Genomic DNA, 115,343 nt, shown 5'->3' with positions numbered 1-115,343 from the left:
CGTCAGGTGTATTCAACACACCCAAACTATTCCAACGTCGACGCAGCTCTTTCACCTGCTCTGCCCGCAATGATACTGGCAATTTAGCATCAACTAACGCTTTTGCTTCTTCAAGCAAAGCGGGCTTTCGCGGCAAGGCGATGTAGGCCTGCAACGACTTTAATTCCTCTATTTTAGCGCTGACCTGTTCGAGTGTGCGCTCATTGCGAGCTTTTTCTTGTTCAGGTAACGCTTCAAACCATTTAGTGACCTTGGAAAAGAGACCCATGGCCGCTTTGTATTTTCCCTGTTCGATAAGCACATCAATGGCCTTAGCTTTACTGCGGATACGGTTCACATCTTGAGTAATACTTGCTGAAAGGGTTTTGATTGCACTGCGCCATGTACTCTGTAATTGCGTAAACCTTTGATCAAGCGCTCTAGGCCAACTGTCTTGATATGCTTCACGTAGCGCAAACCAATGCTGCGTCGTGCTCTGCAATATCGATTTAGCACTTTGCACATCATCCCCTTGAGAAGGGATGGCCAACTGGGCAAAATCCGTCAATAACGAATCCGCTTGTTTTAGGGCATCTTGAAATGCAGGTAAATGATTGAACGTGTGCTGGCGTTTTTGTAAGGCATCAAGTAAAGCCTGTAGCGCTTTCGTTTGCACGGCCATGCCCGCTAAGTTGGCATCCGATAACAAAGTGTCAATACGAGACATACGATTCTGAATTTCTGTTTGTGCTTGCTCCGTTTGTGCCAACGTAACACTTGATACATCGCTTGATAAAATATCTGACAACCACACGAGCATCGCTTGCGTATCTGCCGTGGCATGCTGCACGGCATCTATTACATCTCGTTTGCGCTGCTGCGCCTGATAAACAGGTGCTAATTCTGCATCTAGAATGTCTAACTTATTGATTATATCAGTATATTTAGCCGTAAACTCTTGGCGTTTCTCTTGTGATAAGCAATCGAATTGTGCTGAAAAAATTACGTATTCGTCATTTAGTTTGGTTCGAGTATCCACCAACTTTCGGTAATCACGCTGCTCTTTTAACGCTAACAAGCGAGACAAAACGAGACGCGTTCCCTTTTCAACTTCAATCGGTTGGGCTTTGGCAAATGCTAACTGATTTAACTTATCTTGCGCCTGAGACTTAATGCTTTCACTAGAAGCTTTTTTGATTATTTTTTGTAAGCTTGCTGGACTGTCCGCATACGCAAGAAGCGCACTTTGAAGAACGTCATCATCGCTGGATAACAGAATAGGTAACGCCAGTTGCGGTTTATTCAGTACGGACAAAATATGCAGTACCAATTTAGGCTCTTGCTGCACCCAAGGCTGCTTAATCAAGCGCTCGAGCAATTTACTGTTTTTACACTCATAGGAAAATTCGCGTTTCTGAGCTTTACTCAATAGGCTCTCATCGTCGTCAAATAGTGTATTATCAACGACTTGTTGAGCGCGCTTGAGCACACGTTCGTTTTTGGCTATCTCTGCCATCTTGTACCACAACACGAAGCTATTTAACTTTGTCAGCGCGGCTAAACTCACATTCACATCTTCATCGTTGAACGCCAATTCATGCAGAATTGACTTTTGTTCTGGCAAGTCTGGAGACAACGAGTCAATAGCGACTACTCTCACTTCAGGTTTTGGATCTTGATGCTTAGGACGAAACAGTTTTTTAAATATCATTTTCGGTGAACCGCGCTATGGTGTTTTTATCATTTAGCTCTTGCTTAAATTGCTGACGGCTTTTTTGCACTATTTCGCCGTTAGCCCCAACAGTCATATGTTGATCTGACTTAAGGATTTTCGCTTGATACAACATAACAGCTTGCATAGTCGTTTCTCGTTGCCCTTCTGTTAACGGGTTGCCATCAAGCCACTTACCGGTTTCCACCGCTTGCAACAATTTTTGATAAACCTCTGGGGTCATCGATTTCAGTAACATTTCTGGGTTCATTAATTAGACTTCTTAACAAAAACGAGACGCACACGATTGATGATGTACCAAACAAAACCGATAATCGCGACACCCACAGCAATATTATATTGCACTTCACCTGGAGCAGCTCCGCCCCAATACATAAATCCAAACCCTGAGACAAACATCAGCATGGCTATCATTGACTGGGTTTGGATTTTTTGTGATTTCAGGTACTTTTGTAAATTGCGTTTGCGGGCAATATCTTCATCGCTCGCATGCCCCATGGCGAAACCGCAGTGATTGCATTCTTCGGTTTTGTCAGAGATTTTCTTATTGCACGATGGGCAATCAATTAACGCCATTTTTTACTCCACTACTAATACGGTTAACAATTTCACCTTGACACTAGATCACGAAAGCGCGGACTGTGCCGCGCTTAATTTATGGATACCGTGACTAGGACTTGTGTTCTTTATTAAAATCATCCCAATATTCATTGACTGATTCTTTCATTTCTTTGCGCAGCAAAAATATGCCTAATAAGTTAGGCAATGTCATCACCACAATAGCCACTGCCGACAACGTCCACACTAGAGTGGTATCTGATACTGCGGCCCAAACGAACGCAAACACGTACACTACGCGATAAGGCATGACTGAGCGCGGCCCTAACAAATAAGTCATTGCCCTGTCGCCGTAATATGACCAAGCTATTGCGGTTGAAAACGCGAACAGCAATAAACCAATGGAAACGATGTATTTGCCTGACTCACCAAAAAAGCCTTTGGTAAACGCCAGCGCCGTTAAACTTGCCGAGTGAATTAAAGACTTACCTGAGACCACGATATTGTCTTTAATTAGGTTACCGTCAACCACTTTGAGTTTACCGGTAAACAAATCTTCATCTTCACCAAAGGTAAATTTCACATTTTCTGCGACAGAGCGCGCGTTGAGCAAGGTATAACCTGTGCTAATTGATTTACCGTTTACTATCTGTATGTCGCCGTTATAAGGCGCCACAGTTGAGGTATCAAGATCATTGATGTAAGCGTAAAGCGCTTGTCTGTCGTTATCGTCGGTATCCGAATAAGCGCCCGCAACAATCATCATGTCACTGCGGTCAAACACGTTTTGGTGTTTTTCTTTCCACACCCCTGAAGACAGAATAACCAAACCGGTGATCGTACAAATAATAATGGTGTCGATGAATGGCTCTAAAATAGACACCATACCTTCTGATACTGGCTCATCTGTTTTAGCCGCGGCATGGGCAATGGGTGCTGAACCTTGACCCGCCTCGTTTGAGAACAAACCACGGTTAACGCCTCGGTTAAATGCATAAGCAATCGTTGCGCCTAAAAAGCCGCCCGTTGCCGCTGAACCAGTAAACACATCGCCAATGACCGAGGCGAACGCAGGGCCGATATTTTCTAGATTGGCAAAAATGACAGCTAAGGCGCCCACTAGGTATATTAATGCCATAAGGGGCACAATTTTAGAGGTCACCGCTGCAATGCGCGTAATGCCACCTAAAATAACCAAGCCAAGCAAAATGCCTAGTATGCTTCCTACCACTAAAGGGTCGAAGCCAAAGGTCGACTCTATACTGGCCGCTATGTTGTTACTTTGAGGAAGGTTACCTGTGCCGAACGAGCTGATAACGGTTGCAATTGCGAAGGCAACAGCCAACCATTTCATATTAAGACGTCTGTCCATGTAATACATGGGGCCACCCGCCATGGTTCCATCGGCAGTTTTGACCCTATATTTATGGGATAACGTCACCTCGACAAACTTGGTGGTCATACCGAAAAACGCGGTCGCCCACATCCAAAAGAGCGCAGCTGGTCCACCTAAGAAAATAGCAAATGCCACACCGCCAATGTTACCCGTGCCTACGGTTCCCGATAATGCCGTCGTTAATGCACGAAAGTGAGTGGTGTCACCCTCAGAGCCCTTTTTATCGTATTTCCCTGTTACGACCAGCCAAGCGTGCTTAAAAAAGCGCACTTGCGGAAACTTTAAATAAATCGTAAAAAATAAACCTGTTCCAAGTAACACATAAGGAAACCACCAAGCGCCCCCAAGCATTCCATCTAGCATCTTCAATAAGTCATGAAAGCCTTCCACACTGTTCCCCTTACTTTATTTTGTTTTTAATCGTTATTATTTTATTTTGTAATGTTAAGCCTAATGGTAAAACGTGTAGATGAACTGCTAGCGCAATTCATCTACCACAGCGCGTATGGCAACAAGCACATCTTGGCCCAGTTGCTTACAACGAATTGGGGACCAGCCATAGGCTGTATCCGGTATTTCTATGTTGTCTTTGAAAGGCATTTCTAAGGTATACGCCAAGCAAGAAAACGCATGAGCGATTGCATTGGTTGCAACGGTCATATTCGCTTTACCTGGCTCATCTTTGTCGTAGCCGAACACATCTTGAAATTCAGGCGTTGCCGTGAGTAGTGCATTTTTGAATGACGATTCTAACTGAGCAATCCGTCCATCGTAGTTAGGATTCCCTTCACTACCGGCTACAAAGTTATAAGGCAGAGCCTCATCACCGTGCATATCTAAAAACAAATCAACGCCAGTTTGCTGCATTTTTTCAGTCACTAAAAAGACTTCTGGGCTATTTTCCATGCTAGGCGTGGCCCATTCACGATTTAAATTTACCCCTTTTGCATTGGTACGTAAATGCCCACGAGCTGCGCCATCAGGATTCATATTTGGTACAACATAAAAAACAGCTTTATCTAACAACAAGCGAGCAAGGCCATCGTCTTCGTCCAATAAGCGCTCTAGCAGACCTTCTACTAGCCACTGCGCCATCGTTTCGCCAGGGTGCTGACGAGCTGTGATCCAAATTGCTTTCTTACCTTCACCCGGCTCACCTATGGTTAACATAGACATGTCTCGTCCATCTAGGGTATTACCAAGAAATGTCTCTTCACATAAAGCGTTGGTTTGCGCCCAAGCTAATAAATCTAGATGGCGCTCATAACCATAAGGCGCGAAATACGCAAAGTACATTTGGCCTTGTTCGGGTGTATGTTCGATAACGAGGTTGTCACCGTCAAACTCAGTTTCAACTCGAAACCACTCTTGTCTGTCGTAAGACGCTACGGCTTGGTAGTTTTTCCAGCCTTCAGGATAAGCTGAATGTTCAAGATCGGTAATGGTGAGACGATGGGATATCCAAGGGCGGGTATCTAATTTGAAATGAAACCACTGATAAAAGTCAGACTGATTGTCTTTGTTGATAGCGAGTTTAATGTCGCTTTCGTTCTGTGCTGATATAACGCGAATATTACCACTGTCAAAATTGCTACTAATTCTCACATTTACTGTCCATCTAATTTAACCGCGGTCAATTTAGCATATTGTCAGACTAAAAAGCCAAGGATGCACTGCTTTTTGTATAGGAGATTTGCAACATTTTACACAGCCGCATACTCCCCTTCATTACTGGGTGAGCAGGCAGTTTGAGTTATCAGGAAAATTTGTGCATTTAAGCAACAACATTCAGCCAACAAAAAAGGCGCGCTACCTAAACAAGAAAGTAACACGCCCACTCAGAAACTCGATGTGTATTAGCTCAATAATCACTTTGCATTGAACTTTACATTCGGCTTTAAACAGCCAATTTTACCTTCGGCAAACTTGGGTAATGCAAACCTGCCATATCCTGAACAACGCGCAGAACTTGGCAGCTGTAACCAAATTCGTTGTCGTACCATACGTATAAGGTGGCTCTATTACCCGCCACGATCGTTGCTTGAGAATCAACCACAGACGCGGCACGAGAGCCGACCAAATCAGTCGACACTATCTCTTTCGAGCTGGTGTAATCCACTTGGTTTTGTAACGGTGAAAATAACGAAACATCGCGCAAAAATTCATTTATTTGCGCTTTGTCGGTTTCCTTCGATAAGTGTAAATTCAAAATAGCTAAGGATACATTTGGAGTAGGTACGCGTATTGAGCTGCCTGTGAGCTTACCTTCAAGCTGCGGATAGGCTTTGGCAACGGCACTTGCAGCACCCGTTTCTGTGATCACCATATTCAGCGCTGCACTGCGTCCACGGCGATCCGCTTTGTGGAAATTATCAATCAGGTTTTGGTCATTAGTGAATGAATGCACTGTTTCAACATGACCACCGTTAATACCATATTCTTCATCTAACGCTTTTAAAACAGGCGTGATGGCGTTGGTAGTACAACTAGCGGCTGACAAAATAGTATCTTGGGATTGAATATCGTTTTGATTTACGCCATAAACGATATTTTTAATAGCGCCTTTACCCGGTGCTGTTAACAGCACTTTTTTCACACCTTTTGAGGTTAAATGCTGGCCAAGACCTGCTTCATCACGCCACATACCGGTGTTATCCACCACGATAGCGTTTTCAATACCGTACTGGCTGTAATCGACTTCACTTGGCGAGTTGGCATAGATGACTTGAATGTATGAGCCATTGGCTTTAATCGCATTACGCTCGGTATCTACAGTGATACTGCCATTAAACGGTCCATGCACTGAGTCTCTGCGTAGCAAGCTTGCCCGTTTCTCTAGGTCGCCTTCTTTACCGCCTCGCACCACAATTGCTCTTAAACGCAGCTTGTTAGTTTTGCCCTGGCGCTCTATGAGCAAGCGCGCTAACAAACGACCTATACGACCAAAGCCATACAACACCACATCTTGTGCAGAGTGACTGTCGTCCACATCTAGGATGTCGGCCAGTTCTTCGCGCAAATATTGTTCAATGCTCTTACCCTTGTGTTCATCTTTAAAATGAAACGCGTAGGCGAGTTTTCCAAGATCAATCTGTGCTGGCGCGAGAGGTAATTTGCTTAACTCCTCCAGTAAGGGCCAACTTTCTCGTAGGCGCAGTTTAGTGCCTTCTTTCAGACGAACCGTGCGATGCGCCTTAATAATATCAATGGTAGATGCGCCTAACATAGGACGACCATATATTGATATTTCAATGGCTTTATTGCGATACAAATTTCCCAATAACGGCAACATACGCTCTGCGTACTCTTGACGTTCTTGCCAACTGCTCATTAATGCTTGTTCAGATTGTTGATTCATGATCTTTAAAAACTCTCAAAAAACGTAAGTTGGCTCATAAAAAGCGACGAGATTGCTTGGATAAAGCAAAATGGGCCGTTATTCTAATCAAAGGGACTGTTTGCGCCAAATTGTTGAAAATTTACTTAATTCAGTAATTTGTCGTATAAAATGGCAATATATTGGTAATTTAACTACAAGGGAATTTATGCGGATCACTGGCATCCTACTTTCTATTTTCGCCCTCTCGGGATGCGACATGCTGTTCCCTATGACAGCCACAAAAATTTGTGAAGAGCACTCTGAATTCTGTGATGACCTTAATCCTGATGGGTGGTGCTTAGCGGAGAAGAGCCGAATCATTAAGCATAGGTACGCTTACCAGCAGTCACCTAGCGAACTGCTTGACTATTACTTGCTTGAAGACTTTGAAAAGTACAAAGTGTGTATCAATAAAGCTGCGCAAATTGAACATATCGTTCAGGTAGAAAAGCAAACTAAGCGCAGGCAAGCCGCAGTCAATGCGGAGCGTGAGTTGAATCGGTTAGTACGCAAGACGCGTAATTCAAAAGAGCCACATTTATTGCTTTATCACTGGTCGCGCTTTGGTAAACAAGACGCGTTAACCCACTTCTTAGCACTTGAAAAACAAGGCAAATTAAATACCGCGAGTCTGCAATTAGGCTTAGCCTCTTATTATGTGAAATTTGATTTAGAGAAGGCCAAAGGCGCTTTATATAAGGCATTAGCGCTTTATACGGAAGAGCAAGATATTGATACCAATATCTTCGTGAGCCTGAGTACCATTAACCTAAAACAAGAAAATTACCCTGAGGCCTACGTATGGGCGTACTTAGCTCATGAGTTCAAAGTGGAAAATATCAGCTTGACTGACATTAGAAATGCCCTGCCTGCCTCAAGCGACATAACGTCGCTCGAAGACAAAGCAGAGCAATATAAAGAAGAAATTGACGACCGTGTATTTTCACTTTGAACATATCAAAGAGCCAAGGTGTACAAAAAACAACCAACATCTGAAAAAAACTTTCATTAAAAAAATTTATTTTTTTTCAGTTTTATCAAATTAGAGGGTGTTTTATTCAACAGAGCGAGCAAAAGTCGTTATTTCTAGGTTTTATTGAAGGCCAAAGACACAGAGTTGACACAAAACCGTTGTCCCGTTGGGGCGGGTCCATCGCTAAACACATGACCTAAATGCGCATCACAGTTTTTACACACGATCTCGATACGCTGCATGCCATGGCTGTTGTCTTGTTGAAACTCGACGTTTCCATCAGCACTTTGCGCCGAAAACGACGGCCAACCACAGCCCGCATCAAATTTGTCTTGGGCGTCAAACAACTTCTCACCGCAGCAACGACATACATAATCTCCGAGCGCGTTGTTATCTAACAGCTCTCCAGTGAAAGGGCGTTCAGTGCCTTTTTGGCGCGTCACCCTAAATTCTTCATCACTGAGTTTTTCACGCCATTCTTGCTCAGATAATTTCATCGTTTTACCTCAATTCTCTGTTTATACGTTAGGCATTATAATGGGGATGACATCGTGGTTTTCATCGTTTACCAACTAAAACCTGCCGCTTTCAATGCCTAACGCTCAGCTTGGTGCCATCTGTTATGCTAGATGGCGTTGAACAAACAAATGCTATTACTGGCTTGTTTGTAGCAATTTTGAACCACAACTTCAGGTTGTTCACTAAACTGGGCATAACGCGTATCAAGTACTAACTTCCAACGTTGATTAGCCTCGTAAGTTGGGCAGTTGAACTTAACATCATGGTCACTGGCGTTGAACACGATTAACCAGTGTTCAGTCGTTTCACCGGTTGCATATTCTTCCCCGCGCAGTTCAACAGCAAAACATTGATTATCAGGGTCGTGCCAATCATCTTCTAATTTACGAGCTCCGTCTGGGCGATACCAATAAATTTTTGCCACATTGTGGGATAAGTCAAAATTGTCGTCTTGAAGCTGCAAGTGGTGCAACAGCACGCTTTGCTTGCGAATATCAATTACGTGTTGGCAAAAGGATAAAAACTTTTGCTGGGTAGCGTCTAAGTTCCAATCAAGCCAACTAATAGGATTATCTTGGCAATAGGCATTATTGTTACCTTGTTGAGTACGACTTAGTTCATCCCCACCCAATACATGAGGTATACCTTGAGATAATAACAAGGTGGTGAACAAATTACGCTTCTGCCGTTCGCGGATAGCAATGATTTTCGGATCTGTCGTTGGACCTTCGACGCCGTAATTGGCGGACAAATTATGTCCGTGACCATCACGGTTTTGCTCACCATTTGCTTCATTATGGCGTTCTTGATAACTCACCATATCATGCAAGGTAAAACCATCGTGGTAGCTCACGTTGTTTACAGAGGTTAAAATAGAGCGGCTTTCTTTGGGGAATACATCTCTTGAGCCTAGTAAACGGGTGGCAAAATCACTGGTGGTGCCTTTATCTCCTCGCCAAAATGCGCGTACGGTATCTCGATATTTGTCATTGCATTCAAGCCAGTTAGACGGGAACTGCCCCAAACGATATCCACCATGCCCTATATCCCAAGGCTCAGCAATTAACTTGCAGCCAATTAACACAGGATCTTGACGTATCGTTCTAAAGAAACCTGATAAGGCTGAAAACTCATAAGGATCGCGACCTAAGCTGGCAGCCAAATCAAAGCGGAATCCATCCACTCCCATTTCCTGTACCCAGTAGCGTAATGCATCCATGACCATTTTGAGGACATACGGAAAAGCCGTGTTGACACTGTTACCACAGCCAGAATTATTTACGAACTTGGTATAATCAATAGCCCCGTATTCATTGCGTTCAAATAAATAGAAAGACGAGTTATCAAACCCTTTAAAAGACAAGACTGGGCCGTCTAAACCGCCTTCTGCCGTATGATTAAACACCACATCTAATATGATTTCGATGCCCGCCTCATGATAACTATCCACCATGGTTTTAAATTCACCAATAGCGTCATTTACAGCATATCTTGGTTCCGGACTGAAATAGTTTATCGGGTTGTAGCCCCAATAATTGGTTAGGCCTTTATTCGTAATGTAAGGCTCAGGCATGAAGGCCGCCACTGGCATTAATTGAACGGCACTGATCCCCAAATCTTGTAAATGCTTAATCACGCTAGGCTGGCACATGCCTAAATACGTCCCTTTTAGCTCGGATGGAATATTCGGGTGCTGTGCCGTCATGCCTTTTACATGAGCCTCGTAAAGCACAGTGTGATCCAAAGGCGTATTGGGCTTTGCTGGACGGTCTTGCCATGCTGAATTTGCAACGACCACGCTTTTGGCAACCATCTTCTGACTGTCGCCAGAGTATAGCTTCGCATCCCAAACCATCGGCCGACTCAACTTTTTAGCGTACGGATCGATTAACAGCTTTTCCGGCATAAAGCGAAAACCAGTGGCTTCTTTGTTGCCACCAGATGTTCTGTAGCCGTACAACTGCCCCGCTTGGATACCTTCAATATAGCAGTGCCAGACTTTGCCCGTTTTAGCGGGCACGTCAATAACCGCAATTTCTGCCTCATCTTCGCTGCTAAACAAACACAGCTGAACCAGCTCAGCGTTCGGACAATGCACGGCAAAATTACAACCATTTTCGTCGAGCACGGCACCTAAATAGGTAGCGCTCCCTGGCTGCACGTTTAAATCTGACACTGTCATTACTTACTGTCCCTTATACAAAATAAACACGGTTGCCAAAGGGGGTAACGAAACACTAATAGAATAGGCTTGGTTGTTCCACGGCGTTTTATCCGCTTTGATGGTTTTATTCTGGCTGTGCCCACTGCCCCAATATTGTTTATCATCGGTGTTGAGCAAAATGCTGTATTCCCCTGGGGCCTTAACGCCTAGGCGAAAATTGGTGCGCGGCACGGGAGTAAAATTACTCAAAGCATAAACTTGCTGCTTACCCCCTTTTGATTGTCGCAACATGGCTAAGGTGCTCTGCTCAGCATTTTCATGGTCAATCCACTCAAACCCCGCGGGATCATGGTCTAATTCATGTAATGCAGGGTATTCAGCGTAAAGTGTATTCAAATCTCGATACAGCGCTTGTATACCACTGTGTTTGTCATAATCAAGAAGATGCCAGTTAATGGAACTGTCGTGGTTCCACTCTGCCGATTGCCCTATCTCATTACCCATAAAATTAAGTTTCTTGCCTGGGTGCGCATACATGAAGGCGGCGTAGCAACGTAGATTCGCCGCTTGCTGCCATTCATCCCCTGGCATTTTTCGCAATAGCGAGCCTTTACCATGCACTACTTCGTCATGAGATATGGGCAATACAAAACTCTCGTCATATGCGTACACCATGGAAAAAGTCATTTCCCCGTGATGGTATCTACGATAAGACGGATCTTTAGAAATATAATGCAACGAATCATGCATCCAGCCCATATTCCACTTAAAGCCAAATCCCAATCCGCCTTCAAATACCGGCCGAGATACCTTGGCGAATGAAGTAGACTCCTCAGCAATGGTCATCGCATTCGGGTAATGGGAATACACTTCTTTATTCATCCATTGCAATAGGCTAATGGCTTCGTAATTGTGGTTACCGCCATCCACATTAGGCACCCATTCGTCTGCTTCTCTGGAATAATCTAAATAAAGCATAGATGCCACTGCATCAACACGAAGGCCATCAACATGATATTTATCTAGCCAGAATAAAGCGTTAGCCACTAAGAATTGACGCACTGTGTCTTTGCCAAAATCATAGATACAAGAGTTCCAATCTGGGTGCCAACCCTTACGTGGATCTTCATATTCGTACACATGAGTGCCATCAAAGCGCGCCAAACCATGGCCATCTTCAGGGAAGTGGGCAGGTACCCAATCGATGATGACGCCAATGCCATTTTGGTGACATTGATCAACAAAATACTTAAAGTCATCTGGTCCACCAAAGCGACTAGTAGGTGCAAACAAGCCTACAGGCTGATATCCCCAAGAACCATCAAATGGAAACTCCGAAATAGGCAATAACTCTAAATGGGTGTACCCCATGTCTTTTACATAAGGAATAAGCTCATCGACCAATTCGTGGTAACTAAGATATGTTTTGCCAGATTGGCTATCTGGGCGCTTCCATGAGCCCAAGTGCACCTCATAGATACTCATGGCTTGAGTGTATTTATCCCCTTTGACTTGTTGTTGCCATTTCGTGTCTTGCCACTGGTATTGCTCGTGATCAAATACCACTGAGGCATGGGACGGGTATTGTTCAGCATAAAAGCCAACTGGGTCAGCCTTGTGCGGCAGCTCATTACCGTGGGCATCTTTGATTTGATACTTATATTTATCACCGGCTTTAACACCCGGCACAACTAATACCCAGTACCCAAAATCGGTTTTTTGCATAGGCAAACATGAGCCGTCCCAATAATTGAAATCCCCAATAACAGATACTGCACTGGCATTGGGCGCAAACACGGCAAATCGGGTCGCGGCGATAGGTGTTTTCAAACCGACGTCTAAATCAATTAATTGCGCACCTAATTGCTGATATACGTTTTTTGGCAAATGATCAACGAAATGCACCGCGTGAAAGGCTTGATCTTGAAACTGATAAGGGTCGATGATGCGATAGCTGCCTTGCGCGTTTTTAACTTCAAATGCATACACTGCAGGGGGATTACCCTTAGTAAACTCAGCCGTAAACAGATCACTCTGGGCTTGCCTCTTAAGGCTGCCTATCGCTTTGTCCGTCGCTAAATCAATCACCTTAATACCAGTGGCGTTTGGTACCCAGGCTGTGATAGTAAAAGCGTTGTCGGTTTTGAGAAGACCTAGATGAGAAAAAGGAAAGGTACATTGAGCGTGTTGTAGCTGTTTTTCTAATTGCATTGTGCCGCCTTGCAGTGTTGGCGGCCTGACATACAGGCCGCCTGAGTTATTTATTGCTTTGCTTGACGTCTTACCTCTGTCAAGCGATGAGCTAACGCTTGTAGCTCAGGGTTGCTAAAAATCTGTTGTAAACTTTGAGTCAGTTTACGTTGCCAATTCGGGTATTCATTAAATGTACCCGGAATATTAACGGGTTTATCCATTTCTAACCAATCTTCTAGCTGTAAACTGAGCAGAGAGCTCGAACCGCCAGCCATGTGTGTTTGCATACCAAAATTGAGTCCCTTGGTCATACCCACTTGATTCACATCTCCACTGATTTCATCAGAAATAGAATGATGACCATGCAAGGTATCTAAAATAGACTGTTTGTTATCATGTCTGCTCTCGTACAAGCTTGCAAGGATCTCTTGTGTTGGATACAAGCCTAGTTCCTTGCCTAACGCCAAATCGTCGCAATGCCAGAAGCCATTTAAGGTAGGCATATCGTGCGTGGTTAACGTCGACATTGATTGCACCGGATAATGACTAGGCGAATAGAACCCGCCATCTTTGGCTTGTTCGAAAAAGAACACGCGATAAGAATAAACGCCATTATCGGCCAGCTTTTCACGGATTTCCTCCGGCACTGTGCCTAAATCTTCACCTATCACCATAGATTGATTGCGATGGCTTTCTAGTGCCAAGATCGCAAGTAAGTCATCCACAGGATAATAAACATAGCCTCCTTGCTTAGCGCTATCCCCTTTAGGCACCCACCACAATCGCAAAAGTGCCATCACGTGATCGATGCGTAAAGCGCCGGTAGCATGCATATTTGCACTGAACAAATCGATGATCGGTTGATACGCTTGCTCGTATAATTTGTGCGGATCCATAGGTGGCAATCCCCATGTCTGCCCAAGCGGCCCTAAAATATCTGGTGGCGCTCCCACACTTGCCTCAGTGCAGTACAACGCTTTGTTTCCCCAAATCTCTGCGCTGCCTTCACTGACACCTACAGCCAAATCACGATACAAACCAATCTGCATGTTGTGGTCTTGGGCGACTTTATTGGCTTTTTCAAATTGCTGGGCAGCCTGCCATTGTAACCACAAGAAAAATTGCACACGTTTAGCGTTCGCTTTGGCAAATTTAGCCACTGCTGGGGCGTTAAAATCAGCGTACTCTGGGGGGAAGACAGGCCATCCCCATGAAGCTTTGCCTTTTAAGGCTAAATCCTCTTGCAATGCATCATAAACAGCAATGGTTTGTAGGCTTTCCCCCCCTTGCTCGACAAATGCTTTAAATGCGCGGTTTTGGGTCGTGTTCTTAGTAAAATATTGCTGGCGTTGCCAGTCAAACACCGCGCTTAATGCTTCAAGTTTTAATTTGGTCACGACGGGATAATCGACTAACTCACTGCCACGTGCTTGCTGTATAGCCCCTTGGAACTCAGCAGCATTCACAATAGCCTTGGTGCTAACTTGCTCATACCCGTCAACGGCAGCAACATCAATGTAAATAAAATTTAACCAACGACGAGATGAGGGCCCGTAAGGGCTGCATGCGCTAGGGTTGGCAGGATACAATGAATGAATGGGGTTTAAGCCGATAAAATCCGCACCGGTTTTCGCTGCCTCTGCGGTCAAATAAGCCAAGTCGCTAAAATCCCCTACTCCCCAGTTATCATCACTGCGCAGACAATACAGTTGCACACTCAAACCCCACACTTTATTACCGTCTAATAACGTTTGTGGTTGATAGCATGCATGAGGCGCAATAATGACGCGCATCTCGCTCAGCGACTCGCCATCTACTATTAGTGATAGGTTGTGGTAACCCAAAGGCAAGTTGCACTCGATTGTAATGTAATATTCGTGAAACTCTATCTCATCAATATGATTCACGTTAACCAGTTCACCGTCGATGGGCTCGAAAGAATGAGCAATTACTTCGCCGCTTTCCAATGTGAGTTGCGCGCTATATTCATCGGTCACCAACTCGATGGGTAGGCGCACACAAAAGGAAAGCGAATCATTGCTGCGTTGCACATGAACGGGATTGAGCGGTGTTAACCAATCTTTGACCATTTCTTGCTTCACTTGCTCTTCCAGAGCAGATTGATCATCAACGTTATATCCCATAACGCCTAACAGCTTCTTCTTCACTGTTGATTCGATGGTGGCAGGTTTACCCCACGCATCGGTGTAATTTGACTCAATACCGCGATGCTCTACGAGCTGATCAATCAATGAAGCTGTCATTAATATGTAATTCCTATAAATGGGGACTATGTTCAGCCTACCATTATCAATCAAAGCCAACGTCAGGCGAAGTTGAATACGTTTGCATTAAATAAAACTGTAACAAAATAACATTTTTAAGGGATTATTTTGCCTTATTTATCCATTTAGTCCATAATTTCGTAATTATATTTCATAATTTTGAATTTACGACTCGTCAGAGTTCGAACTTACGACCCGCTTAGAGGATGTATATATGACTATTAAAATTGGTATCAACGGTTTTGGCCGTATAGGTAGATTTGTTTTTCGCGCAGCATGTGAGCGCAGCGATATCGAAGTAGTCGGTATCAACGATTTATTAGACGCAGATTACATGGCGTATATGTTGAAGTACGACTCAACTCACGGCCAGTTCAAAGGCACTGTTGAAGTACAAGACGGACAACTGGTTGTTAACGGTAAAACTATCCGCGTAACAGCTGAGCGCGACCCTGCTGCATTAGCATGGGGTGACGTTGACGCGCAAGTCGTGGTTGAAGCGACAGGCTTGTTCTTAACCGACGAAACCGCGCGTAAGCACATTAATGCTGGCGCTAAAAAAGTGGTTCTTTCGGCACCTTCTAAAGATGATACACCTATGTTCGTTATGGGTGTTAACCACGACACATACGCTGGTCAAGAAGTGGTTTCAAACGCATCATGTACAACTAACTGTCTAGCGCCGCTGGCTAAAGTATTAAATGATAACTTCGGTATTGTTGACGGCCTGATGACAACGGTACACGCTACGACAGCGACGCAGAAGACCGTTGATGGCCCTTCTCACAAAGATTGGCGCGGTGGACGCGGTGCGTCTCAAAACATCATCCCGTCATCAACTGGCGCAGCAAAAGCCGTAGGTAAGGTTATTCCTGAGCTTAACGGTAAGTTAACGGGTATGGCGTTCCGTGTGCCGACGGCTGACGTTTCTGTGGTAGATTTAACCGTCAACCTAGCTAAACCAGCAACTTACGCGCAAATTTGCGAAGTAATGAAAGCGGCATCTGAAGGTGATCTGAAAGGCATTATGGGTTATACAGAAGACGCTGTTGTGTCTCAAGATTTCATTGGTGATACACGTACGTCAATCTTTGATGCCACCGCAGGTATCGCACTAACCGACACCTTCGTCAAACTAGTATCTTGGTACGACAACGAAATCGGTTACTCGAATAAAGTATTGGACTTGGTTGCTCATATCAGCAAATAAGCTAACTTATCTTTATTGTGAAAAGGCAGTCATCTACACTAGGTGACTGCCTTTTTTTGATCTCAAGGACTCTTCCATGCACCTTTGCAACACCGCCTCTTTGCTTCCCCAAGACGACATCGAAATGCTTATTATTGATAACGAGCATGCTCATGCGACCATTTCATTATTTGGTGCGCATATTCTCAGTTTCACTCCCAAGCACGATAAAGTACAACGCCTGTGGTTGAGCAAGAATGCATTGCTCGATGGCAAGCATCCTATACGTGGTGGGATCCCTATTTGTTGGCCTTGGTTTGGCGCTCATGCCACCAACGCAGAGTTAGGCTCTCATGGTTACGTGCGTAATCAGAACTGGCACATCGTTGACTGCCAGGACACTGAACAATGCACCAAGATCAGCCTTAGACCGACTACAACGACTGGCCTAGGCTTTAACGGCCAAGCACGATTAACAATGATCGTTACCGTGGGCGCTGAACTTCGTATTCAGTTGGTCACCGAAAATACCGGCAATAGCGCATTGACTTATACCGGCGCATTGCACACTTATTTTCATGTAGATGATATTAATGACTGTGAATTGACTGGGCTAACAGGTGAATATTTAGACAAACTACAAGACTTTAAACGTTTTGATACCCCTACCCCTTATCGATTTCAGCAGGAAACTGACAGAGTGCATTTAGCCACGCCTAAAACATTATCGATAAGCTCAGGAGCGCACCAGACTGGCATCGCGTCAACCGGTCACGACAGCATAGTAGTGTGGAACCCATGGGCTGAAAAGTCAGCGAGTATGCAAGACATGGAAGATGATGGCTTTCAAAAAATGCTGTGCGTTGAAACTGCTGTGACCCAAGGCCAACAAGTACTATCAGGCCAGTCTCACACGTTAGAACAAGTCATTCGCTAACCTCGATATACAGCTTTTTTTGATAATGTTTTACACCAAGCAATAAAAAAGGGAGCCGACGGCTCCCTTCTTAAATCAACACAGCGCAGTAGCTACCTTAGCGATACCTACAACGCCAAATTGCTAAACGATTACTCGTTGCCTTCAGCAGGTGCTGCTGGCTTTTCTAGCAATTCTTTAATACTCAAACGAACACGGTTTTGACGGTCAATTTCCATCACTTTAACGTTGATGATTTGACCTTCGCTAAGATGATCAGCCACTTTATTCACACGCTCATGAGCGATTTGTGAAATGTGTACTAGACCTTCCTTACCCGGCAAGATTTCAACGAACGCACCGAAATCAACGATACGCGTCACTTTACCTTCGTAGGTTTTGCCTGCTTCAACATCAGCCGTTACTTGCTCAATTTTGCTGATAGCGATATCAGCTTTAGCACGCTCGGTAGCGAAGATTTTGATTGTGCCATCATCTTCGATTTCGATGTTAGTGTCAGATGCTTCAGTAATAGAACGGATCATTGCGCCGCCTTTACCGATAACGTCACGGATTTTATCTTGGTCGATTTTCAATGTGTAAATACGCGGAGCGAATTCAGACATTTCATCACGGTGACCAGAAATCGCTTGGTCCATCACACCTAGAATATGCAAACGCGCTTCTTTTGCTTGTTTCAAAGCAACTTGCATGATTTCTTGAGTGATACCTTCGATTTTGATATCCATTTGAAGCGCAGTGATGCCTTCAGTGGTACCGGCTACTTTAAAGTCCATGTCACCAAGGTGATCTTCGTCACCCAAGATGTCTGAAAGAACAACGAAGTTTTCATCGTTTTTCACAAGACCCATAGCAATACCAGCTACTGATGCTTTAATTGGAACACCCGCGTCCATCAATGCCAAAGAAGTACCACAAACTGATGCCATAGAAGACGAACCGTTTGATTCAGTGATTTCAGACACCACACGTACTACGTACGGGAATTCTTTTTCAGACGGCATAACCGCTTGAATACCACGTTTTGCTAGACGACCGTGGCCTATTTCGCGACGCTTAGGTGAACCAACAAAACCTGTCTCGCCTACACAGTAAGGAGGGAAGTTGTAATGCAACATGAAGCGGCTATCCACTTTACCGTTTAGACCGTCAATCATCTGTGCGTCACGCTCAGTCCCTAGGGTAGCGGCAACGATGGCTTGTGTTTCACCACGAGTGAACAAAGCAGAACCGTGAGTACGTGGCAAAATACCCGTTGCTACGTCAAGTGCACGGATCATCGCAGGGTCGCGACCATCGATACGTGGTTGACCAGCAAGAATACGTGAACGTACTACGTCACTTTCAAGCTCATGTAAAAGCTCAGATACTTCTTTAGCGTCTTGCTCTGCATCTGCTTCAACAATCGCAGCAACGGTTTTGTCCGTTAGAGCAACGATAGCGTCTTTACGCGCCATCTTGTCAGAGATTTGATACGCCTCTGTCATTTCAGCTTCAGCGAGTGCTTTAATTTTGTCTTTAAGTGTGACGTTAGCAGGCTCAGCAACCCAATCCCACTTAGGCGTGTTAACTTCAGCAGCAAATTCAGTCACAGCATTAACAACAGTTTGCATTTGCTCGTGACCGAACATAACGGCACCTAGCATCACGTCTTCAGACAATACTTCAGCTTCTGACTCAACCATCAATACTGCGCCTTTGGTACCGGCAACCACTAAGTCTAGTTGGCTAATTTCAAGCTCAGAAGTACGTGTATTAAGTACATATTGGCCATCAGTGTAACCAACACGCGCAGCACCAACAGGACCATTGAAAGGCATACCTGAGATAGCAAGCGCGGCAGACGTACCGATTAGCGAGATGATGTCAGTTGGAATTTCAGGGTTAGCTGAAACAACCGTCACTATGATTTGTACTTCGTTCATGAACCCGTCAGGGAATAATGGACGAATTGGACGGTCAATCAAACGAGACGTGAGTGTTTCGTATTCAGAAGGGCGACCTTCACGCTTAAAGAAACCACCTGGGATTTTACCCGCAGCGTACGTTCTTTCTTGGTAGTTAACCGTTAACGGGAAGAAGTCTTGGCCTGGCTTGGTGTCTTTTTTACCAACAACAGAAACCAACACTGATGTGTCGTCCATGCTTGCCATAACAGCAGCGGTTGCTTGACGAGCGATTACGCCCGTTTCTAGCGTGACAGTATGCTGACCATACTGAAATGATTTAGTAATAGGAGTCATTATTTTCCTTTAAATTTTAACTAATGCTTTCTTTATCGCTTTTAAATGCGGCGCATAGTATAGCGGTAAGGCAGCCTTAAAAACAGCAACTGGGGGGAAATAACCCTGAAAAATAGGCATTTAATGTAACGCGATATGCGTTCTGGTCATTAAGTGACATTCTTATGAAAGTTTTAGGTATAAATTCAAGACAATAATGTTAAGCCAAGCAGTTAGCGCGCTATGTTTAAAGCAAAAATAAAGCAAACAATGACTAAACGCTTAATTGCAGCGGAACTAGAAACGAAACCCCAAATAAAAACACCATAGATCAACGAATAACCTATGGTGCATGATTCTAAAAGCACTGAAACGCTATGAAGGAATTAATCGCCTTGATAGGCCAAGCTAATAGGGTAAAACCATCTGGCATTCACAAAGTAATTCAGCCAAGTGGTAAATCTAATACCTCGAGCGCTTCGCTCATCGTAAAACGGATGCGGCACCTCGTCGGTGGCAAAATCATCTGTCATAATGGTGTGAATCGAGCCTTGACCAATATAGTACTGGTAGTTGCGGGTCGTATCCGCTAACTGATCGAAAGAAGCTGTCATCCGTGCATTCCACTCGGCAAAGTACAAGTAATCGCTTGGTTGCAATGCCCAAGAGAAAGGATTGGTATTGCCCTGATCGATTTGATCCATGACTTTGTTGAATAGCACTTGTACCCCATCAAATTCAGTCGTGTATTGGGCGAACCGATTACGCGGATAGCGATATGATAAGCGTTGAAATAAATCCACGTTTAAATCTGCCGCGGTATAGGTGCCCAGACCACTTCTAAAAATGTTAGGTAAGGTATTTTCGAAATTCCAAGGACTGCCCGAATGAAAAACATCGTTAACAAACCCTTCAGAAACGATAGATGCCGAGGCGTCAGCCAACAACGATATTTTAACCCGCGGGAAAGCAGCCTGAAGATATGGGAAGTTTAGAGTCGCGCCATAGCCCCCAGCGCTAGAGCCCGTAACCAACATCTTGTTTATCGCTTTTCTGTACCTCTTTTTTTCCTTGAAACGGTTTTTCATCCATTCTTGAACGGCTAGAAAATTATCATAGCCTCTGTGTTTAACAGTGACAGGTGCGCCAGGAAAGCCGGTGATAGTTCCGTCAACATCGGTATAAGCCACTTCACTTGAACCGGCATGTAAATCCCCAGTACAGTAAGGAATAAAAACTTTACTCCAGTCTTTAAAAGGGTTTCGTCTATTGTCATCGTCGAATACCCCACCCGCATCGACAGGAGAGTTTTCTTGCAGTACTGATGGATTATAGGTTGGGCGATTATCTGGTACATTGTCCAGTGCCAATGATGCTACGCAGGTAGCATCATTCCAACAAGACCCGCCGCCATTAAAAAAGACCAACACGTTTTTGCTCTTGCCCTCTTTAAAATAAAATCGGAAAGAATTGTCCAGTGGAGTACCGTCAAGTGGATTTGGTACTGTATCGAATGCACAAGAAGGAGTAATCGTTTTTGGCTGCCCATTCTCATCGACAATGTCCATTTCGGATGCCACCGGTATGGTTTGCCACTCGCTTTGTTCTTGTTGATGATGTTTCGCCATCACAGGTAATGTACTGATTAATAATGCGACGCCCATTAAATACTTGCTTTTCATATGTTTCACTCCGTGAGATAAAAAAACTTCGAACTAAAAAAACACCTATACAACTCGCAAGTATTCAAACCTATCTGCCGTGCGAGTACGCTCCTGTTGAATGCGCCTAATGGCAACACACCAACGGATAACTAAGTTCGCAAAGAGAGATGATTTTATTTACCACATACTAGGTAAAAAAATTATAAACAGGTTTATCAGTGGGATATATAAGAAATTGACACTTATTGGATACATTCACATTTTTTGGCTGTAAAAAAACCTTACTACAGCGAGCACAAACAGGGCTACTGAGCATTAGTAGCATCCTATAGAAAAGAACACTCTAGCGGTTTAAAACGGTATAGGCGCTTCTATTTCCATGCTTTTTCCGCTGTAAGGGTGGGTAAATTTGATATGAGAGGCATGTAGCAAAAGTCTGGAGGCCATTTGCACACTGTGGCTATTGCCGTATAAATCACATCCTAAAATGGGATGGCCCATCGCTAAGCTGTGCAGCCGCAATTGATGAGTGCGCCCCGTTTCAGGGGTGAACTCAACGCGAGTGCACAGCGGGTTGTCAACATACTCAATGACACGATAATGACTTATAGCTTCTTTACCCGTGTCATAGCAGATTTTTTGTCGCGGGAAATTAGGCGGATCTTTCGCGATAGGCACTGATACCCTCCCCTCGGTTTGCTCAATTTTTCCTAGTAGCACAGCCGTGTAACGCTTCTTCACGGTTCGTGCCTGAAACTGCTTAGTTAACTGAGCATTACTATTTTTATCAAGGGCCAGCAGCAGCACACCTGACGTGCCAAAGTCCAGACGATGTGCCATCAAAGCAGTAGGAAATTCCTGCACAATTCGGTAATGCACTGAATCTTTATTCAACGGGTTTTTACCCGACAAACTCAGTAACCCACTAGGTTTATTTACCGCTAACAGGTATTCATCTTGATACAAAACCGTGACCGCCTCATCACATGGCGGCGCGATAAAAGTATCTATGATGGCTGTCATGATAATTTTTCATCATTTTGCCGCGGCGCCTTACTCAGCAAGTTGTCTGAGTCTTCAGCAGGATTGTTATCAGGCAGTTCAATGTCATCCTCCTGCAATAAACGCGCATCAAGTTTCTTGTTCGATTGCACTCCTAAGGCTTTAAATTGCTCTGCTTGGCGGATCAAGTTGCCTTTACCCGTAGTTAGCTTATTCATTGCGGCGTCATAGTTACGCTGTGTAGATTCCATCGATTTGCCGACTTTTTCCATGTCACTGACGAACCCATGAAACTTGTCATACAATTTGCCTGCGTTAGCCGCAATTTTCTGGGCGTTTTGATTTTGATATTCGTACTGCCAAATGTTGTTGATAGTGCGCAGCGCCACCAGCAAATTCGTTGGACTGACCAACATAATATTATTATCAAAGGCAAGTTTGACCAGCTCAGGAGCATGTTCAGCAGCGAGTAAAAATGCGGGCTCGACAGGAATAAACATCAACACATAATCCAGTGTTCTTAAGCCTTTTAAGTCTTGATAATCCTTATTACCTAACTCTTTGATATGATTACGCAAAGATGCGACATGTTGATTTAAATACACCTGCCGTGATTCTTCATGTTCTTCGTTAAAATAGCGCTCATAGGCGGCAAGAGACACTTTTGAATCAATCACTACGTCTTTGTCGTTGGGCAAGTGCACCACGACATCAGGCTGATAACTTTTACCACTGTCATTTTTAAGGGCAACTTGGGTATCAAATTCGTGCCCCTCTCGCAAACCGGATTCTTTTAATACCCGCTCTAATACGACTTCCCCCCAATTGCCTTGCTGCTTATTATCACCCTTAAGGGCTTTTGTGAGCGCAGCGGCATCTTGGGTAATTTGCTGATTCAGCTCTTTTAAGCCCATGATTTCCGTTTTAAGTGAGGCTCTTTCTTGGCCCTCTTTCACGTACTGGTCACTGACTTGCTTTTTAAACCCTTCAATTTGGTCTTTCAGCGGACCCAGCAAGGCATCGAGACCGGCTTTGCTTGACTGCTGGAATGCGTTATTTTTCTGCTCGAAAATTTTATTCGCTAAGTTCTCAAACTGCTGTTGCAAACGTTGTTCTGATGACTCAAGCAAAGCAAGCTTCTCATCGCTGGCAAGCTTCTCTTGTTCAAAACGCGCTGTTTTTTCGGCCAGTTCTTCACGTAAATCTGCCGCGTGTTGCTGAATTTGCTGATAATGCCCTTGCCAACGTTTGCTGTCTTGTTCAAGCACGGGGATACGCTCTACTTGCTGGCTCAGTTGCCCTAACGCATTTTGTTGATTTAACTGCAACTGACGCAAATTTTTATTCTCGCTGTTTGATTCTTGCAGCGCTTCTTTTAAGTCCAGGACTTGTTGCTGAACATAGGTTTGCGACTGTTGATAACGATGCTCTAGCTGGGATGTTAGCTCAGCTTGCTGGCGACCAGAGAATACCGCGTTTAACAACCAGCCGATAAGGATCCCCAAAACGGCTACTAAGCCAAGTAAGATTAATAGATTGGGATCATCGAAGGAAAAGTGCTGGAAAAAATTCATAGGGTAAGAGAGATCCTAAAACTGAAGATAAATAGTTGGTAATCAAAGTATCGTGATACATGTACCTTGATAAAAAAACCATGATAAGTGTACCTTGATAAAAGTACCGTGATATAAGTACCGTGATGTAAAAATATCGAAGTTTGATGTCGGAAGGTGTAGCACAAAAAAGGCGCCATTAACCCGGCGCCTATTCTAAATCAGCATGCTAAATCAAGCTTCGGCTTTGGCGTTTGCTTCTTGAATCTTCACCTTCCAAATGGCAGGTCCAGTTTCATGGGCATTGGCCCCAGTGCTGTCTACTGCAACAGTAACCGGCATGTCTTTCACTTCGAATTCATAGATGGCTTCCATCCCTAAATCCTCGAATGCCACCACACGTGACTTCTTAATCGCTTTAGACACCAAGTAAGCGGCACCGCCCACGGCCATCAAATAGACCGCTTTGTGCTTGGCAATACTGCTAACCGTAGCTGGGCCACGTTCGGCTTTACCAATCATGCCAATAAGGCCAGTTTGTTCAAGCATCAAATCAGTGAATTTGTCCATACGGGTAGCCGTTGTTGGGCCTGCAGGTCCCACAACTTCGTCACCTACTGCATCAACTGGGCCCACGTAATAAATGAAGCGGTCGGTCAAATCCACACCATCTGGCAAGCCTTCTCCATTATCGAGCATGGTTTGAATACGTTTGTGAGCGGCATCGCGTCCGGTTAACATCTTGCCAGAAAGCAATACCGTTTCGCCTACTTTCCATTCTTGAATATCTTCTTTTTTGACGTCATCTAAATTAACGCGGCGGGTGTCTTTACTCACTTCCCACGTCACTTCAGGCCAATCGTTTAAATCAGGCGGTGTAAATTCTGCTGCACCAGTACCATCAAGATGGAAATGCGCATGGCGGGTTGCTGCACAGTTAGGGATCATCGTCACTGGCAATGAAGCGGCATGGGTTGGCAATGATTTAATTTTAATATCAACCACGGTGGTTAAACCGCCCAAACCTTGTGCACCTATCCCTAAATCATTCACTTTTTTGAAGATTTCAAGACGCAATTTTTCTTCGGTCGTTTGTGCGCCTCTGTCCATTAGCTCCTGGATATCAACCGGATCCATCAAGCTTTCTTTGGCAAGAACGGCTGATTTTTCAGCGGTACCACCTATGCCTATACCCAGCATGCCCGGTGGACACCACCCTGCCCCCATAGTCGGTAAGGTTTTCACCACCCAATCTGCAATGCTGTCATTGGGGTTTAACATCACCATTTTAGATTTATTTTCTGAACCGCCACCTTTGGCCGCGATCATCACTTCAATACCTTCGCCTGGTACGGTATCGATATGCACAACCGCTGGCGTATTGTCTTTGGTATTTTTACGCGCACCCGCTGGATCTGAAACAATAGAAGCACGCAACGGATTTTCTTTATTGTTATAAGCGCGACGCGTTCCCTCATCAACCATTTGCTGCACCGTCAGGTCAGTTTTATCCCACTGCACACCCATACCTATTTTAACGAAACAGGTCACTATGCCCGTATCTTGACATAACGGACGCTTACCTTCGGCTGACATACGTGAATTAATCAGTATTTGTGCCATAGCGTCTTTTGCGGCCTGACTTTCTTCCTTGTTGTAGGCTTTTTCAACGGCCTTGATATAATCTAACGGATGATAATAGGAAATAAACTGCAAAGAATCTTCAATGCTATCGATAAAGTCCTGTTGACGGATAACAGCCATAGTTGCCTCTTGTTTGATGTGTCACAAAGTTTCGACAAAGTCATGTCAAAGAGCTCGACAATTGTCGTTCGTAGGTCGCGCATATGATAACCTGTGATGATAGATTGCTCCATGATAAATCGCCTTATAGAACTCGCAATGACTGTTTTTGGCCAATATCATCACACTTAATACGCTCGACTAGATGGAAATCCAGCTTTGCCAACCCTGAACATCACTGAATTAAACGCACCTAAAAATCACAGTATGAACCGTTTATTCCAGCACTTCGCCGACCAAGAATGGGCCATATTGTTAGACTCTGCCGACAGTGTCCACGTTGATGGTCGGTATGATGTTATAGTTGCAAACCCACTCGCCACGCTCGTCACCAACGGTGAAAGCACACACATTTGCTTCACGGGCGCGCCCCAGAACAATCGTGTCAGTCAAGAAGACCCCATGATGTTAGTGCAAGCTGTGCTCGAAGAGTGCTTGGGCACGGAGTCGGCTCCACTCAGCACCTCTGCACTGCCTTTTAAAGCCGGCGCAATGGGCTACTTTGGTTATGATTTGGGACGACGATTCGAAGACTTACCCCAACAGGCAGAAAACCCATATTCTGCCCCTGATATGGCAGTAGGGATTTATCACTGGGCGGTTGTTAAAGACAACCAGACTGAGCAATTTTACCTGTGCCACTTTCCCACTGACCACAATGACAATGCGCCTGATGCAGCGCATATAAATGCCCTGTTGAACCATGTTGACGCAGCATGCCCCACTGATGATACTCAGAAATTCATCTTAAGTGGACAATGGCAATCCAATATGAACAAAAGCCAGTACGTGCATAAAATCGCGCAGGTTAACGCTTACCTAAGAAGTGGCGATTGTTATCAAGTTAACCTTGCTCAACGATTTGACGCCCCCTATTCAGGTGACGAGTATCAGGCGTATTTGCGACTACGGGACGCCAACAAAGCGCCGTTTTCAGCCTTTATTCGTATTCCTAACGCAGTGATCATTAGTATTTCCCCTGAACGTTTTTTGTCGGTCGACAACCATGGCAAAGTGCAAACGAAACCCATTAAAGGCACTCGGCCACGCTCGCCGGATCAAGCGATAGATGAGCAAAATATTCAGGCGCTTCGAGGTTCAAGTAAAGACCGAGCAGAGAACTTAATGATTGTGGATTTACTGCGCAATGACTTAAGCAAGTCTTGCCAACCGCACTCAGTGGACGTGCCTGCGCTATTTGAAATAGAGAGCTTTGCTGCAGTGCATCATTTAGTCAGCACGGTGACTGGTCAACTCGCTGATCAACAGACCGCCCTGTCTTTATTACGTGGCGCGTTTCCCGGTGGCTCTATCACTGGAGCACCTAAAATTCGCGCCATGGAAATCATTGAAGAGTTAGAGCCCCAAAGACGTAATATTTATTGTGGCAGCATTGGATACCTAGGTATTGATGGGGATATGGACACCAGCATATGCATTCGTACAATATTGCTCGAAAATTCACATATTTACTGCTGGGCAGGCGGCGGAATTGTGCTAGATTCTACCGCACTAGACGAATATCAAGAAAGTTTAGACAAAGTGTGTAAAATACTGCCCGTATTATTGCAAGGGAACGCCTAAGCACATGAATAAAAATGAATTTCTCTCTCGTTTTCATCATGCCCGTACTATCCACCCTGAATTGGACTATCCATTGCTTACTGCCGGTAAGCCTGCCGCAGTATTAATGCCCATGCTTGAAAGACAGGGCCAACTTAGCATGTTGTTCACATTACGCTCTAGGCACTTAAAGCACCACGCTGGTCAAGTAAGCTTCCCCGGCGGCAAGCAAGAACCAAGTGACAACAACCTTTTAAGTACGGCTTTAAGAGAGACCCATGAAGAAATCGGTATTCACCCGCAATGTATAGAAGTGGTGGGCAGCCTGCCGCGTTATCGTACCGTGAGCCGCTATGAAGTCATCCCTTATGTGGGTTTTGTGCGCATGCCATTAGAAATGACACTGGATACCAACGAAGTGGAATCAGTGTTTGAAGTCCCCCTGTCGTTCTTACTTGACAAAAATAATCACTTTATCCATTGGGTGAAGCGTAAAAACGCCGCCCAGCATCCCATTTATTTTATAAAATGGCACGAACAAGTCATATGGGGAGCAACCGCTGCGTTCGTTCGTGTGTTATCAAACCATGTAGCCCAAGACTTTTCAGTCGAGCAGTAAGCTTCAAGTAATATAAGTGGATCAATAAAGCTGAATTAATAGAAGTGCAGCAACAAAAGAGCAGCAATAGGTCTACTTCATATGCACGTTCGCAACTATTCAAAGGTCGCAGCTATGCACGGGTCGCAACAATATCTTTACATTGCCTAAAGGCAATATATCCCTAAGCTGAGTTGTTCATGCCCACACAAACCTGCACAATTAGTGTCTTTATAATTCAATAGGTTTTGCGTTTTTATGATCAGTGTTTTTGATATGTTCAGTGTTGGTATCGGCCCATCTAGCTCTCACACTGTGGGACCCATGCGAGCGGCAAAAGAGTTTAGCCAGCAATTAAAAACACAAAACTTGTTTGATAAAACGGACGAAGTGCGCGCTGAGCTATTCGGCAGCTTAGGACAAACGGGCAAAGGACATGGTACGGGTAAAGCAGTGATCTTAGGCTTGTTGGGCCACGCACCTGAAACCATCGATGCTACCGCTGTTGATGAGATGCTAGCGGAAGTTGAAAAAAGCAGAAGGTTAACGCTGGATCAATTACATCCAGTGCGCTTTGCTGCCAAAGACGCCATCGTCTTCCATCGACGTAAAACACTCCCCCATCACGCCAATGGCATGACCATTCACGCCTTACATAAAGGCGAAATCATTTCATCGCAATCTTATTATTCCATCGGTGGCGGTTTTATTATTCGTGCCGAGGACTTTTTAGCGCAAAAAACCGCCGCCCTCACGTTGGTAGAAAAACCCGTCCCTTTTGCTTTTTCTAGCGCAGAAGAGTTAGTGCGCTTGTGTAAGGAAAACGGTTTTTCTATTAGCTCGTTAATGTACCGAAACGAGCAAGTATTTCAGCCCAAAAGCGATATTACTGCCAAGCTTTGGCACATATGGCAGGTTATGCACGCATGTATTCAAACCGGTATTAAAACCGAAGGCATTTTACCCGGCGGATTAAAAGTGACCCGCAGAGCTCCAGGGCTACATCGCCGCCTACAAAGTGAAAAAAACGCCGACCCCATGGTCGCTATGGATTGGGTGAATTTGTTTGCTTTGGCGGTCAATGAAGAAAATGCCGCTGGCGGGCGCGTAGTGACCGCCCCTACTAACGGCGCAGCCGGTATTTTGCCTGCGGTACTGTGTTATTTTGATAAATTCGTACGCCCAGTAGATGAAGATATTGTGAGTCGTTATTTACTCACCGCTGCTGCTATCGGCATTTTATATAAGAAAAATGCCTCAATCTCTGGGGCTGAAGTGGGCTGCCAAGGCGAAGTTGGCGTTGCTTGCTCAATGGCTGCAGGGGCATTAACTGAAATTATCGGTGGCTCAGTGGATGCGGTCGAAAACGCAGCAGAAATAGGCATGGAACATAATCTTGGCTTAACTTGTGACCCTGTAGGTGGCTTAGTGCAAGTTCCTTGTATAGAGCGCAATGCGATGGGTGCGATAAAAGCGATTAATGCATCACGCCTTGCTCTGCGTGGTAGCGGCCAGCATAAAGTCTCCCTCGACAAAGTCATTAAAACCATGTGGGACACGGGTAATGACATGAAATCAAAGTATAAGGAAACCGCCCGGGGCGGGTTAGCCGTTAACATCATCGAATGTTGATACGCTATTGAGTATTAAGGTATTTTGCTAGGCGAAGCCTGGCTACAGACACAAAAAAAGAGGCAATACATTGCCTCTTTTTTTCGTTTTGAGGTGAACAATACCCTGTTCATACCTCATTCGCGCAGTACTACACCTTTACTTAACGGGTAAGGTTAAGCCTTTAAACATGCGTTCCACTTCATCGTTATTTTTTTGCATCATGGCTTTTTCAACCACACTCTTAGTTAAATGCGGTGCAAAACGCTCAATGAAGTCATACATGTAACTGCGTAAAAACGATCCTTTACGGAATCCAATTTTTGTCGTGCTGTATTCAAACAGATGGCTGGCATCTATTTTTACCAAATCGCTGTCCAGCTTTTCATCCACCGCCATTGAAGCAATAACACCAATGCCGACACCTAAGCGCACATACGTTTTAATGACATCAGCATCGGTTGCTGTAAATACGATTTTCGGCTCTAGTCCTGCGCGACTGAAGGCTTGATCTAACTCTGAACGACCCGTGAAGCCAAATACGTAGGTCACCAATGAATATTGAGCAATGTCTTCAATAGTAATAGAGGTAGTTTGTGCCAGCGGATGGTCGCGATTCACTATGATGCTGCGGTTCCAGTGGTAGCAAGGCAGCATCACCAAATCGTTGTACAAGTGCAAAGCTTCGGTCGCAATGGCAAAATCGGCTTCACCTTTTGCGGCCAAATCACTGATTTGCGAAGGCGTTCCCTGGTGCATATGTAGCGATACCCGAGGGTATTTGTTCATAAACCCTTTAATAACATCAGGCAAAGCGTAGCGTGCTTGTGTATGCGTGGTCGCAATATTCAGCTTACCTTGATCTGGTAAAGTGTGCTCTCTGGAAACCGCTTTGATACTTTCAACTTTGGCCAATATTTCTCGTGAAATGTTAATTACGTCTTGGCCGGCATCAGTTACATGGGTTAAATGCTTTCCGCTACGGCCAAAAATTTGCACCCCTAGCTCGTCCTCTAACATACGTACTTGCTTGCTGATCCCAGGTTGAGAGGTATACAAGCTTTCGGCCGTTGCCGACACATTTAAATTATTGTTGAGCACCTCAACGATGTAACGAAGCTGTTGTAGTTTCATGGCAATGCCTTGATAGTTATATTCAGAGTTCTATATATATTAATTTCTTATATACCTAGCGGGCCATTAATTCCATAAGATTTTAACAAAAATGAAAATTTTTTTGCTTAAGGCCTGTCACTAACGCATTGTAAATTAAAGGATACTCTATTTTTATGCTAGTGTATTCTAGTCATTTATCAGCTCACGGTGAAGTATGAACAACGACAACGGACAAATTGATTTTGCCACAGTATTGGCCTCAGCGGTGCACGACATGAAAAATTCTTTGTCTTTGCTGATCCAATCCATTGAAAACCTTGGGCTGACACTTAAAGACCAAGATAACGAGGTTGGTGAGCACTTTGCTTCTGCCCATTACGAAGCTTCTCGTTTAAATACTGGGTTAGTGCAATTATTGTCGTTATACCGAGCAGGCATGGATAATATGCCGCTGAATATTGACGAGCACTACGTTGAAGATGTTGTCGATGAAATCCTTGCTACTAATGAAAGTTATATAAATCACAAAAAAATCAACCTAAACGTTGAGCAAGAGCCCGACTTAGTGGGATACTTCGACGCTGATTTAATTTGTTTGTTGCTCAATGACATGCTGATCAATTCTATGCGTTACAGTAACCAGCATATATTGCTCAAAGTGTTCAGCGACGATAACCACCTTATATTTGAAGTACAGGACGATGGCCCAGGTTACCCTCAAAGCATGTTAGAAGCCAACACAGTGACCATGCAAAATTATGACATAAGCCAAGGCCGCACAGGGCTTGGCTTATTTTTTGCTAGATTAATTGCAGAGGCGCATAAAGCGCACGACTGTAGCGGCTCAATTTCGCTCGCCAATGGCGGCAAATTGGGCGGTAGCGTATTTACCTTAAAAATTCCCGTTTAGCATAATTGTTGTATGCATAACCTGGTTAGTGGCGAAAAATAGAGTAATAAATGATTTTCCCTATAATAATTGTTCTCATCGTATCTCTCATTGTCATGGCAATTATTGTCAATGCCGTGCAGCAGCACCGAAACAAAGTGGAGGCTGAGAAACGCGTAGAGGTAGCAAAACAAAAAAATGTCATTGATGAAACAGAAGAGATTTTACTCGCCACTGAGCACATCACCGTTAGTCAGCAACTGAAGTTTATTTTTCAGCAACGTATCGTCAATGCCCTTAAAATTATCGCTCAAGTAAACCCTGGCGTAATGGACATTAGCAGTCGTATTGAAAGTGCCAGTAATAAGCTTAAAGAGCTGTCAGCAAATCAAGAGCCTGTTTCGACGGATAGCTTCAACCTGCCCAATAGCGATAAACAAGTGGTCGCTTACATCAAATGCGTTAAAAAAATGCGCGGGTTGCTGCGCTCTGAGTACACCAAGGGCCGCGTAGACAGCAGTGCCTTTATGGTAGAAGACAAATATTTGGAACGCTTACAGCTAAGAGCGAACGTAGAAACGCTGATGCGCCGCGGCGAATCATCTATGCAAGCACAACAACTCGGCTCTGCTCGTCAGTGTATTGAGAAGGCGATTACGGCGTTAGACAGCCAATCTCAGCCAGACGATTACATTATTCAGCGTAAGCAAGAGCTCGAACGACAACTTAAGCAGATTCAAGACAGTTTGCGCAGTGCAAACACTGAAGATGTGCGTAAACGAAAAGAGTCTGAACGCAACGAGCTTGACGAGCTATTTTCCGAAAAGAAAAAGTGGTAATTTTTTTATACTGCCCCGCTAACCCTATTGATACCTAAGCGACGTTCACTCTGCTAATGATTGCTTTATCACCCAGTCCCACAAGGCTTGCGCCGAAACGGACATATTGCCCTGCACCTTTTTAATCATCCCCACTCGCTTACTCAATCTGTCTCCTTCGATCGGTAAGCACCTCAATCCAAGTCGCTGCATTTGCTGCTGACATAGCCCAGGCACAATAGACACCCCCAAACCATGCTCTACAAATTGCCCCAGTGTCGCTAATTGCGATGCCTCAGCCACCATATTTACCTTGAGCTCTAGCGCTTCGTAATGGTTGTCGACCCATCTGCGAATGGCCGACCCTCTATTCATGGCAATAAAGGGAGACTGCGCTAACGCATTCCACGTGACGCTGCTTTGCTGACTCAACGGGTGTAACTTTGGCAGCACGGCAATAAACTCGTCGGTGAACATGGGATGAAACAGTAGGCCGTCTAATTGTTCGGTTTCAAAGGTAAAACCCAGCGCTACTCGTTCCTCAGAAACGGCATTGATGACTTGCTCCATTACAATATCCGCCACGGCGACCTTGACGTTAGGAAACTGAGATTGAAACGCTCCTAGAATCGCCGGTAAATGCCCTACAGCAAACGAGGGCATCGCGGCGATAGACAACTTTCCTCTTCCCATTGAAAACACTTGCTGCAAGTCGCCAAATGCATCTTGCCAGTCATTCATCAAGCGTATTGCTACAGGTAAGAAGTCCTGGCCTTCAGGGCTGAGTTGCACCTTACGTGTGGTGCGTGAAAACAGCCCCCCACCCACTTGCTCTTCCATTTTTTTGATGGCACTGGACAGCGCAGGCTGCGAAAGAAACATCTTTTGCGCAGCTTCAGCAAACGTTGCCGATTGCGCCACTTGTATAAACGCTTGTAGTTGGCGATACGAAACATTCATGAGGGAGTTACTCGAAGCTTATTAATAAATTTTATTTATTAATAAGCATATTAATTCAACTTTACTATTAAAAGATAGTCTTTATATTGATGTTAAATAAACGTAAACAAGGAATTAACATGGCAGGTTTTGATAAAGTTGTAGCCAGCTACGCAGAAGCGATGGCAGGTTTAGAGGACAATATGACCGTCATTGCTGGCGGGTTTGGCTTATGCGGGATCCCTGAAGGCCTAATTGGTCAAATGAAAAAAATGGGTACCAAAGGTCTTACCATAGTGTCGAATAACTGTGGCGTTGATGGCTTTGGCCTAGGCCTTTTGTTAGAAGACAAACAAGTCAAAAAGATGATTTCGTCTTACGTGGGAGAAAACGCCTTATTTGAACGCCAGTTGCTAGACGGCGAGCTTGAAGTCGAGCTCACTCCCCAAGGCACGCTGGCAGAGAAAATGCGCGCTGGCGGTGCCGGCATTCCTGCTTTTTATACGGCAACCGGATACGGTACGCCTGTAGGTGAAGGTAAAGAAGTCAAAGAATTCAACGGCCGTCCTTACATCATGGAAGAGTCTATCGTCGGTGACTTCGCCATTGTTAAAGCCTGGAAAGCAGATCGTTATGGCAACTGCATTTATCGCCACACCGCACAAAATTTCAACCCTATGGCAGCCACCGCGGGCAAAATTACCGTATTAGAAGTGGAAGAATTAGTTGAGCCTGGCGAACTTGAGCCTAGCCAAATTCAAACTCCAGGCATATATATTGATCGCGTTATTGTCGGGAAATTTGAGAAACGCATTGAGCGCAAAGTTTTAGCAAAAACCAATAACGAACTAGGGCAATAGGAGAGCATCATGGCACTATCAAGAGACCAAATCGCCATGCGTGTGGCACAAGAATTTCACGACGGTGATTACATTAATTTAGGGATCGGTATTCCTACCCTTGCCGCTAACTTCGTACCAGATGGTATGCAAGTTATGTTGCAATCAGAAAACGGCTTGCTTGGCATGGGGCCTTACCCCACAGAAGAAGACGTTGATGCGGACATGATCAATGCAGGTAAAGAAACGGTTACCGCTGGCGTAGGCGCATCGATTTTTAGTTCAGCTGAAAGCTTTGCTATGATCCGCGGCGGCCACGTTGATGTCACCGTATTGGGCGCATTTGAAGTTGACGTAAGCGGTAGCATTGCCTCATGGATGATCCCAGGTAAGCTGATTAAGGGCATGGGCGGTGCTATGGACTTAGTGGCCGGTGCAAAGAATATTATTGTGACCATGACCCATGCAGATAAACATGGTAATTCGAAACTCCTTGAAGCATGCACCTTGCCCTTAACTGGCGTGAACTGCATAAACCGTATCATCACCGATTTAGCGGTGATTGAAGTGAAAGACGGTGCATTTCATTTACTAGAGCGCGCACCGGGCGTTAGCGTTGAAGAAATTAAAAGTAAAACCGCTGGTCAGTTGATTGCCGGTGATAACGTGCCGGAAATGCGCGTGTAAGAACGCGTAAAGTGCGTAAAATAGAAAATAAAGCTCCATAAAATGTGCGGCAATTGTATAATGCGCCCAATCCCTTTTTAGAGTATTTATTTTTTGCAATTTAGCGATCTACCATTAGACCACCGCTTAGGTAAGGCCTTAGAGATAAAAGGCTTTACCGAAGCAACTGAAATTCAAGCGCAAGCCATTCCTTATGCCCTTATGGGTAAAGATTTGATTGCTTCGTCAAAAACAGGTTCAGGTAAGACCTTGGCTTTCCTGTTACCGGCTGTGCAAAGAGTGTTGACCAAACAACCTCTTAGCCGTAAAGATCCTCGTGTACTTATTCTTGCACCGACGCGGGAACTGGCGAAACAGGTCTTTTTTCAGCTTAAATGGTTGATTGCTAAACATCAGTTAAAAGCGGCGCTCATTCTTGGCGGTGAGAACTTTAACGATCAGGTGAAAGCTCTACGCCATTACCCGCAATTTGTAGTGGGTACTGCCGGCCGTATTGCCGATCATTTAGCGGGTAAGTCTCTGTATTTGAATGGGCTTGAAATGCTCATAATGGATGAAGCCGATCGTATGCTTGATTTAGGCTTTTCTGAGCAATTAAAACAAATCAATGCGGCTGCGGATCACCGTAAACGTCAGTCAATGATGTTCTCCGCCACATTAGACAACGCTGCGCTACATTATCTCACGCAATCGATGCTCAAAGCGCCTCACCGTATTAGCATTGGTATTTCTAGCGCTGAGCATAAAGATATACAGCAACGTTTTTTCCTAGCCGACAATGTGACCCATAAAGAACGCTTACTAACGCATATGATCAACGAAAAAGATCATCGTCAAGTGATTGTATTTACTGCAACCCGCGCCGACACCGAACGCTTGTCGAATCTATTAAAAGAACAAGGTTTGTATAGCATCGCCTTGAGTGGGGATTTAAGCCAAGGCCAGCGCAATAACATCATGAGTGAATTTGGTCGCGGCCAACAACACATATTGGTGACTACAGACATTGCCTCTCGTGGGTTAGATTTGCTTAATGTTTCTTTAGTTGTGAACTTCGATTTACCCAAACTCGCAGATGAATATGTGCATCGAGTGGGCCGTACTGGGCGCGCTGGTAATAAAGGTGAAGCGGTATCATTTGTTGGGCCAAAAGATTGGGCGAGTTATCTTTCTATCAAAAGCTTCTTACAACAAGAGGTCAGCTTTAGTGAAATTGAAGGGCTAGAGGCGAAATTTAAAGGATTACGCCCGCCTAAGAAAGCCAAAACGCCTGTTAAAAAAGCGTCAAGTAAGGCTGCGCATAATAGTACAGCGGGCTCTGGGGCGAATAATCAAGGGCCTGACCGGGTTAAACCCATGCAAGGCACGGAAGTTGGCGACCGTCCAATGAAGCGCAAACCGCGGCAAGTTATTCAAGACGACGATAACGAAGAATAAAGCCGTGATAACGCGGCTCTGGTCGATAGCTCACCGTCCAGAACCGCATTTTTGAGTTGATTATATTTCCGTTTGTACTCTGACAGCTATTATCGCTTTAGTCCCTCTATTTCCACGCTTCAAAGAAGTCTGCCACATCGCGATTTGGTTTAGATGAGGCATCCGTCATCGGTGTTCCTAAGTATAAAAAGCCGACAATTTCATCTTTTTCAGCACACCCAAGCGCCTGTTTAACATTTTCATCTTGCGCATAACTGCCTGTACGCCAGATTCCATTGAACCCCTGCGCGACTGCAGCCATTTGCATGGCGTGCACAGCACACGAGGCAGAAGCAACCTGCTCAACCCAAGGCACTTTGGGATGTTCCACATATTTTGCAATCGCTACGATCACCATAGGCGCACGCTTAGGTAATTGAGGTGCTCGCTCTATCTCTTTCTCAGTCATATCAGCATCAATTGCTGCTTGTTCAAAAATATCACCCAGCTTTGCTAGGCCCGATTTTTCACACACAATAAACCGCCATGGCGCTAAACACGCATGATCAGGGGCGCGAAGTGCGGCTTGCATAATATTGGTTAATGCTTCACCTGCCGGTGCAGGGGCTTGTAATCTAGGATGAGAGCTACGATTAAGCAGCAGGTTTAAGGCGTCCATAAAATAAAAATACCTCAAGGGAAATAGAATGTAGGCAGTCAGTATGGCGATTATCACAACTCGGAGCAATAAAAAAAGGCGCCCAATGCGCCTTGATTTTTATAGTAATTGTGCCCTATTGAGGCATAAATTTTTTACGTAGAAAGTAATCCACACTGGTGAATTTACCACCACCTGTGAAGAACAATGACAACAACATAAAGAAATATGTCATGGCAAACTCAATGCCGTTGTTCAAGATCACAAACTTACCACTTGATGTCAGCCAGTTGTAATTCCCATGCTCTTGCAACAAGCTTTTAGCTGCGGCTAACTTATCAGGTGCGCTCATCACATTTTCATTCAGCATGATCGTACCATCTGATAACCAACTAGAGGCATCAGCTATCGCTGGCCAGCCGTTTGGCCAATGCACAGAAAATGCAGCAACAAGCATAGTAAACATTAAGGGAATAGACGCCCAGCGGGTGGCAAGTCCCACTAAAATGAAGATACCGCCGAGCAGTTCAGCTCCTATCGCTAATGAGGCCAACAACGCAGGGGCGGGTAATCCTAGACCGTAATCTGGACTGGCGAACCAATCAACGGTATTGTCAAAACTACCCAGTTTTGTCCAACCAGCTTGGATCATGATTGGCGCTAAATACAAACGAAGTAGCAAGGGTGCTATGCCCTCAAAGACGGAGGTTTTTTCTAGTGTGCGCTGTGCACCTGTGACTAAATTCAAGACGCTCATAAAGGTTCCAATAAATAATTTGCTACCCATTAGATAGCAGATATTCAAAAAAACTTTCAATCAATGCCAACAATAATTAGTCTTACTTAAGTCGTATCCTTCAAACTGCAGCGTTAATAGCCATGCAGCTCCCACCTTTTATGAGTAAGATAATGAGTACAACTTATTTATTCGATTGGGGAGACACCCTTATGGTAGATTTCCCTGACGCGCTAGGCAAAATGCATCTTTGGCCCACGGTCAAATGCATTGACGGTGCAACTACAGCTTTAAGTCAATTAGCGAAAAATAGTGCCATTTATATCGCCACTAATGCAGCGGACTCTGATGAACATGAAATCAAGAAAGCATTTGAGCGGGTCGAATTAGCGCAGTACATTTCAGGCTATTTTTGTTTCGCCAACACTGGCTTGAACAAAAGCACACCTGCGTTTTATCTAGAAATAATAAAGAATCTAGGTGTCGCCCCCAAAGATGTAACGATGGTGGGAGATACCTTTGACAAAGATATTCGCCCTGCACTGGCAGCCGGTCTTCGTGCTATTTGGTACAATCCATCAAACATCGATGCAACGACAGCGGCAACAGCAACAGCAACAGTCGCAAATATACCTTTAAAAGAAAGGCCGTCTTTTTGCGAAATACACCACTTGGATGAATTGCACGCCCAGGCACGGTCGTTCAGATAACAGTGATTGTCAGCATTAACGAGTAGGTACGCCGCTGTGGAATTTAAAATCAGTATCAGGTTGCACAATGAGATCCGCTTCCACTTCCCCAAAAAATGCAATTCGCTGTGATATATCCTTACCCGCAATGTCTGTCGCTAATGTCAGATAATCTTGATAATGGCGAGCTTCAGAGCGCAGTAGCGAGATATAAAAATCGCCTAAAGGCTTGTCTAAAAATGGCGCTATTTTGGCAAAACGTTCACAAGAGCGCGCTTCAATGTAAGCACCGCAAATTAGCTTGTCGATGAGGGCATCAGGCTCGTGGGTTTTAACATGACGTAAAAGCCCTTTTGCGTAACGACTCGATTCAATTTTGTCATACTCGATATCGTAGCGATTCATCATCTCGAGGACTTGATAAAAATGGTGCAACTCTTCGCGAATGAGCATCACCATTTTATCCACTAAATCTTGGCCGTAGCGACTACCTGTTTTAACCAGCATAGATTTATCTAACTTTAACTTTTCAAGCTCTTGCCAATCGCCAATTTGACGATAAGCAAAATCCTCATAAGGCTTTAACCAGGCCAATAAAGCTTTTGCACTGTCGGCATCTACCGCATAACGACGAATTAAAAACATCGCGCTTTGCGCTGCCTTTAACTCACAGATCAGGTGATCCGTCAGCAATACCGCTAGGTTTTCTTTTTTAACGGCTGCGGTGACCCACTCGTCTGGGGTGTCGCATTTCAAAAACGCTTTGATGGGGGCTAATAGGTTTTCCAAGCAGCAAACAACCTTACATAATTTTTGTGAATAAATACCGCAGCATATACAACTGACACGCTCGGGAAATTGGCGCGCAGTACTATACCATAAGCGGTGTGATGATGAGCCGCGCAGCTCACAATTTATCGATGATCCACTCTATCAGTAAGCTGAGGCCATTGATTACTGTTCACTTCTTTTACTTACTGACGCTAATAGAACGCCTGAATAACAGAATGCTCGCAATAAAAAATGCAGATCCCAAACCGAGAATTTTTAGCATTTCAGGTAATACGATCGTCATGTTCGCTCCTCTAAATACCACCGCTTGAGCGAATGCCATGTAATGGCGTGAAGGCAGTAACCACGTCACTGGCTGGATCACCTCAGGTTGACTTTCAATGGGCGTTAGCCCGCCGGACAACATCATGATGGGTATGATGACCATCAGCAGTAATAAGGCGAACTGTGCCATGGTACGTGCAATTGTCCCTAGAAAAATCCCTATCGCCGCAGCTGCCAGCAAATACAATGCCGTGCCACCAAAGAGTAAGAATCGAGAGCCGGCAATGGGCACGTCCAAAATCCATTCCACTACAAAAAAAGTAGACAGCATAAACGACACCAAGATGATAAGACCGTTTGCCCAGACTTTTGACATCACAATTTGAAAAGAGGTCAGTGGCATCACCAGTAAATGTTCGATGGTGCCGTGCTCTCTTTCGCGCAGCAACGCCGCCCCAGTTAAGATAATAGTCAGCATAGATATCTGATTAAGCAGTGCATTAATTGCCCCAAACCACATTCCCGTGCCGTTAGGATTAAACGCTCTGCGTTGCACCAATTCAACAGGATATTCGGTGTCTTCATCAGCGCGAGTGATATAGTGATTTACCTCATCGGTCACGATATTTTGAATATAGGTATTGCCTAAACTGGCTTGAGTGACTGCCGTGGCATCAATATTGATTTGCACACTGGGTCGTTCGCCTTTTCTTACATCGCGTTCAAAATTGGGCGGAATACTAACGACAAACATATAGGTATCGCTGTCCATCGCATCGTCAATTTCGGATGCTGAAATAAGGATTGGCACTTTAAAATAAGGTGGGTACAACGCATTTGCTATGGCGCGAGACAACGCAGAGTGGTCTTCATCGACGATTGCCACGGAGGCATTGTTCACTGATTCGCTTGTGGCGGTTGATTGTGCGTATATCGCCAAACTAAATGAGTAAACAATGAGTAGAAGCATGACGAAATCACTCAATACACTGCGCAATTCCTTTAGCCCTAACCAGTAAATATTTATCCATGCTCTCATCAACTAGGCCTCCTGCTTTTTAAGAAACAACGCAGTCACCACCACAAAAACGGGCCCAAAAATAGCAAGAACATATATATCATTCATCAACTGCCACACATTTAGTCCCTTGGTAAATGCAGCAACGCTCAGGTGCATGTAATAGGTGGCTGGCCATAACGTACCAATAATATACCCTCCCCCCTCCAGAGTAGAAGTAGGTTGGATCATGCCGGAAAACATTACGGTAGGCATCAGGGTTAAAATGGCCGTAGCAAACACCGCAGCCACTTGCGTGTTGGTGATCGAGGAAACCAATAAACCAAAGCCCGTTGCTGCAAAGACATAAAAGAAGGCGCCGAGCATCAACCCCGTCACACTTCCAGTTAGTGGCACTTTGAGCAGGTAGACCACCAGCAGGGTTAAGGTCACAAAATTAATCATACCGATAACGATATAAGGCAGCTGTTTACCCAATAAAAACTCAAAACGCGTGGTCGGCGTAACAAAGAAATTGGTTATTGTGCCAATCTCCTTTTCCCGCGCCATACTGACAGCCATCAATATGGCAGGAAACAATAACAACAACATGGCTGGGGTTTTAGGCCCCATAGAAAAAATCGTTTCAAAGGTCGGGTTATAACGGTACCTAGGTTGAAGGTCTACATTCGCGTAATCGTCTATGTCATAACCTTGCTCAGCAAAGAGCTGGGTTAAATACGCAACATGCACACCCGACACATAACCTTCAATGGTACCCGCCCGCGTGGTATTCGCACCGTCGATCCAAGCAGAAACAGAGGGGGCTTCACCTCTAATCAGGGAGCGACCAAAACCAGCAGGAATTTCCAGCGCCAAGGTAATTTCATTCGACTGCATACGCCTTTGCAGATCATCTTCACTTTGAATACTCGGCTTTTCAATAAAATACCTCGAGCCCTCAAAATGGCTCAGATACTCGCGACTTTGGGGGGTACGGTCATTGTCATAGGCCGCGTAGGTCAAATCCTCTACATCAAGAGATATACCATAGGAAACCACGAGCAACAGCAATGCACTACCGATAAAAGCAAATGTTAAGCGCACTGGGTCGCGCATCACTTCCATGATTTCACGGTAGCTAAAAGCGAGCATACGTTTAAGACTGAAAACACTATCTGTTGCGGTATTTTTCGTATTTGCGGGCCCATTTGAAGCCCCCTCTAGCGGCTCCAGTAGCGACGCCGAGGGTTCAGAAGGAATGTTGGTCAAGGGCACGTTCGGTTCTTCGTCCTCAGGTGCTTCTTTTTCCCCGATGGCTTCCTCTAAATAGCCAATAAAGGCTTCTTCTAATGTAGACGCGTGTTTAGCGGCAACAAGGTGCTTAGGCTCGTCATACACTAATACCTTTCCAGCATGCATAAGCGATATGCGATCGCACCTTAGGGCCTCATTCATAAAATGAGTGGATATAAAAATAGTGACTTTATCTCTGCGTGATAACTCCACTAATAAACGCCAAAATACATCCCGAGCAACAGGATCTACCCCCGAGGTCGGCTCGTCTAGAATGAGCATTTCAGGCTCATGAATAACGGCAACAGCAAGTGAAAGACGTTGACGGATCCCAAGGGGCAATGACTGGGCTTTGGTATGCAACTGCGATTGTAAATCAAACCGTGTTACCAGTGTACGAATTCTCTGTGCTGTTTTCTCTTTGGATATATGGAACAAACGAGCATGTAATAATAAGTTTTCATACACTGTCAGCTCGGTGTACAAAGAAAACGCTTGGGACATAAACCCCACCCTCATGCGGGTTAGCATATCACTCGCGTCAACTTCTTTACCAAACAGAAACGCTTTGCCTGAGGATATCGGCAACAAACCCGTAAGCATTTTCATGGTCGTGGTTTTTCCACATCCATTGGAGCCTAAAAAGCCGAAAATCTCTCCTGCTTTTATTTCAAAACTTACATCATCCACGGCCACAAAGTCGTCAAACTTGCGGGTGATACCCTTGGCGATAATCGCGGGTTTTTCGGTTGATACTTCAAGTGGAGGAATAACGAGCTTTTGTGTATTTCCTCGTTTTTCTGGTGGGAGTAACGCCACAAAGGCACTTTCGAGATTATCAGTGCCGGTAGAGGTTTTTAGAGCTTGTGGTTTACCAGAAGCAAGAACTTTGCCCGCATCCATAGCAACAAGCCAATCGAATTCTTCCGCTTCATCCATATACGCGGTGGACACAACAACACTCATTTGATGCCTTTGTGAGCGAATTTGCGCAATAAGTTGCCAAAACTGACGTCGAGATAAGGGGTCGACCCCAGTCGTTGGTTCATCGAGGATCAGCAGGTCTGGATCGTGAATAAGAGAGCAGCACAACCCCAGTTTCTGCTTCATACCACCGGATAATTTCCCTGCCGGACGGTGCAAAAATGATTCAAGTCCGGTGGCTTTAGTGAGCTTCGTGATGCGTAAAGCACGTTCTTGCGATGTTTGACCAAATAACTTAGCAAAAAAATCCAAGTTTTCTTCTACGCTCAAATCAGCGTATAGGTTTTTTCCAAGACCTTGGGGCAAATACGCGATTTTAGGGCCGACCTTTTTACGGTGGACTGATGAGCGCATGTCTCCATTTAATACCTGCAATTGGCCGTCTTGTAATTTTCGGGCCCCAGAAATAAGCCCTAATAATGTCGACTTTCCGACGCCGTCGGGCCCGAGAAGGCCCACCATCATGCCGGCAGGAATATCCAACGTGATGTCATTTAGCGCTCGTACATCGCCATACCTATGATTGATTCCCTGCAAGCTTGCAAGCAATGGCGCAGAATCTGACGTTGCCATTAGCGAGCGCTATTATCGTTAGATACGGTTTCTTTAGGTAATTTCTGTAAAAACACTGGCCAGTCAGCCAAAGGCTCATTGTCCGGCGTATTAAGTCGAATGTAAGCCACTCCCCTTACCCCAGTTTTTACCTTTTCGATATGCTTCAGCACAAGCGCTTGTGGGATGCGAACTTTGATCCGAAACATCAGCTTTTCACGTTCAGTCACCGTTTCCACTTGCTTAGGGGTGAATTGAGACTCTGGCGATACATAGCTCACGGTTGCAGGAATGGCGATATCAAGCACATCCAATTTGACGCGCGCCTCGGTCCCCATTTCCACACGATGAGCTTGCGCTGTAGGTAAAAATATCTCCATATATACATCGGAAAGGTTAATCAAAGTTATCACAGTACCACCGCTGCCAAGGACTTCACCAGGCTCAGCTAACCGATAAAGTACCCGGCCAATGGTAGGGGAAACAAGCGTGGCATCATCAATTTGTGTTTGTATTTCTTCCACTACCGCTTTGGCTGCATCAACGCTGCGCAATTGCGATACTTTTAACGCTTCAGCGGCTTCAACGTTGGCAATAGCTACTGCCACGTTACTTTCGCGGGTATCTAGGGTTTCTCTACTGATATTATTTTGCTTAATAAGCTGCTTTGCTCTGGCTAGCTCTTGTTCAGCTAGTCGCTTTTCTGCCTTGGCTTGGGCAATTCCAGCATTGGCTGATGCCACTTGGCTTTGTGCAGCGGCCACGTCGGCCTCATAGCGCAGAAGCTGAGCGTGTAACTGCTTGGTATCGATTTTTGCAATCGTTTGCCCCTGCTGTACTAAGTCGCCTTCCTGAGCATAAATTGCCTCTACTCGCCCGGCAATCTTAGTAGATACATCAACTTGAACGGCTTCAACACGTCCATTCCCTGAAGCAAACCCAACGATTGCATCAGAAGAATTAAAGTAATGCCAAGCGAAATAGCCAGCAGCAATAACGGCCAATAGTAAAATAAGTGAGAGTAACTTTTTCAAGGTGCTATCCAATGTTGATGTTTAAAACATTTCGCAAATCGTACGCTACATATTACGCCAATGAGGTCGCAAGAAAATGACACGAATCAACTTGAAGACAGATTTTTAGAGGTAACTACCAACGCAATGAAAAAGCGCAGGATACAAAACAGATCGTCAGGCTCGTTGAGAAACCACGCCAAGACATATCAAATCTAACAAAACGGCTAATACTAAGGTAGAAAACGAAAACTGTTGACGAATTAACCAACCTACAACAGAATGAACGTTAATTAGTTGTAAATTCATTGTTAATAACAAAAGAGCGAGTAACTATATGATTTTGAATCACCTGTGGGGGTTGTATGCCCATCCTAAAGAAGAATGGCACAGCATTGATGACCGTCACGAAACCTATTTTTACAGCTTAAGTCACATCGCCCTAATATCTCTTATTCCCGCTTTAATGACCTACTACTCTACCGCGTATTTGGGTTGGAGCATTGGTGTTGGCGACACAATCAAACTCACTAAAGAAAGCGCTGCTATTATGAGCGCCGGTACCTACTTAGGCTTAGTGGTCGGCGTTCTAGCCTTATCTGTGCTAATTCACGAGCTGGCCAAAGCGTTCGACTCGACACCCACTTATACCCAGTCACTTGAACTCGCAGCTTACACGGCAACCCCGTTATTTATGGTAGGTTTTGCGGCATTTTACCCTGTTTTATGGTTTGTCATGATGATCGGTTTAGTGGGCCTCACCTACTCGGTGTATTTACTTTACACCGGCACGCCTATTCTTATGCACATCCCTGAAGAGAAAGGCTTTATTTATGCGAGCTCTGTGGTGACCTGTGGCCTGGTACTGTTAACTATTTTAATGGCTGCTTCGGTGATTTTGTGGAGCATGGGCATGGGGCCAGTATTTACTGGTTAAATGTTTGCTGGTTAGATGTTTGTTGGATAAGTGTTTACTGGATAAGACTTTATAGAATCAGTATTGACCGCATAAGCGACTGTCCGCCAAAAGATATGCAAACCGCAGATACAAAAAAGCGCTGAATAACAGCGCTTTTTTTATGTTTTAAGAACACAACTTTCGTTTAGTCTTCCTGCATATTGTGCATTTCAAGGTTGCTTAGCTCAGTTTGAATGCCAGCGTTTTTAGCCCCCTCATTACGCAATGTATCAATACGCTCCAAGTAATGTTGATCCACATCACCTGTAATATAGTTTCCATCAAAGACCGACGTTTCAAAGCGATTAATAACTGGATTAAGTTCAGTCACCGCTTCAACTAAGTCGCTGATGTCTTGGAATATCAAACCATCGGCTCGGATCAAATCGCTAATTTCCTCAATCTCACGACCATATGCAATCAATTCGTTCACCGAAGGCATGTCAATACCGTACACATTAGGGAAACGAATTTCAGGCGCCGCCGACGCAAAATACACCTTCTTCGCGCCAGACTCACGCGCCATATCGATGATCTGCTCTGAGGTAGTGCCACGCACAATCGAGTCATCCACCAGCAATACATTTTTACCGACAAACTCAGAGGGGATGGCATTCAATTTACGACGTACCGATTTACGACGCATGGTTTGCCCAGGCATGATAAAGGTGCGACCAATGTAACGGTTTTTCACAAAACCTTGGCGGTATGGCAGGTTCAACTCAAGTGAGATCTGTAGGGCGACATCAGTTGATGTTTCTGGGATAGGAATGACAACGTCTATATCCAAATCTGCCCACTCTCGAGCGATTTTCTGACCTAGCTTACGACCCATATTGACGCGTGACGCATAAACCGAAATACCATCGATAAAAGAATCTGGGCGGGCAAAATAAACGAATTCGAAAATACAAGGAGCATTAATTGCCCCATGCGCACATTGTTGGGTGTGCAATTCGCCGCTTTCGGTCACATAAATAGCTTCACCTGGCGCCACATCACGGATAAACGTAAAACCCACGGCATCCAATGCAACACTTTCAGAGGCCACCATGTATTCGTCGCCAAATTCAGTTTTGCGTTTGCCCAGAGCCAAAGGACGAATGCCAAATGGGTCTCTAAAAGCCAGCATGCCGTTACCTATGATTGCAGCAACAACAGCGTATGCACCACGCACTTTTTTGTGCACTGTGGTCACCGCTTTGAATACTTCTTCTGGGGTTAGGCTTAACCCTTCACAGTTGTGAAGTTCATGCGCAATAATATTGAGCAATAATTCAGAGTCAGACGTGGTGTTAATATGGCGTTTAGCAATCCGAAATACGTCATCTTTTAGCTCATGTGCATTGGTTAAATTACCATTGTGGGCAAAGGCAATACCAAAAGGTGAATTAACGTAGAAAGGTTGCGCCTCTGCAGAGCTAGAACTGCCGGCTGTAGGATAACGTACATGACCAATACCAAACTGACCTGTGAGTCGCTTCATATGACGCGTGTGGAAAACATCGCGCACTAACCCATTGTCTTTACGCAGATGAAACACACCCTCGTCTATGGTGACAATCCCTGCTGCATCTTGCCCCCGATGTTGCAATACAGTCAGCCCGTCATACAAGGACTGGTTTACTGGACTTTTACCTACGATTCCGACAATACCACACATGTGAGTTACCTTTTTAAACGGGTTTGTTAAATGGGTTTGATGAAGCTTGAGTTACCTTGCAAATATTGAAAGAACCACTCTATCACTAAGCTGAATTCTGGAATAAGTAATGATGTTTTCCATCCATCGGCATCAGCTAATGGGGTAAACGTATCGAGAAAAAAGAGTAAAGCGCTGACGATCAAAACGCCACGTAGCACACCAAATACTGCACCAAGTGCACGATCAGTGCCTGACAAGCCTGTGTAGTGTACTAACTGCGAAATCAAGTAATTGAGTAATCCGCCAAGGATCAAAGTCGCCACAAACAAAATAGCAATCGCTACGCCGTTGCGAATAGTTTGATCATCAATGCTAGTTAGGTAGGTCGCCAAGTCCGCATAAAAACGACTGGCAATAAAGAAGGCGCAAAACCAGACAGCGAGTGAGATTGCTTCTTTAACAAACCCACGTACTAAACTGATAACGGTGGAGAGCAGAATGACGCCGATGATGGCGTAGTCTATCCAGTTCATAAAAATTGATAAATCCGCTGGTGATGCATAACGTGGATCAAAAACCTAATCTTCACGCCATAACACTAAATTCGCGCGCATATTAGCAAAACTCATGACTAAAATCTTGCTAATTTTAGTATTAATAGCAATCCATATTACTGGACGGTAAATGGGGTAATTCGCCCTTTTAATTTTGTTAACTCGGTCAGTTCGCCGAGGGACTTTTCTAAACGAGTCTTTTGCAAATCAGGCCCCACAAACACTTTAGTTAACTTGCCACTACTGGTTTGAACCGGTCGGGTAAAAGCGCGATAGCCAGCTTTTTCTAACTTCTCAAGTAATTCCTGCACATTTTTTTTGTGCCTAAACGTCCCCAACTGAACAACCCAGCCGGCTCCTTCAAGTAAAGCCTTTTCGTAAGCGTGCGTGCTCGATACTGTAACGGGCTTTGTCTGTGGCTCTGAATTTTGCACGGGTGCTGTATTGGCTAATTGAGCAGCCACATCAGCGTCTTCCTGACCTTTGATATCGCTTTCTTGTACTGCTGCATTGCCAGACGTGTTGTCGTCGATAGCATTGTCTTCAACTATTTCGATGTCTCTAGAGGTGAGACTGGCAACATCCTCAGTAGAAAAACTGCCTGGACGTTGCACGGTTTTCACCGCTGGACGTTCTGGTAATTCAACAAACAGTTCTTTTTCGCTTTGGGTTTTACCGCCCAATAAATCCGGCAAAAAAATAACAGCGATAGCCACAATAATCACCGTACCAATTAATCGATTTTTTAGCGCAGAGGTCACTCGTTATTTCCTTTATTTGATAGCTTAAGAATATCGGATACGGTAAAAAACGAACCGAATACAACAATCAAGTCTTGCTCTTGCGCTAAAGCCTTCGCTTTTTCAAACGCCTGGCAAACCGTGGAAAATTCTAGCACTTTTTGTTGCTCGTCTAACACTGATTTAATATCCGCAGCGGCAGCACCTCTTGGCACATCTAAGCCGCCCAACATCCAGTGCGCATTTAAGTTTGAAAAATCCGCTAGACTCGAGCGAATATCTTTGTCTTTCAACATACCCACAACTAAGTAAAGCCTGTCGTAATCAAGCTTACGTATTTGCGAAAGTAAATAACCCGTGGCATGAGGATTATGGGCAACATCAACCATAATGGCAGGAGAATATCCGATATACTGACATCGACCAGGTAGTCTGGTGTCAGTGATCACATTAGCCAAATCCCCTTCACTTAAGTCCAGCTTTAGTAGTTGGATCACCTGCAAGCCAGTAGACACGTTTTGTGCAGGAATATGCGGGATGGGTAATTGCGCGTAACTAAGCTGATGATTGCTCCACACCATATAATCATCTGCTAGTTGATAATCAAAATCCACATGCTGCCAAGATGCCAGTGCGCTGTGCTGAGAAACAGCATCAAGCAAAGCTTGGTATTTCACAGGCTCACCCACCACCACGGGAATGTTGTCACGCATGATGCCGGCTTTTTCTGCAGCCACTAGTTCTTTGGTATCACCTAGAAAATCTTGATGGTCCAAATCGATACTGGTGATCACTGCAATGTCAGGCGACACCACGTTCACGGCATCCAAACGCCCGCCTAAGCCCACTTCAAGTAACGCGATATCCACATTGGCATCGTGTACAAGTTTAAGACCTGCTAGGGTACCAAACTCAAAATACGTAAGAGGAATATCCCCCCTAGCGCGCTCGACGGCTTGAAACGCTCGGCAGTGGGCTTGCTCACTCCCATCGATACCGTTAATGCGCACTCGTTCAGTGTACTGAATCAGATGAGGTGAGCTATAAACTCCAACCCTTTTGCCTGCTGCCAAGCAGGCTTGTTCAAGAAATGCGCAGGTGGTGCCTTTACCGTTAGTACCTGCAACAGTGACCACGGTTTGCTTTGAAAAAGAGATATTGAGTTGCTCAAAGACCTTGTTCACTCGCTCAAGGCCCATTTCGATATTCTTAGGATGTAATGCGCTGAGGTGGTCAAGCCACTCATTTAAAGACCAGGCCTCAAAACTAGAGGCCTGTATAGAAGATAAATTTGTCATTTAGGTGCTGAAATTTTATGCCTGTTGATGATGCAACTTAGATAACATACTGTGCAAACGATCGCGCATTTCGCGTCTATCAATAATCACGTCAATCGCACCTTTCTCTAATAGGAACTCACTACGCTGAAAGCCTTCAGGTAAGGTTTCACGTACGGTTTGCTCTATCACTCTAGGTCCAGCGAAACCAATTAACGCTCTAGGCTCTGCTACGTTAACATCACCCAACATGGCTAAACTGGCTGATACACCACCCATAGTAGGATCCGTCATAACCGATATGTAAGGCAGGCCTTTCTCGCTCATTTTCGCCAATGCAGCACTGGTTTTTGCCATTTGCATTAGTGAAAGCAACGCTTCTTGCATACGCGCACCACCACTGGTAGAGAAACAGATAAGTGGCATGTTGTGTTCTAAACAGGCCTCAACCGCTTTCACAAAACGCGCCCCAACTACTGACGCCATAGACCCACCCATAAAGGCAAATTCGAACGCAGCAACCACTACCGGCATACCTTTTAATTTACCTTGCATGACCACTAATGCATCTTTTTCATTTGTGGCTTTTTGCGCAGCAACTAAGCGATCTTTGTATTTTTTGGAATCTTTGAATTTCAGTAAATCTTTCGGTTCAAGTTCGCTACCTAACTCGGTACGCTCGCCTTGATCTAAAAATTGATTCAACCGAGCACGCGCAGAGACACGCATATGGTGATTACACTTAGGGCATACGCCTAACTGTTTTTCTAGCTCAGTCTTGTATAGAACCGCATCACACTGTCCACACTTAGTCCATATACCTTCAGGTACATTACTTTTAGTGGGTGATTTTGTACGCGGTAATATCTTTTCAATCCAACTCATTAATTTAAACCTTCTTTGGCAATCATATCGTTGTTTTTATTGAGGATATGCAACGACAGATGCAACGATTAATTTTCTAGGCACATTCAAACCGTATTAAAACACAGTTATCCAAAGTTACGAAAATAAAACTGGTCTTAGAAGTCATCCGCAAGGAACAAAGGCCCCATTTTCAGTTTTGGCAGTGCAAACGTTTCTGGATACGTAACGTGCACTAAATACAAACCGTTTGGTAGCGCGGTAATACCCGCTTTCGTTCTGTCTTTGACCTCTAATAATTCGTCTACCCACTCCACTGGCTTTTCTTTATGTCCAATAGCCACCAAAGTCCCCGTAATGTTACGCACCATATGATGTAAAAAAGCATTGGCTTGTACATCAATCACAATATAGTCGCCCATACGCTTAACGCGAATATGGGACATGGTGCGGGTCGCTGTTTTCGCTTGACAGTTCACTGCTCTGAACGAGCTAAAGTCATGTTTACCCACTAATTTTTGTGCGGCTTCGTGCATCAACTCATGATCAAGATCACCGTAGATATGCGTCACGCCATTAGCCAAAATACCGCTGCGCAACGTGTTGTTATAGATGATATAGCGATAACGCCTGGCAGTAGCAGAAAAACGTGCGTGAAAATCCTCAGGCACGGCTTTTACCCAACGCACAGATATTGTATCTGGCAAGTAGGTGTTGATACCCAGTGTCCATGCTCTATCAGGGCGCTGGCTAGTCGTCTCGAAATGGACCACCTGCCCTGTCGCATGCACCCCCGCATCAGTGCGACCTGCACACACAACGCGGATAGGTTCGTTAGCAATACGCGTCAAGGCTTCCTCTAAGTGCTGCTGTACACTTATGACTTCATTTTGCCTTTGCCAGCCATGAAAGCGGGCACCATCGTATTCAACTCCTAACGCTATTCGCATTTAACTACTTACCTCTTTAAAAAATTGCTGTGTATTCTAAAACAGAAAACAGGAATGTGTTGCACTAACTTTGCGCAATACCCTCTCTTTTTTAATAAAAATACAACCACGTTCCCTAAAAACAAAAAAGCGCGAATAACAATATTCGCGCTTACGGGGCAATCCATCACTTACTTATTTATTTAATTAGCCATTAGTCATGCTTAAAATCAGTAGAGTGCAAATCATGTTTCTTCATCAACTTGTGTAAATCGGTGCGATTACGACCGGCAATTTCAGCGGCCCGAGTAACATTCCCGTCGGTCATTTTGAGCAGTTTTAGCAGATAACTCTGTTCAAAAGCATCTCGCGCTTCGGTGAGCGTTGGCCATTTTTGCTCAGACGTCGACAGCGCTTGTTCCACAAGGTGCACTGCAATCACTGATGTTTGTGTTAATGCAACGCACTGCTCAACCACATTGACTAACTGGCGCACATTGCCTGGCCACAATTCAGTGGTCAACAGTTGCATGGCGTCATCAGAAAAACGGCTGACGCGCACTTCATGGCGCTCGGCGCTTTTCTTAAGTAGGTAACGAGCCAGCAAGGGAATATCTTCTGAGCGTTCACGCAGCGTTGGCAGCGTTAAATTCACAACGTTTAAACGATAATACAGATCCTCACGGAAATTCCCTTCACTCATTTCTGTTGCAAGATTTTTGTGAGTCGCCGAAATAATGCGAACATCAACAGGTATTTGTTTGCTGCTACCCACAGGACGAATAACTTGCTCTTGCAATGCGCGAAGTAATTTAACTTGCAACGGCGTTGGCATGTCACCAATTTCATCTAAAAACAACGTCCCACCATCTGCTTCACGAAACAAGCCTTGATGTTCATTCACAGCACCAGTAAAGGCCCCTTTGGCGTGCCCGAAAAGTTCAGACTCAAGTAGGTTTTCAGGCAAAGCACCACAGTTGATCGCCACAAACGGTTTATTCGCCCTTTTACTGGCTTTGTGAATGGCATTGGCCAATAACTCTTTACCCGTTCCACTTGCCCCGCTGACCAACACACTGACGTCACGTTGCGCCACTCGGTGGGCTTGATCCAACAACTGCTCCATTTGCATGGAACGCGTGATAATTTGCTCACGCCAAGCACTTGTTTGCGAGCCTTGGCTTTGACTCACCGCTTTGGCTAGCAGGTCACGCAACTCAGTATGATCAATCGGCTTGGTAAGGAAACCAAAAACGCCTCTTTGGGTCGCCTCAACCGCATCTTGGATTGTGCCGTGGGCTGTCATCAAAATAACCGGCAGGTCTTTGCCCAAGGACATAATTTCTTCAAATAAACTTAAGCCATCTAATCCTGGCATTCTAAGGTCGCTTAATACCGCATCAAAATTTTGGGTATTCATCAAGCGCAGCGCTTCTTTGCCGCCTTCTGCACTTTGCACACTATAGCCTTCACCTTCTAAGCGAATAGCCATTAACCGTAGTAAACTTTCGTCATCATCTACGAGTAATATTTGTGGCTTTAACGACGCTTCAACTTTACTCACTTAGGATCTCCTTTAGCGTTATCCATAATTGACGCTTCGATTTTTAATAGCTGCTCAATTTGATTTCGCTGTTGTTCAATTTGCAGTCTTTGTTGATCAACCAACTCCTGCTGCTCTTCAATTCGAGTGGACTGGCCACCGTTAATCTTACTTAATGTCACCACCGCTGATTCTGACTCAAGCAACACCTGACTCGGGTGGTAAATCATGACACTGAGCATGTCTTGCATGCCCCCATCAAATTCTTTTATCAGGCTTAGCGCCCATGACTGTGATCGCAACTTGTCTTGGTAAGGAGTATCTTTGCCCTGACAAAGTAATATTTTACGTAGTTGGTCTTGGGGGCTATCGGACAACAGAGCAATCTCTGCTTTACGTTGAGCCCATGTCATCTCATCGCCATCAAGCCAATAATTAAGCCAATAATGAATGTCGCAGTTTTTTTCTACGGACGCATCTGGCGTTTGGTATAGACAATAGTTCCTTTCGTGCAGTACTTCTTGGCGTTCAACATTCACATTATTTTCAGGTACCAATTTACACCCAGCCAAACTCAAAACGAGCAAGCTTATGCCTGCTTTAATTATTATCGCTTTCATTACTTTTTCTCAGTTAAGGGGATTGAAACGCGAAAGCACACATCCGCATAATCCACGTCGACAATTTCAACTTTCCCTCGCATCATACGCGCACAATCGGCAACGATCGACAACCCTAGCCCGGAACCAATAATACGGTCATTACGTTTTCCCTCACCGCGATTAAATGGCTCGAATAAAATAGCCCTTTGTTCAGGTGATATTTTTTGCCCGCGATTTGAAACGTCTAACACCTGAACATGTTTTTCTTGGTATAGCTTAATATTAATTGGGCGGCCCTTGCTGCCATGGGCAATGGCATTTGACAACAGATTGTCAAGAATACGCCTAAATAAGTTGGCGTCGGCGTACACTTGCGGCAACTCAATTTTCGTTTCCAACTTATGGTTGTTCTGTTGCAGTGCTAGGCGGTTGTCTGTAATAAAACCTTCCATCAAAGAGGATGTTTTTAACCACTGAAAATCAGGCTTTGCCTGCTGCAGTAGTAAGTTGTAATCAAGCAACTGCATGATCAAGGTGTTAAGGCGATCTGTGCTGCTATTAAGCAAAGACATCACTTCCATTTGCCGATCGTTGAGCTCTCCAACCACTTGCTCAGTTAACAGTGAGCAGCCTTCTTTAATGCTCGCCAGTGGCGTTTTCAACTCATGAGACGCATGACGCAGCAACGCGTGGCGTAAGTGCTCTAGCTGGGTTAGCCTATCTGAAAGGCGATGTAGTTTGCGTTCAACTAGGATCAGTTCCTTAGGCCCCGAGTTAGAAATTTCAGGTAATTCGTCTTCTTGCAGCGAAATGGCCTGAATAACATGCTCCAATTTTCTTACAGGGCGCAGAATCAGCTGACTGCCAAAAATGATCAGTATCAAACTAATGCTCACCAGCAAAGCCGTCAACCATGCTTGCGTTTGCTGAACTGAACTTACGTACGCTTGACGTTGTTTGATTCGGTCGTCGAGTAAAGAGTCCACACTCGCTCCCAACTCAGTCAACGCTCGGCGAAATTCAGCTAATTGCGCATCAAGTAGCAATTCATCGCTCAACCTGTCGTAACTTCGAAACCACGTAAGGCGGTCGCTCAGCACGTTACATTCTCGGGAATTATCAAGCTTCACACATAGGCTACCGAGCGACTCAGTAAAGCGTTGCACGTATTTATCTGATAGTTCTTTCAACTCAGGTTTGTCTAACACGTGGTATTGGCGGATGAGTCGCTCAATATCCACTGAGAAACTTTCCAAGTTATTAACCCGCCGAACCATAGCCACTGAAAATTCAGCTTCGTTGGTGGCGATTTCTCCCATTCTGCCTAACGTAATCTGGCTATGCCACAACAGCACCACCAAAGGGACGAGCACAAGCGCAAAACTAACTAACGTAAGCTGGCGTAACGATCCAAGTTGCATTGGCAATCCTAACAATCTATTCCTTCCTAATTCGCCAGCATAATAACAAAAGGTGATGACACAAGGCAGTAAATATCATGGGGGTAACTGCCAATCCACTGTCAACCGGTATGGTTAGTTTATCCCACCACCGTGGGAACGCCTTACATGCAAACTCGTGAGCTCATGACGGCTGATAAGGCCATCACCGTTGATATCTATTCGACTAAAAGACTCTAGAATAATTGGATCTGCCACCGCTTCTTTGATGGATATCTCTCCATCGGCGTTTTTATCCAAACGTTGTAAAATGTCATCACCTGACTGATGTGGAATAGCCAAAGCAAAGCTACTCGAAAGAAGAAGAGAAAAGGAAATAGAACGGGAAAATGTAAGGGCGAGTTTCATAACTTTAATATCCGCAGCACCAAGGCAGTCATTGGGTTCGTTGAAAATACAAGTGGCATCCGTGCCCAGCAATTAGCGCAGCTCGTGAGCTTAGCTAAGAATAACAATAGCCATTAGTTGCAAACGCCATCGCAGCCAATAACAGTATCTGTATTGACTATTACTATTCTCACCGTGCCCACTATCCTTGCAAAAATACCCGAGGAACCAGTCGGGAAAAGCACGATTACGCCTTTGGTATAACAATAATTGAGCCACAAATTATTAATCCATATTAATCAATTGGTTAACTGGATTTTTGAAATTATTTTTAGAAGATAAAATGCAATAATGTCGCAAATTTAAGACAGGAACCGTGAAAGTTTTCACAGCCCAAATACGCTGCTGTAAATTCGAACAGCGCGGATGGTCTATATGCGCTTAAAGGTGTCTACTATCAGCAACACCCAGCGCTATAAGTTTATAGTTCACCTGAGGCGGCAAGTTTACTTTTAATAAATTGGCTATGGGGTATGTATAGCAAATCAGCTACTCGTCTAATCATGTGCTCTTCTTCAGGGTCAAGCACGTCATCCGAATAGGCTATTTTCCATAAGCCATCGATGATGCCACGTTTCTGTTGCACAGAACTGGTCGCGTTGATCACCCGCGTAAACTGAGAGAAATCAGTTGCCTGTGATGCCTTTTCTTTAGTCAATGCAAGCAGCTCGTTCAACTGACTGTCATCAAGGGAAAAATGAGAACGTAATATGTGCTCGTAAGCGTGTTGCTCCTGAGCACTAAAATCACCGTCAGCCCGCATCAGCTCATATAGTAAAACGGCTGTCGCAACTTCTTGTGAGCTCCCCTGACCTGACTCCTCATTTTGACGAGTCTTCTCTTCAAACCAATTTACTAATTTTGTAATCATAAACACTTCTCATAAGATAAGCCTTGCCTGTATATCTATTGATTATTAGGCAGAAAACAAGGGGACATACATCAAGTCACGATAAACAGTAGGCTTTAGGCGTTGAACACCACCAGATGTTTCAAATCTAACCGAATACCAATATGCTCACCTAGCGCGTGGTCGTGATGACTCGGCGCTAAACACAACACTTTAGCGCTTAGGTCATCATTCAACGCAAGCTCATAAAGTATATGCGCGCCTTTAAATGCGCGTGACAACACCATGGCTACATTAGGACTGCTGTCGTCATGAATTATATCATCAGGCCTAACGAGCACATCTAAGGTATGCGAATCAGAAAATAAGCGCGTTTGTTCGTCCGTTAGAGCGAAAACACCTAGCATTGTTGAGATATGGCTGCCGTCAACCACCTTTGCACGCAGTAAGGTGCCTTGCCCAATAAACGCTGCAACAAACTTGTCCACTGGACGATGATAGAGTTGATAGGCTGTCGCCCACTGCAGTAATCGCCCACCCTGCATGACCCCTATGGTATCAGCCATGGCGAACGCTTCATGCTGGTCGTGGGTGACCAACAATGCACTAGTGTCTTCATGCTTAAGGATGCGCCTGATATCTTGCGCTAAGTCTTCGCGCAGTTCAGCGTCGAGGCTGGAAAATGGCTCATCGAGCAGCAATAAATCAGGCTTAACTGCCAGTGCGCGTGCCAAAGCGACTCGCTGCTGCTGGCCGCCAGACAAAGAGTGTGTGTATCGCTCACTGATATCCGGTAGCCCTACTAGGGCAAGTAACTCATTCACCCGTCGGGCTTTTTCTTGAGGTGTATGGTTGTGCAAGCCAAAGCCAATGTTCTGAGCCACATTCAAGTGAGGGAAAAGTGCAAAATCTTGGAACACTACTGCCACTTTTCGTTTATCTGGGGCGATATGAGTGCGCACGCTGGCGACTTCAGCACCTCTTAACTGAATGTTCCCTTGGGTGACAGGCTCAAAGCCTGCGATAGCGCGCAAAATCGATGTTTTCCCGCAGCCAGAGGGGCCCAATAAACAGCCGATTTCCCCGGCGGATAACGAAAAAGACACGCCGTTGACCACCGTTTTAGTGTCATAGGCGACATTGATACTACGTAAACTAAGCATGTGAACTCGACTTGTGTTTGGTTGACTCCAGCGCCCGTGTTAACAATATGACGGGAAGTAGCCCAACCATAACAATAGTGATAGCAGGCACCGCTGCATCTTGAAGTCGCTCTTCTGAGGCTAATTCAAATGTACGAACGGCAAGTGTATTAAAATTAAAGGGGCGCAATATAAGCGTCGCTGGCAATTCTTTTAGTACATCAACAAATACTAACAATAAAGCACTTAGCACACTGGCCCGTAATAAAGGAACATGCACCTTTTTGAGCACCGAAAAAGAAGACAAGCCCATAGAGCGTGCAGCATCATCCATACTGGGTTTTATTCGCTGCAAGCCCGCTTCAACATTATGCATAGCGACAGCCAAAAAGCGCACAGAATAGGCGAGTAATAGCGCAACCAATGTGCCAGAAAAGATTAACCCTACACTGGTATCAAACCAGGCCTCCGTCAGTGCGTTTATCGCCTCATCTGCTGCGCTTAACATCAGCATAGCGCCGATAGCAATAACGGTGCCTGGTATGGCATACCCTAAACTTGCCAGCTGGACTTGGCTATTGAGTAACCAGTGACTGCGTAGACGCTTAGCATAAGAAAATAGCAATGCTAAGCTCACAGCGATAAGCGCGGCGCTCACCGCCAAATAAAAACTGTTCCATATTAAAACCACAAACTGAGCGTCAATCTGCGAGGTAGCTCGCTCTGCCGCCCAAATGATCAGCTGAGCACACGGGACAATAAACCCCAATGAAACAGGAATTAAACACACCACCACAGCCCAAAAACTCTTGATGGGAGACAAATTGATACGTTTCACACTTTGCTGTTTTTGCCCCTGATGAAAATAGCGTAACCGGCGTCTAGAGTGTTTTTCTATCAGAAGCAGCACTAACACAAAACTTGTCAGCACAGCTGCCAATTGCGCAGCGCCTATTGCATTCCCCAAGCCATTGAAGGTGCGAAAGATTCCCGTAGTAAATGTGCTTATGCCAAAGTACTGGACGGTACCGTAATCAGCAAACGCTTCCATCATTGCAAGCGCCGTTCCGGTTAAAATGGCAGGTCGCGCTAAAGGAAAAGCGACTTTACAAAAATAAGCAAAGCCGCTTACGCCCATACTGCGGCTTGCTTCATAAAAGCTGGCCGACTGTTCACTAAAAGCGGTGCGCCCAAGCATGTAAACATAAGGATATAACACCAGTGATAACATCAATATAGCACCGCCCACTGAGCGCACATCAGGGAACCAGTAATCGTGATAGGTCCAATTGAAAAACGCACGCAGCTGCGTTTGTAACGGCCCAGCTACATCTAGCATACCTGTGTAGGTATACGCCAAAATATAGGCAGGCATTGCCATGGGCAAAAGGATCAACCACTGCAATGCCCCCCGCCCAGAAAACTCATATCTCGCGACCAACCACGCTAAGCTGGTCCCCACAAGTAGTGTCAGGGCGCCAACACTGAAAGCAATTATAAGCGAGTGATAAACGTAGTCACTGAGTACAGTGTCGATTAGGTGTTGCCATAAGGCTTTTTGCGGGATGAATATGCTGCTAAAAATCAAAAGAACCGGCACTGCCAAAAGTAAACTAAAGGCAGTAACGGTCCATAACCAAGGCTCGCGCCAAAGACGGGTTTTCAAATCAAGGGATCTAATGCGAAGAATGCTAGCGGATTATTTCCAGCCTGCTTTATCCATCAGCACAACCGCTTGGCGATTTAACTCCCCAACCTGTGACAAATCGATATCTTCAGCTCTGAAATCGCCAAAGGTTGTTAACACCACACTTTGCTCTACATCGCTGCGAAGAGGATATTCATGATTAGTCTTTGCGTACCACTCTTGGGATTCTTCTTGAAGCATAAAACTCACTAGTTTTTGCGCAGACGCTGGATTTGGCGCGTATTTGGTGATTGCTGCACCAGAAATGTTAACATGAGCACCACGGTCTTGTTGATTTGGCCAAATCACCTTTACTTTACTGGCGGTGTCACGTGTCGCCTCGTCGCCATCACTGGCCATGCCGGCCAGATAATAGGTATTGGCAATGGCTACATCACATTGGCCTGCTACCACTGCTTTAATTTGATCTCGATCCCCCCCTTTTGGTGTGCGTGCAAAATTCTTCACAAAAGCGTTTAACCAAGACTGAGTTTGCTCTTCACCAAGCTGTGCAATCATAGCCGCAACCAATGACTGATTATAAATATTACTTGAAGAGCGTACGCAAATTCTGCCTCGCCACTGCTCATCGGCTAAGTCTTCAATACGAGTTAACTGAGCAATATCAACACGCTCTGGAGCCACCATCATCGGGCGAGCCCTTAGGGTAAAGCCTATCCAATTGTTGTCTGGGTCAATGTAATTTGGTGAGATTAAATCTTTGAACTCATCAGTTTGAATGGCTTGGGTTAAACCTTGTTCTTTCGCTCGGTGAAGTCTGCCTACATCTGTCGTAATCAGAATATCAGCAGGGCTGTATTTACCCTCACTTTTTAAGCGCGTAATAAGGGCATCCGCTTTACCCGTCACTAAATTTACTGAGATACCAGAGCTGGCACTGAATTTGTCCAAGAGCGGTTTGATTAACGCCTCTTTTCGGGCTGAGTACACATTGAGTTCTTGCGCTTCGGCCAACGCACTCATCGAAATACAACTAACTAAACCAACCAATTTAAGAAATCGTTTCAAACTCATACCCTGCATAAATAATATTTTAAGAATGGCCACCAGCCTAACCTAATTGAGAATAATTATCAATTAGCCGAAAGCTATTTCCCTTCGAACATAAGATAATGACTTTCGCCCATTGCTAATGCTTCATACGTACGCTGGGCCACGCGGTTTTCGCGCTCCACATACAAGCGATAACCGCAAACGTTACCAGCCTTCTCGCCAAAAGATTTCACTTGATTATACAGAGCACTATACAAACCTTTTCGGCGATACTGAGGCACAATGTACACACTTTGTATCCACCAAAACTCGCTATTTCGCCAATCACTCCATTCGGTTGTTACCATTAAACTGCCAACTACCTGCCCCTCTATTTCTGCGACCAGATAAAACCCTTTGCTAGCATCATTTATTAAGTTGCTGACCCCTAGAGTTAGAACATCGCTATCGAGTTGTTTATCTTCAGTTTCTTTGGCCATTAATTGATTGAAATTAACGAGTGACTGAATATCACTGACCTGTGCTTTCCTGATGATGGTTTGTAGCTGTGTTTGCATTTTCTGCCTCATACGTTAATTGTCACTTCAACTGCATTGCCAGATTCAAAATATCGTACTGAATCCGACAACTCATTGACTAGCTGGATGCCTCGCCCAAAGCAATTCTCTACATCCACTTGCTTAGAATATTGCTGGTAATCAAAACCAGAACCGGAGTCGCGTACCACGATAATCAAGCGTCTCTGTGCAGGCTCGTACGTTAACGTAATCGTAATCTGCGCCTGGTTCAATTGCGCCAACCTCTGCATACGCAAGTCAAAATATGCTTCAAAACCTTCGGGGGAGTGCTTTAGATTTGAATCTAACTGCAATACTCCGTGGTCCAGTGCGTTATTGTATAATTCACTTACCAGGGTAAATAAGCGAGCATGTAAACCATACATACCTATTTGGCTACAAACCATATTGATTACACTTTTCACGGGATCAGTTTCAATTATCGTTTCAGCATCAAGAGTAAGGTTTAATTTAAAGGGTACATGTGTAACCTGCTGACGCCGTGCGAGCGCAGACAGAGACTGACAGGTATAAGATACGCAGGTGAGATCGTCTAGGGGGTCTGTATCTTGGCTAAAATGTGTAATGTGTTCAAATAATTCAAAAACTGACATATCCGCTTTTTGGGCAATCCAGTCCGTAATAGGCGCTTCACCTAGCATATTTTTCTCGTCGTCCGTGATCTCAATTACACCATCTGAAAACGCCAGTAAACGTTCACCCACTGAGCTTTGATGCCGCTGAACATCCTTACCCATTTCGTGGGGTTCTAATATGCCCAAAGCCATGTGCTGAGACCCAAAGCGCTTAATGACTTGCCCATTCAAATCAAAAAGTAGAAGATCCGGCATCCCACTGTTCCATATCTCAAAGCGCGTACCAGTGCTGCTAATATGCACAATTGCTGCGGCAAAAAACATATCTCCAGGTAATAGTTTGAGTAAGGTTTCGTTTAAGGTTTGAGCCATTTCAAACACTGACAATCCTTTACTCGCCATAGTATGAAAGGCTTGAGAGACGGGCAACGCACCGATCGCCGCGGCCAAGCCATGACCAGTAAAATCCCCGATCAAGTAATACAGCCCGCCATTAGGGCTCGCGCTAAACAACAATAAATCGCCATTAAAATCTGTCGCTGGCATGAGCGTAAAATCTATATACGGCAACAATTTTTTGTCGTTAGTCACTGCATTCGAAAAGATGTGCTCAACAATTTTGTGCTCTCGCTCCACCGCACTGCGGTAAAAAACCAGTTGTTGATTTTGCTCGTAGGACTTTTTGCTTAATTCGCGTGTGCGTGCATGGGCACTGATTTTGGCCGCTAAAATGGTTTTATTAAATGGCTTGGCGACGAAGTCATCACCGCCTACCTCTAAGCAGCGCACTAAGCTTTCTTCATCATCCAGTGCCGTGATGAAGATAATGGGTAAATAGATATCACCGGCTTGCTCTTTGAGTATCGGTGCGACTTCATACCCATTCATGTCGTCCATCATGACATCGAGTAAGACCAATTCTGGGTTGATCCGCTTAGCCAATGACACTGCCTCGTGGCCACTTTCAGCCTCGTAACAATCTACATAACCCTTTTGTTCGAGCATATGCAAAAGTAAAAATCGATTAAGGGAGTCATCATCGACGATAAGTATACGCATAAATACGATCCGGTCGGTTAATCGTGTTAGTGGCTAAGTGATCTCGAATTTTTTATCGAAGCGTGCAATTTGTAAAATTTTAAGCACTTGAGGACGGGTATTAATAATCTTGAAGCTCGTCACCTTACCAGATAGCAACTTTTGCATATTAAGCAACATGCCCAGCGCTGAGCTATCCATGTAAGCGGTTTTATGCAAATCGATGATCACCGCTTCAACATCTTCAATATCGGTGGAAAAGGCCACACGAAAGTCTTGCACTTTTCCAAAATCAAACACTTCATCAGCTACGACTGTTAATTGTTTTTTATCAGCTGAAAATCTGCGCTCCAAACTCATACTCACTCCCTAACACTGCACTTCATTACCGATATATTAAATAGCAGTTTGCTCATTTTGCCTATAAAGATCAGCGCTTTTTTAATAGAATCATGTTTTTAACCTTATCATTCAAGTCAAAGCGATAGTGAAAATGAGCCAAGATAACCTTGTATACAGTACAGATGGGGGCAGAGTTGAGACTAAAAAAATCCAGCCTGCTCGCCCTCAAACTGATGGAATTATTAGGATCCGCCGAGAAACCAAAGGCCGCAAAGGTAAAGGCGTTACCACCCTATCCGGCATGGATATGGACGCAACGCAGATTAAAGCCTTGTGCTCAGAGCTAAAAAAAATGTGCGGAACCGGTGGTGCAGTAAAAGATGCCATTATTGAAATCCAAGGGGATAATAGAGATAAAATTAAGCTTGCGCTGGAAAAGCGCGGCTACACTGTAAAGCTCGCCGGCGGATAATTCGTCACACTAGCGCTATAAAAAGGTTTACCATGCAAAAAATTTTGTTAGCTGACTTAAGCATTATTTTAGTCGAGCCATCCGATACTCAAAGAAAAATCATCAGTACGCTGTTACATAAAGAAAATGTCGAAAATGTTAACGCCGTTGGCACGGTGGCAGAGGCAATAGAAGCCATTCAAAAGCAAGGCGCAGATCTCGTTGTCAGCTCTATGTACTTAGAAGATGGCACTGGCCTAGATATTTTAAAAGCGATAAAAAACTCCCCTGAACTGTGTGCCACTCCCTTTATGCTGGTGTCATCAGAAAACAGACCTGAAAAGCTAGAGGAGTTTAAACAAGCCGGTGTTGCCGCAATGTTACCCAAGCCGTTCAGCACAGAAAATTTATCCCGAGCATTGAAAGCATCTCTTGACCTGATTAACACAGAAGAATTAGATCTCGAGTTATTCGATGTACGTCGGGTGCGGGTTTTATTGGTCGATGACAGCAAATTAGCCCGCAATCATATTAAACGTGTATTACAAGGGCTGGGGATTGAGCAGATAATTGAAGCCGAAAATGGTGCAACGGCGTTGAGTAAACTCAAAGAACACACCTTTGATTTAGTAGTCACTGATTACAATATGCCTGAAATGGATGGTAGAGAATTATCAGAGTTCATCCGTTTTAACAGTGAAACCTCTCATATCCCTATTATTATGGTTACTTCTGAATCTGTTAATAGCTTGCATATGGCCAACATTCACCAGACAGGGGTGAATGCTCTATGTGATAAGCCCTTCGAAGTCGAACAAGTGAAGATGCTACTTATTTCCCTTTTGGAAGAGTAATTTCGTATTCAAAACTTAGATTTTTAACCTGTTTATAGGGATTTAAGAGCCTAAAGGCTATTTTGGCATAAGGTAATGATTGACATAAGCCGCACGAGTTAATAGATTCGATAGCTTAACTGATAATAGTTCCAGTGCGCCAAGCCTGTGTTAAATCATTTATATACAAAGAACTTATGCCTTACCAAAAAGGCTTTTTAACCCGTTTATGGAAGTGAGTAAAATGTCAGTCGTGGAGCTAGATACATTAAGAGAACAAATTACCTCAATTGATCAGCAGTTACTTAAGCTGCTCGCAGAGCGCCAGCAATGCACCAATCAAGTAGCTGAAACGAAAATTACCCATCATATTCCAGTAAGGGATCATAAGCGCGAAGAACAGCTGCTTGTCAGTTTGATTAAGCGCGGTCAAGGCCACGGTCTCGATGCTCATTATGTGACTCAGTTGTTTCATGTGATCATTGAAGATTCAGTGCTTAATCAGCAAGCGCTGTTGGCTGAAAGAGCGAATCCGGGTAGTAGTCTGCCTCTTAATCGCGTGGCGTTTTTAGGGGACAAAGGCTCTTATAGCTATCTTGCGACACAAAAATATTTTTCGCGTCGCCCGGGTGAACTTTTAGAGATCGGCTGCCAAAGCTTTGGCGAAATCATCAAAAAAGTAGAAACCAACGAGGCTGACTACGCCGTATTGCCGATTGAGAATACATCCTCTGGTAGTATCAATGAAGTGTACGACCAATTACAGCATACGCATCTGTCAATCATTGGCGAATTAACGCACCCGATCAAACATGCATTGTTAGTTTCTAAAAATACCGACGTTCACCGCATTAAAACCTTATATGCGCATCCGCAGGTATTTGCCCAGTGCAGTCACTTTTTAGCTGAGCTCGGTAATGTGGAAGTCATAACCTGTGACGCCACATCAACAGCTATGATGACGGTGAATGAATTACAAAGTGAGTCAGTGGCCGCTATAGGCAGTGAAGCAGGTGGTGCTTTGTATGGCTTGCATGCGATCAAGTCTAACCTTGCTAATCAAAAAGAGAATCACAGCCGTTTCTTCGTGGTTGCACGTCAACCGGTTAATGTGCCGTTGCAAGTTCCGGCAAAAACAACCCTAGTCATGTCTACAATACAAAAGTCTGGTGCATTGGTAGAAGCTTTAATGGTACTTAAAAGCAATAACATCAATATGACTAAACTCGAATCAAGGCCTATTACCGGTAATCCATGGGAAGAGATGTTTTACATTGATGTTGAAGGTAATATTCAAGATGGGCCTATGCAAGTCGCCCTCGAGGAGCTCAAAAATACCACTCGTTATTTCAAAATATTGGGCTGCTATCCCAATGATGAAATAAACCCGACCAAAATTGCGGCAGTAAATGCCCTTAAAGAAGAATAGTTAAAGCGACTATTCACCTAGAGGGTGAGTCGATTTGACATAAAGAAGGCGCTAATTAGCGCCTTCTTTTCATTTTGTTGCGATAAACGCGATAGCTCAGCGCCAGCGCAAAGCATAGTGATGCCGGCACTAACAACGCGTTAAAGCCGAAGTAGGTAAATAAACTGGTGCCCATCACTCCACCACTAATAAAGCCGCTGATTAGTAATAAAAACAATATCATTTTGCGTTTATCAAAGGTTTTCTGCCGTAACCGTTCGCCTAGCATGATCCCCAAATCGGTGAAAATCCCTGTCATGTGAGTGGTCCGGATAATGGCTCCGCTGTAGGTGGTTGCTAGCGCATTTTGCAAACCACATGCAGCTGACGCAGTATAGTGACCAGCAGCGTAATTATCTCTAAGTAACCAAATAGATAGCAATAAAAGGCATCCTTCGGTGAAAAGTAAAAAGTCATAGTGGCGAGATAACTTGAGAGTACGATTACGTAAGAAAAAGCCAGAGAAAGCCGCCCCCAGCATAAAGCTGAGCAGAATAGCGAAAAGGTGAAGCGATTCTTGCCACGACACATGGCTTAAACTTGCGCCAATCAGCGTTGCGGTGCCTGATAAATGAGATATAGCTTGATGGGTAAAGCCTAACAATCCTACAGCATTGACACTACCAGCTATCATAGCCAATATAAATGCGCCGTACTCCACCCACCTTGGTAAACGTGAAATCATGATGTTAAAACACTATTAATGGATGAGTCTTACTCGCTTATTGTACGATCGTCGTTCGCTTTAAGAAGTAACTTTTTGCTGTCTACCAACGATTGCTTTGAATAATCGCCAAACCAAGCGCCAATCTTAAAGAATAATTTAATAAACGAGCCTTTATCACCTTTTTTGAGCATATCTAACGCATGATCAAAGGTATCTCTGAAACTAGTGAGTACGGCAACACTGTCTTTATTGTTAAAAATGATATCCGTATATAAAGCAGGATCTTGGGCGAATAAGCGCCCAACCATAGCCAGTTCCAATCGATAGATTGGCGAACTGAGCGAGATAAGTTGATCCAGCGAAGGGTTTTCAGTCAGTAGGTGCGCACCAAATACGTAACTAGAGAAGTGACGCATAACTTGAATAAACACCATTGAATCATCGTGCTCTTGAGCATCAGTTTCCTGTAATGCTGCCCCCCACACACGCATCTGCTGCAATAACCATTGGTATTTGTCTTCTTCACGGCCATGGCACACAACCACGACCTGTTTGACCATACTGGACACATCAGGACCAAACATAGGATGCAAGCCAACCACTGGGCCTCTATGGGCTTTGAGCATGGCAGCCAAAGGCAGCGCTTTGGTGCTAGTAATATCAGCAAGAATGCAATTCGTTGGCAAGTTATCTAGCTTGGCGATAATGTGTTCTGTTAACTTAATGGGTACGGCCACAAGTACCAAACTTGCCGAGGCGAACATCTCATCGGCCCTAGGCCAATCTTTTTGTTCAAGAACATCGACCTTGTAACCGCTTCGGGTAAACATATCTACAAAAATACGCCCCAGCGCGCCGCCGCCGCCAATAACAACAATATTGTTAACGTTTGGAGCGCAACACATATAGCGCTTATTTTGCGTGTGATAAGACTCACGCATAATTCGGCGCAATAGGTCTTCGACTAATGCAGGAGGAACACCTAATGCTTTGGCCTGTTCACAGCGCTGTTCGATCAACTCGGCTTCACGAGCAGGGACATAAATAGGCAAGCCAACCTTACTTTTATACACACCAACCTGTTCAGTCAGCGCAGCGCGCTTTGCTAACAGCGCCACTAGCTCAGAATCTAGGGTATCAATTTGGTCGCGTAATATTTCTAGTTCGGTTGGCATTCAAGCTCCTTTTAATTTGGGCTGTTAAGTTTATTTAACCGCAAAGGCAATACAGTAATAAGTTTATCACGCATGTGATTAATTAACTCATCTGTTGATTCCCAATTGATACAACCATCTGTGATAGACACACCATACTCTAGCTCACTAGGGGTCTTACCCTTATTGCTTTGATTGCCCGCATTCAGATGGCTTTCTAACATAATGCCAATCACCGATTGGTTACCACCGAGTATTTGATTCACCACATTTTGTGCTACCAATGGCTGGCGGCGGTAGTCTTTACTAGAATTCGCATGGCTGCAATCCACGACTAAACCAGCACTTAATTTTGCAGCGCGCATTTCTTCTTCACAATCTGCCACGCAAACAGAATCATAGTTTGGTTGCTTACCACCACGAAGAATAATGTGGCCATCTGGGTTACCTTGCGTTTGGATCACACTCACCTGCCCTTCGCCATTTATCCCCATGAAACTGTGACCTGAGGCCGCTGACTGCAGTGCATTAATAGCAATACCTAGGCTACCATCAGTACCGTTTTTAAAGCCCACAGGCATTGATAGGCCGCTCGCCATTTCTCGGTGAGTTTGTGACTCAGAAGTACGCGCGCCAATTGCCGACCAGCTGAATAGTTCAGCTAGATACTGAGGGCTAATCGGGTCAAGCGCTTCTGTAGCAACTGGAATTTCAAGCTCAGCCAACCAAATGAGTAACTCCCGCGCTTTACGTAAACCTGTTTCAATATCAAACGTATCATCAATATGTGGATCGTTGATCAGCCCTTTCCAACCGACCGTCGTACGTGGTTTCTCAAAATACACTCGCATCACTATGTATAGCGTGTCTTTGCATGATTCATGTAACTCTTTAAGTTTAAGTGCGTACTCTTTTGCCGCTTCAATGTCATGAATTGAGCATGGTCCACTGATAACCAAAAAACGATGATCTCGACGATGAATAATGTCAGAAATAATTTGACGTGAAGATTGGATCACGGATAAAGCGTGGTCCGTAACAGGAAGCTCACTCTTTAAGGTTTCAGGGGTAACAAGTACCTGTTCAGAGGTAACGTTAATATTATTAATGTTGTCGCGTAACATAATCTTAGACTCACAAAGTAAAGGGTAAAACACGAACTGCATGGCAGTCGAACTGGAAATAACATGTTTAAAGCAAGCGGCCGATTAAATGTAAACATATAACTACAACTGCAAATTAACTTTTTATGTAATTTGATTGACTTTTTAACATTTGATAATTTTTTTCGCAAGATTTAATTGTCTTAATCGTTATTCCACTCGATTTACGCTCAAAAAAAATGCAAAAACGCCCTTTAATAACCAGTGCTTATGACTGCACATCAGTGTTTACACTTTCTACAGCAGATATAGAGTAACAAATTTGCGGTTGGGTAGCCGATCGCGATAGTCTTTAGCATTACTCACGTCAACGAGAGTAAGAACAATCACAATAAACAACATCGAACGATAATACAGTCGTCAAATTTTTAGCTCAGGGATCCCTATGAAAAAAGCATTACTCAGCCCAGTTGCATTGGCTGTTATGCTTGCTGCGTGTCAGCCCGACACCGCAAGCCAAACAAATCAGAACGCGGCGCAACAAAAAGCCAGCCAGCAAGACACTTCTCCATTAAATGGTGACATCACAAAAAACAACCCCTTATTGGCCGAGTCAAATGCCCCATTTGGTGTGCCTGAATTTTCAAAAATAAAAATTGAACATTACGAGCCAGCATTTGATTTTGCAATTGCCCAAAATCAACAAGAAATTGACGACATTGCTCTTTCCAGTGAAGCCCCGACGTTTGAAAATACCATCGAAGCGATGGAAAAATCAGGTCAAGCTCTTAATCATGTGGCGACTGTTTTCTACGCACTAAACGGTACTGATACCAGCACAGAGATGCAGAGCATTGCTAAAAAGATGTCTCCTCGCTTATCTGCACTAAATGACGATATATATCTCAATGCTAAATTGTTCGCTCGCGTAAAATCTGTATATGAACAAAGAGATAACCTAGAGTTGCGCGTGGATCAGAAAACCTTACTTGATGATAGCTATCAATCTTTTGTACGTGGCGGCGCTAATTTAAGCGAAGCAGATAAAGCGACACTGCGTGATTTAAACGGTCAACTGTCTAAATTATCTGTTCAATTTGGCGAGAATCTACTCGCTGAAACCAACGCCTTTGAATTGGTTATTGATGCCAAAGATGACTTGGCTGGATTACCCGATGACATTATTGCCGCAGCGGCAGTAACGGCCACTGAGCGGGGCCACGATGGGAAATGGGTATTTACTACTCACCGCCCTAGTAAAAATCCGTTTTTGACTTACGCCGAAAATCGCGATTTGCGCAAAGCCTTATACGAGGGTTACATTCAACGTGGAGACAACGATAATGCTAACGATAATAAAAAGTTAGCCTCAAAAATAGCCTCTTTACGTTACCAAAAAGCCCAATTACTTGACTATAAAACTTATGCGGATTTTGTGCTTGAAAAAGCCATGGCGAAAACCCCGGAAAACGTTTATGGCTTATTGGACCAAGTATGGCCAGCGGCATTAGCACAAGCGAAAAACGAAGTAGCAGATATGCAAGATATGATCAAAGCAGAAGGCGACGACTTTACGCTCGCAGCTTACGATTGGTGGTATTACGCTGAAAAAATTCGCAAAGCCCGTTACGATCTGGATGCCGCGCAAACTAAGCCGTATTTCTCTCTTGATGCAACCCGCGAAGGCGTTTTTTATACCGCTGGAAAGCTTTGGGGAGTGACCTTTAAAGAGCGCCAAGATATTCCCAAATATCACCCAGATGTGCGTACCTTCGAAGTGTTCGACAAAGACGGCTTTAGCATTGGCGTTTATATGACGGATTACTACGTACGCGAAAGCAAACGTGGTGGCGCTTGGATGAACTCCTACCGTAAACAGCAAAAAATGTTTGGCGAGAACGTTAAGCCAATTATTTACAATGTGCTTAACTACCCTCGCCCTGTAGGCGACGCGCCGGTTCTGCTGACGTTTGATCAAGCATCGACCTTATTTCACGAATTTGGTCACGCTATACAAGGTTTGTTATCTGATGGTTACTATCAATCGCAAACGGGCACTTCATTACCACGTGATTACGTAGAGTATCCGTCGCAAGTGATGGAAAACTGGATGATGGAGCCTGATGTTTTGGCGCAGTTCGCCAAGCACTATAAAACCGGTGAAGTGATCCCTCAGACTCTGATTGAAAAAATTCAAGCTGCGGGTAAATTCAATCAAGGTTTTGCTACCACAGAGTACATGGCGGCAGCATTACTGGATATGAAATGGCACACCCTTGAAACGGCCACTGAACAGGATGCAGATGCGTTTGAAAAGGCTGCGATGGATGAGATTGGTTTGATCCCACAAATTACCCCTAGATATCGTACAGGCTATTTCTCGCATATATTTTCCGGTGGGTATGCGTCAGGCTATTATGGTTACATTTGGTCAAACATTTATGATGCTGATACATGGCAAGTGTTTAGCCAAAATGGCATTTTCGATCAAGACACTGCAAGCGCCTATCGTGCACACGTTCTTGAAACTGGCGGCACGGAAGACCCGATGATCATGTATCGTCGTTTCAGAGGTCAAGATCCAAAAGTATGGCCGTTGCTTGAGCGTCGTGGTTTGCTGTCTGATGAACAGTTAAAAACAATGAAAGCGCAGTAAGTCACTATTCGACTAAATAAGTATGTAAAGCCCTGTCTAGCAGGGCTTTTTTTGTCCGTTGTAAGCCTATCTAATTCCCTGATTTTCAAGTATGTAAGCATATGCGCCCTGTAGCATCTGTGCGCTATGCACGTCACCGCCTTTATCAGGATGGTGCTGATGAATAAGCTTCAGATATTGGCGCTTCACTGCTGTTAATGGCGCATTAATAGGAAGCGCTAACACGGCATAACTTTTCTCAAGCTGTCGTGTATTACCGTTCTTTTTTTGCACGCAGCGATGCTCTTGTTGCAGATAATTTAGCCAAAAGCTATCCAGCAACGTTTCCACCTCAGCTTGGGAGGTCTCTGTGAGGTTATCCCAATCCAAGTAATACTCCGCCAAAGGATCGGCTATCGAAAGACTATTATTGTTGCCCTGCGCATTGAGCGGTAGCGGTCGAATATCGAGCGGTAGAGGTCGAATATTGAGAGTATGAATATCGATATCACCAATACCCTGCTCTCGCCAAGTTTGCCGTAACTGATATAACCCATTGAAGAGCACAAAGTGAGTGCGAAATAGAGCTAAGGGCTCACTCAATGTTAACGATGAAAATAGCGCAGCGTTATCTGAACTTGGCTGCACTGACAAGTGTTCACTAGAAGTGCTATTTGAACGCTCATAAGCGTTTTCGGGGTTCCACGGCTCAAATTTAGCAGCCAAGGCCGCTTCAGAATCACGTGACGAAGTCTGCAAGCATTTCAGCAAGTTGTATTCACTTATTCCTTCGGGATGGGCAAGCAATAATGCTTCGACAGCACTAAGTAAAGACTGAGTAGCCATTTGCCATTTGTCTTTCACTGAAACATGGCTCACGCTAAGCTCGCTACTTAGCATGTTCGTCATCTAATGGCGTGTTATCAATTTGGCGAATTGCCACAGCTGGCACCCCTGCCACAACCGTATTTGCAGCAACATCTTTATTCACCACTGCCCCTGCAGCAATGACGGCGTTGTCACCTATCGTCACGCCATCTAAAATTTTCGCCCCCATGCCGATCCACACACTGTTTCCAATAGTAATAGGTCGTGCCGTTTCTAAGCCTTTGTTACGTCTTTTCGCATCCAATGGATGTGACGCAGTTGAAATAAGCACACCAGGGGCAAGCATCACATCATCGCCAAAAGTAACAGCGGCGGCGTCTAAAATAACCACATTATGATTAGCATAAAAGTTTCTGCCCATCCGAATGTTGTAACCGTAATCGCAGTAAAAAGTGGGCTCTATCCAAGAATTAGGTGAGTCCGCAAATATACTTTGCAGAGTTTTCATGGCGGATTTTCGTTCAGCCTCAGATGCTAAATTAAACTGCTGGCATGCAGCTTTCGCTTTGGCCCTGTCTTGCTGCAGCATTTTATTGCTTGGAAAATATAGCTCGCCTGTTAGCATTTTCTCTTTTTCAGTTAGCTTTTCCATTGTTACTCCTGCATTAATGGTTCTGGTTGCGTTATTGCGCCATAAGATAAGTATCACTGTATAGATAACGCTGTTTTGTTTAGGATTTTCAGACCTAATATTCGATTGAAGCAAGGTTGAAATACAGTACCCCTTGTACTGTCGTGCGTTGATCTTTCGAGCCTTATTTTTCAGTCTCTAAACTTCCACGCCACAAACCGACTTATTTTTTGGCCTTGTCCCATGTCAACTTTCATAAACTGTTTAGCCCCGAAGTAACGAGCACTGGTTTCAATGGCTTTAAGATGCAAACTTTTTGACACTAAGCAGGTAAACCAACCAACCTGAGATTGATACTCGACACTTTCTTTTATCATTCGCTGTATAAAAGCCAACTCACCACCGTCACACCAGAGTTCGTTACTTTGACCAGCAAAGTTAAGTTTATTTGCCGTTATCGGTTGTGCGTTACCTGTGTTGTTGCTTTTTTGCTTATTACGCCCAAGCCCCTTCACCTTACGCAGACTCCCCATGGCAGCCTCTTCAGCAGATTTATGGAACGGCGGATTGCACAAACTAAACGTAAAATGGTCGTCGGGCTGAATGATGCCAGCAAAAATATATGCTTTGTCGTGCTGTTTACGCACAGCGAGCAAGGGTTTCAATTTGGGATTATTATTAGCTAATGTCGTCGCTGATTTCAGTGCAACGTCGTCAATATCACTGCCCACAAAGTCCCAACCATAGGTTTGGCTGCCGATAATCGGGTAAATAGCATTAGCGCCTACGCCAATATCTAACCCTATTACTCGATTACCTGTTGGCACAACGCCCTTATTGTCTTTGGCTAACAGGTCAGCAAGACCATGAATGTAGTCTGCTCGGCCTGGCACCGGCGGGCACAAATACCCTTCGGGTATATCCCACATATTCAACCCGTAATAATGAATAAGCAGAGCGGCATTGAGCGCTTTAACAGACGCAGCTTTCGAGAAATCAATGCTCTGCTGACCACTCTTCGCCTTGATCACATGTGCCTCAAGCGTAGGGTAACTTTGACACAACGCTGACATTGGGTAACCGTTTCGGTGTACATTACGCGGATGCATCGTAGCGCTAGTGTGTGGTGCGTTTTTATTATTCACAGCCAACGTTTTTGCCTTTACTGTTGTGGTTATTGTCATGTTTATCAAGCAACCGATTACTCGCCATTATGTGGTTATAAATTCGGCCTATCGCCTAATAAAAATCTCGCCCCTGCGCCTTTTGTCGCAATGTTATCTTCTTTATTGTACAGACGACATTTGTCTAAAGACAGGCAGCCACAACCGATACACCCTGCTAATGACGATTTAAGTTGGGTAAGTTCAGCAATACGCTGCTCAATACGCTGATTAAAGATCTCACTTAGGGCGGTCCAATCGTCTTTTGTCGGTGTTCGGTTATCAGGCAATGCTTTTAGTAGTTGGCGTATTTCATCCAAGCTGTATCCCATATTTTGTGCAATGAGAATAAAGGACACCCGGCGTATGACTGAACGAGGAAAGACGCGGCTGCCGCCTGGAGTGCGAACAGATGGAATAAGTGCTTGGTTGGCATAGTAGCGGATTAAAGAGACCGCGTTACCAGTGCGCTTTGCGATAAAGCCGATACTGACCAGTGGTTCCTTTGGCATAAAATTAAACTCAACTTTCTCTTGATCTAAAGTTAGCTTTAGATATTAAGCTGTCCCCATACAATAATCCAGTCACAAAAAGGAATACTTATGCGCCCAGCTCTGTTTGAACACGTTAATTTAACCGTCACCGACCCTGACAAAACGGCAGAAATACTCTGTCAGTTATTTAACTGGCATATTCGCTGGTCAGGCCCTGCTAAAGATGATGGTTATACGGTGCATGTGGGGTCAGAAACGGCTTACTTGGCTTTGTACAAGCCAAAGCACTCTATAAACGGCGATATCAATCATCGCAACATAGGTAAAGTGAATCATATTGGGATCTTGGTCAATGAGCTAGATGCCGTAGAAAAGTGCGTCATAGCACTAGGGTTCGAAACGTTTAACCACGGGTATTATGAGCCGGGAAGACGTTTCTACTTTATGCTCAGTGAAAGAATTGAAGCTGAAGTAGTGAGTTACTCGGATTAAATAACAGGCAGTAAAAAGCCCGCAAAATGCGGGCTTTTTTATAAGTTAACGGTAACGCAAAATTAATATTAGTTAAGCTTTTCTTTGATACGTGCAGAACGACCTGAACGGTCACGCAAGTAATAAAGCTTAGCACGACGAACATCGCCACGACGTTTCACAGCAATTGAACTAATTGCAGGGCTGTGGGTTTGGAACGTACGCTCAACACCTTCGCCGCTAGAAATCTTACGAACTGTAAAAGCAGAGTGTAGGCCACGGTTACGTTTAGCGATTACAACGCCTTCGTATGCCTGAAGACGCTCTTTCTCGCCTTCTTTAACGCGTACTTGAACAACAACTGTATCACCAGGGCCAAATGCAGGAACATCAGATTTTAACTGTGCTTCTTCAATGCGCTTGATGATATCTTGATTGACTTTACTCATCATATCCTCTCATCCCAGAATAACTGCCATTTTGCTGCAACAACTCTTGCTGATATTCATCTAACAAACGTTGTTGCTCCTCAGTCAGAGCTAGGTCGTTTAATAATTCAGGGCGTCGTTGCCAGGTTCTACCTAGCGACTGTTTATCACGCCACTGTTTGATTTTTTGATGATCCCCACTCAACAATACAGAAGGAACTGATTGGCCATTCAAGTTTTCTGGTCGGGTATAGTGCGGACAATCTAGCAAACCGTCGCTAAACGAATCTTGCTCGGCAGATTGTGCATGCCCTAATACACCAGGTACCAGTCTTGCGACCGCATCCATTAAGATCATCGCAGGTAGTTCACCACCGCTGAGAATATAGTCACCAACAGACCATTCTTCGTCTATTTCAGCTTCTATTACTCTCTCGTCGATACCTTCGTAGCGACCGGCGACTAGAATCACACTTTCATTTTCAGAAAGCTGCTTCACACCACGCTGTGTTAATGTTTTCCCCTGAGGTGAGAGATAAATCACCTTAGTTTTTTTCTCGGCAGCCTGTTTGGCTGCACGAATTGCGTCTAATAAAGGCTGAACCATCATCAGCATTCCTGGACCACCACCGTATGGTCGGTCGTCAACAGTACGATGTTTGTCGTGAGTAAAATCTCTTGGATTAAAGAAATCTACTTTCAACTTACCGCTTTTTACAGCTCGTCCTGTTACGCCCTGTTCGGTAAAAGTCTGAAACATTTCAGGAAACAGACTCACTACCCCAAACCAACGCTGTGTATCTGAACTCATTAAAAGCTCGGATCCCAATCAACCTGTATGGTCTTCGCCTCACGGTCCACTTTCTTAACGACTTGGTCAATTAAGTAAGGGACCATGCGTTCTTTTTGACCGAAAGCATCTTTCAAATTGGCTTTGATTAACATAACGTCATTCGCACCCGTTTCGAATAATTCTTTCACGACACCTAAGTTGTAGCCCTGTTCGGTTACGACTTGCATGCCGACCAACTCTCTCCAATAAAATTCATCACCATCTAACTGAGGTAGCTGTTGAGCTTTAATTGAAATGTCGAGATTTTTGATACTTTCAGCATCGTCTCTTGTTTCAACCCCAACCAGTTTGGCAACCAATCCTTTATTGTGGGTTCGCCATTGGTCAACGACGATTTCTTTAGTATTCCCTTCTTGGCCCACAAGCCAAGGGGTATAGCTAAAAATACCGTCTAATTCATCGGTATATGAAGTGATTTTGACCCAACCTTTAACACCATAAGGTGCGCCGATTTTGCCCATCACTAATGTGTCAGACGCGTGACTCATTTATACCTCAATCTTTCTTTGCAATTGCAATTAAGCAGCTGCTTTTTGTGCATCTTTAACCAAGCGAGCAACACGGTCAGAAAGGCCTGCGCCATTTCCTACCCAATGCTCTACGCGGTCTAGATCAAGACGCAAACGCTCTTCTTGACCTTGTGCTGTAGGATTAAAGAAACCGATGTTTTCAATAAAACGACCATCGCGTGAACGACGGCTGTCAGCAACCACTACTTGATAAAATGGACGCTTTTTCGCGCCACCACGCTGTAAACGAATAGTAACCATAAATGCCTCAAACTCGTTGTAGCGTTAACGTTAACTTATGTACCTTTTTAGCTATCTAACGATTTACTGCTAGATAAAAGGACGCCGTATTGTACGGATTTTAGGCTTGATTGCAAGTCTACTTAGTAAAGAATAGACAATTGATTTAATTCAGTTATCTACCTTGCGTAGTACCCGTGGCTTATTTGTATAGAACCCCGTGAATGACGCAGAGGATTGGGGCTTGTACATAAAGTACATGCGTTAATACACATTAGAGACGGCTTGTCTTTGCCGGGCATTTTGCATCAGACTGTGAGCGGCTTAAACAAAGTGGGTACTTGGGCAGCGAGCAACGTTACAACAGTAACGTTCAACTCAGTATTAATAGGCCCAGCCCAGGAAGTCAGCAATGTAACATTCAGATTTGTCCAGTTAGCTTATGGGACTATTTCACCACTAAAATGCTCACACTTAGACCCGAATTCGTATAGCGGGAGATAAACAGGCTTAATTAAAGCGAAATACGTTTTTCGTTTTCATCGAACAAGAGTGTGTCTTCCAGCGTAAAAGTAAGATAAATCACTTGGCCTACATCCACGGCTTCACTCGATAAAACGACCACCACATGACTTCCTTGTTCTAGCTCGCCATTTGCTTCTGATTCAATGTTATTTACCAAAGGGGTTGAGTCAGTCGAGCTAATCGAAGGTGACAGATAGAGATACTGAACATCGCCTAAGTACTCTATTTTAGCGACGTGCATTTGGATCCCTTGAGGGATGGGTAGAAGCGAAACCCTAAATGCCCTTGGTCTTACCCCCATTAATAACGTTTGCTTGTGCAGCACTTCAGGCACATCACAAAAAATACGATGCTCAATCTTTCCTGTTAGTTGTAATCCTTGCTTGTCAGCCTTTACTACAAATAAATTGATTTTAGGCTCACCAAAAAAGCGAGCCACGTAAACGTTATTAGGTGAACGGTAGATATTCTCAGGGGTGTCAAACTGTTCCACACCGTTATGACTTAAAAGCAATATACGTTGAGCTAATGCCATAGCTTCATGTTGATCGTGAGTGACAAAAAGAGTGGTGGTGGCTAACTCCAAATGCAGCCGTTTCAACTGCTGACGCATTTCTGTTCGTAGCTCAGGATCGAGGTTGGAAAATGGTTCATCGAATAGAAATAATTGCGGCTTTGACAGCATAGCCCTACCAATAGCCACGCGTTGCCTTTGCCCTCCTGATAGTTGTTTAGGGTATCTCTCGAGTAGGTCACTAATGGCTAAACGCTTAGCTACGAGGGCAACCTCATGAGTAACTTGTGACTGGGCGACTTTTTTGACTTTCAGGGCATAACCTAAGTTGTCCGCCACGTTTAGGTGAGGAAACAAAGCGTAATTTTGAAAGACCATGCCGACATTGCGTTGCTGGGGCGGCAAATGCTCAACAGACTCACCATCAAAAAAGATACTTCCTTGTGTAAGGTGCTCTAAACCGGCAATCAGCCTAAGTAAAGTCGACTTCCCTGCTCCGGAGGGACCCACAATAGCGACAAACTCCCCCACTGCAAATTCTGCGGATATTGGCGGGAAACGAAAACTGCTCCTCGTGCTACGTAGCACCGTAGAAATATTTTGTAGGCTAATTTGACTCATGAATAAAAATATCCAATTTGCGTGCAGATTGACGAAGATAAGTAACGAAAATATGTGCCATAAAAAAAGGCTGTAACTTACGTTACAGCCTTTTCCAAAATATGGTGCGGATGGGGAGACTCGAACTCCCACGGCCTAAGCCACAGCCCCCTCAAGGCTGCGTGTCTACCAATTCCACCACATCCGCGTGGTAATTCTTTTAACTTTGAGGCACATCACTCGCAGGTGCGTCTGATGTAGTAACGGGTACATCAGATTCTACAGGTGCTGTAGTAGATTGAGCAGGTTCATCTAAAACAGGAACTTCAATGTTTTGCCAGTCATCAACCGCTTTTTCTTTATCCGCAGTTTGATTACCTAGAATTAAGCTGATCACGAAAAAGAACGTAGCCAATATCGCAGTAGTACGCGTCAGAAAGTTACCTGACCCCGTTGAACCAAACACAGTGTTTGAACCGCCACTACCAAACGATGCGCCCATGTCTGCACCTTTGCCTTGTTGAATAAGAACAAAGCCGATCAACATAATCGCTACTATCAAATAAACTACAATCAAAACTTCGTAAAACATCTGTCGCCTCTATCGCTTTGCCGCTAAGCAAATGCTTAAAAAATCTTCTGGATTTAAACTGGCTCCGCCAATCAAACCGCCATCAACATCGGGTTGTGAAAACAATTCAACAGCATTACTGCCTTTGACGCTTCCACCGTATAAAATCACGCATTGGTTAGCAATTTCGCTATCTTGCTTTGCCAAATGTTGACGTATAAATGCATGCACTTCTTGTGCTTGTTCGGGACTCGCAGTTTTGCCAGTTCCAATCGCCCAAATAGGCTCGTAGGCAATAACAATATCGTTAAACGCTGCAATACCCACTTTATTTATTACCGCGTCAATTTGTGCCGCGATAAAATCGAATAGTTGTCCGCTTTCACGCACATCTTCTGGTTCGCCAACACAAAATAAAGGGATGAGCTTATGGGTTAAAGCCAGCTCAACTTTGTCGGCAACCAATTCATTTGACTCGTTGTTATCAGCACGTCGCTCTGAATGCCCCAATATGACATATTGGCACTTCATTTCTTTCAACATACTTACGGCAGTTTCGCCAGTATGCGCACCAGATTCATATTGACTGATATTTTGGCCACCTAAGGCAAAATTACTGTCGTTGAATCCACCTAAATAAGGAAACGGTGGGCACACCACAACATCTACATGAGATACATCAGCCTTGGAAAATGCGTCTTCAACTTGCTTAATTAACGCAAGGTTGCCATTCATTTTCCAATTACCTGCGACTATAGGTCGACGGTTATTCATTTGCATCCTAACTCCTGTAGTGCCAGTGAAAAGCGCGCGAGATATTAACCAACCTGCTACCAATATACAAGTAGCAGAATTGAATTTTAACGACTTTCTTCAGTAAATAACTGGCCGCTATTTGATATTGCTGTTTTATTGTCCAGTTGCCTTGCGCACGGCGTCTGCAATATGTTCCGCCCACTTGCGCGAATCGGTTGCATCGTTCGCTTCAACCATAACGCGAATGAGAGGTTCAGTACCACTTTTACGCAATAGTACTCTTCCTCTTTCCCCCAATGCAGATTCAGCTTCTAACACACTATTTTTAACATCTTGCGCATCCAAAGGTGTGTCGCCTTCGTTAAAACGGACATTGATTAAGGTTTGTGGGAATTTGGTCATCCCACGGCTTAACTCGTTTAGCGTCATATTAGCGTTTAGCATCGCCGCCAATACTTGCAAGCCTGCGACAATACCATCTCCAGTTGAAGCTGCATCGAGATTCAATACATGGCCCGAACCTTCGCCGCCAATTGACCAACCTTTTTGACGTAGCAATTCAAGTACGTATCGATCACCTACTTTACTGCGCTCAAATGGCACCCCTAACGTACTCAAAGCCACCTCTAACCCTAAGTTACTCATGACAGTGCCAACCACACCACCTTTGAGCTTGCCTGACTTGAGGGCATCCCGGGCGATGATATAAACAATCTGATCACCATCAATAACATTACCGTGATGGTCCACCAACATAATACGGTCACCGTCACCGTCTAGGGCAAATCCAAGGTCCGCTTTGTGCTTAATCACGCTATCGACAATCGCTTTCATCGAGGTTGCCCCCACTTTGCGATTAATATTTAGGCCATCAGGTTCGGTACCAATTTCGATCACCTCTGCACCTAACTCACTTAGTACATTAGGCGCTATGTGGTAGGTTGCTCCATGAGCGCAATCCACAACGATCTTCAAGCCTTTCAAAGATAGATTTGATGGGAAGTTGCCTTTACAAAACTCGATATAACGGCCAGCAGCATCGGCAATACGTACGGCTTTACCTAGTTTGTCTGATGCGACACATTGCATTGGTTTGTCCATTTCAGCTTCTATCGCAAGCTCTATGTCATCGTCTAATTTGCTGCCGTCAGCTGAGAAAAATTTGATGCCGTTGTCATAATATGGGTTATGTGACGCGCTGATCACAATACCTGCCTCTGAACGAAAAGTTTTCGTCAAATAAGCGATAGCAGGGGTCGGCATAGGCCCAAGTAAGCCGATGTTGATACCTGCTGCAGAAAGGCCTGACTCCAAAGCCGACTCAAGCATGTATCCAGAAATACGCGTGTCCTTCCCTATAATGACTTTATTCGTACCGCTGCCTGCAAGTACTTTTCCTGCAGCCCAGCCTAGTTTCATTACAAACTCTGGGTTAATCAAATTCTCGCCAACTTTGCCGCGAATACCGTCAGTCCCGAAATACTTTCTGTCACTCATTATTATTTTTCCTTTTGTAACATAGATACAATTTTAATCGCATCAACCGTTTCATCTACATCGTGTACACGAATAATTTGCGCACCTTTAAGCGCAGCAATAGTCGCCAGCGCCACACTGCCTGCTAGTCGTTCTTCTACTGGACGATTAAGAAGCTGGCCTATCATAGATTTTCTAGACATACCTACCAATAAGGGGTAACCCAGTTTGTGTAAAGTTTCCAACTGCGCAAGTAACTGATAATTATGGTTCAAGCTTTTACCGAACCCAAAACCTGGATCGAATAAAATACGTTCTTTACTCATACCCGCCTCAATACAGACCTTGGCTCGGGCCAATAAAAAATTTTGCACATCAATGAATACATTATCGTAATGAGGCGCATCCTGCATACTACGAGGCTGACCACGCATATGCATCAGGCAAACCGGTACGTTGGCGGTTGTAGCAACTTCCAAAGCGCCAGGCTCTTGCAATGCTCTTACGTCATTGATAAGCCCCGCACCTGCATTCACAGCGGCTTTCATTACCGCAGCCTTACTGGTATCGATTGAAATGATTGTATCAAAACGCGCCTGAAGGGCTTCAATAACTGGCACTACCCTGTCGAGCTCTTCTTGCTCTGCAACGTCGGCGGCCCCAGGGCGAGTGGATTCACCACCTACATCAATAAAATCAGCCCCTGATGCAATCATTTCAGCTGCATGTTCAATAGCCTTATTTATTAACGCATATTGACCACCGTCTGAAAAAGAATCAGGCGTGACGTTTAAGATCCCCATCACCTTAGGGGAATCAAGCTTTAATGTTTTATGACGAAAATTCATGATTGCGATTGGTATACCTAAGCTGAGCTTAAAAAAAACGCTTTGTTGATCACTCAACAAAGCGTTGTATTAACGACCCACCTGATTAGTGGGTAGCATCACCTGGTTTACCAACCGTAGGATCAGATTTGTTTGTCTCTGTTTTTTCGTCAGCGTCGCCTTTTGGCTCTTCACTGACTGATGCACCGCCTGTTGGAGGGGTGTTGTCATTTTTTGAATCTTCGATCCAATCAGCAGGAGGACGAACATCTGTACGGGCCATCAGATCATCAATTTGTTTCGCATCTATGGTCTCATATTTCATCAAACAATCTTTCATGGCATGTAAAATATCAATGTTATCAGTCAATATTTTCTCTGCACGTGAATAATTTCGGTCGATTAAAGACTTCACTTCAGCATCGATAGCACGCGCTGTATCATCTGACATATGCTTAGATTTGGCCATGCTGCGACCAAGGAACACTTCACCTTCTTCTTCTGCGTAAAGCATAGGTCCCATTTTGGTAGACAAGCCCCATTGAGTCACCATCTTGCGGGCAATGTCGGTAGCGCGTTCAATATCGTTTGATGCACCAGTGGTTACGCGATCTTCACCTAGCGTTAGCGCTTCTGCGATCCGGCCACCAAACAAACTTGAGATCATGCTTTCAAGATGTTGTTTACTATGGCTGTATCTGTCTTGTTCAGGCAAATACATGGTCACACCCAACGCTCGTCCACGTGGGATAATCGATACTTTGTACACGGGATCGTGCTCTGGTACTAAGCGACCAACAATTGCATGCCCTGCTTCATGATAAGCAGTATTCGTTTTTTCTTCCTCTGACATGACCATGTTTTTGCGCTCTGAGCCCATCATGATCTTGTCTTTAGCTTTATCAAACTCTTCCATTGAAACGGTGCGCTTACCACTTCTGGCAGCAAATAATGCAGCTTCGTTCACAAGGTTGGCTAAATCAGCCCCAGAGAAACCGGGTGTACCACGAGCGATGTAAGACGGTTCAACGTTGTCTCCTAAAGGCACTTTGCGCATGTGGACTTTTAGGATCTGCTCGCGACCTCGGATATCCGGTAAACCAACATGTACTTGACGGTCAAAACGACCTGGGCGTAATAATGCAGGGTCAAGTACGTCAGGACGGTTAGTCGCCGCGATAACGATAATACCTTCATTCCCGCCGAAGCCATCCATTTCAACCAACATCTGGTTCAATGTTTGTTCACGTTCGTCATGACCACCGCCCATGCCGGCACCACGTTGGCGACCAACAGCATCAATTTCATCAATGAATATGATACAAGGTGCGGCTTTTTTCGCCTGTTCGAACATGTCACGGACACGAGATGCACCGACACCCACAAACATTTCAACGAAATCAGAACCTGAAATTGAGAAAAATGGCACTTTCGCTTCACCAGCAATGGCTTTAGCAAGAAGGGTTTTACCCGTCCCAGGAGGCCCCACTAGCAGTACACCTGTAGGAATACGTCCGCCCAACTTTTGGAATTTACTTGGATCACGCAAGAAGTCGACAAGTTCAACCACATCTTCTTTCGCTTCGTCACACCCTGCCACATCTGCAAAAGTGGTTTTGATTTGGTCTTCGCCCATCAAACGCGCTTTACTTTTACCGAATGACATAGCGCCACGGCCGCCACCTCCGCCTTGCATTTGACGCATGAAGAATATCCACACACCAATAAGCAACAACATAGGAAACCATGAGATGAAAATAGAGGTAAGTAAAGAAGGCTCTTCAGGCGGCTCGCCAAGAATTTTTACATCTTGTTTTACCAGATCTGAAATAAGCTGATCATCAAAATAAGGGATATAAGTAGAGAAACTTTCCCCAGAACGTTTTGTTCCTTTGATTTCACGTGATTCACTATCTATGCGTACTTCACGGATTTGTCCTTGATTTGCCTCTTTAAGAAACGTTGTATAATCCGTTTGTACCTTTGATGACTCTCCCGGAGAAAAACTCTGGAAGACTGACATCAAAACGACAGCTATGACCAACCATAAGATTAAATTTTTTGCCATGTCGCTCAAGTTGTTGACCTCTGTTATTTCAATTCTGTTGCGTATCTCACGCCTGAGACTACTATAATTTAAAGCCCGTCGCTACCAGATAAACCTCTCTGGAACGCGCACGAGATGAATCTGGTTTACGTGTTTTGACTACTTTGAAAGCATTTTTGACTTCATTAAAAAATTGGTCAAAACCTTCCCCCATAAATACTTTTACGGTGTAACTCCCGTTTTTCTTTAAAACCTGACGGCACATATCCAGTGACAGTTCGACTAGATACATGGATTTCGCCTGATCTGCGGTATCATTGCCCGTCATGTTAGGCGCCATGTCGGACATCACTACATCTACGTTTTTTCCACCGATTTTGTTCAATAACGCATCCAGCACTGCTTCTTCACGGAAGTCCCCCATCAAGAAATCAACACCAGGCAACGGGTCCATCGACAAAATATCGCACGCGATAACATGGCCGTTATCGCCAACTTGCTTGACCGCATATTGCGACCAGCCACCAGGAGCAGCACCTAAGTCAACTACCGTCATGCCGGGTTTAATCAGACCGTCTTTCGCTTGAATTTCTTCAAGTTTAAACACCGCTCGAGAGCGCAAACCTTGTTTTTTTGCTTTGATGACATATTTATCGTCAAAGTGCTCTTTTAACCAGCGTTTACTGCTTTCAGATTGCTTATTTTTACCCATTGGCTTCGTTTGTCATTAGGAATACTTGGAAGATGGCGCTAGAATACTGGTTTTCAACTGTTCACATTCAATATAATTGTAAGAAATATTACTCAATGACTCTATCAAACAAGCAAAAACAACACCTTAAAGGCCTCGCTCATTCACTTAAGCCAGTGGTTCAACTTGGCGCAAATGGATTAACTGAAGGCGTATTGGCTGAAATTGAAGGCGCACTTAGCCATCATGAACTCATTAAAGTTAAAGTCCCTACTGACGACAGAGAAGAGAAAGGCTTAATCATGGACGCCATTATCCGTGAAACGAAAGCTGAAAAGCTACAAACCATTGGACATACTTTGGTCTTATTCCGTCAAAGTGACGAGAAGAAAATCGAGTTGCCCCGTAAATAGTACACCAACAGTAGTATCCCATCATGAAGTCCCCGTATCCTAGCAATTAATCACTTGCAAAATACGGGGCTGCTGCTTCGGTTGATAAATTATCTTATGCAAAGAATCTATCAATCGAAGCGTCTATTCATGGTGATGACCACCAACGCCATGAGCATGCCCATGCTGAATTTCTTCAGGTGTCGCTTGGCGCACATCAACTACCTCTAAAGCAAAGTTTAGTGTTTTTCCCGCCATCGGATGATTCAAATCCACGGTCACCATAAATTTACCGACCTTGAGTACCGTCACTTCACGTTGACCTTGCTCGGTGTTCACTACCGCGGTCATACCCGCTTTCCACTTTTTCGTCCCTTTATCGTCTTGCAGATGCTTCATTGGAATACGTTGCTGCGCATCATCACGAATTTCACCATAGGTTTTCGCAGGTTCAAGCTCCACTGAAAAACTATCGCCGACACTTTTTCCTTCTAGAGCGTCTTCAACACCCGGCATCATATTGTCGTGCCCATGAAGGTAAGCTACGGGCTCTGCATCACGGTTATTTTCAAGCTCAGTACCATCTAATTCGGTAATGGTATATTTAAACTGTACAACTGTGTCTTTTTCGATTTGCATCTTCTATCTCTGATTAACGATAATTTTGGCGGCAGTCTATCAAAACAGTGTAAAAGTGACATCTAAATAGCGCATTAATCATGCCTATTCATCATCTGCGCCATTCACCACATTAGCGATGTTAAGCAAACTACTCACTGCCATATAATTAATCGTGCCCTTAGGGTAACGCCCTTTAGTGTTCATCACTCCCGCTTCTTTGTTCATTAATAACTCAAGTGCTTGATCGACTGTTTCCACGACGCAGATATGAAATTTTCCCAGCTTCACCGCCGCAACAACCTCTTTATCTAACATAAGGGAAATCTGATTCGACTTAGGAATAATCACCCCTTGGTTTCCGGTTAATCCTCGGTGTTGGCAAAGTTTGAAAAAACCTTCAATTTTTTCATTTACACCACCTACCGATTGGACTTGGCCATACTGATTAATTGAGCCTGTAATGGCGAGATCTTGGCGGGTAGGAATGTTGGTCAGGGCTGAGATCAGCGCAACCAGTTCTGCCAGCGAGGCGCTATCGCCATCTATATGGCCGTACGATTGTTCAATGGCGATATTGGCTGATAAGGTCAGCGGAAATAGCTGGGCATATTTATGACCTAAATAGCCGGTCAACAACATAACGCCTTTGGAATGGATAGGCTGGCCGAGTTCGACTTCTCGTTCGATATCAACTACACCGTTCGCCCCAGCATACACGGTGGACGTAATCCGCGCTGGGGTACCGAATAAGCTATCCCCTACTTCAAGCACAGTAAGACCATTAACCTTGCCGACATCCACGCCCTCGGTAGCAATTAGAATTTGCCCCTGTTTAATGTCGTCAAGCACCGCTTCGCTTACGCGACCAGTACGGCGCGTCTTTGCACTCAACGCCGCTTCAATATGCGTAACATCTAAATCTAATGCATGACCTTGGCGACAGAAATAAAGACTTTCGTTGAGCAATTCGATGACATCTGAGAAGCGCGCTGACAATCTTTGTTGGTGCTCTGCCATACGTAAACTGTATTCTACAAGGCGATACATCGCCTTAGGTGAAATACTGCTCAATCCCAATTGCGACACTTGATGTCTTACTCTACCGACAAAGTCATAAAGTGTTTTCTTGTCTAACTGGATTTCGTGATCAAAATCGACCAATACACGAAACATTTCATAAAATTCATCATCAAAATCTTGCAAGTTGTAATACAACTCCCGCGAACCAAGTAACACCACTTTAACGTTAATGGGGATTTGTTGCGGATTAAGTGTGATTGAGTTGACCATGCCCACATCTGGCTGTGGCAAGTCCATTTTCAAATACCCAGATTTGAGGACTAGCTTTAATGTTTCCCAGGCATAAGGTTGTAAAATCAGCTTATCGACATCTAGCAATAAATAACCGCCATTTGCACGGTGCAATGCTCCTGGGCGGATCATGCGATAGTTAGTAAAAACCGAGCCTGAGACATTGGTATATTCAACACGACCGAACAAGTTTTGATGCGTAGGATTGGCTTCATAAATAACCGGAGCGCCACTATTTAACGCATGGCTGACCAGAATATTAGGCAAATACTGTTCTTCAAGTACGGAACGACGATCGTATTCATCGTGTTTATCGTCTTTTTTATCATCTGCCAAAATCTCCACTATCGTTTCGACCAAGTGGGGTTTTAATTGCCGTAGAAACTTTAAAATGCCTAAATCAGACGCGTACAGATGCTCTAATTCTTTAAGCAAGGGTTTAATGCCCTGCTCTGCTGTGTCCTTTTTAAGATGCCTAAGCTGCTCTGAAGATGCTCGTTTCCACTTAGGCAGCTCAATCAACGCCTCGCCTAAGCGATTTTCCAATTCATCAATTAACTGATAATAGCGCTGACGTTCATCATCACTTAGCTTGGCAAAATCCGCATCGGTGATGGGCTTCCCATCAACAATAGGTGAAAAACTGATATTGCCATTTTCTTCATACAATGCCACGTTTTGGGCTTGTGCTAGCTGCTCAACAGAATCAATGGCGTGATCATAACGCTGGTCAAACTCTCGGGTTATCGCTACTTTTTTGCGCTGGTAGCCTGGGTTATCAAACGCAGCGGGAAATGTATCGAGCAATTCATCCACCAACTTGCCCATTTCCTTTACGAGGCGCTTACTTTCCCCAGGAGGGAGACGCAATGCAAAGGGTTCACGCTCGTCTTCAAAATTATTGATGTAGCACCAGTCATCCGGCGTAAGGACCTTTTGCACATACTTAGCGATATATTCATGCACTAGGGTAAACCGGCCCGTCGCTTGCTCCCCCATCACATACAAGTTGTACCCTTTGGCGTCTAGGCCTAAACCGAAGTCCAATGCTTCGCGCGCTCTCGCCTGCCCAATAAAGGTAGCTTGCAGCGCTTTGTCATCTTTAAGTGCGTGGTTAATCAATCGGCGACTTGGCTTGGCGGTAATTTCTTTTAAACTCAAAGCGTATTTAAGATGCATGGTTAACTGGCGTTGTCCTTATGCGAGCAAGTAAAATACACTTACTCATACTGAAACTCTCACTTTAGCGTACTAAAGTATGTGATAAACCTATTAAGTAGCGCTTCTCTGCATTGCTTAATAAGCTGATATTTGATTCAAATATCATAACAAAAAAGTGGGAATAGCATGCCTCACTTTATGCACATAAAAAAATTTATCTTCACAGGAATTTTCGCCGTTTTTGTCTCCAACGCGTTTTGCCCACGTCACGCGTCTTAAAAAAGCATGGTCTTAGCGCCAAAATTCCGTTGTTTTTACCATCCAAAGGAGCAAATCTGAGACGCGTTAATGAATAAGATTGATAAGTGCTGGCATAAAAACCACACATTAAAAACCACACACAAAGAGAAGGTGAAGCAACGTTGCCCCTGTAACCCATCCCGGGCGGTTGCTTTTGTGAAAGCGCCAGAGATAACTCAACCCAGCATGTGCGTATCCGTTTCATTTAGATCAACAGTTTGCTGCGCAAGACTTGCAGCTTAAGGCCTTTGCAAGGAATAGAAGTTCACGAAGCGCTGAATTGGCAGCTATTATTGATAAGATACAAAGCAGCTAATTTACCTCCCTCGCGAGTTTTATTGAACAGCTAAAACCAGATTAACATCACGGATTTGGCGTTAAGTCGTTATTTTTTTACGATAATTAGCGCTAAATCCCAGTTCAGCTATTGTGACCCAGTAAACCGTTAGGGTATTCTTACCGGCTATCTTAATTAATACATCTTATCTTCGCGGAAACTCTTTTTAATGGCCGAAAAAATTTACGAACCTCAGAAAATCGAACAAGAGGTACAAGCGCTTTGGGAAACCAATCAAACTTTTAAAGCAACTGAACAAGAAGATAAAGAGAAATTCTACTGCTTGTCCATGTTCCCTTATCCAAGTGGGCGCTTGCACATGGGTCATGTGCGTAATTACACCATAGGTGATGTCGTTAGCCGTTTTCAACGTATGAATGGCAAGAACGTTTTACAACCAATGGGTTGGGATGCATTCGGCTTACCGGCTGAAAACGCCGCATTAAACAACAATACCGCTCCAGCTAAGTGGACATATCAAAACATCGATTACATGAAAAACCAGTTAAAATCGCTTGGTTTTGGTTATGACTGGGATCGTGAAGTTGCCACCTGTAAAAAAGACTATTACCGCTGGGAACAATGGTTCTTTACTCGCCTGTATGAGAAAGGGTTGGTCTACAAGAAGAACTCTACCGTTAACTGGGATCCGGTTGATCACACAGTATTAGCCAACGAGCAAGTTATTGATGGTCGAGGTTGGCGCTCTGGTGCGTTGGTGGAGCAAAAGGAGATCCCTCAGTGGTTCATCAAAATCACCGATTACGCAGAAGAGTTATTGACAGACTTGGAGCAGTTAGAGGACTGGCCTGAACAAGTACGTGCCATGCAGAAGAACTGGATTGGCCGTTCAGAAGGTGTAGATATCACCTTTAATCTTAGTGAGAACGCTGCTGACATTAGTAGTTTCGACGTGTATACCACGCGACCTGACACACTTTACGGTGTAACTTACGTCGCCGTTGCTGCACAGCATCCTCTTGCCTTGCATGCCGCACAAACTCGACCAGAACTAGCCGAGTTTATTGAATCTTGTAAAAATACCAAAGTGGCCGAAGCTGAGCTTGCCACTATGGAGAAAAAAGGCTGTGACACAGGCTTGTTCGCTATTCACCCGTTAACCGGTGAAAAAGTGGCGGTGTGGGTCGCTAACTTCGTGCTGATGGGCTATGGCTCGGGTGCGGTTATGTCTGTACCTGGTCATGACCAGCGTGATTGGGAGTTTGCCCAGAAATACGGCCTACCTATTAAGCAAGTGGTTGAGCCCAGTGCAGATGAGCCACAAGAATGTGACTTAACCACAGCGGCATACACTGACAAAGGCGTGCTTGTGAACTCAGCTGAATTTAATGGCTTAGCGTTTCAAGAAGCGTTTGATGCCATTGCAGCTAAACTTGAAGCACTTGGTGCAGGTAGCAAAAAAGTCAATTACCGTTTGCGTGACTGGGGCGTATCTCGTCAACGTTATTGGGGTTCACCTATCCCGATGCTGAATCTTGAAAACGGAGAGTCTGTTCCTGTTCCGAGCGATCAGCTGCCCGTTGAATTACCTGAAGACGTGCAAATGAACGGTGTTATCTCGCCAATAAAAGCCGATCCTGACTGGGCAAAAACGGAATATAACGGTCAACCTGCGCTACGTGAAACCGATACATTCGATACCTTCATGGAATCTTCTTGGTATTACGCTCGCTACTGCAGTGCCCAAAATCAAGATGCCATGCTCGACCCAACTCAAGCCAACTACTGGTTACCGGTAGATCAATATGTGGGCGGTATTGAGCACGCTATTTTGCATCTATTGTATTCACGCTTCTTCCACAAGCTGCTTCGTGACGAAGGACTCGTGAACTCTGACGAGCCTTATAAGCGTTTATTGTGCCAAGGTATGGTACTCGCTGATTCCTTCTTCAGAGAAGATGAGAGCGGTAAGAAAGAGTGGTTCTCTCCTGCAGATGTTGACACTGTGAAAGACGAAAAAGGCCGTATTACGCAAGCGACTTTAAAAGCGGATGGTAAGCCGGTTGAGCACGGTGGCATGACCAAGATGTCTAAGTCGAAAAACAACGGTATCGACCCCCAGCATGTTATTGATTTATACGGCGCAGATACAATCCGTGTGTTCACTATGTTTGCCGCGCCACCTGAGCAAACCTTGGAGTGGGTAGACTCCGGCGTTGAAGGGGCTAATCGCTTTATCAAGCGCGTGTGGAAGCTGACTCAAGACCATATCGACGCCCTTGATGGCGACACTGCACCGGCTATTGACAAGACAGCTCTAACGGGCGATCAAAAAACCTTGCGCCGCGCCGTTCATCGCACCATTGCAAAAGTCACAGATGATGTCGGTCGTCGCCAAACCTTTAATACTGCTGTTGCGGCAATCATGGAATTGCTCAATAGCTTGCAAAGAGCGCCCCAGAGTACAGATCAAGACAAAGCGGTGCTGCGCGAAGCCATTGAATCAGTGGTTTTATTACTTAACCCTATTGCCCCCCATATGTGTCACATTTTATGGCACGACCTAGGCCACAAAAATGATATTGAAACTGCGCCTTGGCCGGCAGTAGATGAATCAGCATTAGTAGAAGATGAAAAGCTGATCATCGTGCAAGTCAACGGTAAAGTGCGCTCTAAAATTACTGTGGCAGCAGATGCCAGCCAAGAAGAAGTACAAGCCCTTGGTTTAGCTCAAGAAAATGTGCAGCAGTTTGTAGACGGCAAGACCATACGCAAGGTGATTTATATTGCTGGTAAATTGCTCAACATTGTCGCCAACTAACGAGTGGAAAACGCAATGCGAAACCTCATCATCTGCTTATTCTGTAGCCTTATTATCAGTGGTTGCGGTTTTTCATTGCGTGGTAATTATGAGCTACCCGCAAGTGTTTCTCAGTTAAGGGTAGGCTCAAGCGAAGCACACTCGGCGCTAGAGCGCGCCCTTCGCAATGAACTAAAGCCATACAGTGTTGAGGTGATTGACTCTAGTGTGAAAGGCACCTCTAACACCTCTAGCATATACCTGTTGAGTGATGTTCTTGATAGACGTTTATTATCGCTTTTCAGCACAGGTCAAGTCGCTGAGTATGAATTGATTTACACCGTTCGCTATGAGCTACAGTTTGCCAATAGTGATGCTCAATTGCTCGAGTTTGATATTAAGCGAGAGTACCAAGATGATCCCGATGCCGTATTGGCAAAATCTCGTGAGCTTGAACTGGTGTTATCTGAAATGCGCAAACAAGCGGCAATCCGTATCATCCATCAAATATCAATTGCCCAGCGCACCATAGCAAACACGGCACCCATTAGACCTTAATGCAAGTTTACCCCAATCGATTTCACGCAACGTTGAAAAAGGGCCTGCAGCCCTTTTATCTCATTTTTGGTGATGAACCCCAGCAAAAGCTGACGGCGATTAACCAAATACGCGAACTGGCTACTGAGCAAGGATTTGACGAAAGACAAACCCTCGTGGCCGATGCGCAGTTCGATTGGGCAACATTACTCGAAGCAACGCAAACGCTCTCGTTATTTTCTTCTCGTCAGTATATTGAGCTCGAATTGCCCACAGGGAAACCTGGCACCCAAGGTAGTAAAATACTGACCGAGCTGAGTGCACAAAATAATCCTGATATTCTATTGGTTATTCACGGAGCCAAAATTGGCAAGGACGTGCAAAACAGTAAGTGGTTTAAAGCCATTGATAAACACGGTACGTATGTACCTTGTTACCCACTAGAAGGTAACGCTCTGCAGCAGTGGTTAATGGAGCAAATGCGAACCCAAGGTTTGCACGTCACGCCAGATGTAACCCGACTTTTAGCGGAGTATTGTGAAGGTAATCTGCTAGCCGCCAGTCAAGAAATTGAAAAGCTCTGTTTACTCTACCCTAATGGCAACCCAACCATAGAAGAGGTGGAGCAAGCTGTGGTTGATCAATCTAGGTACAACGTCTTTCAATTGATAGACGTGTTGCTTGCAGGGGACAGCCAAAAGTCAGTGAAAATGCTATATCGCCTTGAAAGTGAAGGTGTAGAGCCAAATATTATTATGTGGGCGCTAACCCGCGAATGGCAGACACTACGTGCACTGCAAGCCAGCAAACAGGCAGGACAAGCCATAAACTGGAATCAACATCGCATTTGGAAGAACCGTCAAGGTATGTATCTATCTGCCTTACAGCGTTTATCTCCTATTCATATGCAACAACTTCAGCACAAACTCAACATCATGGACAGCGCATTGAAGCAATCCCAAGTGGAACGCCCATATGTTGAACTCTGTCACCTTTGTTTGCTATTTATTCCTATGTCTTTAGAGAACTTTGCTTTAAATTGAATAACTTACGACCAGCATTAGGCATATTTGGGGGGACATTTGATCCTGTTCACTACGGCCACACTGAATCCGTTATCGTGGCAGCACAGCAAGCTGGTGTGCAATCTGTGGCGATGCTACCGTGTCATATTCCTGTGCACAAAAATCATGCCCCCAGTGACAGTCATCACCGCTTAGCCATGCTGAAATTAGCCATTGAGCAGTACCCGCAGTTATATATTGATGAGCGGGAAATACACAGCGATACGCCTTCATACACCATTCACACGCTGCGAGCATTGCGCAAAGAGTATCCAAAGCATCCTCTATGCTTTTTTATCGGTATGGACTCCCTGCATTCGTTGCTGAGTTGGAATGAATGGCAAGCGCTATTCGATTATTGCCATTTTGTTGTGTGTTGCCGTCCAGGTACTAAAACGCCCTTGAGTGAAGAATTGAAAGCTCTACTAGTAGAGCGACAGGTCGCCACTAATAATGCCCTGCACAATGCATTACATGGTAAAATATTTCTTGCCGACACACCGGAACTGGACATATCGTCTAGTGAGATACGCCGGCGTATCATTAACAACTTACCAACAGACGACATGCTCGCTCCGAAGGTACGCCGATACATACAAACACATAAGTTATATCAGCCGAGCACCACTTTCTGATAAACTTAGACTTCGCCCGTTCAATATAAGGAATCCCTTTGGATCACCAACAGTTAAAAGCCTTTGTGGTAGAAAAAATTGAAGACCTAAAAGGTCGAGATATCATAGATTTAGACGTATCAGAAAAATCAAGCGTGACAGAAACCATGCTGATATGTTCAGGAAACTCAAAACGACATGTGGTCTCTATTGCCGAAAATGTAGTGGTTGAAGCCAAACAAGCGGGTAATCCGCCTCTGAGCATCGAAGGCCGTGAAGTTGGCGATTGGGTATTAGTCGATTTAGGTGATGTAGTGCTACACGTAATGCAAGACGACGCCAGAGATTTTTATCAGTTAGAGAAACTTTGGGGCTAATTACCCGTCGAAGCACTAGCTGTAACATTGCAAAGTAGATAACACCATGCGAATTCAACTAATAGCCGTTGGCAGTAAAATGCCAAGTTGGGTTGAACAAGGTTACCAACAATACGTTAAACGTTTTCCTTCTGATATGCCCCTTAGCCTAACAGAGATACCTGCTGGTAAGCGCGGTAAAAATGCGGACATAAAACGTATTTTGCACAAGGAAGGCGAATTGACCATGGCAGCAATTCCTAAAGGCAATCGCATTGTGACTCTTGAAGTGACGGGTAAGCCTTGGGATACTCCAATGCTTGCGAGTAATATGCAAAAGTGGCAAATGGATGGGCGGGATGTCAGCCTACTCATTGGCGGCCCTGAGGGCTTAGCACCGGAGTGTATTGCTGCATCTGAACAAAAATGGTCTCTATCTCCGCTCACTTTGCCCCACCCTCTAGTCAGGATCATTGTCGCTGAAAGCTTGTATCGAGCTTGGTCGGTGAATACCAACCATCCGTATCATCGAGAATAATCATGGCTCGTCATCGTGTAACGATTAAAGACCACACCGCTGAAGCAAACCTTTTTGCTCGGCGTACGGTCATCGCTATGTTGGTCATTTTCATGATGATTGCCATGGTATTGAGCAACCTATACTACCTGCAAATCACCCGCTTTGAAGATTATCAAACGCGCTCTAATGGCAATCGCATAAAAATATTGCCAGTCGCGCCGAACCGCGGGTTAATTTACGACAGAAATGGCACTCTGTTGGCTGAAAACCGTCCCGTTTTCAACTTGGAAGTCATTCCTGAAAAGGTAGATAATTTAGAGAGAACGCTTGGCCTGTTGAGCGTATTACTCGATGTGGACGAAGACGAAATCACCGACTTTTATCGAGAAATAAAACGCAATCGACGCTTCAAACCCGTGTCTTTGCGTAAACGTTTGACTCCAGAAGAAGTCGCCCTTTTTTCTGCCAATCAACACAAGTTCCCAGGAGTGAGTGTAGAAGCTCGCTTAACACGACACTATCCATACGGAAAAACATTAACCCATGTACTGGGTTACGTATCAAAAATTAATAAAAAGGATCTACAAAAGCTTAGCGAAGCAGGCCTTGAAGCAAATTATGCCGCAACCCATGACATAGGAAAACTTGGGGTTGAAAAGTACCACGAAGATATTCTGCATGGTCAGGTAGGTTATCAAGAGGTAGAGGTCAACAACCAAGGGCGCGTGATCCGCACGCTCAACTTTAGCCCTCCCGTTCCAGGGCAAGATATCGTCCTAAATATCGATTTGAAACTGCAACAAGAAGCAGAGCGCATTTTAGATGGTGACAAGGGTACCATCGTAATGCTTGATTCAGATGACGGTGGTGTGTTGGCCATGTTCAGTAGCCCTAGCTACGACCCCAACTTATTCGTTCACGGTATTAGCAGTAAAAATTACAGCGCGTTATTAAATTCAAATGGGCGCCCACTGATTAACCGCGCCACGCAAGGTCAGTATCCTCCAGCTTCAACCATAAAGCCTCATTTAGCCTTAGTTGGCCTAGAAGAGAACACAGTGACCCCAAAAACGCGCATTTTCGATAACGGCAAATATCGCCTAAAAAATGTAGAACACGTGTGGCGAGACTGGAAACGCTGGGGACATGGGTGGGTTGATTTAACCTCAGCCATAGAACAATCCTGTGACATCTACTTTTACGATCTGGCTTATCGGTTAGGTATCGATAAAATCAGCGATAACATGTTTGAATTTGGTTTCGGCGATTACACCGGCATAGATTTACACGAAGAGTCAGATGCAAACATGCCCAGCCGTGGCTGGAAGCGTGCTCGATTCAATCAACCCTGGTACATCGGCGATACCATTCCCGTGGGCATTGGCCAAAGTTATTGGACCGTCACTCCTATCCAATTGACACAATCTATCACCACCTTAGTCAATCACGGACATCGTTATATTCCGCAGATATTGCGCGGAAAATACGTTAACAGTGAAGTGGTTCTTGAGGGCAGCAAAGAGCGCCGCCCGATGGACATTAAAAATGACAAAAACTGGGACACTGTACTAGATGCCATGTACGGCGTAGTTAACCGCAAAACCGGTACGGCTCGTCGTGCGTTTGTTGATACACCCTATGTGTCGGCAGGTAAAACCGGTACAGCACAATTGGTGGCCATCGCCCAAGATGCAAAATATGATGCCGAGAGCTTGGCTGAAAACTTGCGCGACAATGCCATGTACGTGGGTTTTGCGCCCTACGAAAAACCGGAAATTGCCGTTACCGTGGTGCTTGAAAATGCCGGTGGCGGTAGCTCACAAGCCGCTCCTTTGGCCAGAATGATGATGGATAAATACTTTGAAGAGCGAGAGTTTGCGCCTAAACCAGACGTAAAAGAACGGGAAGTATCGCAAGATGTCGCCCATCAAACCACTTCACACACTCATTAGGCACTGACGATTGTTATGAATATGATGCTACGCACCAAGCTTGACCCCAATAAGCGTTCTTTGCTCAATCGCATACATTGTGACGGGCCGCTACTCATCGGGTTGCTGGTACTGATGGCCGTTGGCTTAGTAACTATATATTCTGCCGGGGGCCAAGACTGGCAACTCATTGACCGTCAACTTATTCGACTCGGGTTGGCGCTTGGGGTCATGTTGGCCGTGGCGCAAATTCCACCGTTAGCCTACCAAAAGTTATCTATTTATTTTTATATACTCGGGATCGCCATGTTGGTTGCGGTGATCGTATTCGGCCATGTAGGAAAAGGCGCTCAGCGCTGGTTGGACTTAGGGGTAGTGCGTTTTCAACCTTCAGAAATCATGAAGCTTGCCGTTCCCATGATGGTGGCTTGGTACATCAGTCAATTTAACCTTCCCCCGAAATTAAGGCACATATTATTTGGCTTTATTTTGGTAGGCGTTCCCACGTTGTTGATTGCGCAACAACCTGATTTAGGCACCTCTTTATTAATTGCCAGCTCAGGGATATTCGCACTATTCCTTGCTGGTATGAGTTGGCGCTTCATCGGAGGTATTGCCTTAGCGGTATCCATATTCAGCCCTATCATGTGGAACTTCCTCATGAAGGACTATCAAAAACAACGAGTATTAACCTTCCTCAATCCAGAAAGCGACCCATTAGGGTCTGGCTACCATATTATTCAATCACAAATTGCAATAGGCTCAGGCGGCGCCGAGGGTAAGGGGTGGTTGCAAGGCACTCAGTCTCAATTAGAATTTTTACCCGAGCGACATACAGATTTTATTTTTGCAGTATTTAGTGAAGAATTTGGTTTTTGGGGCGTGGTCGGCTTATTGGCCATTTATACTTTCATCGTTATCCGCGGCATGATCATCGCAAACCGCGCTCAAGATGCCTTTAGTAAGCTACTCGCAGGCAGTATTACGCTAACATTCTTTGTTTATGTATTTGTTAATATGGGTATGGTATCGGGCATACTACCCGTAGTCGGTGTGCCCTTGCCGCTCGTAAGCTATGGAGGGACATCCATGGTCACCTTACTCGCAGGGTTTGGCATTTTAATGGCCATCGCCACCCAGAAACGGTTATTGTCCCGTTAACACTTATATATAGATTTGCTAATGTACTTAGTATGTCAGTGGGTAAATTAATGTTGTCACTTTGTGGAGCTAATGTGTCGTTCTCAACCTTATGTAATCGTCTTTTTCGCCGCGTACCCCATGTATTGCTCGCTCTTCATCTAATAGTATTGGCACCAATAAGTAGTGCACAATCTCTGCCTGAGGCAGAAACTGCCTTCTTGGACGCCATAGTAACAAAGCACAATTTAAATCGCGAAACGGTGCTGCAGTTACTTAACCAAGCTGAAAAAGACCAAGCAGTGATCGATGCGATAAAACGACCTTGGGAAGCAAAGCCTTGGCATCTGTATTACCCCATATTTTTGACTGAGAAAAGACTACAAAAAGGCCTCGAATTCTACCAAGCTCACGGGGAAACATTGGCCCGCGCAGAGAAAGAATATGGTGTACCAGCAGAGATGATCGTCGCTATTTTAGGTATCGAGTCCTTTTATGGTACCTACAAAGGTAGCTACGCAGCGCTCAATGCCCTCTACACTCTGGGCTTTCACTATCCGCCCCGGTCCTCATTTTTTAAAAAAGAATTGGCTCAGTTAATATTGTTAGCGAATGAAGAGGAGTTTGATGCCAAGCAGTTACAAAGCTCTTATGCAGGCGCTATGGGCTGGGGGCAATTCATTCCATCTAGTTATCGCCATTATGCAGTTGATTTTGACAATGACGGCGTACGCGATTTACTGAATAATCCAGTGGACGCTATTGGCAGTATCGCCAATTATTTTAAACGTAACGGCTGGCAACGAGGTGATTCGATTGCTTTTCCAGTAAACGTAACGCCTGAAAACGCAAAGCCTTGGTTAAGAAAATCTCTTAAGTATCGTGAGACCTTTGCCCAGTTGCAACAAGCAGATATTAGCCTTGATGTCGAAACAGCTAAGCGCGTCGGGGTCGAAAAAGCTCAAGATAAGTGGGATGGTATCGCAGCTGATAGTGACGCTAAATTACTTGATTTTGCCCAAGCTAGCGGGCACGACTATTGGCTTGGATTGAAAAATTTTTACGTGATCACTCGCTATAACCACAGCAAATTGTACGCAATGGTCGCGTTTCAATTTAGCCGACAATTAGCCAGCGGCATCAACTCGTTAGACAAAGACGCACAACTGAGTCCACAAGATGATGCTTAAGTACGCGTTTTTAATCATGCTGGTCACATTCATAGCGGCCTGCGCCAATTCGCCGAGTTCAAATAGCAGCCGCTACAGCCAGCATAAAGATTCCGCTCCCAGCGCGATTAGAGGTGGAATAAAGTTTGATGATGCCGAACCTATGTATGAACCCTACGCCCTTGCGAATTTGCGCAGCTATTCAGTTTTAGGCAAGCAGTATACCCCTCTTAAAACCGGTAAAGGATACTCAGCTACTGGCGGCGCTTCTTGGTATGGCCAGAAATTTCATGGGCATCTCACGTCCAACGGTGAAACCTACGACATGTACGCCATGAGTGCTGCTCATAAAACATTGCCACTGCCATCGTACGTAAAAGTGACAAACCTAAAAAATGGCCGCGAAGCCATAGTCCGGGTAAACGACCGAGGCCCGTTTCATGACAAAAGAATAATTGATTTATCTTATGCAGCTGCAATGAAACTCGGTATGTTAAGTACAGGCACTACCCAAGTTAAACTAGAGGTCATTCATATTGACGAAGCAGGTATGCAGACAGTGGGTGACGGTTTATCTGAGCCACCTACTCCGTTAAAAGATGATGCTATGCGTAACGACAATGTACAAATCGCCCAAGTGCCCCGCGTACCGGCTTTAGGTACAACATCGGCTACATCACCAAACTCAGCCAGTGTCGCATCTGCGCCGCCTATAGCGACACCTACAGAAATACCCACCCAAGAAAAGGTATTCATTCAAATAGCAGCCCTGAGTAACGATCAGCGAATTACCAAAATTGGTAACGCCCTGGCAAATTTGTATCAAGTGCCTTTTGTTGCACCACTTGAAGAAGGATTATATCGCTTAAGACTTGGGCCATTTACGTCCGAGCACGAAGCATTGGGGATCTTAAATCAGCTGCGTAAAAGCGGATATAGCGACGCTTACAAGTTTTATCCTTCGAATGAGCCCTAGGTTAAACTTTCCGTCCAAAAGATTGTCTTATGAGCGCTTTTTAACGATTTTGTTTTGTGTAACAATTTTTGTTGTCAGCGCAGCAAAGTTATTGAAAAACTGATATATTAGCCATCGTTTTAGGCGCGACACGTCAAACACCACTTTCTTAACAAATATCACATTACGGTAGGTCCATGCGAAACACCAAGACATTCATATTAGCCATCTTTAGCTGCTTCTCCCTTTCCTTTTTCTCTCATGCGGCGAGTGCAGCGGTCATCATACCTGACGCGCCTTCCGTATCGGCTAAAGGCTTTATTTTAGTCGACTTTCAAACCGGCAAGGTGATTGCTGAGCAAAATTCTGATATTCAGATACCGCCAGCAAGCTTGACTAAAATGATGACAAGCTACGTGATCGGCAAAGAGATCGCCAATGGCAATATTAAAGACACTGACATGGTCACGATTTCAGAAAATGCTTGGGCCAAGAACTTTCCTGATTCATCTAAGATGTTTATCGAAGTGGGTACACAAATTTCGGTGGGCGACTTAAATCGCGGCATCATTGTACAGTCGGGAAATGATGCATGCGTGGCGATGGCAGAGCACATTGCCGGTAGTGAAGATGCGTTTGCCAGCATGATGAATTTGCACGCTGAAAAGTTAGGCATGACGTCAACGCACTTTGTAAACAGCCATGGCTTACAAGATGCCGACCATTACACGACCCCTCGGGATATGGCGACCTTAGCCCGCGCATTGATCACAGATGTGCCAAATGAGTATAAGGTTTATAGCGAAAAAGAGTTTACCTACAACAACATCAAGCAATATAACCGTAACGGTTTATTGTGGGATAAAAGCCTGAATGTGGATGGCATAAAGACGGGCCACACCTCAGATGCAGGTTATAGCTTGGTGTCCTCAGCGACCCAAGGCGATATGCGTTTAATCGCGGTGGTCATGGGCGCTGATAGCGAGCGTGCACGTAAAGTTGAAAACAAAAAGCTCCTTAAGTATGGGTTTAGATTCTATGAAACTATCACCCCGTATCAGGCAGGCGAAAGCTTTGTATCACACCGCATATTTATGGGCGACAAAGAGACTGTAGATCTTGGTATTTCACAAGACACCCCCATTACTATTCCTCGCGGTCAGAGCAAAAATTTAGAAGCCAACTTCGAGCTAGATAAGAAGTTAGAAGCACCTTTGGCTAAAGGTGAAGTAGTTGGAAAGTTATTCTTGCAATTAGACGGTGAAGACGTAGCCGAATATCCTTTGGTTACATTACAAGAAGTAAAAGAAGGCGGTATGATTGACCGCCTTGTAGACTTCGTTAAACTGCAACTTGGCTTTGATAGCTAAGACCAATTGAGCAGAATATTATGCAAACCCAATTTGATAAATTACTCGACTTCCCTTGCCACCAAACCTTCAAGGTCATGGGTGTAGCGGATGAACGGTTACCGGATCATGTCATCAACTGCTTGCAAAACCATGCACCTGGTGACTATTCCCCCAGTGTAAAACCGAGCTCAAAAGGCACTTACCATTCGTTGTCTATCAGCGTGCGTGTAACGAGCAAAGAGCACATGGAAACCATCTATACTGAGCTTTCTAAGCTTGAATTGGTTCGTGTAGTTCTCTAAAAGCAAGCTATATATAGCGCACCTGTCTGTGCGCTATTCTTCTATAGGACACCACTAAGGTTTGAACGACACAACCCCTGTCATTATTCGCCAGCTCGGCCGCCAAGCGTATTTTCCGATTTGGCAAGCGATGCAAGATTTTACCGATTCGCGGGACAGCAGCAGCCAAGACGAAATATGGCTAGTTGAACACGACCCTGTATTTACACAAGGCCAAGCCGGTAAAGAAGAGCACCTTCTTGCCCCAGGGGATATCCCAGTCGTAAAAGTCGACCGAGGTGGTCAAGTCACCTATCACGGCCCTGGCCAACAAATGATGTATGTGCTGTTAAACTTAAAGCGACACGGCTTAGGTGTACGCACCTTGGTTAGCGCATTAGAGAGCTGCATTGTTGATACATTAAAAGAGTACAAGGTAGACGCTTACCCGAAGGCAGATGCCCCTGGTGTGTATGTTGATAACAAAAAGGTCTGTTCAATTGGCTTACGTATTCGTCGAGGATGTTCCTTTCATGGCCTTGCCCTGAACGTTAATATGGACTTAGCACCCTTTCAACGAATTAATCCTTGTGGTTATGCCGGCCTAGAAATGGTAGATTGCACCCAATTAGGCGGGCCAGATTCACTCGCGGTTGCTGGCCCAGCTATCGCCGAAAAATTATGTTCATTGCTTGGTATTGCAAGCGTCGAAAACAAAGAAGGTTTTGATGAGTAACGCACGTCCACAAGCCGGAGAAAAACTCCGGGATGATGAAAAAGTTAAACATATTCCGATCACTATCATGCCCACTGAAAAGGCAGAGATGTTGCGCAAACCAGAGTGGATTAAAATTCGCTTACCGCGCACCACGGATCGTATCGATCATATTAAAAAGACATTGCGTAAAAACAATTTGCACTCGGTGTGCGAAGAAGCAAGTTGCCCCAACCTTGCTGAATGTTTTAACCATGGTACTGCGACCTTTATGATTTTGGGCGATATATGCACCCGTCGCTGCCCGTTTTGTGATGTTGCTCATGGCAAGCCACTGCCTCCAAGTGCAGAAGAGCCTGTCAAATTAGCCAAGACCATCGCTGAAATGCAACTTAAGTATGTGGTTATCACCTCTGTGGATCGCGATGATTTACGTGACGGTGGCGCCCAACACTTTGTTGATTGCATAAACGCTATTCGCGAGCACAGTCCAACGACTAAAATTGAAGTACTTGTACCCGATTTTCGCGGTCGTATGGACAAAGCATTAGAGATCCTTAAAAACGGCGTGCCAGATGTGTTTAATCATAATTTGGAAACCATCCCTCGCCTTTACCGTGAATGTCGCCCTGGGGCAAACTATCAGTGGTCACTTGATTTGCTTAAGAAATTCAAAGAACAACATCCTGATATCCCCACCAAATCAGGCTTAATGATGGGCATGGGCGAAAACAAAGAAGAAATCGCAGAAGTACTTAAAGACTTACGCGCACACAATGTTGAGATGCTTACCCTTGGTCAGTACCTACAACCGAGTAAGCACCACTTCCCATTAAAGCGTTATGTGCATCCTACGGAGTTTGACGAGCTTGGCGTGATCGCGAAAGAGATCGGCTTTACTCACGCAGCATGTGGCCCTATGGTGCGTTCAAGCTACCATGCTGATAAGCAAGCAGCCGGTGTAGAAGTTAAGTAATTATCACGCTACTGTTTGCATATAAAAACAAAACTCGCCAATCGGCGAGTTTTTTGTTTCTATAACGTAACTTGTTGCGCCAATAGATAAATTTAACAATGCTTAATACCAATTCCATTAAATAATTGCCCTCTCAGAATTCATCCTGCGGGTTTTGGACAAGGTGTCGGTGTGCAGTAATGGCTGTTCCCTTTCAAATACCGAGAACGCAGTACAGAACCCGCAGGGGGATTCCCTCCGGGCGAATTTTAAAGGGACTTTCTCAGCGTTGCTCGAACTCGAAAGAGAACCACTATTACTTCATTCAAGCGCCTTGATTAAGTCCCTTTAAATTTTCGCTGAGTGGCTAATTATTTAATGGAGTTGGTATAAATACACCTTCACCGCCATCACACTTAGTATTTTCACTCTATTCGTTTCACTATTTGCGACGTCCTCACAAACGAATAGCCCTGTAGCCAGCGTAGCCAAGACAGAAAATTCAACTCGCGTCGTACCTCAATGGCGAACACCTGAATCAATAAATCTGGTTTATATGCAGCTGGACTCAGGGCTCGTTATTATGGAGCTGGCACCGTTCATGTCCCCTATCAATGTTGCGCAGTTTAAGGGGCTCATCAAAGACGGCTTTTACGATGGTTTAGACTTCTATCGCGTGATTGACGGCTTTGTAGCTCAAGGGGGAGATGTTACAGAAAGTAGGCCTCATGAACACACTAAACAGCTGCCAGCGGAACTAACTCGTAGTTATAATGGCTTAGGCAACGCTGACGATGACCCGTTCGTGTTGGTGCAAACTGGCGAGTTTATGGCTCCGCAAACAGGTTTCTTAAACGGTTTTGCTGCAGGTCGCGACCCATCAATTCACCAAGAGTGGTTATTGCACTGCCCGGGTGTGGTTGCATTTGGCCGTAACAATGGACTTAACACCGCGAGTTCCGAGTTTTATATCGCCATCGGACAAGCCCCAAGGCATCTTGATAGGAACATGAGTGTGCTGGGAAAAGTGATTTACGGTATGCACCATGTACAACGTATTAAACGCGCCTCAATGAATGTCCCCAGCGGGGTAATTGAAGACCCAACAAAGCGCACCAAAATAGTCTGGGCTAGGCTTGCCAATGATATTCCGGCGCAGCAGCGTGTTGACGTTCAGGTGCAAGATGAACACTCTGACGCCGTTACCACTCGCATAGCGCTCGGACGCACATTGGAGAATGAATTTTTTCATTACAAAGGTAATGGCAATGTAGATGTGTGTTATTACAACTTGAAAACTCGAATAGTAGAATAATACACATTGCTATAGTATTTATGGCAGCATCAAATGCAGTAACTACATCACACTAGTGACGCCTATTTTAAAATCTATCTACCTATCGGATGATAAAAAATGAACCTAGATAAAGCGCAAAAACGTATCGAGAAACGGGTCAAACGTGGCTTTCACGGGTACCCTATAATCAGTATTCAGTATTTTGGTGAAACGAGTGCGCTAGCAAGTAAAGTGGAAGTGAGCTTTATAGAGCAAGAAGACGCCGCGCCAATGACGGAAAGTTTCAGTAGCGACAACGATATTCGCAAAGATGAAACCGTACAAACCACCATAATCAAAATAATTGATCGAGTCGATGCCAAAACAGTAACCTTGGACGAAACAGTCCAACCTCTATCATAACCTGACAGGCGCGAGATTTAAGCTGCTCCCTCAGATACTCAACACAAAAACCGCATCTAGCAAGGGTAAAAACGATAACATGCAGCGCAACGCAACGTCTAAAACGAAATCAACAGCTATTCTCAGGATTAAAAAAACGCTGGTAGCACTTAGCCTAGTAAGCAGCGCAATGTTTACCACTGAGCTTATGGCAGCAAATCCCCCCGTACCCCAGCTGAGCAAAGAGCAAGTCATATCTCAGCTCAAGTTATCTCATCATTTTGAAGGAGGATATTTTCGCCAAACATTCAAAGCCAATCACAGAGACAAAGTCACGACCCCTCGAGGTGACAGAACCACTATGACGGCTATTTTCTACATGCTGACCGACGACAACAACATTGATCATTTTCACACCAAGCACTCTGATGGCATTGAGTTTTATCATATGGGTGCGCCAATCACGTATCACATGATTTATCCTGATGGGCGATACGAGAAAGTGGTCGTTGGGCCTGATATCCAAAACGGTCAGCAACTACAACTCGCCGTTCCTGGTGGAACCTATAAAGCGGCTGAATTGCTTGCTGGCACATACGGTTTGGTCAGTGAAGCGGTAGCCCCCGGTTGGGAAAAAGAAGATATGATAGAAATAAACCGTGAAGCACTACTCGAAAAATTCCCCCAACATAAAACGATAATAGACCGCTTGGCGAATAAGAATAAGCACTAGCGACAATAGAAGGCGACTTTACACTGGGTCGCCTTTAATAACAGAAAACGTCAATTGACAGTCGATGTGTTTTAGCAACTTGTTCACCATCGGCGGCGCGGCTACTTGCTGGTCATTATGGTTTAACACCGCAGCAATATGAATATCGCACTCGGCAATATTTATCTGCTGACGAACAAAAAATATGTTTAATTCATCAAATCGTTGCTCTGCAAGTTCCACGCTTCCAACATATTTACCTGCAACATCTGCGGCGACATAGTGAGCCCCCTCAACTTCTCTTACCAAGGTAAACGCTTGCATCTTGTCCAGGTTCAAAAAACGAAATGTCACCGTTGCACCGGGTACGTTTTTATTCAAAGGGAAGCTCTTATCATGTCATAGTTGGGTATAAATATATGGCCTAGGCAAGACTACCTAAACATAAAACCGAATCTGTCAGTGTTGCTTTAAACGCAGCTGCCAATTGCCATTGTTCTGCGCTTCACATGCTTGCTCAGTGTCATAACGCACATGATGACGAGCATCTTTCAACTTAATCCCCACCTTGAGCAATTGCGCTTGGATTTGGCGGCGCAAATACACATCCTGTTCATGCATTTGTGCTTGTTCTAACGAGGCCTGAGTATTGAACACGCAAATGACCGCTAAACTACCAGGGAAGCGGTCGTAGCTAGCTGTATGGGTAATCCATTCAAAGCCCGGCACCTCTCGTTTGGCTTGCTCACAAACAATGGTCAACGCTTTTATCACATTGTTATCGAGCTTCTTAACCGTTTTTTGCATGTTCGTTATTCGCCTTTACCGACAGTTAGTTTCTTAGCAACTATACATAGTCACAAAGGTAAGCAGTATTCACTGACACTTGCGCTTTGAATTTCACGTTAGCATCTACTGTGAACACTTGACCGGCGGTAAGGGTTTTCCACTCACTTTCGCCTGGTAATAAAACGGTCATTGCACCGCTGACTACGCTCATGGTTTCATGCTGTGAGGTGGCAAACTCATACTCACCAGGCGCCATAACACCTAACGTAGAGTTACCCACTGCTGTGTCAAATGCGATAGATTTTACGTTACCTTCAAAATATTCATTTACGTTAAACATCGTTCCACTCCAGTTAGATTATTTTTGCGGGCGTTAATGTAGCAGCTTTACTGGTCACCTGCACAGCCGATACTATCTTTTTCTTCAAAGATAGCCTTCCTTGATTTACTCTTAGGCCTACCCTTATTCAGTGACTTCAATCAGCTATGATCATTCAATCTCATCAAGCCGTTATTTCTACGCCAAGTGGCAATATGCAAACGTCAATTTACCGACCTGTCAGTGCTGGCGCTTATCCTAGCATTATCTTTTATTCTGAGATATTTCAAGAAACAGCACCAATAACGCGCAGCGCCAAACTGCTAGCAGGACACGGATTTGTTGTGTTAGTACCCGAGGTGTTTCATGAGCTAAATCCAGCCGGGACCGTACTTGCCTATGATGATATAGGTAAAGACAAAGGCAATGCGGATAAATTCGCCAAGCCTTTGGAGCAACACGACAGCGACACCCAAAGCATGCTCAACTTCATCGATTCACAGACCTACTGCAATGCAAAGGTGGGCTCTATGGGCGTGTGTATTGGTGGCCATCTTGCCTTTAGGGCTGCTTTGAACCCAAGAGTAGACGGCGCCTTTTGTTTATACCCAACAGACATTCACTCCAACACCTTACCCTGTGCTCATGGCAATGACTCCTTGAGCCAATGCCCCAAAATTAAAGCTGAGCTGTGTATGATTTTTGGCAAACAAGACCCACACGTATCCCGAGAAGGCAGAGAACTGATCAACGCCACTATGCAAGATCACAACCTCAACTTCACTTGGCATGAGCTCAATGCCCAGCATGCATTTATGCGCGATGAAGGTGACAGATACGATCCTGCTCTAGCTCTTGAGTGTTACCAAATGGCGATACAGATGTTCAACCGCTGCCTGAGTTGATCTTCAATGCTATCCGCTGCAAAGCTAATTTCAGGGGGCCTCGCCCCCAACTCCACGCGGGTTATCCGCAGTCCTCGACGCCGCTCTTTGTGCTTTAATTTGCTCTTATTGGCTGTTTTGTTCGATACCCAAGCAATGACTGCCCCCTTGCTTGAAGACACCCAGAGCGCGCGAGTAGAGCGTGTTGAAAGCAGAATAAGACAAATAAATGCAGGGCAGTTCGATCAGTTTGAGATCCACGGATTTAAGCGTTTCAATGCCGCTGATAAAGAAAAATTAAAGCAATGGGTGAAAACAGGCGTCAATGCCACCCGAGATACCTTAGGGGTGTACCCATCACGCTTAATATTTCATCTGGTGCCTAAAAAATCTAATCAACCTGTACCTTGGGCTTACACGCGACGGGATAAACCTCAGCGTATCTATTTACACGTGGACAGCCGTTTTCAGCAAGATAAATTCATTCGCGATTGGACGATTTATCACGAAATAAGCCATTTAGCGCTTCCCTATCTGGGCGGAAACTATGCTTGGCTTGCCGAGGGATTCGCTAGTTTTATGCAGTATCAAATCATGGCGAACGCAGGGATACTTGAGGGTTCGTTGGAGCAAAATTACCAAAATAAAATAGCCCCTCATTTGAAATGGTTCAACAGCGACTTAACGCCAGCCTCTATTGCTAGGCGATTAATGAGCCAAAAACAATACCCTGCCGCTTATTGGGGCAGTGCTTATTTTTTCATACTTGCAGATAAAGCATTGGCTGAACAACACCATACTCGGCTCAGCAAATTGATTAGCCAGTATCAATTCTGCTGTAATGAGCAATACGCTAGTGCTGCGCAAGTAATGAATGACCTAGATGGATTACTCGGGGCACCTGTTTTCACGGAGCTGCTTGCCTCATTTGAAAACCTGCCAGCTCGTCAGCTCTATCCCCAAGCGTTTGCAAACAATGTCACGCCAACAGAGGGCGTTAAGGCCTTACCCTAACCACTTTGCATTAAGCGGTTTATGTTAAGCGGTTTGTGCTAAGCGCTTTTCTCAGAGGGTTTTTGCCCAGTTATTGGGTTACAATTCGCTTAAATTAAGTCTTACGAGTTTTAAAGTGAAAAAACAAATCTATGTTGCTTATACGGGCGGCACTATCGGCATGCGCCCCTCATCAAAAGGTTATGTGCCCGCAGCTGGGTTCTTGTCTGAAACTATTGCAAAGATGCCTGAATTTCATCGTCAAGAAATGCCTGATTTCACCATCAATGAATATCATAGCTTGATCGATTCTGCGGATATGAGTCCAAAAGATTGGCAACAAATAGCGGATGACATAAAGCAAAATTATCAAGATTATGACGGTTTTATCATTCTACACGGCACTGATACCATGGCATACACCGCGTCCGTGCTGTCGTTTATGCTGGAAAACCTAGGTAAACCGGTTATTGTCACTGGCTCGCAAATACCGTTAGCGCAATTACGATCTGATGGCCAAGAGAACTTACTAAACGCCCTTTATTTGGCGGCTAACTACCCTATTCCTGAAGTGAGCTTGTACTTCAACAATAAGCTATTTCGCGGTAATCGGAGTCGAAAATTAGACGCTGACGGTTTCGATGCATTTGGCTCACCCAATTTTCCGATGCTGCTTAAAGCTGGTATTAACATTGAGGTAAAAGCAGGGAAAGTCACACCGATTGATCAGCAACCTCTGGTCGTGAGCAGCGTTACACCTCAACCGGTGGGCGTGGTTAGCTTATATCCAGGGATCAGCGCAGAAGTGATACGCAACATTCTGCAACAGCCAGTGAAAGCCCTTATTTTACTTAGTTACGGTGTAGGGAACGCGCCGCAAAACCCAGCGTTGTTGAATGAACTCAAGCAAGCCAATGACAACGGCATTTTAATCGTTAACTGTACCCAATGCCTGCGCGGCAAAGTCAATATGTCCGGTTATGCCAATGGTAATGTTCTACAGGATGTGGGGGTACTTTCAGGAGGAGACATGACACCAGAAGCTGCACTCGCGAAACTGCATTACCTTCTGAGCAAAACTTTAAGTGTGTCAGAAATGAAACAAAGACTCACCAGTAACCTTAAGGGTGAGCTGACTGTCTAACAGCCATGCATGGGTCGATTCTATTGAGGCCTGACCTATACCAAAAGACTGAATTTCAAGCATAAAAAAAGGCAAACTAGAAGTTTGCCTTTTTTTGGAATTCGTATTTAATCAAGCAAGCTTGAATTAAAGTACTACGATATTCTCTGCTTGAGGACCTTTTTGGCCTTGAGTTACAGTGAACTCAACTTTTTGGCCTTCAGCTAGTGTTTTGAAGCCAGTACCAGTAATTGCACGGAAGTGAGCAAATACGTCAGGACCATTTTCTTGCTGAATGAAACCAAAACCTTTAGATTCGTTGAACCATTTAACTGTACCAGTAGTAGTAGACATAGTCTTTCCTATAATTTTCAAGAGTAATAAAAAAACCTTTTTCAAGGCGAGGTTTGCTGAAGCGTGTTGCTATTACTTATGATATACAAGACGAGGTACTACAATGGAACATCGAAACAGTGTGCATAAATATCAAACGTACTTTCAAGCGCGATTAGAATAACACCCCTCACAGTAACGTCAACCATTATTATCAATTTCACTGGTCTTACGAGCTCTTCTTTATCGATATGAAATCAAATACATACGCTCTCACGCACATGTAAAAAGCATGTTAATAACAAGGCTTAGAACAGCGCAGATTACTACGCCTAGAAAGTCACTGTTTCGGCATATATCGGCTAGGAATACAGGCGACCATAGCAGCGCCTAATAACGCGAATACGGTAGCGATTGTAAAAGCGATTTCCGCCCCCTGCCCCTGATCCCATATCAATCCAGCGCCGAAGTTGCCTGCCGCTCCCCCTACACCAAATCCGATGCTGGTGTATAAAGCTTGTCCTTGGCTACGAAACTGATGGCCAAAATAATGGTGAATAAAGTTAATTGAAGCGGCGTGAATCAACCCAAAACTAAATGCGTGGAGCATCTGACTGACGACCAATGCAGGCCAATGCTGCGCAGCAACAGCCAACAGATACCAGCGTAATGCAGTAAGAAGCATACTGACTAACAATGTCCACTTAACACCAAAGCGACTAATCAGCTTCCCAGCGAGTAAAAATATGATTACTTCTGCCGCAACACCCAAGGCGATCAAGGCTCCCGTTTCTTGGCCAGTGTAAGCTAAATCTCTCGCGTACAATGCAAAGAAACCGTAATAAGGGCCAAAGCTTACTTGGATCAATGTCGAGGACACAATAAAGCCAACAAACACTTTTGTGCGCACTTTTTTCCAAATCGATTCACCGCTAGTCAGTGTGCGGTCGCTGGCGCTAGCTTCCTTTAAGCCAAGCGTGATCAAAAACAATCCTAGCAGCACAGCACCACTCAGATAGATAGGCGCCTCACTCGAGAACACATCAATAAGTTTACCCGCCAACACTGTCAGTACAATAAAGCCTATGCTTCCCCATAAGCGCACATGACTATATTTAGTCGCGTCTCCACGCACGCTGCCAAGGGTAATCACTTCAGTTTGTGGCGCAATCGCGGTAAAAAACAGCATCATCAAACCAAACGCGACGGTGAGTCCCCAAAAGCTGTTTAACCAAAAGATGGAACAAAATGTAGCAAAAGTAAGAAACGCCCCGAACTGCAGAATGCGCAGAGACTTGCCTGACTTGTCAGCAAAAGCAGCAAACAAATTCGGCCCAATAATGCGCATCAGGGTAATAAGCGCAAATAACTCACCTATCTCTTGGGAGCTAAATCCTCGACCGTCAAGGAACACGCCCAGATAAGGGACCAGTACCCCGAGTTGACCAAAATACAAAAAGAAAGTTAAAGACAGCATCACCAGATTGCCTCTGGAAAATGCTGCCTGAGTCGCTACCACGTAAACGCTTATTTACTTTGGGCAGGAATAACGGGCGTGATAGATTGCACATCCGCGTTTTGGCCGCGGTGACGCAAATAATGGTCCATCAACACTAGGGCCATCATGGCTTCTGCAATGGGAACCGCTCGGATGCCCACGCACGGATCGTGACGACCTTTGGTGACGACCTCTGCTGTTTCGCCATTGATGTCAATGCTTTCTCCCGGCACGCTGATACTTGAAGTAGGTTTAAGCGCCATATGCACCACTAAATCCTGGCCGCTTGAAATACCGCCTAAAACGCCCCCTGAACGGTTTGATTTAAACCCATCAGCGGACATTAAATCACGATGCTCACTGCCCTTTTGTTCGACGGTGTCAAACCCATCCCCCACTTCAACGCCTTTTACCGCATTAATGCCCATCATGGCATGGGCTAAATCAGCATCTAGCCGGTCAAATATAGGCTCACCGAGTCCAACAGGCATATTGGTCGCAACAACAGAAACCTTAGCACCAATCGAATCACCTTGTTTTTTAAGGTCACGCATATAGTCATCTAACGCTTCTAACTTGCTCTCATCAGGGCAAAAGAACGCATTCGTGTTAGTCACACTGTGATCAACCTTGTCGATTTTAATCGGACCGAGCTTTGACAAATATCCCCGCACCTCAATGCCTAAATGGGTCTTAAGGAATTTTTTTGCTACCCCACCTGCGGCCACTCGAATTGCGGTTTCACGTGCAGAAGAACGACCTCCTCCGCGATAATCGCGTAGCCCGTACTTTTGCTGATAGGTGTAATCAGCATGACCAGGTCTAAAGGTATCTTTAATTTTTGAATAATCATTACTGCGCTGATCGGTATTCTTAATCAGCAAACCAATACTGGTACCCGTGGTTTTGCCTTCAAACACACCAGAGAGAATTTGCACTTCGTCTTCTTCACGTCGTGCTGTGGTGTAGCGTGAGGTACCTGGTTTACGACGATCTAAATCTACTTGCAAGTCCGCTTCACTGATTTCTAAACCTGGAGGACAACCATCGATAACACCGCCAATAGCAATGCCATGACTCTCGCCAAAGGTACTTAAAGTAAAAAGCTTGCCAAAGGTATTGCCAGCCATAGTGTTATATTCCTCGTATTCGGTAGTTTCTAATGCTTAATAATAATTGCTTAAGAGATGCTTGCGTCACTTATCGGGCAAAATATGCCTCTAAATCGCTTTTACTGATTGCAAACACACCATGACCACCTCGATTAAACTCCACCCATTGCAACGCTAAATCAGGGTATATATGCTCCATATGGAACTGGCTATTACCCACTTCAACAAACAACCAACCATCGTCAGTTAGATGCGCTGGTGCTTGGCGCAACATCTTATGCACTAAGTCCAATCCATCATCGCCTGCCGCTAATGCAAGCTCTGGCTCATGATGAAATTCTTCGGGCAAGTCAGCCATATCTTCCGCGTCCACATAGGGCGGATTGCTGATAATTAAGTCGTATTTTTGCCCTTCTAGCGCAGCCATTAAATCGGATTGAATAGGGTATACTCTATCGCTCAATTGATGCTCGTGAATATTCATTTCAGCCACTTCAAGCGCTTCAGGACTGATATCAACCGCGTCAACCGTTGCGCTTTCAAACGCGTACGCCAACGCGATAGCGATGCAGCCACCGCCGGTACATAGATCAAGAATATGCGTAGGGGGTGTTGACACCCAGTTCGCAAATTTATCATCAATCAGCTCAGCAATAGGCGAACGCGGTATTAATACGCGCTCATCAACATAAAATGGTAAGCCGCAGAACCACGCTTGGTGCATTAAATACGGTAACGGTATCCGCTCTTCTGCGCGGCGCTGAACCAGTGCGGCGATATCACGTTTTTCAATCTGGGTTAGGCGAGCTTGAAACAACTGTTCACCTGTTTGCTCCAGCATATCTTGAGGCAAATTTAAGGTATGTAGCACTAAACACACCGCTTCGTCCCAGGGGTTATCAGTACCATGGCCATAAAACAAACCGGCTTGATTAAATTGACTGACCGACCAACGCACCATATCCAGCATTGTATGCAAATCATTCACGGCTTGTTCTGTATCCACGCGGTTATTCATTTTCACCCTAAAATTTGTTTTGCTTAATCAACGGCTCTTCGTAGTTTCACTACCCAGATTTTGCTAAACTAAGCGGAATAAATGCCTTACATCAAGCCCGCTATTCAACGCTATGAAAAAAACGCCCCCCCTCGAACCATCTGACACGGCACTATTTCGAAGTGAGTTTACTGATGTAAAGCCAATAAAGCAGGACAAAATACCGCCTCAACGCCTTTCCAGCAAGCATAAATCCGCGGATTTAGCTAAAAAGCTTGATCGCCTCAATGACGTTAAGCAGCGAAATGCAACTTTTCAATTCTCGGACGGATTTGAAGGACACTTTGATAGCCACCAGCCACTCAAATACGTTCAGCCCGGGGCCGACTCTTTCGAAGTGAAACGTTTACGTCGCGGTGAGTACCCACCTGACCTCATTTTGGATCTACATGGGTTGAACAAAGAACAGGCGAAATTGGAAATTGCCGCGCTCATTTACGCAGCGCAAAAACAGCATTACCACTGTGTCTGTATCATCCATGGTATCGGCAGTTATGTGCTGAAAAAGAATGTACCAAACTGGTTAATTCAGCACCCCAGCGTAAAAGGCTTTCACCAGGCCCCACTGGAATGGGGCGGTCAAGGCGCCGTATTAGTACTGATAGACCTCCCCCAAGTGCACAGCAAGTATTAGTGCATAAACGGCTGTTGTAATAACAGTTTTTCAAACTCAGGCTTAGGCAGTGCTTTACTAAAATAATACCCTTGAATGTAGTCGCAGTTGAGTTGCTTCAATAGCGCAACCTGCCCTTCTAGTTCAACCCCTTCAGCAACCACATCAATGCCTAATTCATGACACATAGCAATCAATCCACCAATCATGCTCTGAATTTCCTTGCAGCCTTCAATGCCGTCCACCAGCACTTTATCTAGTTTCAGCACATCAATAGGTAATTTTGCCAGATAAGCGAAAGACGAGTACCCAGTGCCAAAATCATCCATAGCGATGCTCACCCCAAGCTCTTTAAGCTCCCATAAGATCGCCAACGTTTGCTCAAAATCTTGGATCAGGCAAGACTCAGTAATTTCCAGCTCAATGAGTGACGGCGGCAATGCGTATTTATCCAACAGGTGTTCGAATTGCTCCACTACGCTGTGATTAGCTAGCTGTCTTGAGGAAATGTTTATCGCGACACGCTTTAAGTCAGGAGTGAAATGGTGAAGCTCAGCAATTTTCTTTACGCTTTGATCTATCAGCCATTCGCCGATTTGCTCAATTTGACCATCTAGTTCGCTCAAATTGATAAACTCATTGGGCGGGATCCACCCTAATTCATTGTGTTGCCAACGGATAAGGATCTCCGCGCTATCAATTTGCTGATCGGGTAAGTGCACTTTCGGCTGAAAATGCAAGAAGAATTGATTATCACGTAGCGCACCATTAATGGAGTTTTTAATCTTAAGCTGGCGTTGCTGCAAGTCACGCAAGGCTGAATCAAAACGGCACAACCTTTCTCTGTCTGAATTATCGACTGAAAACGCACAACGTAAGTTTTCCATCAAACTACTTGGGTCTTCGCCATCAGTGGGAGCCAATGCATACCCCATCACACAGTTTATTTTAACGCAGCCTTTGCGCTGTGTATTGGGCTCGTTTAATTTGTGGTTAATGGCTGATAAGCGACGACGGATCACCTCTTCACTTTCAAAATCAGGAATGATGATGAAAATTTTGCCGCTGTCAAAGGCAAACGTTTTACTGCCTTGTGGCAGTTCGCTACTGACTAATCCTCTAATTTCAGTTAACAGTCCAGTGAAAATACCCGGCCCAGCATGCTGTTCTAAGTAGTCGTAGTCCTTAATTTTAAGCGAAACGAGGCAAAACTCTTGTTGCATCTCAAACTGGTCGCGCACCGCTTGCTCAAATGCGTAATACTCAGGATTGTGCTCGCCTTCTAATACGCGCCGATTCATTATTCTGGCGTGATATTCAACAAACGCGCCGTCGACTTCTTCTATTAACTGTTGATTATTCCAAGGCTTACGCAAAAATTTATGCGCCGCACCGCTGTTTAATAAACCGATGGCTGAATCAAAATCTGCAAAACCACTCAGTACCATGGATATCACATCAGGGTGATGTTGCTTAATTTGCTCGAGAAACTCAGCACCTGACATCTGTGGCATACGAAAATCCGACAGCACCACTTGAATGTTGTGCTCTTGCATTATGGCAAGCCCCTCTTGGGCACTATTGGCCATAAAGACTTCAAATGGTGTTTTCACTAAACAGCGTTTTAATGACGAT

The 115,343-nt window shown here is 44.7% G+C and carries 108 protein-coding genes and 1 tRNA gene (2 of these 109 only partly in view); 40 read left to right on the top strand and 69 right to left on the bottom strand.

Annotated elements, in window-relative coordinates; all coding sequences use genetic code 11:
• The 6 genes from PATL_RS08410 to PATL_RS08385 form a co-directional block, all read right to left on the bottom strand.
• A protein-coding gene (locus PATL_RS08410; RefSeq protein ID WP_011574473.1) for a DUF349 domain-containing protein crosses the window boundary here: on the bottom strand, positions 1-1,690 show its 5' portion. The gene continues 1,109 nt to the left of window position 1, outside the view; 1,690 of the gene's 2,799 nt are visible here — the first part of the coding sequence; the start codon lies at positions 1,688-1,690; its stop codon lies beyond the left edge, outside the window.
• Positions 1,680-1,961: a YeaC family protein gene (locus tag PATL_RS08405; RefSeq protein ID WP_006994118.1), complete on the bottom strand. Its 282-nt coding sequence runs from the start codon at positions 1,959-1,961 to the stop codon at positions 1,680-1,682. The genes PATL_RS08410 and PATL_RS08405 overlap by 11 nt, the downstream gene beginning before the upstream one ends.
• The gene (locus PATL_RS08400; protein ID WP_011574472.1) at positions 1,961-2,287 is read right to left on the bottom strand and encodes a hypothetical protein; all 327 of its coding nucleotides are present in this window, start codon (positions 2,285-2,287) and stop codon (positions 1,961-1,963) included. Before PATL_RS08400 ends, PATL_RS08405 begins: the two co-directional genes overlap by 1 nt.
• A gap of 94 nt (positions 2,288-2,381) precedes the next feature.
• Positions 2,382-4,055, bottom strand: coding sequence for an alanine/glycine:cation symporter family protein (locus PATL_RS08395; RefSeq protein ID WP_011574471.1), 1,674 nt, complete (start codon positions 4,053-4,055; stop codon positions 2,382-2,384).
• Positions 4,056-4,142: 87 nt separating this feature from the next.
• A complete protein-coding gene (locus PATL_RS08390; RefSeq protein WP_011574470.1) occupies positions 4,143-5,270 on the bottom strand; it encodes a M14 family metallopeptidase in 1,128 nt (375 codons plus the stop codon).
• Between the two features lie 292 nt (positions 5,271-5,562).
• Entirely contained in the window at positions 5,563-7,023 is a 1,461-nt protein-coding gene (locus PATL_RS08385; RefSeq protein WP_011574469.1) for a glyceraldehyde-3-phosphate dehydrogenase, read from the bottom strand.
• Between the two features lie 70 nt (positions 7,024-7,093).
• Here PATL_RS08385 and PATL_RS08380 point away from each other — a divergent pair, with 70 nt between their 5' ends.
• On the top strand, positions 7,094-7,996 hold the full coding sequence (locus tag PATL_RS08380; RefSeq protein ID WP_301547050.1) for a DUF2989 domain-containing protein: 903 nt from the start codon (positions 7,094-7,096) through the stop codon (positions 7,994-7,996).
• A gap of 134 nt (positions 7,997-8,130) precedes the next feature.
• Here PATL_RS08380 and msrB read toward each other — a convergent pair whose 3' ends face one another.
• The 4 genes from msrB to malQ form a co-directional block, all read right to left on the bottom strand.
• A complete protein-coding gene (gene msrB, locus PATL_RS08375) occupies positions 8,131-8,514 on the bottom strand; it encodes a peptide-methionine (R)-S-oxide reductase MsrB (protein ID WP_011574467.1) in 384 nt (127 codons plus the stop codon).
• A gap of 128 nt (positions 8,515-8,642) precedes the next feature.
• A complete protein-coding gene (glgX, locus tag PATL_RS08370) occupies positions 8,643-10,718 on the bottom strand; it encodes a glycogen debranching protein GlgX (RefSeq protein WP_011574466.1) in 2,076 nt (691 codons plus the stop codon).
• 3 nt (positions 10,719-10,721) lie between these two features.
• A complete protein-coding gene (gene glgB, locus PATL_RS08365; RefSeq protein ID WP_011574465.1) occupies positions 10,722-12,911 on the bottom strand; it encodes a 1,4-alpha-glucan branching protein GlgB in 2,190 nt (729 codons plus the stop codon).
• 50 nt (positions 12,912-12,961) lie between these two features.
• Positions 12,962-15,157, bottom strand: coding sequence for a 4-alpha-glucanotransferase (gene malQ / locus PATL_RS08360; RefSeq protein ID WP_011574464.1), 2,196 nt, complete (start codon positions 15,155-15,157; stop codon positions 12,962-12,964).
• A 235-nt stretch (positions 15,158-15,392) separates the two neighbouring features.
• On the opposite strand from malQ, the gene gap reads away from it, so the two are divergent.
• Together gap and PATL_RS08350 are read left to right on the top strand one after the other, a co-directional pair.
• The gene (gene gap / locus PATL_RS08355) at positions 15,393-16,388 is read left to right on the top strand and encodes a type I glyceraldehyde-3-phosphate dehydrogenase (RefSeq protein ID WP_011574463.1); all 996 of its coding nucleotides are present in this window, start codon (positions 15,393-15,395) and stop codon (positions 16,386-16,388) included.
• A 76-nt stretch (positions 16,389-16,464) separates the two neighbouring features.
• Positions 16,465-17,304, top strand: coding sequence for a D-hexose-6-phosphate mutarotase (locus tag PATL_RS08350; RefSeq protein WP_011574462.1), 840 nt, complete (start codon positions 16,465-16,467; stop codon positions 17,302-17,304).
• 131 nt (positions 17,305-17,435) lie between these two features.
• On the opposite strand, the gene pnp is transcribed toward PATL_RS08350, so the two are convergent.
• The 5 genes from pnp to PATL_RS08325 all read right to left on the bottom strand — a co-directional run bounded on the left by pnp (position 17,436) and on the right by PATL_RS08325 (position 25,509).
• Complete coding sequence (gene pnp / locus PATL_RS08345) at positions 17,436-19,547, bottom strand: polyribonucleotide nucleotidyltransferase (RefSeq protein ID WP_011574461.1); 2,112 nt, start codon at positions 19,545-19,547, stop codon at positions 17,436-17,438.
• Between the two features lie 365 nt (positions 19,548-19,912).
• The gene (locus tag PATL_RS08340; protein ID WP_011574460.1) at positions 19,913-21,208 is read right to left on the bottom strand and encodes a pectin acetylesterase-family hydrolase; all 1,296 of its coding nucleotides are present in this window, start codon (positions 21,206-21,208) and stop codon (positions 19,913-19,915) included.
• Positions 21,209-21,541: 333 nt separating this feature from the next.
• Positions 21,542-22,213: an RluA family pseudouridine synthase gene (locus PATL_RS08335; RefSeq protein WP_011574459.1), complete on the bottom strand. Its 672-nt coding sequence runs from the start codon at positions 22,211-22,213 to the stop codon at positions 21,542-21,544.
• Positions 22,210-23,766 (bottom strand): DNA recombination protein RmuC, encoded by a 1,557-nt coding sequence (gene rmuC, locus PATL_RS08330; RefSeq protein ID WP_011574458.1) that lies wholly within the window; start codon positions 23,764-23,766, stop codon positions 22,210-22,212. Before rmuC ends, PATL_RS08335 begins: the two co-directional genes overlap by 4 nt.
• Before the next feature lie 213 nt (positions 23,767-23,979).
• Positions 23,980-25,509 (bottom strand): fumarate hydratase, encoded by a 1,530-nt coding sequence (locus PATL_RS08325; protein WP_006994101.1) that lies wholly within the window; start codon positions 25,507-25,509, stop codon positions 23,980-23,982.
• 198 nt (positions 25,510-25,707) lie between these two features.
• On the opposite strand from PATL_RS08325, the gene pabB reads away from it, so the two are divergent.
• The 3 genes from pabB (at position 25,708) to PATL_RS08310 (ending at position 29,341) form a co-directional block, all read left to right on the top strand.
• Positions 25,708-27,132: an aminodeoxychorismate synthase component I gene (gene pabB, locus PATL_RS08320; RefSeq protein ID WP_041713559.1), complete on the top strand. Its 1,425-nt coding sequence runs from the start codon at positions 25,708-25,710 to the stop codon at positions 27,130-27,132.
• A gap of 4 nt (positions 27,133-27,136) precedes the next feature.
• Positions 27,137-27,730, top strand: coding sequence for a CoA pyrophosphatase (locus tag PATL_RS08315; RefSeq protein WP_011574456.1), 594 nt, complete (start codon positions 27,137-27,139; stop codon positions 27,728-27,730).
• Between the two features lie 237 nt (positions 27,731-27,967).
• Positions 27,968-29,341 carry an L-serine ammonia-lyase gene (locus tag PATL_RS08310; RefSeq protein WP_011574455.1) on the top strand — a complete coding sequence of 458 codons (1,374 nt, stop codon included), beginning with the start codon at positions 27,968-27,970 and terminating at the stop codon, positions 29,339-29,341.
• A 138-nt stretch (positions 29,342-29,479) separates the two neighbouring features.
• On the opposite strand, the gene cysB is transcribed toward PATL_RS08310, so the two are convergent.
• The gene (cysB, locus tag PATL_RS08305) at positions 29,480-30,454 is read right to left on the bottom strand and encodes an HTH-type transcriptional regulator CysB (protein WP_006994097.1); all 975 of its coding nucleotides are present in this window, start codon (positions 30,452-30,454) and stop codon (positions 29,480-29,482) included.
• Between the two features lie 196 nt (positions 30,455-30,650).
• Here cysB and PATL_RS08300 point away from each other — a divergent pair, with 196 nt between their 5' ends.
• Together PATL_RS08300 and PATL_RS08295 are read left to right on the top strand one after the other, a co-directional pair.
• Positions 30,651-31,346, top strand: a complete 696-nt coding sequence (locus tag PATL_RS08300; RefSeq protein WP_011574454.1) for a sensor histidine kinase — start codon at positions 30,651-30,653, stop codon at positions 31,344-31,346.
• Positions 31,347-31,441: 95 nt separating this feature from the next.
• Positions 31,442-32,164, top strand: a complete 723-nt coding sequence (locus PATL_RS08295; RefSeq protein ID WP_041714342.1) for a hypothetical protein — start codon at positions 31,442-31,444, stop codon at positions 32,162-32,164.
• A 45-nt stretch (positions 32,165-32,209) separates the two neighbouring features.
• On the opposite strand, the gene PATL_RS08290 is transcribed toward PATL_RS08295, so the two are convergent.
• Positions 32,210-33,103: a LysR family transcriptional regulator gene (locus tag PATL_RS08290; protein WP_011574452.1), complete on the bottom strand. Its 894-nt coding sequence runs from the start codon at positions 33,101-33,103 to the stop codon at positions 32,210-32,212.
• Between the two features lie 119 nt (positions 33,104-33,222).
• On the opposite strand from PATL_RS08290, the gene PATL_RS08285 reads away from it, so the two are divergent.
• The 3 genes from PATL_RS08285 (at position 33,223) to PATL_RS08275 (ending at position 36,045) form a co-directional block, all read left to right on the top strand.
• Positions 33,223-33,942, top strand: a complete 720-nt coding sequence (locus PATL_RS08285) for a CoA transferase subunit A (protein ID WP_011574451.1) — start codon at positions 33,223-33,225, stop codon at positions 33,940-33,942.
• Positions 33,943-33,951: 9 nt separating this feature from the next.
• Entirely contained in the window at positions 33,952-34,608 is a 657-nt protein-coding gene (locus tag PATL_RS08280) for a 3-oxoacid CoA-transferase subunit B (RefSeq protein WP_011574450.1), read from the top strand.
• Between the two features lie 93 nt (positions 34,609-34,701).
• Positions 34,702-36,045: a DEAD/DEAH box helicase gene (locus PATL_RS08275; RefSeq protein WP_011574449.1), complete on the top strand. Its 1,344-nt coding sequence runs from the start codon at positions 34,702-34,704 to the stop codon at positions 36,043-36,045.
• 106 nt (positions 36,046-36,151) lie between these two features.
• Here the strand turns inward: PATL_RS08275 and PATL_RS08270 are convergent, their stop codons facing one another.
• Both PATL_RS08270 and PATL_RS08265 read right to left on the bottom strand, forming a co-directional pair.
• Positions 36,152-36,703 carry an NAD(P)H nitroreductase gene (locus PATL_RS08270; RefSeq protein ID WP_011574448.1) on the bottom strand — a complete coding sequence of 184 codons (552 nt, stop codon included), beginning with the start codon at positions 36,701-36,703 and terminating at the stop codon, positions 36,152-36,154.
• A 115-nt stretch (positions 36,704-36,818) separates the two neighbouring features.
• The gene (locus PATL_RS08265; RefSeq protein WP_041713557.1) at positions 36,819-37,439 is read right to left on the bottom strand and encodes an HvfX family Cu-binding RiPP maturation protein; all 621 of its coding nucleotides are present in this window, start codon (positions 37,437-37,439) and stop codon (positions 36,819-36,821) included.
• 152 nt (positions 37,440-37,591) lie between these two features.
• On the opposite strand from PATL_RS08265, the gene PATL_RS08260 reads away from it, so the two are divergent.
• Positions 37,592-38,128, top strand: coding sequence for an HAD family hydrolase (locus PATL_RS08260; RefSeq protein WP_049765870.1), 537 nt, complete (start codon positions 37,592-37,594; stop codon positions 38,126-38,128).
• A gap of 15 nt (positions 38,129-38,143) precedes the next feature.
• Here PATL_RS08260 and miaE read toward each other — a convergent pair whose 3' ends face one another.
• The 4 genes from miaE to PATL_RS08240 all read right to left on the bottom strand — a co-directional run bounded on the left by miaE (position 38,144) and on the right by PATL_RS08240 (position 44,026).
• Positions 38,144-38,896 carry a tRNA isopentenyl-2-thiomethyl-A-37 hydroxylase MiaE gene (miaE, locus tag PATL_RS08255; protein WP_011574445.1) on the bottom strand — a complete coding sequence of 251 codons (753 nt, stop codon included), beginning with the start codon at positions 38,894-38,896 and terminating at the stop codon, positions 38,144-38,146.
• Positions 38,897-39,077: 181 nt separating this feature from the next.
• Positions 39,078-40,202 (bottom strand): ABC transporter permease, encoded by a 1,125-nt coding sequence (locus PATL_RS08250; RefSeq protein ID WP_011574444.1) that lies wholly within the window; start codon positions 40,200-40,202, stop codon positions 39,078-39,080.
• Positions 40,203-40,205: 3 nt separating this feature from the next.
• Positions 40,206-43,013 (bottom strand): ribosome-associated ATPase/putative transporter RbbA, encoded by a 2,808-nt coding sequence (rbbA, locus tag PATL_RS08245; protein WP_011574443.1) that lies wholly within the window; start codon positions 43,011-43,013, stop codon positions 40,206-40,208.
• Positions 43,013-44,026 (bottom strand): HlyD family secretion protein, encoded by a 1,014-nt coding sequence (locus tag PATL_RS08240; RefSeq protein ID WP_157043405.1) that lies wholly within the window; start codon positions 44,024-44,026, stop codon positions 43,013-43,015. Before PATL_RS08240 ends, rbbA begins: the two co-directional genes overlap by 1 nt.
• Positions 44,027-44,342: 316 nt before the next feature.
• Here PATL_RS08240 and PATL_RS08235 point away from each other — a divergent pair, with 316 nt between their 5' ends.
• Positions 44,343-44,942 carry a Yip1 family protein gene (locus PATL_RS08235; protein WP_011574441.1) on the top strand — a complete coding sequence of 200 codons (600 nt, stop codon included), beginning with the start codon at positions 44,343-44,345 and terminating at the stop codon, positions 44,940-44,942.
• Between the two features lie 166 nt (positions 44,943-45,108).
• On the opposite strand, the gene purF is transcribed toward PATL_RS08235, so the two are convergent.
• The 17 genes from purF to PATL_RS08150 all read right to left on the bottom strand — a co-directional run bounded on the left by purF (position 45,109) and on the right by PATL_RS08150 (position 62,208).
• The gene (gene purF / locus PATL_RS08230) at positions 45,109-46,626 is read right to left on the bottom strand and encodes an amidophosphoribosyltransferase (protein ID WP_011574440.1); all 1,518 of its coding nucleotides are present in this window, start codon (positions 46,624-46,626) and stop codon (positions 45,109-45,111) included.
• 26 nt (positions 46,627-46,652) lie between these two features.
• Entirely contained in the window at positions 46,653-47,141 is a 489-nt protein-coding gene (locus PATL_RS08225) for a CvpA family protein (protein WP_011574439.1), read from the bottom strand.
• 137 nt (positions 47,142-47,278) lie between these two features.
• Positions 47,279-47,923, bottom strand: coding sequence for an SPOR domain-containing protein (locus PATL_RS08220; RefSeq protein ID WP_011574438.1), 645 nt, complete (start codon positions 47,921-47,923; stop codon positions 47,279-47,281).
• Positions 47,920-49,200 carry a bifunctional tetrahydrofolate synthase/dihydrofolate synthase gene (folC, locus tag PATL_RS08215; RefSeq protein ID WP_011574437.1) on the bottom strand — a complete coding sequence of 427 codons (1,281 nt, stop codon included), beginning with the start codon at positions 49,198-49,200 and terminating at the stop codon, positions 47,920-47,922. Before folC ends, PATL_RS08220 begins: the two co-directional genes overlap by 4 nt.
• 15 nt (positions 49,201-49,215) lie before the next feature.
• Positions 49,216-50,064 carry an acetyl-CoA carboxylase, carboxyltransferase subunit beta gene (accD, locus tag PATL_RS08210; RefSeq protein ID WP_011574436.1) on the bottom strand — a complete coding sequence of 283 codons (849 nt, stop codon included), beginning with the start codon at positions 50,062-50,064 and terminating at the stop codon, positions 49,216-49,218.
• A 137-nt stretch (positions 50,065-50,201) separates the two neighbouring features.
• Positions 50,202-50,993 carry a tRNA pseudouridine(38-40) synthase TruA gene (truA, locus tag PATL_RS08205; protein ID WP_011574435.1) on the bottom strand — a complete coding sequence of 264 codons (792 nt, stop codon included), beginning with the start codon at positions 50,991-50,993 and terminating at the stop codon, positions 50,202-50,204.
• 193 nt (positions 50,994-51,186) lie between these two features.
• Positions 51,187-52,536 carry a sigma 54-interacting transcriptional regulator gene (locus PATL_RS08200; RefSeq protein WP_011574434.1) on the bottom strand — a complete coding sequence of 450 codons (1,350 nt, stop codon included), beginning with the start codon at positions 52,534-52,536 and terminating at the stop codon, positions 51,187-51,189.
• Complete coding sequence (locus PATL_RS08195) at positions 52,533-53,135, bottom strand: hypothetical protein (RefSeq protein WP_011574433.1); 603 nt, start codon at positions 53,133-53,135, stop codon at positions 52,533-52,535. The genes PATL_RS08200 and PATL_RS08195 overlap by 4 nt, the downstream gene beginning before the upstream one ends.
• Positions 53,135-54,538 (bottom strand): sensor histidine kinase, encoded by a 1,404-nt coding sequence (locus tag PATL_RS08190; protein ID WP_011574432.1) that lies wholly within the window; start codon positions 54,536-54,538, stop codon positions 53,135-53,137. Before PATL_RS08190 ends, PATL_RS08195 begins: the two co-directional genes overlap by 1 nt.
• Positions 54,539-54,652: 114 nt before the next feature.
• The gene (locus tag PATL_RS08185; protein WP_041714338.1) at positions 54,653-54,925 is read right to left on the bottom strand and encodes a hypothetical protein; all 273 of its coding nucleotides are present in this window, start codon (positions 54,923-54,925) and stop codon (positions 54,653-54,655) included.
• A gap of 460 nt (positions 54,926-55,385) precedes the next feature.
• Entirely contained in the window at positions 55,386-55,835 is a 450-nt protein-coding gene (locus PATL_RS08180) for a TerB family tellurite resistance protein (RefSeq protein ID WP_011574430.1), read from the bottom strand.
• A 95-nt stretch (positions 55,836-55,930) separates the two neighbouring features.
• Complete coding sequence (locus tag PATL_RS08175; RefSeq protein WP_011574429.1) at positions 55,931-56,977, bottom strand: ABC transporter ATP-binding protein; 1,047 nt, start codon at positions 56,975-56,977, stop codon at positions 55,931-55,933.
• Complete coding sequence (locus PATL_RS08170; RefSeq protein ID WP_041713554.1) at positions 56,970-58,622, bottom strand: ABC transporter permease; 1,653 nt, start codon at positions 58,620-58,622, stop codon at positions 56,970-56,972. Before PATL_RS08170 ends, PATL_RS08175 begins: the two co-directional genes overlap by 8 nt.
• A 33-nt stretch (positions 58,623-58,655) precedes the next feature.
• Complete coding sequence (locus PATL_RS08165) at positions 58,656-59,672, bottom strand: extracellular solute-binding protein (RefSeq protein WP_081429971.1); 1,017 nt, start codon at positions 59,670-59,672, stop codon at positions 58,656-58,658.
• 80 nt (positions 59,673-59,752) lie between these two features.
• Complete coding sequence (locus PATL_RS08160) at positions 59,753-60,214, bottom strand: GNAT family N-acetyltransferase (protein WP_041713552.1); 462 nt, start codon at positions 60,212-60,214, stop codon at positions 59,753-59,755.
• Between the two features lie 8 nt (positions 60,215-60,222).
• Positions 60,223-61,869: a fused response regulator/phosphatase gene (locus tag PATL_RS08155; RefSeq protein ID WP_011574425.1), complete on the bottom strand. Its 1,647-nt coding sequence runs from the start codon at positions 61,867-61,869 to the stop codon at positions 60,223-60,225.
• Positions 61,870-61,902: 33 nt separating this feature from the next.
• On the bottom strand, positions 61,903-62,208 hold the full coding sequence (locus tag PATL_RS08150; RefSeq protein WP_006994065.1) for an STAS domain-containing protein: 306 nt from the start codon (positions 62,206-62,208) through the stop codon (positions 61,903-61,905).
• Between the two features lie 133 nt (positions 62,209-62,341).
• On the opposite strand from PATL_RS08150, the gene yciH reads away from it, so the two are divergent.
• From yciH to pheA, 3 genes are all read left to right on the top strand, one after another.
• Positions 62,342-62,662 carry a stress response translation initiation inhibitor YciH gene (gene yciH, locus PATL_RS08145; protein WP_011574424.1) on the top strand — a complete coding sequence of 107 codons (321 nt, stop codon included), beginning with the start codon at positions 62,342-62,344 and terminating at the stop codon, positions 62,660-62,662.
• A 32-nt stretch (positions 62,663-62,694) separates the two neighbouring features.
• A complete protein-coding gene (locus PATL_RS08140; protein ID WP_011574423.1) occupies positions 62,695-63,495 on the top strand; it encodes a response regulator in 801 nt (266 codons plus the stop codon).
• 223 nt (positions 63,496-63,718) lie between these two features.
• Positions 63,719-64,903: a prephenate dehydratase gene (pheA, locus tag PATL_RS08135; RefSeq protein WP_041713548.1), complete on the top strand. Its 1,185-nt coding sequence runs from the start codon at positions 63,719-63,721 to the stop codon at positions 64,901-64,903.
• 55 nt (positions 64,904-64,958) lie between these two features.
• On the opposite strand, the gene PATL_RS08130 is transcribed toward pheA, so the two are convergent.
• From PATL_RS08130 to PATL_RS08120, 3 genes are read right to left on the bottom strand one after another with little or no spacing between them, the layout of a single operon-like run.
• Positions 64,959-65,627: a YoaK family protein gene (locus tag PATL_RS08130; protein ID WP_011574421.1), complete on the bottom strand. Its 669-nt coding sequence runs from the start codon at positions 65,625-65,627 to the stop codon at positions 64,959-64,961.
• Between the two features lie 29 nt (positions 65,628-65,656).
• On the bottom strand, positions 65,657-66,784 hold the full coding sequence (gene tyrA / locus PATL_RS08125; RefSeq protein ID WP_011574420.1) for a bifunctional chorismate mutase/prephenate dehydrogenase: 1,128 nt from the start codon (positions 66,782-66,784) through the stop codon (positions 65,657-65,659).
• A gap of 11 nt (positions 66,785-66,795) precedes the next feature.
• Complete coding sequence (locus tag PATL_RS08120; protein ID WP_006994631.1) at positions 66,796-67,887, bottom strand: 3-deoxy-7-phosphoheptulonate synthase; 1,092 nt, start codon at positions 67,885-67,887, stop codon at positions 66,796-66,798.
• 424 nt (positions 67,888-68,311) lie between these two features.
• Between PATL_RS08120 and PATL_RS08115 the strand changes: the two genes are divergently transcribed.
• Positions 68,312-70,522, top strand: coding sequence for a M3 family metallopeptidase (locus tag PATL_RS08115; RefSeq protein ID WP_011574419.1), 2,211 nt, complete (start codon positions 68,312-68,314; stop codon positions 70,520-70,522).
• A 66-nt stretch (positions 70,523-70,588) separates the two neighbouring features.
• Here the strand turns inward: PATL_RS08115 and PATL_RS08110 are convergent, their stop codons facing one another.
• The 4 genes from PATL_RS08110 to soxR all read right to left on the bottom strand — a co-directional run bounded on the left by PATL_RS08110 (position 70,589) and on the right by soxR (position 73,635).
• Positions 70,589-71,380, bottom strand: a complete 792-nt coding sequence (locus PATL_RS08110; RefSeq protein WP_232283303.1) for a DNA-J related domain-containing protein — start codon at positions 71,378-71,380, stop codon at positions 70,589-70,591.
• 10 nt (positions 71,381-71,390) lie between these two features.
• The gene (locus PATL_RS08105) at positions 71,391-71,981 is read right to left on the bottom strand and encodes a sugar O-acetyltransferase (RefSeq protein ID WP_011574417.1); all 591 of its coding nucleotides are present in this window, start codon (positions 71,979-71,981) and stop codon (positions 71,391-71,393) included.
• A gap of 170 nt (positions 71,982-72,151) precedes the next feature.
• On the bottom strand, positions 72,152-73,069 hold the full coding sequence (rlmF, locus tag PATL_RS08100) for a 23S rRNA (adenine(1618)-N(6))-methyltransferase RlmF (protein WP_041714335.1): 918 nt from the start codon (positions 73,067-73,069) through the stop codon (positions 72,152-72,154).
• Positions 73,070-73,179: 110 nt separating this feature from the next.
• Positions 73,180-73,635, bottom strand: coding sequence for a redox-sensitive transcriptional activator SoxR (gene soxR, locus PATL_RS08095; RefSeq protein ID WP_011574415.1), 456 nt, complete (start codon positions 73,633-73,635; stop codon positions 73,180-73,182).
• Positions 73,636-73,725: 90 nt separating this feature from the next.
• On the opposite strand from soxR, the gene PATL_RS08090 reads away from it, so the two are divergent.
• Positions 73,726-74,109 (top strand): VOC family protein, encoded by a 384-nt coding sequence (locus PATL_RS08090; RefSeq protein ID WP_011574414.1) that lies wholly within the window; start codon positions 73,726-73,728, stop codon positions 74,107-74,109.
• A 68-nt stretch (positions 74,110-74,177) separates the two neighbouring features.
• Here PATL_RS08090 and rplS read toward each other — a convergent pair whose 3' ends face one another.
• From rplS to rlmE, 12 genes are all read right to left on the bottom strand, one after another.
• Positions 74,178-74,537 carry a 50S ribosomal protein L19 gene (gene rplS, locus PATL_RS08085; RefSeq protein WP_006994624.1) on the bottom strand — a complete coding sequence of 120 codons (360 nt, stop codon included), beginning with the start codon at positions 74,535-74,537 and terminating at the stop codon, positions 74,178-74,180.
• The gene (gene trmD / locus PATL_RS08080; protein ID WP_006994623.1) at positions 74,530-75,327 is read right to left on the bottom strand and encodes a tRNA (guanosine(37)-N1)-methyltransferase TrmD; all 798 of its coding nucleotides are present in this window, start codon (positions 75,325-75,327) and stop codon (positions 74,530-74,532) included. Before trmD ends, rplS begins: the two co-directional genes overlap by 8 nt.
• Positions 75,327-75,857, bottom strand: a complete 531-nt coding sequence (gene rimM, locus PATL_RS08075; protein ID WP_006994622.1) for a ribosome maturation factor RimM — start codon at positions 75,855-75,857, stop codon at positions 75,327-75,329. Before rimM ends, trmD begins: the two co-directional genes overlap by 1 nt.
• Before the next feature lie 30 nt (positions 75,858-75,887).
• A complete protein-coding gene (rpsP, locus tag PATL_RS08070) occupies positions 75,888-76,139 on the bottom strand; it encodes a 30S ribosomal protein S16 (RefSeq protein WP_006994621.1) in 252 nt (83 codons plus the stop codon).
• A gap of 493 nt (positions 76,140-76,632) precedes the next feature.
• Positions 76,633-77,778 carry an ABC transporter ATP-binding protein gene (locus tag PATL_RS08065; protein WP_011574412.1) on the bottom strand — a complete coding sequence of 382 codons (1,146 nt, stop codon included), beginning with the start codon at positions 77,776-77,778 and terminating at the stop codon, positions 76,633-76,635.
• Positions 77,779-77,880: 102 nt separating this feature from the next.
• Positions 77,881-77,965: transfer RNA gene (locus tag PATL_RS08060), tRNA-Leu, on the bottom strand.
• 12 nt (positions 77,966-77,977) lie between these two features.
• The gene (gene secG / locus PATL_RS08055; protein ID WP_011574411.1) at positions 77,978-78,349 is read right to left on the bottom strand and encodes a preprotein translocase subunit SecG; all 372 of its coding nucleotides are present in this window, start codon (positions 78,347-78,349) and stop codon (positions 77,978-77,980) included.
• A 9-nt stretch (positions 78,350-78,358) separates the two neighbouring features.
• Positions 78,359-79,108 carry a triose-phosphate isomerase gene (gene tpiA / locus PATL_RS08050; protein ID WP_011574410.1) on the bottom strand — a complete coding sequence of 250 codons (750 nt, stop codon included), beginning with the start codon at positions 79,106-79,108 and terminating at the stop codon, positions 78,359-78,361.
• A 129-nt stretch (positions 79,109-79,237) separates the two neighbouring features.
• Positions 79,238-80,581, bottom strand: coding sequence for a phosphoglucosamine mutase (glmM, locus tag PATL_RS08045; RefSeq protein ID WP_011574409.1), 1,344 nt, complete (start codon positions 80,579-80,581; stop codon positions 79,238-79,240).
• A 2-nt stretch (positions 80,582-80,583) separates the two neighbouring features.
• A complete protein-coding gene (folP, locus tag PATL_RS08040; protein ID WP_011574408.1) occupies positions 80,584-81,408 on the bottom strand; it encodes a dihydropteroate synthase in 825 nt (274 codons plus the stop codon).
• 85 nt (positions 81,409-81,493) lie between these two features.
• Positions 81,494-83,464 (bottom strand): ATP-dependent zinc metalloprotease FtsH, encoded by a 1,971-nt coding sequence (gene ftsH / locus PATL_RS08035; protein ID WP_011574407.1) that lies wholly within the window; start codon positions 83,462-83,464, stop codon positions 81,494-81,496.
• A gap of 52 nt (positions 83,465-83,516) precedes the next feature.
• The gene (rlmE, locus tag PATL_RS08030; RefSeq protein WP_011574406.1) at positions 83,517-84,146 is read right to left on the bottom strand and encodes a 23S rRNA (uridine(2552)-2'-O)-methyltransferase RlmE; all 630 of its coding nucleotides are present in this window, start codon (positions 84,144-84,146) and stop codon (positions 83,517-83,519) included.
• A gap of 95 nt (positions 84,147-84,241) precedes the next feature.
• On the opposite strand from rlmE, the gene yhbY reads away from it, so the two are divergent.
• Complete coding sequence (yhbY, locus tag PATL_RS08025) at positions 84,242-84,538, top strand: ribosome assembly RNA-binding protein YhbY (protein ID WP_006994613.1); 297 nt, start codon at positions 84,242-84,244, stop codon at positions 84,536-84,538.
• 123 nt (positions 84,539-84,661) lie between these two features.
• On the opposite strand, the gene PATL_RS08020 is transcribed toward yhbY, so the two are convergent.
• Both PATL_RS08020 and PATL_RS08015 read right to left on the bottom strand, forming a co-directional pair.
• Complete coding sequence (locus PATL_RS08020; protein WP_011574404.1) at positions 84,662-85,156, bottom strand: FKBP-type peptidyl-prolyl cis-trans isomerase; 495 nt, start codon at positions 85,154-85,156, stop codon at positions 84,662-84,664.
• Between the two features lie 84 nt (positions 85,157-85,240).
• The gene (locus tag PATL_RS08015; RefSeq protein ID WP_011574403.1) at positions 85,241-87,628 is read right to left on the bottom strand and encodes a Lon protease family protein; all 2,388 of its coding nucleotides are present in this window, start codon (positions 87,626-87,628) and stop codon (positions 85,241-85,243) included.
• A 788-nt stretch (positions 87,629-88,416) separates the two neighbouring features.
• Here PATL_RS08015 and leuS point away from each other — a divergent pair.
• From leuS to PATL_RS07930, 17 genes are all read left to right on the top strand, one after another.
• Positions 88,417-91,029 carry a leucine--tRNA ligase gene (leuS, locus tag PATL_RS08010; protein ID WP_011574402.1) on the top strand — a complete coding sequence of 871 codons (2,613 nt, stop codon included), beginning with the start codon at positions 88,417-88,419 and terminating at the stop codon, positions 91,027-91,029.
• A gap of 15 nt (positions 91,030-91,044) precedes the next feature.
• Complete coding sequence (gene lptE, locus PATL_RS08005) at positions 91,045-91,566, top strand: LPS assembly lipoprotein LptE (RefSeq protein ID WP_011574401.1); 522 nt, start codon at positions 91,045-91,047, stop codon at positions 91,564-91,566.
• Entirely contained in the window at positions 91,566-92,588 is a 1,023-nt protein-coding gene (holA, locus tag PATL_RS08000; protein ID WP_011574400.1) for a DNA polymerase III subunit delta, read from the top strand. Before lptE ends, holA begins: the two co-directional genes overlap by 1 nt.
• A complete protein-coding gene (gene nadD, locus PATL_RS07995) occupies positions 92,585-93,244 on the top strand; it encodes a nicotinate-nucleotide adenylyltransferase (protein WP_011574399.1) in 660 nt (219 codons plus the stop codon). The genes holA and nadD overlap by 4 nt, the downstream gene beginning before the upstream one ends.
• A gap of 38 nt (positions 93,245-93,282) precedes the next feature.
• Positions 93,283-93,600 (top strand): ribosome silencing factor, encoded by a 318-nt coding sequence (rsfS, locus tag PATL_RS07990; RefSeq protein WP_006994605.1) that lies wholly within the window; start codon positions 93,283-93,285, stop codon positions 93,598-93,600.
• Between the two features lie 46 nt (positions 93,601-93,646).
• Positions 93,647-94,117 (top strand): 23S rRNA (pseudouridine(1915)-N(3))-methyltransferase RlmH, encoded by a 471-nt coding sequence (gene rlmH, locus PATL_RS07985; RefSeq protein WP_011574398.1) that lies wholly within the window; start codon positions 93,647-93,649, stop codon positions 94,115-94,117.
• A gap of 2 nt (positions 94,118-94,119) precedes the next feature.
• Positions 94,120-96,051, top strand: a complete 1,932-nt coding sequence (gene mrdA, locus PATL_RS07980) for a penicillin-binding protein 2 (protein ID WP_011574397.1) — start codon at positions 94,120-94,122, stop codon at positions 96,049-96,051.
• Positions 96,052-96,066: 15 nt separating this feature from the next.
• Positions 96,067-97,191: a rod shape-determining protein RodA gene (gene rodA / locus PATL_RS07975; RefSeq protein WP_011574396.1), complete on the top strand. Its 1,125-nt coding sequence runs from the start codon at positions 96,067-96,069 to the stop codon at positions 97,189-97,191.
• A gap of 50 nt (positions 97,192-97,241) precedes the next feature.
• Positions 97,242-98,360 carry a lytic murein transglycosylase B gene (gene mltB / locus PATL_RS07970; RefSeq protein ID WP_011574395.1) on the top strand — a complete coding sequence of 373 codons (1,119 nt, stop codon included), beginning with the start codon at positions 97,242-97,244 and terminating at the stop codon, positions 98,358-98,360.
• Complete coding sequence (locus PATL_RS07965; RefSeq protein ID WP_011574394.1) at positions 98,350-99,315, top strand: septal ring lytic transglycosylase RlpA family protein; 966 nt, start codon at positions 98,350-98,352, stop codon at positions 99,313-99,315. Before mltB ends, PATL_RS07965 begins: the two co-directional genes overlap by 11 nt.
• A gap of 176 nt (positions 99,316-99,491) precedes the next feature.
• Positions 99,492-100,664, top strand: a complete 1,173-nt coding sequence (locus PATL_RS07960) for a serine hydrolase (RefSeq protein ID WP_011574393.1) — start codon at positions 99,492-99,494, stop codon at positions 100,662-100,664.
• Positions 100,665-100,681: 17 nt separating this feature from the next.
• The gene (ybeD, locus tag PATL_RS07955) at positions 100,682-100,948 is read left to right on the top strand and encodes a DUF493 family protein YbeD (protein ID WP_198136279.1); all 267 of its coding nucleotides are present in this window, start codon (positions 100,682-100,684) and stop codon (positions 100,946-100,948) included.
• A 61-nt stretch (positions 100,949-101,009) separates the two neighbouring features.
• A complete protein-coding gene (gene lipB / locus PATL_RS07950) occupies positions 101,010-101,663 on the top strand; it encodes a lipoyl(octanoyl) transferase LipB (protein ID WP_011574391.1) in 654 nt (217 codons plus the stop codon).
• Positions 101,656-102,618 carry a lipoyl synthase gene (lipA, locus tag PATL_RS07945; RefSeq protein ID WP_011574390.1) on the top strand — a complete coding sequence of 321 codons (963 nt, stop codon included), beginning with the start codon at positions 101,656-101,658 and terminating at the stop codon, positions 102,616-102,618. The genes lipB and lipA overlap by 8 nt, the downstream gene beginning before the upstream one ends.
• Before the next feature lie 388 nt (positions 102,619-103,006).
• Positions 103,007-103,912: a peptidylprolyl isomerase gene (locus PATL_RS07940; protein ID WP_041713542.1), complete on the top strand. Its 906-nt coding sequence runs from the start codon at positions 103,007-103,009 to the stop codon at positions 103,910-103,912.
• 99 nt (positions 103,913-104,011) lie between these two features.
• Complete coding sequence (locus PATL_RS07935) at positions 104,012-104,296, top strand: hypothetical protein (protein ID WP_011574388.1); 285 nt, start codon at positions 104,012-104,014, stop codon at positions 104,294-104,296.
• 169 nt (positions 104,297-104,465) lie between these two features.
• Positions 104,466-105,008 carry a cupin domain-containing protein gene (locus PATL_RS07930; RefSeq protein ID WP_232283328.1) on the top strand — a complete coding sequence of 181 codons (543 nt, stop codon included), beginning with the start codon at positions 104,466-104,468 and terminating at the stop codon, positions 105,006-105,008.
• Between the two features lie 18 nt (positions 105,009-105,026).
• Here PATL_RS07930 and PATL_RS07925 read toward each other — a convergent pair whose 3' ends face one another.
• From PATL_RS07925 to PATL_RS07915, 3 genes are all read right to left on the bottom strand, one after another.
• A complete protein-coding gene (locus PATL_RS07925) occupies positions 105,027-105,368 on the bottom strand; it encodes a hypothetical protein (RefSeq protein WP_232283301.1) in 342 nt (113 codons plus the stop codon).
• Positions 105,369-105,446: 78 nt separating this feature from the next.
• Complete coding sequence (locus tag PATL_RS07920) at positions 105,447-105,794, bottom strand: hypothetical protein (protein ID WP_011574385.1); 348 nt, start codon at positions 105,792-105,794, stop codon at positions 105,447-105,449.
• Positions 105,795-105,834: 40 nt separating this feature from the next.
• Complete coding sequence (locus PATL_RS07915) at positions 105,835-106,116, bottom strand: pyrimidine/purine nucleoside phosphorylase (protein WP_011574384.1); 282 nt, start codon at positions 106,114-106,116, stop codon at positions 105,835-105,837.
• 146 nt (positions 106,117-106,262) lie between these two features.
• Here PATL_RS07915 and PATL_RS07910 point away from each other — a divergent pair, with 146 nt between their 5' ends.
• The 3 genes from PATL_RS07910 (at position 106,263) to ansA (ending at position 109,116) form a co-directional block, all read left to right on the top strand.
• Entirely contained in the window at positions 106,263-107,000 is a 738-nt protein-coding gene (locus PATL_RS07910; protein ID WP_011574383.1) for a dienelactone hydrolase family protein, read from the top strand.
• A gap of 6 nt (positions 107,001-107,006) precedes the next feature.
• The gene (locus tag PATL_RS07905; RefSeq protein WP_011574382.1) at positions 107,007-107,993 is read left to right on the top strand and encodes a hypothetical protein; all 987 of its coding nucleotides are present in this window, start codon (positions 107,007-107,009) and stop codon (positions 107,991-107,993) included.
• A 115-nt stretch (positions 107,994-108,108) separates the two neighbouring features.
• Positions 108,109-109,116 carry an asparaginase gene (gene ansA / locus PATL_RS07900; protein WP_041713537.1) on the top strand — a complete coding sequence of 336 codons (1,008 nt, stop codon included), beginning with the start codon at positions 108,109-108,111 and terminating at the stop codon, positions 109,114-109,116.
• 126 nt (positions 109,117-109,242) lie between these two features.
• Here the strand turns inward: ansA and PATL_RS07895 are convergent, their stop codons facing one another.
• From PATL_RS07895 to prmB, 4 genes are all read right to left on the bottom strand, one after another.
• The gene (locus tag PATL_RS07895) at positions 109,243-109,449 is read right to left on the bottom strand and encodes a transcription antiterminator/RNA stability regulator CspE (RefSeq protein ID WP_006994582.1); all 207 of its coding nucleotides are present in this window, start codon (positions 109,447-109,449) and stop codon (positions 109,243-109,245) included.
• A gap of 319 nt (positions 109,450-109,768) precedes the next feature.
• Complete coding sequence (locus PATL_RS07890) at positions 109,769-110,905, bottom strand: MFS transporter (protein WP_011574380.1); 1,137 nt, start codon at positions 110,903-110,905, stop codon at positions 109,769-109,771.
• A 50-nt stretch (positions 110,906-110,955) separates the two neighbouring features.
• Positions 110,956-112,056, bottom strand: coding sequence for a chorismate synthase (aroC, locus tag PATL_RS07885; protein WP_011574379.1), 1,101 nt, complete (start codon positions 112,054-112,056; stop codon positions 110,956-110,958).
• A gap of 70 nt (positions 112,057-112,126) precedes the next feature.
• On the bottom strand, positions 112,127-113,056 hold the full coding sequence (gene prmB, locus PATL_RS07880; protein WP_011574378.1) for a 50S ribosomal protein L3 N(5)-glutamine methyltransferase: 930 nt from the start codon (positions 113,054-113,056) through the stop codon (positions 112,127-112,129).
• 112 nt (positions 113,057-113,168) lie between these two features.
• Here prmB and smrB point away from each other — a divergent pair, with 112 nt between their 5' ends.
• The gene (gene smrB / locus PATL_RS07875; protein WP_011574377.1) at positions 113,169-113,729 is read left to right on the top strand and encodes an endonuclease SmrB; all 561 of its coding nucleotides are present in this window, start codon (positions 113,169-113,171) and stop codon (positions 113,727-113,729) included.
• On the opposite strand, the gene PATL_RS07870 is transcribed toward smrB, so the two are convergent.
• A protein-coding gene (locus tag PATL_RS07870) for an EAL domain-containing response regulator (protein ID WP_011574376.1) crosses the window boundary here: on the bottom strand, positions 113,726-115,343 show its 3' portion. 74 nt of this gene lie beyond the right edge of the window; only the last 1,618 of its 1,692 coding nucleotides appear in the window; its start codon lies beyond the right edge, outside the window; it ends in the stop codon at positions 113,726-113,728. The two genes, smrB and PATL_RS07870, sit on opposite strands and share 4 nt — an antisense overlap.

Origin of the sequence: Paraglaciecola sp. T6c, from assembly GCF_000014225.1 — a bacterium.
Classification (GTDB): domain Bacteria; phylum Pseudomonadota; class Gammaproteobacteria; order Enterobacterales; family Alteromonadaceae; genus Paraglaciecola; species Paraglaciecola atlantica_A.
This window is presented reverse-complemented; position numbering and strand designations above follow the sequence as displayed.

Bases quoted from the DNA above. Each gene is read 5' to 3' on its own strand.
- PATL_RS08405 (WP_006994118.1), bottom strand. From the start codon at position 1,961: ATGAACCCAGAAATGTTACTGAAATCGATGACCCCAGAGGTTTATCAA.
- PATL_RS08400 (WP_011574472.1), bottom strand. From the start codon at position 2,287: ATGGCGTTAATTGATTGCCCATCGTGCAATAAGAAAATCTCTGACAAA.
- PATL_RS08385 (WP_011574469.1), bottom strand. From the start codon at position 7,023: ATGAATCAACAATCTGAACAAGCATTAATGAGCAGTTGGCAAGAACGT.
- PATL_RS08380 (WP_301547050.1), top strand. From the start codon at position 7,094: ATGGGCCGTTATTCTAATCAAAGGGACTGTTTGCGCCAAATTGTTGAA.
- msrB (WP_011574467.1), bottom strand. From the start codon at position 8,514: ATGAAATTATCTGAGCAAGAATGGCGTGAAAAACTCAGTGATGAAGAA.
- glgX (WP_011574466.1), bottom strand. From the start codon at position 10,718: ATGACAGTGTCAGATTTAAACGTGCAGCCAGGGAGCGCTACCTATTTA.
- glgB (WP_011574465.1), bottom strand. From the start codon at position 12,911: ATGCAATTAGAAAAACAGCTACAACACGCTCAATGTACCTTTCCTTTT.
- malQ (WP_011574464.1), bottom strand. From the start codon at position 15,157: ATGACAGCTTCATTGATTGATCAGCTCGTAGAGCATCGCGGTATTGAG.
- gap (WP_011574463.1), top strand. From the start codon at position 15,393: ATGACTATTAAAATTGGTATCAACGGTTTTGGCCGTATAGGTAGATTT.
- PATL_RS08350 (WP_011574462.1), top strand. From the start codon at position 16,465: ATGCACCTTTGCAACACCGCCTCTTTGCTTCCCCAAGACGACATCGAA.
- pnp (WP_011574461.1), bottom strand. From the start codon at position 19,547: ATGACTCCTATTACTAAATCATTTCAGTATGGTCAGCATACTGTCACG.
- PATL_RS08340 (WP_011574460.1), bottom strand. From the start codon at position 21,208: ATGAAAAGCAAGTATTTAATGGGCGTCGCATTATTAATCAGTACATTA.
- PATL_RS08335 (WP_011574459.1), bottom strand. From the start codon at position 22,213: ATGACAGCCATCATAGATACTTTTATCGCGCCGCCATGTGATGAGGCG.
- rmuC (WP_011574458.1), bottom strand. From the start codon at position 23,766: ATGAATTTTTTCCAGCACTTTTCCTTCGATGATCCCAATCTATTAATC.
- PATL_RS08325 (WP_006994101.1), bottom strand. From the start codon at position 25,509: ATGGCTGTTATCCGTCAACAGGACTTTATCGATAGCATTGAAGATTCT.
- PATL_RS08315 (WP_011574456.1), top strand. From the start codon at position 27,137: ATGAATAAAAATGAATTTCTCTCTCGTTTTCATCATGCCCGTACTATC.
- PATL_RS08310 (WP_011574455.1), top strand. From the start codon at position 27,968: ATGATCAGTGTTTTTGATATGTTCAGTGTTGGTATCGGCCCATCTAGC.
- cysB (WP_006994097.1), bottom strand. From the start codon at position 30,454: ATGAAACTACAACAGCTTCGTTACATCGTTGAGGTGCTCAACAATAAT.
- PATL_RS08300 (WP_011574454.1), top strand. From the start codon at position 30,651: ATGAACAACGACAACGGACAAATTGATTTTGCCACAGTATTGGCCTCA.
- PATL_RS08295 (WP_041714342.1), top strand. From the start codon at position 31,442: ATGGCAATTATTGTCAATGCCGTGCAGCAGCACCGAAACAAAGTGGAG.
- PATL_RS08290 (WP_011574452.1), bottom strand. From the start codon at position 33,103: ATGAATGTTTCGTATCGCCAACTACAAGCGTTTATACAAGTGGCGCAA.
- PATL_RS08285 (WP_011574451.1), top strand. From the start codon at position 33,223: ATGGCAGGTTTTGATAAAGTTGTAGCCAGCTACGCAGAAGCGATGGCA.
- PATL_RS08280 (WP_011574450.1), top strand. From the start codon at position 33,952: ATGGCACTATCAAGAGACCAAATCGCCATGCGTGTGGCACAAGAATTT.
- PATL_RS08270 (WP_011574448.1), bottom strand. From the start codon at position 36,703: ATGGACGCCTTAAACCTGCTGCTTAATCGTAGCTCTCATCCTAGATTA.
- PATL_RS08265 (WP_041713557.1), bottom strand. From the start codon at position 37,439: ATGAGCGTCTTGAATTTAGTCACAGGTGCACAGCGCACACTAGAAAAA.
- PATL_RS08260 (WP_049765870.1), top strand. From the start codon at position 37,592: ATGAGTACAACTTATTTATTCGATTGGGGAGACACCCTTATGGTAGAT.
- PATL_RS08250 (WP_011574444.1), bottom strand. From the start codon at position 40,202: ATGAGAGCATGGATAAATATTTACTGGTTAGGGCTAAAGGAATTGCGC.
- rbbA (WP_011574443.1), bottom strand. From the start codon at position 43,013: ATGGCAACGTCAGATTCTGCGCCATTGCTTGCAAGCTTGCAGGGAATC.
- PATL_RS08235 (WP_011574441.1), top strand. From the start codon at position 44,343: ATGATTTTGAATCACCTGTGGGGGTTGTATGCCCATCCTAAAGAAGAA.
- purF (WP_011574440.1), bottom strand. From the start codon at position 46,626: ATGTGTGGTATTGTCGGAATCGTAGGTAAAAGTCCAGTAAACCAGTCC.
- PATL_RS08225 (WP_011574439.1), bottom strand. From the start codon at position 47,141: ATGAACTGGATAGACTACGCCATCATCGGCGTCATTCTGCTCTCCACC.
- folC (WP_011574437.1), bottom strand. From the start codon at position 49,200: ATGACAAATTTATCTTCTATACAGGCCTCTAGTTTTGAGGCCTGGTCT.
- accD (WP_011574436.1), bottom strand. From the start codon at position 50,064: ATGAGTTGGATTGAAAAGATATTACCGCGTACAAAATCACCCACTAAA.
- truA (WP_011574435.1), bottom strand. From the start codon at position 50,993: ATGCGAATAGCGTTAGGAGTTGAATACGATGGTGCCCGCTTTCATGGC.
- PATL_RS08195 (WP_011574433.1), bottom strand. From the start codon at position 53,135: ATGAAAGCGATAATAATTAAAGCAGGCATAAGCTTGCTCGTTTTGAGT.
- PATL_RS08190 (WP_011574432.1), bottom strand. From the start codon at position 54,538: ATGCAACTTGGATCGTTACGCCAGCTTACGTTAGTTAGTTTTGCGCTT.
- PATL_RS08185 (WP_041714338.1), bottom strand. From the start codon at position 54,925: ATGAAACTCGCCCTTACATTTTCCCGTTCTATTTCCTTTTCTCTTCTT.
- PATL_RS08180 (WP_011574430.1), bottom strand. From the start codon at position 55,835: ATGATTACAAAATTAGTAAATTGGTTTGAAGAGAAGACTCGTCAAAAT.
- PATL_RS08175 (WP_011574429.1), bottom strand. From the start codon at position 56,977: ATGCTTAGTTTACGTAGTATCAATGTCGCCTATGACACTAAAACGGTG.
- PATL_RS08160 (WP_041713552.1), bottom strand. From the start codon at position 60,214: ATGCAAACACAGCTACAAACCATCATCAGGAAAGCACAGGTCAGTGAT.
- PATL_RS08155 (WP_011574425.1), bottom strand. From the start codon at position 61,869: ATGCGTATACTTATCGTCGATGATGACTCCCTTAATCGATTTTTACTT.
- PATL_RS08150 (WP_006994065.1), bottom strand. From the start codon at position 62,208: ATGAGTTTGGAGCGCAGATTTTCAGCTGATAAAAAACAATTAACAGTC.
- yciH (WP_011574424.1), top strand. From the start codon at position 62,342: ATGAGCCAAGATAACCTTGTATACAGTACAGATGGGGGCAGAGTTGAG.
- PATL_RS08140 (WP_011574423.1), top strand. From the start codon at position 62,695: ATGCAAAAAATTTTGTTAGCTGACTTAAGCATTATTTTAGTCGAGCCA.
- pheA (WP_041713548.1), top strand. From the start codon at position 63,719: ATGTCAGTCGTGGAGCTAGATACATTAAGAGAACAAATTACCTCAATT.
- PATL_RS08130 (WP_011574421.1), bottom strand. From the start codon at position 65,627: ATGATTTCACGTTTACCAAGGTGGGTGGAGTACGGCGCATTTATATTG.
- tyrA (WP_011574420.1), bottom strand. From the start codon at position 66,784: ATGCCAACCGAACTAGAAATATTACGCGACCAAATTGATACCCTAGAT.
- PATL_RS08120 (WP_006994631.1), bottom strand. From the start codon at position 67,887: ATGTTACGCGACAACATTAATAATATTAACGTTACCTCTGAACAGGTA.
- PATL_RS08115 (WP_011574419.1), top strand. From the start codon at position 68,312: ATGAAAAAAGCATTACTCAGCCCAGTTGCATTGGCTGTTATGCTTGCT.
- PATL_RS08105 (WP_011574417.1), bottom strand. From the start codon at position 71,981: ATGGAAAAGCTAACTGAAAAAGAGAAAATGCTAACAGGCGAGCTATAT.
- rlmF (WP_041714335.1), bottom strand. From the start codon at position 73,069: ATGCATCCGCGTAATGTACACCGAAACGGTTACCCAATGTCAGCGTTG.
- soxR (WP_011574415.1), bottom strand. From the start codon at position 73,635: ATGCCAAAGGAACCACTGGTCAGTATCGGCTTTATCGCAAAGCGCACT.
- PATL_RS08090 (WP_011574414.1), top strand. From the start codon at position 73,726: ATGCGCCCAGCTCTGTTTGAACACGTTAATTTAACCGTCACCGACCCT.
- rplS (WP_006994624.1), bottom strand. From the start codon at position 74,537: ATGAGTAAAGTCAATCAAGATATCATCAAGCGCATTGAAGAAGCACAG.
- trmD (WP_006994623.1), bottom strand. From the start codon at position 75,327: ATGAGTTCAGATACACAGCGTTGGTTTGGGGTAGTGAGTCTGTTTCCT.
- rimM (WP_006994622.1), bottom strand. From the start codon at position 75,857: ATGAGTCACGCGTCTGACACATTAGTGATGGGCAAAATCGGCGCACCT.
- rpsP (WP_006994621.1), bottom strand. From the start codon at position 76,139: ATGGTTACTATTCGTTTACAGCGTGGTGGCGCGAAAAAGCGTCCATTT.
- PATL_RS08065 (WP_011574412.1), bottom strand. From the start codon at position 77,778: ATGAGTCAAATTAGCCTACAAAATATTTCTACGGTGCTACGTAGCACG.
- secG (WP_011574411.1), bottom strand. From the start codon at position 78,349: ATGTTTTACGAAGTTTTGATTGTAGTTTATTTGATAGTAGCGATTATG.
- tpiA (WP_011574410.1), bottom strand. From the start codon at position 79,108: ATGCAAATGAATAACCGTCGACCTATAGTCGCAGGTAATTGGAAAATG.
- glmM (WP_011574409.1), bottom strand. From the start codon at position 80,581: ATGAGTGACAGAAAGTATTTCGGGACTGACGGTATTCGCGGCAAAGTT.
- folP (WP_011574408.1), bottom strand. From the start codon at position 81,408: ATGAATTTTCGTCATAAAACATTAAAGCTTGATTCCCCTAAGGTGATG.
- rlmE (WP_011574406.1), bottom strand. From the start codon at position 84,146: ATGGGTAAAAATAAGCAATCTGAAAGCAGTAAACGCTGGTTAAAAGAG.
- yhbY (WP_006994613.1), top strand. From the start codon at position 84,242: ATGACTCTATCAAACAAGCAAAAACAACACCTTAAAGGCCTCGCTCAT.
- PATL_RS08020 (WP_011574404.1), bottom strand. From the start codon at position 85,156: ATGCAAATCGAAAAAGACACAGTTGTACAGTTTAAATATACCATTACC.
- PATL_RS08015 (WP_011574403.1), bottom strand. From the start codon at position 87,628: ATGCATCTTAAATACGCTTTGAGTTTAAAAGAAATTACCGCCAAGCCA.
- leuS (WP_011574402.1), top strand. From the start codon at position 88,417: ATGGCCGAAAAAATTTACGAACCTCAGAAAATCGAACAAGAGGTACAA.
- lptE (WP_011574401.1), top strand. From the start codon at position 91,045: ATGCGAAACCTCATCATCTGCTTATTCTGTAGCCTTATTATCAGTGGT.
- holA (WP_011574400.1), top strand. From the start codon at position 91,566: ATGCAAGTTTACCCCAATCGATTTCACGCAACGTTGAAAAAGGGCCTG.
- rlmH (WP_011574398.1), top strand. From the start codon at position 93,647: ATGCGAATTCAACTAATAGCCGTTGGCAGTAAAATGCCAAGTTGGGTT.
- mrdA (WP_011574397.1), top strand. From the start codon at position 94,120: ATGGCTCGTCATCGTGTAACGATTAAAGACCACACCGCTGAAGCAAAC.
- rodA (WP_011574396.1), top strand. From the start codon at position 96,067: ATGAATATGATGCTACGCACCAAGCTTGACCCCAATAAGCGTTCTTTG.
- mltB (WP_011574395.1), top strand. From the start codon at position 97,242: ATGTTGTCACTTTGTGGAGCTAATGTGTCGTTCTCAACCTTATGTAAT.
- PATL_RS07965 (WP_011574394.1), top strand. From the start codon at position 98,350: ATGATGCTTAAGTACGCGTTTTTAATCATGCTGGTCACATTCATAGCG.
- PATL_RS07960 (WP_011574393.1), top strand. From the start codon at position 99,492: ATGCGAAACACCAAGACATTCATATTAGCCATCTTTAGCTGCTTCTCC.
- lipA (WP_011574390.1), top strand. From the start codon at position 101,656: ATGAGTAACGCACGTCCACAAGCCGGAGAAAAACTCCGGGATGATGAA.
- PATL_RS07935 (WP_011574388.1), top strand. From the start codon at position 104,012: ATGAACCTAGATAAAGCGCAAAAACGTATCGAGAAACGGGTCAAACGT.
- PATL_RS07930 (WP_232283328.1), top strand. From the start codon at position 104,466: ATGTTTACCACTGAGCTTATGGCAGCAAATCCCCCCGTACCCCAGCTG.
- PATL_RS07920 (WP_011574385.1), bottom strand. From the start codon at position 105,794: ATGCAAAAAACGGTTAAGAAGCTCGATAACAATGTGATAAAAGCGTTG.
- PATL_RS07915 (WP_011574384.1), bottom strand. From the start codon at position 106,116: ATGTTTAACGTAAATGAATATTTTGAAGGTAACGTAAAATCTATCGCA.
- PATL_RS07910 (WP_011574383.1), top strand. From the start codon at position 106,263: ATGATCATTCAATCTCATCAAGCCGTTATTTCTACGCCAAGTGGCAAT.
- PATL_RS07905 (WP_011574382.1), top strand. From the start codon at position 107,007: ATGCTATCCGCTGCAAAGCTAATTTCAGGGGGCCTCGCCCCCAACTCC.
- PATL_RS07895 (WP_006994582.1), bottom strand. From the start codon at position 109,449: ATGTCTACTACTACTGGTACAGTTAAATGGTTCAACGAATCTAAAGGT.
- PATL_RS07890 (WP_011574380.1), bottom strand. From the start codon at position 110,905: ATGCTGTCTTTAACTTTCTTTTTGTATTTTGGTCAACTCGGGGTACTG.
- aroC (WP_011574379.1), bottom strand. From the start codon at position 112,056: ATGGCTGGCAATACCTTTGGCAAGCTTTTTACTTTAAGTACCTTTGGC.
- prmB (WP_011574378.1), bottom strand. From the start codon at position 113,056: ATGAATAACCGCGTGGATACAGAACAAGCCGTGAATGATTTGCATACA.
- smrB (WP_011574377.1), top strand. From the start codon at position 113,169: ATGAAAAAAACGCCCCCCCTCGAACCATCTGACACGGCACTATTTCGA.